A 115343-nucleotide genomic window follows, 5' to 3' on the forward strand; every position below is an offset into this window, starting at 1 on the left:
ACCGGCGTGCCTTCAAAGAGGATTGTATCGAACACGTCGATGTCATCAGGAGATAATCTGGTTGTAAAAGGTAACCGGATTGCCGTTCCTTCGGAACGGCTATGGATGAGCATAGACAATGAGAACGAAGAAGTGAATTAAGGGCATTTGGTGGATGCCTTGGCATGCACAGGCGAAGAAGGACGTGATACGCTGCGAAAAGCCGTGGGGAGCTGCGAATAAGCTTTGATCCATGGATCTCCGAATGGGGCAACCCACCTTAAATGCTTGGAAAATCCAGTCTGTTTTATGAACGGCCTGGGTTTCCAAGCATTGTGATAAGGTATCTTACTTTCGAATACATAGGGGTAAGAAGCGAACGCAGGGAACTGAAACATCTAAGTACCTGCAGGAAAGGACATCAACCGAGACTCCGTAAGTAGTGGCGAGCGAACGCGGACCAGGCCAGTGGCAATGATGAATAAAGCGGAACGACTTGGAAAAGTCGGCCATAGAGGGTGATAGCCCCTTACGCGTAGAACAGTCATTGTCCTTGAGTAGGGCGGGGCACGTGAAATCCTGTCTGAACATGGGGAGACCACTCTCCAAGCCTAAGTACTCGTGCATGACCGATAGCGAACAAGTACCGTGAGGGAAAGGTGAAAAGCACCCCGACGAGGGGAGTGAAATAGAACCTGAAACCGGATGCCTACAAACAGTCGGAGCCCGCAAGGGTGACGGCGTACCTTTTGTATAATGGGTCAACGACTTAGTGTAACTAGCAAGCTTAAGCCGGTAGGTGTAGGCGCAGCGAAAGCGAGTCTGAATAGGGCGATTGAGTTAGTTGCATTAGACCCGAAACCGAGTGATCTAGCCATGAGCAGGCTGAAGGTTGGGTAACACCAACTGGAGGGCCGAACCCGTATCTGTTGCAATAGATTGGGATGACTTGTGGCTAGGGGTGAAAGGCCAATCAAACTCGGAAATAGCTGGTTCTCCGCGAAATCTATTTAGGTAGAGCGTCGACCGAATACCCTCGGGGGTAGAGCACTGGATGGGCTATGGGGACTCACCGTCTTACTGATCCTAACCAAACTCCGAATACCGAGGAGTACTAGTCGGCAGACACACGGCGGGTGCTAACGTCCGTCGTGAAAAGGGCAACAACCCTGACCTCCAGCTAAGGTCCCCAAGTCATGGCTAAGTGGGAAAGGATGTGAGGATCCCAAAACAACCAGGATGTTGGCTTAGAAGCAGCCATCATTTAAAGAAAGCGTAACAGCTCACTGGTCTAAATAAGGGTCTTTGCGCCGAAAATGTAACGGGGCTAAAGCCATGCACCGAAGCTGAGGATGTGACAGTTGTAGTGACTGTTGCGTGGTAGCGGAGCGTTCCGTAAGTCTGTGAAGGCGGACCCGTGAGGGCTGCTGGAGATATCGGAAGTGCGAATGTTGACATGAGTAACGATAAAGGGAGTGAGAGACTCCCTCGCCGAAAGACCAAGGGTTCCTGCTTAAAGTTAATCTGAGCAGGGTTAGCCGGCCCCTAAGACGAGGCGGACACGCGTAGTCGATGGGAACCACGTTAATATTCGTGGGCCTGGTGGTAGTGACGGATCTCGTGTGTTGTACATTCTTACTGGATTGAATGTGCGGCGAAGAGGTTCCAGGAAATAGCTCCACCGTATAGACCGTACCCGAAACCGACACAGGTGGTCAGGTAGAGTATACCAAGGCGCTTGAGAGAACTATGTTGAAGGAACTCGGCAAATTGCACGCGTAACTTCGGAAGAAGCGTGACCCCATTTTACGCAAGTATGATGGGGTGGCACAGACCAGGGGGTAGCGACTGTTTATCAAAAACACAGGGCTCTGCGAAGTAGCAATACGACGTATAGGGTCTGACGCCTGCCCGGTGCTGGAAGGTTAAAGGGAGGGGTGCAAGCTCTGAACTGAAGCCCCAGTAAACGGCGGCCGTAACTATAACGGTCCTAAGGTAGCGAAATTCCTTGTCGGGTAAGTTCCGACCTGCACGAATGGCGTAACGACTTCCCCGCTGTCTCCAACATAGACTCAGTGAAATTGAATTCCCCGTGAAGATGCGGGGTTCCTGCGGTCAGACGGAAAGACCCCGTGCACCTTTACTATAGCTTTACACTGGCATTCGCCAAGGCATGTGTAGGATAGGTGGTAGGCTTTGAAGCAGGGACGCCAGTTCTTGTGGAGCCATCCTTGAAATACCACCCTTATCTTCGTGGATGTCTAACCGCGGTCCGTTATCCGGATCCGGGACAGTGTATGGTGGGTAGTTTGACTGGGGCGGTCGCCTCCGAAAGAGTAACGGAGGCGCGCGATGGTGGGCTCAGACCGGTCGGAAATCGGTCGTCGAGTGCAATGGCATAAGCCCGCCTGACTGCGAGACTGACAAGTCGAGCAGAGACGAAAGTCGGTCATAGTGATCCGGTGGTCCCGTGTGGAAGGGCCATCGCTCAACGGATAAAAGGTACGCCGGGGATAACAGGCTGATGACCCCCAAGAGTCCATATCGACGGGGTTGTTTGGCACCTCGATGTCGACTCATCGCATCCTGGGGCTGGAGCAGGTCCCAAGGGTATGGCTGTTCGCCATTTAAAGCGGTACGTGAGTTGGGTTCAGAACGTCGTGAGACAGTTCGGTCCCTATCTGCCGTGGGTGTAGGAATATTGACAGGATCTGTCCCTAGTACGAGAGGACCGGGATGGACGTATCTCTGGTGGATCTGTTGTCCTGCCAAGGGCATAGCAGAGTAGCTATATACGGAATGGATAACCGCTGAAGGCATCTAAGCGGGAAACCAACCTGAAAACGAGTGTTCCCTATCAGAGCCGTGGAAGACGACCACGTTGATAGGACGGGTGTGGAAGCATGGCAACATGTGAAGCTTACCGTTACTAATAGCTCGATCGACTTCTTCGTTCCCATTGTTCATGCTCATCAAAGATGAGCATCATCTCTTCTGTCTTCACGCTGTCGCGGCCAAGGCCGCTTCGCTGCAGACGGCGCGCCGTCAGGGTATTTTGCCAAGGCAAAAACCCGAGGCGACGGACTAGCGTCCTGTATGGCTGCCAAACTCAACCTTGAGCAAGGCAGGCAAACGGACCAGTCAAAGAAAGACGTGTTAAATTAAATGAAGCGCAAGCTTCCCAGCTTCTCGAAACAACACTCATGTGAAAACATGAACTGTGTTGCGTTTTGCCGACCTGGTGGTTATCGCGGGGCGGCTGCACCCGTTCCCATTCCGAACACGGCCGTGAAACGCCCCAGCGCCAATGGTACTCCGTCTCAAGACGCGGGAGAGTAGGTCGCTGCCAGGTCTGCAAAACGCAACGAATATCTTCTCAACCACACTCTTCGGCCCAGCCGACACAAAGGGCCGCTATCAAAGCGGCCTTTATGCATTGCGGACCATAAAAATATAAGGAAAACGCCTTGTGCGTCCCCTAAAGGAGACAAATCGCCTTCGGCAATTTGCTCCGAAACAGATCCGTCTTCGCTAAAGCAAAGACGGAAGCGCGACATTCGGCAGAGCCGAATGCGATGGTAACGCGGGGTGGAGCAGCCCGGTAGCTCGTCAGGCTCATAACCTGAAGGCCGCAGGTTCAAATCCTGCCCCCGCAACCACTGATACCGACAATCCCGTAGCTATTGCTGCGGGATTTTTTGTTTTTGCAACCTTTCCAACAGCTTGGCGCTCGATCCAGTTCAGGATAGTCCCCAACTCGCCGTACAAGAGCGCGTCAATCTCGCCTCGTTGCGGGCCAGGACGTAGCACGATCTTCTCAATCAAGGTTCGTAGAACCTCCGCCGCCTCGGTCCGTTCCTCGGGTCGATTTAACGCCTCCGTCAGGCGGTCGACCTTGCCGGCGTAGATCGTAGATGCGCTGGGCAGCAAGTCAGGAGCATCCTGCGGCACATCGTTAAGGAGGTCGCTCAACTCGGCTTTGCGCGCCTCGAGGCCGCTCATTTTTTCCTTCATGGAGGGGCGATACATGCCGTCGGCGATTGCATCGACCGTCTGAGTGATCTGCTTTTCCACTTTAGTTAGTTCAGTCTTCCAGAGAACTGCCTTTGAACGGCGCTCACGGTTGAGCCGGTTAGTCTCCTCCGCATAGGCGCGCATCGCCTCGGCGGCGGCCTCTGGCGCCATCATCCTGTCCTTGAGGGCTGCGAGCACACGCCGCTCCAGGTCTCCACGGGGAATTGTTCGGGTATCGATGACCAGGGGGCCTGCGCGTCGTTATAGCGTGTCCCTCGCGCTGCACGTCTCGATGCCAGACCGGACGTTGGGTCGCCATCAGCGTGATGGCCCCGTCGTCAGGCACCAGCGTGTAGTCGCTGTCATATCCGAGAAGCTCCAGGTCGCGACCGACGAGTGGATCGACCGCCCCGTCCGTCACGGCATAAAGGCGGTCATAAAGGTCGAACTTCGGGATGGCATCGACCGGAAAGCTGAACGTTCCGCCATCGGCAGCATTTGCAATCCGCATCACGATGGATTCATGCCGGAACCGCGAATAGATGCTGTCGAAACGCTCCACCAGTTCAAGAAGATGCGCTTTGGTCACCTCTGCGAGCGGCGCAGGCGTGTCGATCTCCCAGGACGTGCCAATGGCATCGAACTTCAAACTAAAGGTCAGCACGCCGTCACCCGATGCTATCAGCTCAGAGCTTTCGCGTGCCGAGCCACTTCACCATGGCCGGATCGCGATGGTCGAAGAAGCTGCTGGATTTCTGGTCGAGAGAGGCGATCGCTGCGACGTCTTCCTGATCAAGCTCAAAGTCGAAGACCGAAAAATTCTCGGCCATCCGTTCCTTGCGCACCGACTTCGGGATGGCGACGATGTTGCGCTGGATCAGCCACCGCAGCACGACCTGCGCTATGCTCTTGCCGTGTTTACGACCGATCGACTGCAAGAGCTCGTTCGAAAACAGGCCGTTCTTGCCCTCCGCGAACGGACCCCATGCTTCGGGCTGGACATTGTATTCCTGAAGAAGCGTCTGCGCTTCGTCCTGCTGATGGAACGGATGGATTTCGATCTGGTTGACGGCGGGCACGATCTCGTTGTGAAGGACGAAGTCCAGCAGTCGGTCGGGATAGAAGTTGCTGACGCCGATCGCGCGAATGCGACCCGCCTTGTACAATTCTTCCATCGCACGCCATGCGCCATAGACGTCGCCATAGGGCTGGTGGATGAGCCAGAGGTCGAGATAGTCGAGCTGCAGCTTGTTTAGGGATCGTTCGAAGGCGGCCTTCGCGCCTTCATAAGTCGCGTCTTCGATCCAGAGCTTGGTCGTTACGAAGAGATCGCTTCGATCGATGCCGTGGTCGCGGATTGCGGTTCCGACTGCCTCTTCGTTGCCATAGGACGTTGCGGTGTCGAGCAAACGATAGCCGACGTCGATCGCGTCACGGACGCTGCGCTCGCACTCTGCGGGATCGGGCACCTGGAATACACCGAAGCCGAGGATTGGCATCTCGACCCCGTTGTTGAGCTTCACTGTTGGAGCTGTGCTGGTCATGTCGATTTACTTTCATGGAGGCGGGAGCGCGAGGCTCACCGCTGATGTCATTTGCCCACACGGGCCTGAAGGTGAGCGGGATATCGGTCGCCGACGATGTCGATCTTCGCGAGTGCCGAGGCGATGTCCGTGGCGTCATCCGGTGAGAGTTCAACACCCGCCGCGCCGAGGTTTTCTTCGAGGCGATGAAGTTTGGTGGTGCCGGGGATCGGCACGATCCAGGGCTTCTGCGCCAACAGCCATGCGAGTGCGATCTGAGCGGGTGTTACACCCTTCGATTCCGCGATCTGCGTCAGCGCGGCAACGAGTGCGTGGTTGGCCTTCAGGTTCTCCGCCTGGAAGCGAGGAACCATACTGCGGAAATCGCCGGGACCGAACGTCGCCGTCTCGTCGATCTTGCCCGTCAGAAAGCCCTTGCCGAGCGGGCTGAACGGCACGAAGCCGATGCCCAGCTCTTCAAGCGTCGGAATGATTTCCTTCTCCGGTTCTCGCCAGAACAGGGAATATTCGCTCTGGAGCGCGGCGACGGGCTGGATCGCATGCGCCCTGCGGATCGTCTGCGCACCCGCCTCGGACAGGCCGAAGTGCTTGACCTTGCCCTCGGCGATCAGGTTCTTGACGGTTCCCGCGACATCTTCGATCGGCACGTTCGGATCGACGCGATGCTGGTAGAGAAGATCGATCACGTCGGTGCGCAGCCGCTTCAACGAGGCCTCGACCGATTGGCGGATATAGTCCGGGCGGCTGTTCAAGTGCTGCCCACCATCGGCACTCGGAAGCTCGAAGCCGAATTTGGTGGCGATCACGACCCTGTCGCGGATTGGTTCAAGCGCCTCGCCAACCACGTCCTCGTTGACGAAGGGCCCATAGACCTGCGCGGTGTCAAAGAAGGTGACGCCGCGGTCGTGGGCAGCGCGGATGAGGGCGACCGCATCTTTCGTGTCGGTCGCTGCGCCGTAGCCGTGGCTCAGTCCCATGCAGCCGAGACCGAGAGCCGAAACTTCGAGGTTTTTTCCAAGCCTGCGCTTTTCCATTCGTCTTTCCTTTCGAGTTTTCATTGTGGCTGTTCTCAGGCCGTCGTCGATGCGTTTTCCAGGCGAGCACGGGGACGCGCCATGAACATAACCGCGAGGATCAGGGTCATGGCGACGAGGACCGATCCGGTTTCCATCGCCACGCTGGCACGTCTGGCCAGAAGTGCTGTGCCCTGCAGGCCCTGCGAACCGATTGCCGCGACGGCGACGAGGACACCGAGACCGAGCGAACTGCCAAGCTGATGGGCCACATTGACCACACCCGACGCGGCTCCCGCTCGCTCGGACGGCACGCGCACGATCCCGGAGGCCGTCAGCGGTCCGAGTGCGCCACCCTGGCCAGCACCGATCAACATCATCGGAATGATGAGTACGGCTAGCGATGCCTGCTGCATGGCGAAGCTGAGCCAGATCATGCCGATCAGACCCGTGACGACACTGGTGACAAGGACACTGCCAGCTCCAAATCGCCCGATCAGACGTGGTGCCGACATGGCAATGATGAAATTGACGACCGTCGTTGGAAGAAAGGCGATGCCCGCTTCCGAGGAGCTCAGACCGACGACGCTCTGAAGGAACTGGGCGACAAAGAAGTAAAATCCGACATTCGCACCAAGGAACAGGGCGCGGGCCCCGTATGCGGCTGACCGTTCCCGGTCAGCGAACAGCGATAGCGGCATGATCGGTTGGCTCGCACGCAATTCAACGAACCCAAACAGGATCAGCATGGCAATGCCAAAACCGACGCAAGCCTGGGTTTCCAAGTCGGCCCATCCGGTCGACGCGGATCGGATGACACCGTAGACGAGCGCCACGATGCCCAACGTTGATATGATAGCACCCGCGATATCGAAGGTGCCGGGGGTTCTCTCCGTTTCACAAGCGTAGCGTTTCGCGGCGATCATCATCGCAATGCCGATGGGCAGGTTGATGAAAAAGCCGACGCGCCAGGACAGCCAGTCAGCAAGAAGACCGCCGACCACCAGGCCGAACGCGGCCGATACCCCTGCCGCAGCGGCATAATAGGATACGGCACGCGTGCGCTCTGGACCCGGCTCGAAATTGGTCTGCAGGAGAGCGAGCGTGGAAGGGGCGAGGATCGCAGAGCCGAGACCCTGCAGGGCTCTTGCGGCAATCATGACTGCCGGCGTCTGCGACACGCCGATCACCAGCGAGGCAAGCGAGAAGATCGTCAGGCCGACGAGGAACATCCGGCGTCGCCCGAAAATATCGCCCGCCCGCGCGCCGAGCAACAGACAGCCGCCGAAGGTTAGCGTGTAAGCGGTCGAGACCCAGGCAAGGCCCGCATCGCTGAAGCCGAGTTCGGCATGAATGCGTGGCAGCCCCGTCAGCACGATGGAGATGTCGAGGACGATCATTACGTAGCTGATCAGGATGATCGCGAGAATGGCCGTCTTGTTCGCGGAGGGTTTTTCATCAGGGCCGATTGGCATTTCCGTGTTCCGTTCAGGGTAGACCCCGCCGTCCTCCACGGCAGTGCCTGTTTCGATAAAAACAAGATATCGCTTGCCGATCCTTTGTATTAGGGGCAGTAATCGGGATGAAGCTATAAGGATGACTAATGAATGCCGCAGGAGAACTTCAACGATCTGGTCGCCTTCGTCATGGTGGCGCGCGAGGAGAGCTTCACGAAAGCGGCGGTCAAGCTGGGCGTGTCGCAGTCGGCACTCAGTCAGACCGTTCGCGGACTTGAAGAGAGACTGGGGCTTCGGTTGCTGACGAGAACGACACGCCGCGTGTCGCCCACAGCAGCGGGCGAACGCCTGCTCAGAATAGCGGGTCCAAGGTTTGAGGAAATCCAGACGGAACTGGCAGCGCTTGCCGAAATGCGGGACAAGCCTGCCGGAACGGTTCGCATTACCTCAGGCGAGCATGCCGCGATCTCGGTGCTGGCACCCGCGCTTGAAAAGTTCCTGCCCGATAATCCGGATGTAAACGTCGAGATCACCGTTGACTACGGTCTTACGGACATCGTGGCCGAGCGCTATGACGCAGGCGTACGACTTGGTGAGCAACTGGCAAAAGACATGATCGCTATTCGCATCGGCCCGGAAATGCGCATGGCTGTCGTGGGCGCACCCTCCTATTTCCGACAGAACTCGTGGCCCGAAGTGCCTCAGGACCTGACGGGACACAACTGCATTCAGATCAGGATGCCCACTCACGGCAACATCCTCTCGTGGGAGTTCGAGAAGGATGGACACGAGCTCAAGGTGAGGGTGGAAGGGCAACTGGTGTTCAACAACATCGCGATGCGGCTGGATGCGGTCAAAAGAGGACTGGGTCTTGCCTACATGCCTGAGGATCAGGTGGCGGAGCAGATTGCCAGAGGCGAGGTGGTGCGGGTGCTTGAAGACTGGTGCGCCCCTTTCGCCGGATACCATCTGTATTATCCGAACCGCAGACACACCTCGCCGGCATTTGCATTAGTCGTCGAAGCCCTTCGGTATCGCGGATAACGCGCTAATCAACCGTTTGTGATTAATAAGTTGGACTAATGGCTTCAATCGGAAATAGGCGACTAATCATCTGAGTGATGTCCGCATACCCTTCTCTCAACTTCATCATTGTGAGATTGATATGCCCCGCACACTCGCCAGAACCCTATCCGCCCTTGCTTTTTCCAGCGCTATTGCAATCGCCGGTGTGGCCTTTGCGCAGTCGGCATCCAAGCCGGAACCCCTTGTCATCCAGGACCAGGGCAGCTTCTCGGTCGGCGGTACTGTTTCGAAGACGGAAGGCACATACAACAACAATGCCCCGACTGCCGAGGGCCAGTCGCTGCACGGCGACCACGCCTACGTCTTCTATCAGGTTCCGCAGAATCCCAAGCCACTGCCGATCGTCATGCTGCATGGAGCGTTCCAATCCGGTCGTAGCTGGGAGACCACACCGGATGGCCGTGAAGGTTTCCAGAGCATCTTCCTGCGTAAGGGTTTCTCCACCTACATCGTTGACCAGCCGCGTCGCGGCCGCGCGGGCAACAGCACGGTGGCAGCCACGATCGAGCCGACACCCTATGACCAGCTCTTCTTCGACCAGTTCCGCCTCGGAAAATGGCCAGACTATTTCGACAACGTCCAGTTCGACCGTAGCCCCGCAGCGCTTGACCAGTTCTTTCGTTCAGTCACCCCGAACACTGGGCCCTTCGATGCAAACGTGATCTCGGACGCGATGTCGGCCCTGTTTGAGAAGACCGGACCGGGCATCCTGTTCACCCATTCGCAAGCAGGTGGACCCGGCTGGCTGACGGCGATCAAGAATCCGAACGTCAAGGGCATCGTCGCGCTTGAGCCCGGTAGCGGCTTTATCTTTCCGGAAGGCGAAGTGCCAGCCGACATGCCGAGCGCTGCCGGCACGCTCAAGGGTGAAGCGGTTCCCGTCGCCGATTTCGAGAAACTGACCAAGCTGCCGATCGTCATCTACTACGGCGACAATTTCCCGATCGAGCCGACGACAGAGCGCGGCCAGGACAACTGGCGGGTTCGTCTCGCTATGGCGAAGCTCTGGGTTGACACCGTCAACAAGCATGGCGGCGACGCGACGCTGGTTCACCTGCCGGAGATCGGCATCAAGGGCGGTACTCACTTCCTGATGTCCGACCTGAACAATGTCGAAATCGCTGACGTCGTCTCCAAATTCCTGAACGATAAGAAGCTCGACTGATCTATTGGCGCGCTCGTGCGACCAGCCACTGCGCGCTTCCCAAACTGAGAAGGAGCCTGCCCATGGCTAATGAAATCATCAACACAAGAAGACGCGAGTTCCTTGGAGCCTCCGCGCTCGTCGTCTCCGGTGCAGTCCTGGGAGTGTCAACAATGACAAACAAAGCAGTTGCCGCCGACTACAGGCAAAACCCGTTCACCCTCGTCTATGACGGTGCGATCACCGCGAACGAGCCGGGCAAGGTGAATATCCATCCGGTGAAATACAAGCTGAACGGCCTCGATATCGTCGCCAATGTCTATACCCCGGCCGGTTACGATCCTGCGAAGACGTATCCGACCCTTGTGCTGGCACACCCGAATGGCGGCGTTAAAGAGCAGACGACGGGCCTCTATGCCCAGCGCCTCGCAGAGCAGGGCTTCATCACCATCACCGCCGACGCCGCCTATCAGGGCGGAAGCGGCGGCGAGCCGCGCAGCATCGACAAGCCGCAGTTCCGCATTGAGGACATCCATGGAATGGCTGATTTCATCAGCCGCTTCCCCGGTGTCGATACGGCACGTCTTGGCCTGTTCGGCATTTGCGGCGGCGGCGGGTACTCGCTGTCGGCCGCCAAGACGGACAAGCGATTCAAGGCCGTGGCAACGCTCAGCATGTTCAACTCCGGGCGCGTTCGCCGCAACGGCTTCCAGGAGAGCCAGATGGACACGATCCAGCAGCGCCTGCAGCAAGCCTCATCGGCGCGTGCTCAGGAAGCGGCCGGTGGCGAGGTTCTATACTCGGGAGACGCGAACCTGACGGACGCGCAGATCGCCGCCTTGCCGTTCGATCTCTATCGCGAAGGTTATGAGTACTACTGGCGCACCCACGCCCATCCGGGCTCAACCTTTAAGTACACGACGAGCAGCCTGATGGACTTGATGCGCTGGGACGCGACAGACGAGATTGCGCTGATCGACGTGCCGTTGCTGATGATAGCGGGCAGCGCTGCCGACACACTCTACATGACCGAGGATGCATTCTCCAAGACAATCGGAACCACGGACAAGGAACTCTTCAAGATCGAGGGCGCCAAGCACATCGAGACCTACTGGGTCCCCGAATATGTCGATGCGGCCCTGTCCAGGTTGAAGCCGTTCTTTGACCGTCACCTCGCCTCCGCATGAGGCGCACCTCCAGGCGCGCGCGCCTGCACCGCCGTTCCGCCTTCGGTACATCCGAAGGCTCGAAATATGAAGGAAACGAACTTGAAAAAGCGTATGTCGGGAATTTTTGCCGCAGCCATCGTCATGGCAGCCGGAATGGAGGCCAGCATGGCTCAGGAACCAGCCTCGAATCTTGATTCCGCCCGCTCGCGGACCCAGCAGCTGATGGGCGATATTGCACCGAAGCTGGCGGAACTGACGGATGACGTCCTCTACGCCGACATCTGGGAGCGGCCGCAGCTTTCCCAGCGCGACCGAAGCCTGGTGACGGTATCGGCCTTGATCGCTCTCAACCGTCCGGACCAGCTCCGCTCGCATCTCGTGCGCGCCAAGGCCAATGGCCTGACGGAAGAGCAGCTTGTCGAGACCATCACCCATATGGCGTTTTATTCCGGCTGGCCGAGCGCGGTATCGGCAGTGGCGATCACCAAGGAAGTCTTCGCCGTGAAGTAGATCGCTTGAGAAGATTTCCATGATGACAGGTGCACGATGAACATGAAGACCGTATTGACCGTAGCCTTATCCCTGGGCGCTTCCAGCGCGTCTGCCGAACCTGACAAGGCTGTGTCGGTGACACGGGTCGGGACCAACCCGTCGACAGTGGGTCCATCAAGCAATTTTACGGGAGCTGTCCGGGTCGATTCCCGTTTCTCCGCAACCGTGCCCGCCACAGTGGGTGGCGGGACCGTAACTTTTGAGCCCGGCGCACGCACCGCCTGGCACACGCACCCTCTTGGCCAGACGCTGATCGTCACGGCAGGTGTCGGTCTCGTCCAGCATTGGGACGGCGAGGTCCAGGAAATCCGCCCGGGCGACATCGCGTGGATTCCACCGGGTGTGAAGCACTGGCACGGCGCGACCGCGACCACAGGCATGTCCCATATCGCCATTTCCGAGACGCTCGACGGCAAATCGGTCGAATGGATGGAACATGTCACCGACGAGCAATACACGCGGTGACGTTTCGTACCGCGCCGATCAGAGGAGTCTGAATGAAGAAGATTATTGGCAGCATAGGTGGCGCGGCAGTGGCAGGTCTTACCGTCCTGCTCGTCGGCATGCAGGTCCATGCTGAGCAGACACGCGCGACGATGCCCGACATCGCAAAGCTTGTTCACTATACGACGGTAACGCGCGGCGAAGTCACCGAGCACATTATGACGACACGCGAGGCGATCGAGGCCGTCAAGCGCGGTGATCCAATCCCGAATGGCACTCACGTCGCGCTCGTCGACTACCGCGACGGTAAAGTCTTCCGGTATTTTATCATGGAGAAGGGCGAGAACTGGGGGCAAGACTACGACGAAAATCGCCGCACCGCCGACTGGCAGTTCCAGTGGTTCAAGCCGGATGGCTCGATTAACGAAGCGGAGAATACCGCCCGCTGCCAGAGCTGTCACATGTCTCGCGCGGATCGGGATTTCCTGTACACATTTAACGAGATGCGGCGGTTCGAGTTTAAATGACCGTGTTCCGTCTCCGCCTGCTGCTGGACTTCCTGGCCGTCGCTCTCGTCATCGCCTGCCTCGCATATTGGTGGCTCGACAATCTCTCCCACGAGCTGTTCGGCACGGCCCTGTTCGTTCTCGTGATCGTGCACAACGTCTTCAATAGGCGTTGGTACGGCAGCGTGACGAAGCGCAAGGTTGATGCCACCCGCATCGTCAACCTGGTCACCATCTTTTGCCTCGCTATCGGCATGACGGTCATGCTGGTGACGAGCTTGCTGGTCTCCCGTGACCTCTTCCCGTTCACCGCCCTCAGCGGTGCTTTCGCCGTTAGGGAAATCCATATGTTCGCCGGATACTGGGTTTTGCTGATCATCGCAATTCATCTGGGAACGCGGTGGACCGTTGTGATGAACACGATCCAGTCAACCTTGCGTCTTGCCTCGCCAAGTACCTTACGCACCATGGTTCTTAGGGCGATGGCCTTGGCCATTGCGATCTGGGGTGTGAAAAGCTCGTTCGAGATGGCTTTCGGGACCAAGTTGATGCTGACCTATTCGCTGGATATGTGGGACTTCAGCGAGAACACAGTTGGCTTTTTCATAGGATATGCGTCGATTGTTGGCCTATATGTCGCCATCACGCACTACGCGCTGGGTTTTCTCGGCAGCGCCATAAAAGGATGGCGGGAGGACGACCAGCGTCGCGGAAGAGCGCCATGACTGCTTTTGGCGGATAGCGTTGAAAAACTCGCTAGGGTCAGTGGATCAATTGCAAGAGTACAGAAGGTGAGCTTAGAAAAGCGCCGCCCACCAGGCCCACAAACCCCAAAGCAATTGCGCCCATAATCCCGTGGGTTTCCCAGCCGACCAAAGCACCGAAACCGGTCGACAGAAGGATAATCGACACTGCCCAGATCACCTTGATAATGGACCGTGTAGGTGGTTTAACCGCGGGTTCTTCAGATGACATGATAGCTCGCTACAAAGTTTGGCGACTTTGATATAATATTGGATTTGCAATCCGCTATAGGCGCGATCCAATCGTCGCATTGATTTGCGGAGGATTGAGCGATGATGGGATGTCAGGTAGCTCCGGCGCAGCTCTTCTACGCTCGGCAAGTTCAAGAGCATCCTCGATATCTACACCCCGGAAAGCATGTCGAAGGATCGGTCGTACCCGCCGTGAAGCTCCCCACGACGATGGAAATCAGCCAAAACCTGCTGTACATATACGTACAAGGGATCATCATCATCACCAACAGCGCCGGAAACCACGTTTTTTCCAAACGCGGACCGGTTGAGTAAGTCGCACAGTAACAAAGCGGAAGCCGAAATTCGTGCTGTTTCGGCTATTGTGCCGCCTTCTTGGGATATTTCGTCCAAGTGCATCTGGCACCAGTGTTATCAAAGCGAGGGCATTTTCCAATGAAGACGTTAAGTCAGTCGCCCGTCGATCGAATATCGGAGGGCTACGCCTTTAACTGCGGACTGATAAGAGAAGGTGATATTCTTCTTTGCACCGATCCGGATGACATCATCAGCAAGGCCATAAGAAGGGCGACCGGTCGCAGCATTCTTCAGCCCTCAAATTTCTCTCACGCCGCCATATGCACGTTTCGGCCTCTGTTCATCGAGGCAGATTTCTTTGGTGTGGCCGAATTTTCGTTGGACAGGAAGAACCTCGCGCAAAAGCGATCGGCGCGGATTTTGCGTTTAAAGTCGTCGGTTCCTCGGGCTTCCGAAATTGCAAAGGCTGCGGCGGAAATTGCCGTGCAATATCAAGCGAAACGTTACGACAAGATCGCGGCTGTAGCCTCAATCTTTGGGGGAGCAAAAGCAACCACTGGAATATTCTGCTCTTATCTCGTCTCAGCGGCATATCTGGCTGCTGGCCTCAATATCGCTCCTCATTGCTCCTCGCCGTCAGCAACGACACCTGCTGACATTGAGCTTTCTCCTGACTTCGAAGACATCACGGATCAGGTCTTATTGCGAGCGCGGTTCAGTGAAGGTTTGACGTACTACTTTCTTGATCGTCCGCCGCAATTTGCTCTCGGCGAAAAAAACGACCCGGATGCCCCTTCACCTGCTCAAGCCTACAACATCGCACTGCGTGAGGTAGGAGAGCGGATATCAAGGTTTTTGGAAAAAAGGAAACTCCCGCCAGCAGCAAGCTATCTTGAGGCGCAAGAGGCGCTCGCCCGCTACGAAAGTGAAGCGTGGTTTCCTGAGCTCGACGCGCTATTCGCGCGATCCATTCGGGAGCTTGCGTTGCCTAGAATTCGGGAGGCGGGTCCGACCGTGAGCCTGGCGCGTGGGCGGGACGAACTCCATACCGCACGTGTGCTGTCCGAGGGCGCGGTCGGCGAAGAGGACCTCCAGTTCTGGGTCAACAATACCATGCACAGGATTAACACCACGCAGCGGTTGATCGAGGATCGGGAAAATTCGATTCACGTGTTCGGCCTGGGCGTGCAAACGACAGGGTGGCACACCCTTCGCGCCTGGATCGAATGCGAGCAAGAGATTTGCGATGGTCTCCATGACAATTTGAGGTTGTACGCGAGGCAGATCGCTCTTATGCACAGCTTTGCTGTGGCCAAGGACTGGAAGCTCTTCTTCGGAGAAGATGGGTATTGCCATCTATGATGGCAGTGATTGCGGCGGCCAAACAGGCATGAGGATCGACGGCATTGAGCTAAAAGATCTTTGATGAGCGACGCAATAGTTGGCCAATTCTAGGCTCCCGCGTCATGTCCTGCAAAGAGCGCGTTCTCGCGATCGAGAGCTATCGGCCGGATAGTTCGTTCGACGCTGTTGTTGTCGATCTCAATGTGGCCGTCGGTCAGGAAGACCTTCAGGCCGACCCAATATTTGGCGAGGTAGGCCAACGCCTCGCCGAGTGGGGACTTGGCCGCGACAAAGGCAGGGTGATGGACGAGCCAGGCATGCATGTCGGCGATAAGCGGCGCTGATCGTTCATGCCGTCCGGCTAGGCGGGGCCAGTGCCGCCGCCCATGCCTGCGGTTTCAGAGTGTGGTAGCGCGACGGTGATCCTCAGCTAGCGCCGTTTCCCTTCGGCCAGCGCCGGAACACTGCGCTCGCATTGACACCGCCAAAACCGAAACCATTGGATATTGCGAATTCAGCGTCTAACTGGCGCGCGTGGTTCGCCACAAAATCGATGCCTTCGGCTTCCGGATCCGGAGCATTCAGGTTGAGAGTTGGCGGCGCAATCTGGTTCTTGAGTGCCAGAATGGTGAAGATTGCTTCCAATCCTCCAGCCGCGCCAAGTAGGTGTCCTGTTGCTGACTTCGTCCCGCTGACAGCGACAGTCTTCTCGGAACCAAAGATACTTTTGATGGCCCTGATTTCGCCGAGGTCTCCGACCGGGGTCGAGGTGGCGTGGGCATTCAGATGACCTATTTCGCTTGGGGAAATTCCCGCCTGCGCAATGGCGATCTCCATGGCTCTTTTGGCACCGTTCCCGTCTTCTGGTCCTGACGTGATGTGATGAGCGTCGGCTGTCGTGCCGTATCCGACGAGTTCGGCAATTGGTGTAGCGCCGCGAGCAAGTGCGTGGCTCAAGGATTCAATGACAAGCATGCCCGCTCCTTCGCCCATGACGAAGCCATCGCGTGATGTGTCGAAGGGGCGCGATGCCTTGTCCGGCGTTTCGTTGAAAGCAGTCGACAGAGATCTGGCGGCTGCAAAACCTCCGAGGCTGACGATGTTCATGCAGGCTTCTGTTCCGCCGCATATCGCAATTTCGGCTTCATTTGACCGAATAATCCTCGCAGCATCGCCAATTGCCTGAACGCCAGCAGCGCACGCGGTAACCGGTGCACCGAGAGGGCCTGTGAAGCCATGACGGATTGAGACATGCCCGGCTGCGAGATTGACTAGAAACGACGGTATGGTGAAGGCCGAAAGGCGACGGACACCGCGTTGATCGACGGTGCGAACCGCATCGGTTATCGCAGGAAAGCCGCCGATACCGGACGCGATAATCGTCGCGGTCCTCAGCCGTTCCTCATTCGAGGTCGGCTTCCAGTTTGCTTGTGCAAGCGCTTCTTCCGCGGCTGCCAGTGCAAATATGATAAAACGGTCGACCTTGCGTTGGTCCTTCGGAGCCACAATGGTGTCGGGATCGAAGCCGCCCTCCGGATCTTCCATTAATGAGGGCACAACGCCCCCGATTTTCGATGGCAGGTCCCCCACGACGTCGTCGCCCAGACGTCGAATGCCACTTCGACCCGCGAGCAGGCGCGACCAGGAGATACCGACATTCGCTCCAAGGGGACTGACAGCTCCCATTCCTGTGACAACGATACGACGCATGTTTTACACCTGTTCTTCGTTTAAATTGGCATGCCTTCGGCATCCCGACCGACGGTGCGGTCAGGGCCTGTTCTCAGGATATGCAGTTTACTCAGTGCCTAAATCGCACCCGCCCGAACCCGACGCGGCGACTGCGTTTGGCTTTTGTTTTCCCTAGCTACCGAGCGCAATCCTCAGGCCGCATGATCAGCGCCTGCGATGCGCCTGATTTCCTCCGCCGCTGCGTCGAGGATTCCTTGAGACGTATTCTCGTCTTCCATGATCCGCGACAGGGTAACGGCGCCGACCATGAGAGACAGGATCGCCATCGCCTTGCCGCTCGGATTGGAGCTCCTGGTGTCATCAAGCAGTTCATTGAGCACCTCGAAGTGAGCGCGTATCCCATCCTCGAATGGACGTCTGACTTCTTCACTCTGCCGAGTAGCGTCCGACCCCAGTGCCACCAGGGGGCAACCTTCTGCCTTTTCTCCACGGTGGTCCCTGGACAGATAGAACGCCATCACTGCTTCGAGAGGATCGGAACTGTCCGCAGCCGCTTCAGACCATCTGCGTGTAGCGCTTTCCATCGCGCGCCTCGAAGCCTGGGCTGCAAGATCGTCCTTCGATGCAAACTGCTTGTAGAACCCGCCTTGAGTGAGTCCTGCACCCTTCATCAAATCTTTCAGGCCAATGCCATCGAATCCGTGCTCGCGAAACAGACGGCTGGCAACGTTGATCACCGTCTCCCGATTTTCCTCGGCTTGTGCCCGGCTCACTCTCATATCGACCTCCGGTTAGATTTCGTTTGACATTTATATCGCATATAGATTTAGATCGCAATCTAAATCATTTGCACCGCTGGTCAAGAAGAGAACTTACAATGAAACGCAAACATGTCCTGACTGTCGTGGGTCTTGTCGCAGCGGCTGGGGCCGCCGCCTTTTTCCTCGTTTCTGAAACCCCAAAACGGGAAGCCGAGGCCGCAGACCCAAGGACGGCTTCACCACTGGTAAGGATTGCGGAGGCGAAAAGGACCGGCAGGGGCGATCGGTCATTCACCGGGACGGTCGCATCGCGCGTTCAAAGCAATCTCGGATTTCGCGTTCCCGGTAAAATCGTGGAGCGGTTGGTCGATGTCGGTCAGCAGGTCAAACAGGGCCAACCGCTGATGCGCATTGATGAGACCGATCTTCAGCTTGCACTGACAGCAAAGCGGAATACGGTCATATCAGCGCGTGCTATCCTGCTTCAGGCGCAAGCCGATGAGAAGCGCTATGCGGCACTGGTCAAGAATGGCCTGGCGGCCACGCCCCAGCGTTATGAACAGGCAAAGGCGGCTCTCGATACAGCGACGGCACAGCTTGCGGCGGCCGAGGCGGAAGCGGAGGTGGCCGAGAACGCGGCAACCTACACCACTCTTGTTGCTGACTCGGATGGAACGGTCGTCGAAACTCTCGGTGATCCGGGACAAGTGGTCGCCGCCGGCCAGACGGTTGTTCAACTCGCAAAGGCGGGCCCTCGCGAGGCGGTCGTCTGGCTGCCTGAGACGCTGCGACCTAAGGTGGGATCGGAAGCACAGGCCAGTGTTTATGGAAGCGACGGGCTTAGTGGAAACGCCAGACTGAGACAAATCTCCGATTCGGCTGATCCTCAAACGAGAACCTACGAAGCGCGTTACATTCTTGAGGGTGATGCGGCCTCAGCACCGCTTGGCGCCACTGTAACAATCAGAACACCCGATGCCGAACGCCAGTCGGAGATCGCCGTCCCCGTCGGCGCCATCCTGGACGACGGCAATCGCACAGGCGTGTGGATCGTCGACGGCGCCACGTCAAAGGTGAAGTTCACCCCGATTAAAGTTCAGCAGATTGGCGAGGAGACGGCATTCGTCACGGGGATCGGCACCGGGGAGCAGGTCGTTGCCCTCGGCGCGCATCTTCTCGACGATGGTGCGACCGTCAGGATTGCCTCGAGCCAAGAGGTGAAAAACTAATGCGCTTCAACCTGTCAGCCATCGCGGTTCGCGAACGCGCCATCACCCTGTTCTTTATCGTGCTGCTGGCCGCAGCCGGCGTCTACGCTTTCGTCAAGCTGGGGCGCGCCGAGGATCCGTCCTTCACCATCAAGACATTGACGGTTACGTCAGTCTGGCCGGGCGCAACAGCGCGAGAAATGCAGGACCTCGTCGCCGAGCCGCTTGAGAAACGTATTCAGGAACTGACCTGGTACGACCGCGTCGAGACCACGACGAGGCCAGGTTACGCTTTCCTGACAGTCACCCTCAAGGATAACACGCCGGCAAGTGCGGTTGCAGAAGAGTTCTATCAGGCGCGCAAGAAGCTTGGCGACGAAGCCCGCAATCTCCCTCCGGGCGTCATGGGCCCATTCGTCAACGACGAATATTCCGACGTGAGTTTCGGCCTCTATGCCCTGAAGGCAAAGGGAATGCCCATGCGCGATCTCGTTCGGCAAGCGGAAGTCATCCGCCAGGACCTCCTGCACGTGCCCGGCGTCAAGAAAATCAACATCGTCGGCGAGCGCCCCGAGCAGATTTTTGTCGAGTTCTCCTATGCGAAGCTCGCGACACTCGGCATATCCGCGCAGGATATCGCTTCTGCGTTGCAGCGACAGAACACGGTCACGCCTGCGGGTTCCATCGACACACGAGGACCACAGGTCTTTATCCGCTTCGACGGAGCTTACAACAGTGTGCAGGCGATTGCCGACACGCCGATCGTTGCTGCTGGACGAACCCTGAAGCTCTCCGATCTTGCAGAGGTGCGACGCGGTTATCTGGATCCTGCCACGTATATCATCCGCCACGAGGGCGAGCCGACAATCATGCTGGGTGCGGTGATGCAGGCGGGATGGAACGGTCTTGATCTCGGCAAGGCGCTTGAGGCTCGGTCCGCAGCAATTGCACAGACGCTGCCGCTGGGCATGACGCTTACCAAAGTCAGCGACCAGGCCGTCAACATCGATGAAGCCGTCGGCGAGTTCATGCTCAAGTTCGCGATGGCGCTTGGCGTGGTTCTGTTTGTCAGTCTGGTGGCACTCGGCTGGCGCGTTGGCATTGTTGTCGCACTTGCTGTGCCACTCACCCTTGCGGTGGTCTTCCTCATCATGCTGGAGACCGGGCGTTTCTTCGACCGCATCACGCTTGGCGCTTTGATCCTCGCGCTTGGCCTTCTAGTTGACGATGCCATCATTGCCATCGAAGTGATGGTGGTGAAGATGGAAGAGGGCATGGACCGCATCAAGGCGGCCGCCTATGCCTGGAGCCATACGGCAGCGCCGATGCTGTCCGGTACGCTGGTCACGATCATCGGACTGATGCCCGTGGGTTTTGCCAAGTCGACCGCAGGCGAATATGCCGGCAACATCTTCTGGGTCGTGGGCTTTGCGCTCATCGTATCCTGGATCGTCGCCGTCACCTTCACGCCCTATCTCGGTGTGAAGATGTTGCCCAACATCAAGCCGGTCGAGGGCGGTCATCACGCCATCTATGACACGCCGAATTACCGCCGTCTGCGTTCCGTCATCGAGTTCGCTGTCCGCCATAAGTTCATGGTCTGTGCCGTGGTCGGCATTTCCATGGCCGTTTCGATCGTTGGAATGGGCGGCGTGAAACAACAGTTTTTCCCGACATCGGATCGGCCTGAGGTGCTGGTCGAGGTGCGTATGCCCGAGGGCACGAGCATCGAGGCGACGACATCTGCGGTGAAGAAAGTCGAGGACTGGCTGCAAACGCAGCCTGAGACCAATATCGTCACGTCCTACGTAGGGCAGGGCGCACCCCGGTTCTTCTTTGCCATGGCACCGGAACTACCTGACCCTGCCTTCGCCAAGGTCGTCGTACTCACACCCGACGCCCACGCACGTGAAGAACTGAAGCATCGCCTTCGTGCAGCTATTTCAGAGGGCCTTGTTCCTGAAGCGTCCGTCCGCGTCACCCAGCTCGTATTTGGTCCTTACACGCCGTTCCCGGTCGAGTTCCGGATCATGGGGCCCGATCAGGATGAACTCTATAGGATTTCTGAGCAGGCTCTGGCGATCATGAAGACTATTCCAGATGTCCGCCAAGCCAACCGTGACTGGGGCAACCGAACACCCGTTCTGCGATTTGTGCCCGACCAGGAGCGGCTCAATCTGATCGGTCTTTCTCCATCGGAGGCAGCCCAGCAGCTGCAGATGCTGCTCTCCGGCATCCCCGTTACGCAGGTGCGCGACAATATCCGCAACGTGCCCGTCGTCGCTCGCAGTGCTGGCGAAAACCGCCTCGATCCGTCGCGTCTTGCCGATTTCTCTCTAATGAGCAGGGATGGCCGTCAGGTTCCGCTGGATCAACTCGGGCACTCCGAAATCCGGTTTGAAGAACCTATCCTGAAGCGTCGCGACCGCACGCCTGTCATCACGATCAGGTCTGATATCAACGAGGCGACGCAGCCTCCGGAGGTTTCCCAGCAGGTTATGAAAGCTCTGCAGCCACTCATCGCGTCGCTTCCCGTTGGATATCGTATCGAGATGGGCGGCAACATTGAGGAGTCCCTCAAGGCCAATACGGCACTCGCTCAGGTTTTCCCGGTGATGATTGCTGCCATGCTGATCGTCATCATCCTGCAGGTTCGCAGTCTCTCGACAATGACAATGGTGATGCTGACAGCGCCGCTTGGTCTTGCCGGGGTGGTTCCGACCCTGCTCCTGTTCAATCAGCCTTTCGGCTTCAACGCCATTCTCGGCTTGATCGGACTGGCGGGTATCCTGATGCGCAACACGCTTATTCTGACAGAGCAAATCAAGGAGAACAAGGCGGCGGGGCTCGATGACTATCATGCCGTTATCGAAGCGACAGTGCAGCGGACACGACCCGTGATCCTGACGGCTCTCGCGGCGATCCTGGCGTTCATACCTCTGACGCACTCAGTATTTTGGGGGTCGATGGCCTATACCCTGATCGGTGGAACGGCAGCAGGCACGGTAATGATCCTGCTCTTCCTTCCGGCCCTCTATGCTGTCTGGTTCCGGATCAAGCCACCCAAGGCAGGTGCCGAAAAAGAGACGGTCGAGGACGTAGGGCAGCCACTGGCGCTCGCGGCAGAGTAGGGGCGTCCATGCGTGCCGGCTCAAACCTGAAGCGTGATGTGACGCCGGCATTTAAGGGCAGCAGGAGCCGAACAATGCGTGGCCGCGCACCATCTGGCCGAGCACGGTCGAAAGGCTATGGTTTTCCATCTCATCCACATCCGGACCGATCTTCCGGCCGGACTCATCACGCGGATACAAGACCCCGGCAGCCTATGCCCGGCTCCAATGCTGCGGGAGATCAAAGCTTCGCTTTGCTACAGATGGCCCACACCGCGCCAACTGGAATGTTGAAAAACGCAGAACCTCCAATCGCATTTGGATGAAGGTTCCGTGGGAGGTCATGCCGGTACGCGTCGTCGTTCTTTGCGGACTAACTGACGCTATTATCGATCCATGCGTGCGTCTGTTCCAGAATCTCGTCCGATAGTTCCGGATCGTCGATTGCCCGGGCGAGTATGACCGCCCCAACCATCGCCGCCCAGCTTCCTATCGCTGTGCGCCGGCGATCTGTCGGGTCCAGTTGCGGGAGTGCCTTTTCGATCCGGTTGATCTGCGCGCGAAGGCCTTCTGTCATTGCGGAGCGCGCCGGCGGCGTCTGGTGGCGAATTGCTGCAGCGAGACCGGCGGTTGGGCAGCCACCGGCAGCGTTGTCGCGATGGCGAGGCGCAAGATAGGATTTGACGAAATCGCTGAAGTTGCCTCCTCCGACGCTATCCGAAGCAAGGGCATGGGCAAGGGTCTCCGCGACCAGATCGTCTTTTGAACTAAAATGTCCATAAAAGCCGCCGTGAGTAAGACCGGCTGCCTTCATCACCTCCGCAACGCTGACGGCATCGAACCCCTTGTCGCGAAACAGCCGGCTGGCGACATCCAGAATCCGGCGACGGTTTTCCGCCATCTGTTCTCGGCTGACTTTCATTTTCACAATTCTCCCAACATGGTCGTTGACATTTACATGATGGCTATCATATTTAAATCCAATCATGATGATCGTCATGAATATAGGTTCCATCACAGAAAAGAGCAATCCTATGAACACAAATCCTGCAGTCCTCATCACCGGCGCCTCCACCGGTATTGGTGCAACCTATGCCGATCGGTTTGCGCGGCGCGGCCACGATCTCGTGCTGGTCGCCCGTGACGTGGCGCGAATGGAGGCCGTTGCAAGCCGTCTGCGACAGGAAACCGGCGTGGCCATAGACATCGTCCAGGCGGATCTCACGCAACTCGCCGATGTTGCGAAAGTAGAGACGAGACTGCGCGACGATGCCCGCATCGGCATCCTCGTCAACAATGCCGGAACGGCCATCGGTGGAACGTTCATCGAGCAGAGCACCGACGACATGGCCCGGCTTGTTGCACTCAACTCGACTGCACTCGTTCGCCTTGCCAGCGCAATTGCACCTCGACTCGCCAAGAAAGGTGAGGGTGCAATCGTCAACATCGGCTCCGTGGTTGGCCTGGCGCCGGAGTTCGGCATGACGGTCTACGGCGCAACCAAGGCCTTTGTCCTCTTCCTGTCTCAGGGGCTTAGCCTCGAGCTTGGACCGAAGGGCGTCTACGTTCAGGCTGTTCTTCCCGCCACGACACGAACCGAAATCTGGGACCATGTCGGCGCCGACGTCAATGCACTGAACAACGTCATGGAAGTGGGCGACCTTGTGGATGCGGCTCTGGTCGGCTTCGACCGTCGCGAGCCGGTGACCATCCCGCCGCTTCCCGATGCCGGTCAGTGGGAAGCCTTTGAAGCTGCGCGCAAGACCATGCTGGCCAACTTCGGCAATGCGCTGCCCGCCGAACGGTACCGCACCGTCGCTTGAGCAGACCGCGCAACCCACCGGACACATACCGCCGCGGCGGCAACACATAGGCAAATCATGACTAAAAAGACGCTTTTCGAACCCTATACGCTCGGCTCCCTGACGCTTTCCAACCGGATCGTCATGGCGCCCCTGACGCGCAATCGCGCCGGTTCGGGCTTTGTTGCAGGTGACCTGACGGCTGAATATTACGGCCAGCGTGCTTCGGCCGGGCTCATCATTTCCGAAGCCACGCAGATATCACAGCAGGGGCAGGGATATCAGGACACGCCCGGTATCTATACCCAGGCGCAGATCGAAGGCTGGCGCAAGGTCACCAGTGCGGTGCACGAGAAGGGTGGCCATATATTCCTCCAGCTCTGGCACGTCGGTCGCATCAGCCATGTTGATCTCCAGCCGAACGGCGCAGCGCCGGTTGCCCCTTCAGCCATCCGCGCCGAGACAAAGACGTTCGTCAACAATGCCTTCGTGGACGTTTCGCAACCCCGTGCCCTTGAACTGGAAGAGCTTCCTGGGATCGTCAACGATTTCCGTCAGGCGGCAGCCAACGCCATCGAGGCTGGTTTCGATGGTGTCGAGATCCACGGGGCCAACGGCTATCTGCTTGATCAGTTCGCCAAGGACGGTGCGAATCTTCGCACAGACGCCTATGGTGGCTCTGTCGAAAACCGTGCGCGCCTCATGCTGGAAGTCACGGCGGCGGTTGTCGAGGAAATCGGCGCTGCACGCACCGGCATCCGCATCTCGCCGGTCTCGCCCGCCAATGGCATTTCGAGTACTGATCCACAGGCGCAGTTCGATTACATCGTCGATCAGCTCGAAGCCCTTGGCATCGTGTACATTCATGTCGTCGAGGGTGCCACAGGTGGGCCGCGCGATGTCGCGCCATTCGACTTCGGATCATTGCGCCGTCGCTTCAGCAAGACCTATATCGCCAACAACGGCTATGACTTCGAGCTGGCGAGTTCGCATCTTGCCGAGGGTCGGGCGGATCTGATCGCCTTCGGCCGGCCGTTCATTGCCAATCCCGATTTGGTTGAGCGATTGAAAAGCGATGCGCCGTTGGCAGAGATAAACCCGGCTACGCTCTACGGTGGCGGTGCCGCGGGTTATATCGATTACCCCTCGTTGGCGGCAGCTGCCGGGCGTTGACTACTTTTGGGGTCGCTCGCTGGTGCGGCCCCATCAGATCAGTGTGCTTTGCCTGATCCTTTGCGGATTGGTGCCGCGTCCCGACACTGAAGGGTTACCCTTTCCCTCACCACCTGAAAGTCACGCTTGACTTTAATGATGATATACATCATTAAAAATTATCAATGATGACGATAATCATCATAAAATTCGTGTCGTAAAACCATATGCCTTGGCGGCAATCCATGGTGATACCGAAAAGAGAGAAAGACGCTATGGCGACGTTTGCTACGAAGAGACAGAAGACCGCCTTTGTGACCGGGGCTTCCAGTGGGATTGGCAAGGCGGCCGCCTCGGCTCTGGCCCGGGCAGGCTACCGGGTGATTGGCACCAGTCGTAAGGCCGCACCTGGCGAGATACGTGATGGCGTTCGAATGATTGCTTGTGACGTGACCTCCGATTCGTCTGTCTCGGATGCCGTGGCGCTGGCACATCAGGAACTTGGTCGCATCGACCTTCTGGTCAACAACGCCGGTTACGCCCTGTCCGGGGCTGCCGAAGAAAGCTCGGTGGATCAGGTTCGTTCGCTGTTCGAGACCAATTTTCTGGGTGTCGTTCGGGTGACCAATGCCGTGTTGCCGATGATGCGCCAACAGGGCTATGGCAGGATATTGAACATCGGCTCTGTCCTGGGCTTAATACCCGGTCCTTTTGGAGCCTATTACTCGGCCAGCAAGCACGCCATTGAGGGCTATTCGGAATCGCTGGACCATGAGGTTCGCCAGTTCGGCATCCGTGTCGCCGTGATCGAGCCTTGGGCAACGAAAACCTCGATCGAGGCCAATTCTCCGCAAGGCGACCGTCCGGTTGCAGCTTATGGCCAGACACTGGCCAGATACCGCACGGCGTTTGACTTGGCCATGGCGACCGGCGACACGGCGGATGATGTTGCGGCCACCATCCTGATGGCGGCGCAGGACAAGGCGCCGCGGCTGCGCTACCCCTCGGGCAAGGCGGCCCGGCAGACCTCGTTTGCCCGGCGTTTCCTGCCGCGCGCGCTGTTTGATCGAACCTTGCGCAAGCAATTCAACATCGCCTGAGCGAGAATGACGGCCACGGCAGGGCCTTCCAACAACATGCTCACTTCGCGCTGAAAGCCTTGGCTTTTTTGGCCATCTGAGCCGATAATATTTTTACACTGGAGAACGTCCGTGAAAGCCTTCGTCGTCGACAAATACAAGAAGAAGGGCGCCTTGCGTCTGGCCGACATGCCCGAGCCCCGGATGGGCGCGAATGATGTTCTGGTTCGCATTCAGGCCACGGCGATCAACCTTCTGGATTCCAAGGTAAGGGACGGCGAGTTCAAGCTGTTCCTGCCCTATCGCCCGCCCTTTATTCTAGGCCACGATCTGGCCGGAACGGTTGTAAGCGTGGGCGCGAATGTGCGGCAATTCAAGGCTGGGGACGAGGTTTACGCCCGTCCGAGGGATCACCGGGCCGGTACCTTTGCAGAGTTCATCGCAATTGACGCCGCCGATGTAGCGCTGAAGCCCGCGAGCCTTTCGATGGAGCAGGCCGCATCGATACCGCTGGTTGGACTGACCGCCTGGCAGGCGCTGGTGGAGGTCGGCAAGGTCGAGCCCGGCCAGAAAGTGTTCATTCAGGCTGGTTCCGGTGGGGTTGGGACCTTTGCCATCCAGCTTGCCAAGCATCTCGGCGCCACGGTGGCCACCACGACCAGTGCCGCGAATATTGACCTGGTCAAAAGCCTCGGCGCCGATGTGGTGATCGACTACAGGACGCAGGATTTCGAACAGGTGCTATCCGGTTATGATCTGGTGCTGAACAGTCAGGATGCCAAGACGTTGGCCAAGTCGCTGAATGTTCTGAAACCGGGTGGTCGGTTGATATCGATCTCGGGGCCGCCGGATGTTCCCTTTGCCAGATCTCTGGGGCTGAACCTGTTCCTGCGCTTGGTGGTACGGATGCTGAGCCGGGGCGTGCTGAAGAAGGCGAAAAGCCGGGGCGTCTTGTATTCCTTCCTGTTTATGCGCGCGGAAGGGCAACAACTTGCCCAGATCGCCAAGCTGATCGACGCTGGCGTGATCCGTCCGGTCGTGGACAAGGTATTTCCCTTTGCTCAAACGGAAGAGGCCTTGGCCCATGTCGAGACCGGGCGCGCAAGGGGCAAGGTCGTTGTGAAGGTCGCAGACTGAGTTCGTATTTTGCAGGAGATGGGGTCGCATGGCTGCGGCCCTATTGCTCCCGCCCGCCATTTTCGACAGAGGCCCGGCAATCTGCGCGACAAATATCAAGAATTTCATCCGCCAGGGCCGATGCGTCCGGGCAGGCCCGCGATAGCACGATGGCCCCGACAGCTTGCGCCATAATGCTGATGGCTTGCGTGCGGGCATTTGAGCCAGCGGGCTGGTTCGCCGCAAGATTGCTCTCCAGCGCGTCAACAAGGCGCTCGATGCCTTCGCCGAAAACAGCTCTGGTTTCGTTTGGCAGCCGCGCTGCTTCCCCGCTCAGTGCGGCGGCCGTGCAGCCTTGGCCACGCGCATCACGATGCATGCGCGAGATGTAGGCGTCGATCATCTCGCCCAAATCATACCCGGCATAGCGTGCCGACGTTTCGGAAAACCCTTTGGCGGAGGCTTCTGCTATGAGCGCCTCCTTCGAGACGAAGTGGTTGTAAAATCCACCATGGGTCAGGCCCGCACCCTCCATCAGGTCAGCCACGCCAACGCCATCGAACCCTCGTTCGCGAAACATCCCGGATGCAATCGCAACAATCCGGTCATGATTTTCCTGCTTCTTTTCCTTGGTGATCCGCATGTCCGAACCCTTTCGACGGCGCCGTCTCCATGATGTTGGATATCATCATGGATTGAGAGTATTGCTGACGCTTATCATTAATAATGCGCTCAACACAAGGAACACGTCGTATCGGCTACCTAATTTTCCGTCCTTCGCCGCCGACATCTTGTCGCTGGCTGCAACGAAGACTTCTGTTTCTGGGAAGCTGGCCCGGATTGTTAGTTAAATCAAGCTCGGTTACGTGGATCGGCGTATCCTCACTGGAACGCCCTTATATGCTGGGGTGCCGGATTTCCTGTCGTAGTCTGCGAGCGCAATGACCTGGTTCATTTCGGGGTAATAACCTGCTACCGAGCCGGGCGGAATATTGTAGGCAACGGCGGTAAATCCGGTAGCGGTTTTGGCGCCACTCCCGCAAATTGCTTCGACATCGATGAGGTCTCCGTCTCTTAGTCCCCGCGTTTCAAGGTCCCGCTGGTTCATGAAGATGACGTCGCGGCGGCCGTAGACACCACGGTAGCGGTCGTCGAGGCTGTATATGGTGGTGTTGTACTGGTCATGACTGCGCAAGGTGGTCAGCACAAGGGCTTCGGGGTCGTGCAAGCGTGTGTCCTCATCAAGTCCCGGTGCGACGAGAAATTCGGCCTTACCGGACGGCGTATTCCACACACGATCAGAAGCCGCGACCGTGAGCCGGAAGCCTCCGGGCGTTTTCACGCGCGTATTGAAATCATGAAAATCGGGAAATACGATTTCGATCTTGTCGCGGATCTGCTCATAGTCGCCGGCCATCCCGTCCCAGTCGATGTCGTGCCGGTTACCTAGCGTCGCCTTGGCCATGCCGGCAACGATCCAGGGTTCCGAGCGCAACTCATCGCTTGGCGGTTTGAGGAAACCGCGCGACGCGTGCACCATCGACATGGAATCCTCTACCGTGACGGATTGGCGCCCTGTCGCCTGAATATCCAGATCCGTCCGGCCCAGAACCGGCAGGAGGATCGATGTCTTTGCCAGCAGCAGATGCGAGCGATTGAGCTTTGTCGCAAGATGAACGGCCAGATCGAGTTTCCGCATGCCCGCGAACGTCGCTTCAGGATCGGACATTGCGACAGCAAGATTGCCACCAAGGCACACCAACGCTTTTGACCTGCCCTCAATGATGGCCTCGATTGCCTCCACGGCATTATGGCCCTTTTCACCAGACGGGCGGAAACCGAAGGCGTTTTCCATGCCAGCAAGAAGAGCCTCATTGGGAATTTCAGTGATGCCGACGGTCCGGTCGCCCTGAACGTTGGAATGGCCGCGCAGGGGACAGATACCGGCGCCTGGCCGGCCTATATTGCCGCGCAGCATCAGGAAATTGGCGAGTTGCTGCACATTGGCCGTGCCATGGGCATGCTGTGTGATGCCCATGCCATAACAGAGAATGACGTTTTTCGCCTTGAGGTAGACATCCACGGCGCTATCGAGCGCTTCCAGTGACAGGCCGGATTTCTGGATAATTTCCGACCATTGAGTCTGGTCGATATCGGCTTGCAGGGCTTCGAGGCCAATCGTATGCGCCGCGATGAAATCGCGGTCGATGACGCCGGGTCCGCCAGCTTCGATATCGGCCGCGTCCCGCTCGAAGATGCGCTTCATCATGCCCTTGAGTGCGGCAAGATCGCCGCCGGTACGAACCTGATGATAGGCAGACGCGATCGGCGTGGATGACATCGTCGCCATTTCGATCGGATCCTGCGGGGCTGCAAACCGCTCCAGCGCTCGCTCCTTGAGTGGATTGAAGACGACGATCGGCACCCCCCTGCGGGAGGCCTCATGTAATGTCGTCATCATGCGCGGATGGTTGGTGCCGGGATTGTGCCCGAACGAAAAGATCGCGTCGGCATGATCGAAATCCTCCAGCGTTACAGTGCCCTTGCCGACACCGATCGACAGGGGCAGGCCGACGCTGGTGGCTTCATGGCACATGTTGGAACAGTCGGGGAAATTGTTGGTGCCATAGGCGCGAACGAAGAGCTGAAAGAGAAACGCTGCTTCGTTGGAGGCACGACCGGACGTGTAGAACTCGGCCATATGAGGGCTGGGAAGTGCGTTCAACTCCGAGGCAATACGCGCGAATGCGGCATCCCATTCGATCGGCACGTAGCGGTCACTGGCATGATCATAGATCAGCGGATGCGTCAGGCGCCCCTGATCTTCAAGCTTGTGGTCGGTCCATTGCCAGAGATCCGTCACCGAATGAGCGGCAAAGAAATCGGGGCCAACGCGCTTGGCCGTCGATTCCCAGGTGATCGCCTTTGCTCCGTTCTCGCAGAACTCAAATGAACTTGTGTGCTTCGGATCGGGCCAGGCGCAGCCTGGACAATCGAAGCCTTCGGGCTGGTTGGCCTTTAACAAGGTCGCCGCGCCCTCGGCAATGATCTGCTGATGAGCAAGTGTTTTGGCAACGGCTTTTAGTGCGCCCCAGCCACCTGCTGGCGCTGTGTAATGCTCTATCCCATCCGGCCGCTTCTCGCTCATCACAGTCTCCCTTCAGCGTGTTTCAACAAATCTAGCATCGAACGCATCAGTACGAACCTAGACCGATGTATAGGTCCAGGTAGACGTCAATCGAATGTGCGGCCAACGAGATTGAGCATATTTTCCCAGATCAAGATTGGCGGTGGAACAGTATCATGGAAAAGACAGGACAGATGCAAGCCGGGGCGGCAAGCGCCACCCACAATGATGCGATCGGACAAGTGGCGCTTCTGGCCATGGCCGTCGCGGGCGGTATTGCCGTCGCAAACATCTACTACAATCAGCCGATGCTCGGGCTTATCGAAGCGGATTTCAGTCGGCAGCCAGTTACCGGCATGGTGCCCACCGCAACGCAACTCGGTTACGCACTGGGGTTGTTCCTTTTACTGCCGCTCGGCGACCTCGTTAATCGCCGCCGGATGATCATTGGGCAATTCGTGGTGCTTGCCGCCGCGCTCGCGCTCGCTGCACTGGCGCCGACGGCCTGGATGCTGGTTGCAGCATCGGTCATGGTTGGAGCATGCTCGACAGTCGCCCAGCAGATCGTGCCCTTTGCGGCATCGCTGGCCGCGCCCGAAAAGCGCGGCGCCACAATCGGCACCGTCATGGCAGGCGTATTGTCGGGCATATTGTTCAGCCGCACCCTGTCGGGCTTCGTGGGCGAACACGCCGGCTGGCGGGAAATGTTCTGGATCGGCGTACCGCTTGCCCTGCTCGCCGCGGGCCTCATGTTTGCGGTCCTGCCGCATCATCGGCCAACCTCGACTTTGCGATATCATCAGGCCGTCCGGTCGCTCGGCCAGCTATGGAAACGCCACCCGGCCTTGAGGGCAGCGACTATCATCCAGGCGTTTCTGTTCGCGTCGTTCACGGCCTTCTGGACCATCCTCGCTCTCTATCTGGCGGGGCCAGAATTTCAGCTCGGTGCGGATGTCGCGGGTCTGTTTGGGATCGTCGGTGCGGTCGGCATATTTGCAGCGCCTCTGGCAGGAGTTGTTGCCGACAGACGGGGACCGCATTTCGTGGTCTGGATGGGCGCCGGATTGACGATCGCCGCCTGGCTTATCTTCGGCCTCTGGGCATCGATCGCTTCCTTGGTTGTAGGCGTCATCGTGCTTGATTTCGGCATACAGAGCGCGCTGATTTCTAACCAGCACATCATTTATGCCCTGGATGCCGATGCGCGTAGCCGTCTCAACACGGTCTTCATGACTGGCATGTTTCTGGGGGGTGCCACAGGTTCGGCGATGGCGACACTGGCCTGGGGGCAGGGCGGCTGGCTCGTCGTCAGCCTTCTCGGCGCGGCGTTTGGCCTCGTAGCCTTCGCGGTTAAAATATTTCATCATCGCCGGCATTCGCTGACGGTTGTCGGAAACTGAGGGCGGAACGATGGAAAAGCTACGTATAGGAATCGTCGGCGGTTCGCTTGCCGGCCTCTTCGCTGGCATCATGTTACAACAGGCTGGCCACGATGTTCGCATCTACGAGCGATCGAAGAGCGGTCTTGGAGGTCGGGGAGCGGGCCTCGTCGGTCAGAGGGACCTGCTGCACATTCTCCGGCTGATTGGCTGCGAGCATGTCGCCCGTATCGGCGTGGTGGCTAAGGAACGCATCTATCTCGATCAGGACGGCCGTATCGCCCAGACCGTTAAGGCGCCCCAGACCCAGATCTCCTGGGACTACCTGTTCGAAACTGTCGCTTCTCGCATCGCTTCAGGAAGCTATGTGCTGGGGCGGGATGTCGTCAAAGTGCTGGATGGCGAGAGTGGCGCGGAGCTGATTTTTGGTGACGGCACGCGGGTGAGTGCCGATCTGGTTATCGGTGCCGATGGCCTTGGTTCCGTGGTGCGCGCAGCGGTCAATCCCGGAGACACGCAAAACCGCTATTCCGGCTATGTCGCATGGCGTGGATTGATCCCGGAAACGAGGCTTCCAACGGCAGCAAATCTGCTTCTCGACCGGTTTGCCTTTCATGTCAGGCCGGGCGTACATGCGCTCGGTTATCTTGTCCCGGGCTCAAAGGGCGAAATGGACATCGGCAATCGCCGATATAACTGGGTCTGGTATCGCAAAGTGCCAGCAAGCGAACTTGCCCACACGTTCACCGATCTGGATGGGCGAACGCATGCATTTTCGCTGCCGCGTGGTGGCTTGTCGAGCGACCGTCTGGAGGCGTTGCGCGTCGATGCGCTGCAGATGCTTCCGCCGCAATTCGCGCAGGCCGTCGAGGCGGAGCCAAGCCCCTCTATCCAGGGCATTTTCGACTACGAGTCGCCCCGCATGACGGGCCGTTCGGTCGTCCTCATCGGCGACGCCGCCTTTGTCGCGCGTCCGCACACCGCGATGGGCGTGTCGAAAGCAGCGGGTGATGTCATGGCGCTGAGCAACAGTTTGGAGTCCGAGGTTGACCTTCCCAGTGCCTTGCAGCGGTTCGAGGATGATCGCATCGCGGTTGGCCGGGAAATCGTTGCTTATGGCCGGCAACTCGGTGCGTCGGCTATCTGAGTATCGACCGGCTGTCTGGCACGGTACTCAAAACGATATTTTTAACCCGCTGGCTTCTGCCAGCGGGTTTTTGATTTTGAGAAAAGTCGGATGCTTCAGTTTGGGGGCTTTATCAGGCTTAGTGCGGCGTGGATTTGCGAGACGACGGCGGCACCTTCCCCAACTGCTGCCGCGACCCGCTTGGTCGATCCGGCACGGACATCCCCGATGGCAAAGACGTTCGGCAGGCTGGTTTCGAGAGGCAATGGCTTGCGGGAAAAACGACAATGCTCATCGAAGGATTGCCCAGTGACGATGAAGCCCTTGTCATCGGTTTGCACCCGGCTGCTGATCCAGCCAGCGTTCGGATCCGCGCCGATAAAAAGGAAGAGATGATGAAGCGGCAAGGTGTTCACGCTTCCATCCAGGCGGTTGCGCAGTCTTGCGGAGGAAATGCCAGTGGCGTTATCGCCATTGATCGCGTCCACTTCACAATGCATGTGCAGTTGGACATTCGGCAGGGCCTTGATACGGTCGATCAGATATTGCGACATCGTATCTTCGAGTGCGCGCCGCACGACCAGATGAAGTGTCTTGACCTGAGGCGCCAGAAAAACGATGGCCTGGCCTGCCGAATTGCCGCCGCCAACCAGGACGATCTCTTCGCCGGCGCAAAGTTTTGCCTCGATCGGCGAGGCCCAATAGGAAACGCCGTTACCCTCGAAACCGTCAATGTTGTTGATCTCCGGCCGCCTGTAGCGAGCGCCGGATGCGATGACGACACTGCGGGCCGTCACCGATTTTCCACCGTCGAGTTCGAGCGCCAGCACACCGGCGTCATCTTTCGGAGGGATCAGATTTTTGACAGCGACGGGAAGAACCATTTCCGCCCCGAACTTGAGGGCCTGATTGTAGGCACGTCCCGCCAACGCCTGTCCGGATATGCCCGTCGGGAAGCCGAGATAGTTTTCGATCCGAGACGAAGCGCCGGCCTGCCCCCCAATCGAGTGTTCATCGATGACAAGGACGTCGAGCCCTTCCGAAGCGGCATAGACGGCGGTGGCAAGGCCCGCCGGTCCAGCGCCGACAACAGCGACGTCATAGAGCTTTCCGGGCTTGAGGTCCGGCGTCATGCCGAGACATGCTGCGGCCTCCGCATCGGTCGGTTTCTTGAGCACGGTGCCGTTGGGGCAGACCATTAGCGGAAGGTCGGAGGCGAGAATACCCAGACGTTCGATCAGCGCCTTACCTTCACCCTCCATGGCAGCATCAAGCACGATGTGGGGAAAGGCATTGCGGGCTAGAAATCCTTGCAGGCGCGAGAGCGCGGCATTGCCAGCGGTTCCAATCAGAACAGAACCTGCTCCGGCATCGATCAGACCGACGCGGCGCAGGATGAAGGCGCGCATGATGATTTCGCCGACATCGGCCGATCCGATCACCAAGGCCCGCAAATGGGCGGCATCAAAGGGAATGGCCGTGCAGCCCTCGGACCCGGCGCGGGCCCCGGCAAGTGTCGGTCGACCCGACAACTGGTTGACTTCGCCAGACAACTGGCCTGCTCCATGCGTCGTGATCGGCGCCTCGCCGGAAAGACCTTCGTGGCGAAACACGTCCATCGATCCCTTCAGCACCAGCCAGGCGGGCGCTGCGTGGTCTCCTACCTTGTAGACGAAGTCACCACGGGCGAAATCTTTTGGCTCGCCGCTGGCAAAACGCTTGGCCGTCTCGACCTGATGGGGGGTGAGCACCGGAAACATCTGGTCCAGGCGCGCGCTGAGATCTGCCATCTGTTACCTCCAGCTGGAAATGTCGTCCGCAGGTCACCGCCGATTTTTCGGCGAAGTTCAGTAATATCGCGGTATCGGCCCGCGTTGCGGTGTCTGATCAGGCAGGTCCACCATGGTTTCGTCCACATAACACCAGCCCCAGCCTTCCGGCGGGTCATAGCCCTCGATGATGGGGTGGCGGGTGGTGTGGAAATGCGCGGTCGCGTGGCGGCCGGGGGACTGATCGCAGCAGCCGACATGACCACATTCGCGGCAGAGCCTCAAATGAAGCCATATCTGGCCAGTTTCGAGACATTCCTCACAGCCAAGCGTCATGGGCTTGACCGATCGGATCGTCGGCAGGTGCGAGCATTGGTCAGACATGGTTCCACTCCTGAACGTGTTGGAAATTTCAGTGCTTCAGTGCTTCTTCAAGACACAGTATAAGCTGGTTGAAATCGACTGGCTTCCCAAGGAATGCGAATGCACCGCCATCCATCGCCGCTGCTCTCGTTCGCTCGTCGCAATAGGATGTCATGAAGATCATCGGCGGCTTTTGATCACCACGCGAGTTTAACACGTCCTGCATCTGGATGCCGCTTAAGCCTGGCATTTTAACGTCGACCAGCATGCAGTCGATCGCAACGCGATCACCGCGGGCCAGAAAGTCTTCCGCAGACGAAAACAGCCGGCTCTCGTAACCGCAGGACAAAACGAGATCGTCAAGGGCTTCGCGGATCGACCGATCGTCGTCAACGATGGCTATGACAGGTATTTTGGACAATTTGATTGGGCCTTGCCTCTTAAAATCAACTGGCTTCTATATGCGCCATCGCGACACAACATTGCACCATACAAGGGTCTAGGTTTTGGCCTCAAAGGCCCAGCAGTTCCGCCTTGCGCACCAGTTCGGCTACGGAGCGCGCCTCCATTTTGCGCATGACATTGCCGCGATGCAGCTTGACCGTGATCTCACTGATCCCGAGGTTGAACGCAATCTGCTTGTTCATCAGGCCTTGCACGACAGCCGTCATGACCTCATGCTCGCGGCGGGTCAATGTCTTGGCCAGTTCCACGACGGCGCCATTTGCAGCAGATTGCTGGCGCATTTCCCGATCTTTCTGAAAAGCGACCGAGACGGCGTCTAGGATGTCCTGGTCCCGAAAAGGTTTGGTCAGGAAGTCGATGGCGCCTGCTTTCATGGCACGGACTGTCATTGGTATATCACCGTGACCGGTCATGAAGATGATCGGCATTCGGTTGCCGAGTTTTTCCAGGTGGAGCTGAAAATCAAGGCCGTTCGCACCGGGCAGGCGAACGTCGAGAAGAATGCAGCCAGGTCGGTCCAGATCGGCATTTTCGAGCAGGTCCTGGGCGCTTTCAAAGGATTTTGCTTCTGTTCGAATTGACAGGAACAGATCGACCAAAGCCTCGCGTATCGCAGTATCGTCATCGACGACGTAGACAACCGGCGTATCGCCGTTCGGCGGTTTGGCGGACTTTCTCGCATCATTCATGGGTTGCCTCCATCGGTACGATCATTTCGAACAATGCGCCACCATCGGTGTGATTGCCGGCAGACAGCGTGCCGCCGCGGGCTTCGAGCATGCTGCGGCAGATGGCAAGGCCCATGCCAAGCCCGGTCGGTTTGGTCGTGCAGAATGGTTTGAACAGGTTTTTGAGAACGTCCGGACTGAGCCCGGGACCTGTGTCGAGAACCTTGATGACCACGCTTTGACCATCCACAGGCTCGATCGTCACCGATATCCGCCGCATGGCTTCCGGGGTTTCGGCCATGGCGTGAAGCGAATTGGTGATCAGGTTGATCAAGACTTGCTGCAGCTCTATCCGCACAGCGTTGACGGTGGGCACATCGCTTGCTGCAGCTATTTCAACAATGACCCCGTTTCTGACAAGCTCGCTCTCCATCAGCGCGCGTGTCTCCGTGACGAGATCGGTCAGAGAAACCGGCTCGATATCGGGCGGGCGGTTACCAAGCATTGATCTTGCGCTCTGAATGATGTCGCTGGCACGCTGGCTGTCACGAGCGATGCGCTCAGCTGAGCGGGAAACGGCTGCCAGATCCGGCGGGTCGCGATCCAGCCAGCGCTGCAGGGTCTGGGCGTTGACCACCAAGGCGCCGAGCGGCTGATTGAGTTCGTGCGCGAGCGAAGCCGATAACGCGCCGACGGTTGCCGCGCGCGACGCCAATGCCAATTCCGCCTGGGCCTCGAACAGTGCTTTCTGGGCGAGTTCCCGCTCCGTAATGTCGAACATACCGACAATGACACGGTTGAAGTTGGCAGGATCTTCAGGAAAGCCAACGGTCAGCAGCACAAATTTGCTGGTGCCATCGCTGGTGATGATGCTGCCCTTGCCTTCGAAATGCGTCTCGTTGTTGAAAATTGCCGCGATGAGATCGAGAAAGGTGGCGTCGTCCTGGGCAATATAGCGGCGCATGGAGCCGGGATTGTTGTTGCCCACATGGCCCAGCAATTCAAGTGCCGCCGCGTTGGCGGCAACGGTAGGCACGCTGACGATGCATCGCTCCAGAAAATCCGGGTTCTCCCGTGCGTGAGCACCAAGGTCTTTGACACCATCTGCTTTCAACGCCATCAGCATGGCGCGGACCTGCGAATAGTCGCGCTCCCAAAGTGCAACGCGGCTTTGCTCGAAAATCGTACGGTAGCGCTCTTCGCTGCTCTGCAGGGCGGCATTGAATTTCACAAGATTGAGGCGCGCGCGCTGATTGCGGATGATCAAGGCGCAGGTGATCAACATTGCAGCAACCGCGACCGCCAGGCGTAGGGTTGCGGCGAGGTCGGTTTGAAGCCCATGGGCTGCAAAATAGGAGACTGCCGCCAGACTGATGCAGATACCGGTCACCAGCATCGTTCCTTTTTCTGTCAGGGTTTCTGCCGACAGGAGCAAGGTGATGACATAGAGCGTGGCAAGCGCGCTGTGGATGTCGGTATAGGTATCGAGATAGAAGATCAGCGCTGCGAGCAAAAATGCGCAGGCGAGCACGCCAAGTTCAAAGCGCGCCGGCAGCCGTCTTTCCGGGTTTACCAGGACCAGCGAATGCAAGGAGATTTCCCACGTTGAGATCGACCGCATTATCAAGCCATCCCTGCTGCCAAAACGCAAATGGCAATCCAATATTCCTATGCAAACTCAATCTCATAACCACGCAAAAAAGAAAGGCCATTCCAGGACAGGGATGGCCTCAGACGAATCGCGACATCCGTGTGCAAGGGCGCGCTTGAACATTCAGGGTACATTGGCATCCAGCATCTCTTCAGTGGAGGGCCTGAATTTGTAGCCTCGGTTCGGCAGGCTAGACACTATACTTAGGTGTCAGTCCGACTAACCAAGCATTGGATACCGCGCGACCAGATCCTCGCCTACAACCATCTCGTCAAACAAACGAAGTGGGCAGGAGCTGAAGATGCAGATTTCAAAACATGTTCTTTCTCTCAAGGACCGGCCTGCAGCCTTCGAAAGCCCGGCGGGATCGATCATGCGCCTTGGTCGCGATCAGCTGCCAATCCTCAAAGGCCTTTCAATACGCAGGCTGGTGCTCACGGCACACGCGATCAGGGAGCCTCACTGGCATGCGAATGCCAATGAACTGGGCTACTGTGTCCGCGGACAGGCACTGGTGACTGTCGTCGGCAATCATGGCAGCCGCGACGTCTTTCTTATCGGCATTGGCGAAATGTTCTTCGTTCCGTCAGGCACGGTTCACGCGATTGAAAATACCGGTGAGACGGAGGCGGAGTTCATCCTTGCCTTTTCGAACGAGGATCCGGAAGATTTCAGCCTGTCTGGCGCCTTCGACGTGATGTGCGACGCCGTGCTGCTGAGCACATTCGAGTGGCAACCGCAAAAGCCGCCGAGTTTTGGCAGGCTGAACGCGAACACAGAGATATTCGACCTGCAGGCCCAGCCAGCCATTGAAAAGCAGGCGCTTCATCCAAACAGGCTCAAATTCCGTGTCGAGGAGTCAGCGCCGCACGTATCGTCGCCGGCGGGCTCTGCCAGGACCGCGCAGGCTCCGGCTTGGTCTGTTCTCGATGGTCTTTCGATGTTTTCTGTCCGCATCAGCGAGATTGGCCTGCGCGAACCGCACTGGCACCCCGAGACCGCCGAAATGGGCTATGTGCTCGAAGGGACCGGTCAGATGACAGTCCTTGATCCCGATGGAAGCGCTGACACCTATTCGATCCATCCGGGCGACGCCTATTTCGTGCCGCCGGCTTACCCGCATCACATCGAAAACGCCGGCAGTGGCACACTGCATATCCTGATTTTCTTCAGTCGCAGCGCGCCCCAAGATATCGGTTACCGAGCAGCGGCGGCCGGTTATTCACGCAATGTGATCGCTAGCCAGTTGGGCCTTTCCGAGCAAGCCCTCCTGCCTCTTCCTGTCGATATCGACGATCCGCTGATCGTTGCACGGCTCTGAAACCCTGAAATCCAACCCAATGGAGACTACCATGAACCGCACCCTCGCTGAAAAACATCGCAAGTCGCCTCTTGCAACACCGACTGCCCTTGGCACGAACGCAACCGCCGATATTTCTGGTGCGTTGACGGCGCTGCTGGCCGATGTCTTCGCGCTTTATCTCAAGACGAAGAATTTTCACTGGCATATGAGCGGTCCGCATTTCCGCGACTACCACCTGATGCTGGACGAGCAGGGCGAGCAGATCTTCGCCATGACGGACGACATTGCCGAGCGAGCCCGCAAGATCGGCGGCACCACACTTCGTTCGATCGGCCATATTTCCAGGTTGCAGCGGCTTCTCGACAACGACGCCGATTTCGTGACCCCGGCGGATATGCTGGCCGAGCTTCGCGACGATAACCTCACACTCGTCTCGCTGATGAAGGCGACACACAATCTTTGTGAAGACCATGGCGACATCGCAACCGCCAGCCTGATCGAAAACTGGGTGGATGAGGCAGAGCGCCGTGCCTGGTTCCTGTTCGAAAGCACCCGCGGCGCCGAATGAGCGCGCGAAATTTCGGAGAGGCCCATGATCAACGAACTTTCACTGTCCCGTCGGCAGGTCCTGTTGGCCGGCACCACGGTTTCTCTGGCCTTGGCCATGCCGGCGATGGCTTCCGAAAAGAAAATTTCCCGTAACCCAGAAGGAATTGCATCGATGACCACAAATTTCGTCACCACCAAAGACGGCGTAGAGATCTTCTTCAAGGACTGGGGTCCGAAGGATGCACAGCCGATCGTCTTCCACCATGGGTGGCCGCTGTCGTCAGACGACTGGGATGCCCAGATGCTGTTCTTCCTCAGCAAGGGCTATCGTGTGGTGGCTCACGACCGCCGCGGCCATGGACGCTCCAGCCAGGTGAGCAATGGTCACGACATGGATCATTACGCTGCTGATGCCTCCGCCGTCGCCGAATATCTTGACCTGCGCAATGCCGTTCATATCGGCCACTCCACAGGCGGCGGCGAAGTCGCTCGGTACGTCGCACGGCATGGTCAGCCACAGGGCCGCGTGGCAAAGGCTATCCTCGTCAGTGCCGTTCCGCCGCTGATGCTGAAAACAGCAGCCAATCCTGACGGCACGCCGATGGAAGTCTTCGATGGGTTCCGTAGCGCCCTGGCAGCCAATCGCGCGCAGTTCTTTCTCGATGTTGCGTCGGGCCCATTTTATGGTTTCAACCGGCCGGATGCGAAAGTTTCGCAGGGGGTGATCGACAATTGGTGGCGCCAGGGGATGATGGGCAGCGCCGTGGCGCACTATGAAGGTATCAAGGCGTTTTCGGAGACAGATCAGACCGAAGACTTGAAGGCGATTACCGTTCCCACGCTGGTGACCCAGGGTGATGACGACCAGGTCGTTCCCTACAAGGCCGCCGTGGAGCTTCAGGCCAAGCTGATCAGGAACAGCACGATGAAGATCTACAAGGGCTTCCCGCACGGGATGCTGACCACGCATGCCGACGTGATCAATCCAGACCTGTTGGCCTTCATTAAGGCTTGATTGTTTCCCTATCCCAAGACGCGTGTGGCGGCTTCCCAAAGGGCCGCCCCAAACACTTATTCACTACAAATGCGAGGTCAGCGGGTTAGTCAGCCGCTCGTCGCGAAAGCTCGCGGGCCAGATCAAGAAACGCTTTCACCCCAGCCGACAGATTTCGGCGCCCGGGATAGTACAGGCAGAGCCCCGGATAGGGTGGTGTCCAGTCCTCCAGCACCCGGACAAGGCGCCCGGCCCTGATCTCGGAAAGCACTTCCTCTTCCATGGTATAGCCCAGGCCGGTACCTTCCAGCACCGAAGTCCTCACAAGGCCCGCTTCATCGAGTGTGATCGGGCCTCGCACATCGATTTGCACCGGCTCGTCATCTTTTTCAAACCGCCATCGAAAAAGGGAGCCGTCCGGCAAGCGGACGCGAATGCATCTGTGATTGAGAAGATCCGGAGGAACCGCGGGTTTGGGATGTTGTGCGAAATAGTCCGGAGAACCAACAACAGCGTGGCGCTGGGGCCGGCCGAGCGAAACCGCAATCATGTCGCTGGGAACGAGACCTGCCACCCTGACGCCCAGATCAAAACCGTCATTGACGATATCAACCATTTTTCCTTCCGTGACCAGATCGACATTCATCTCGGGATAGCGACGCAGGAACTCAAGCACGAGCGGTGAGATGATGGCGCGTGCTGCAAACGGTGCCGCATTGATGCGTATCGTTCCAGACGGTGTCTCGCGTTGAGAGCGCACCGTTTCCAGAGCGGCATGAAGGTCCTGAAGCGAAGGCGCAACCTGCTGTACAAAGAGCCTGCCGGCATCTGTCAGCGAGACGCTGCGCGTGGTGCGATTGAACAATCGTACGCCGAGCCCCGCCTCAAGCCTGCCGATGGTGTGGCTGAGCGCAGTTGTGGACATGCCGAGATCGATAGCCGCTGCGCGAAACGTCCCGCGTCTGGCGATCGCGATGACTGCTTCGAGTTCCCTAAGGTTTAACTGTTCCATTATCCCGATCTGTTCAACATCACGTGCATATTTATCCCACTTATCCATGCAATGGTAGAGCACTAACTTAGGGGCACCTCACAAGGAGAAATAAGATGGATATGCCCCAAGTTGTGAATATGTATTTTGACGCCGACACCCGCAACGATGCCGACGGGCTGTTGCAAACGCTTGATGTCGATGCGGTGGTCGAGGACGAGAATGCCCGCTATCAGGGCACTGCCGCCATCCGTCAATGGTGGGTGGCCGCCAAGAGGTCGGCTCAGTATGTTGCCGAACCTGTGGAAACCACGGTTGACGGTGACAAGGCACTCGTGCGGGCGAGGGTGAGTGGCAAGTTTCCCGGTAGTCCGGTGATGCTAATCCATGCCTTCACGATCAAGGACGACAGGATCGTCAGGCTGGAGATCCGGTCATGACCGACTTTCTCAATCTGAAAGGCAAACGCGCACTCATTACGGCTGGAACCAAGGGTGCTGGCGCTGCGACCGTCAGCCTGTTTCGCGAACTCGGCGCAAAGGTGCTGACGACAGCGCGTGCCCGTCCGGAAAACATGCCGGAAGAATTGTTCGTCGATGCGGACCTGAGCACCGAAGAGGGATGTGAAATCGTCGCAGAGGCCACGCGGCGGCGCCTTGGCGGCGTCGATGTCATCGTCCATATGCTGGGTGGCTCCTCAGCATCGGGGGGCGGCTTTTCTGCCCTGTCGGAGAATGACTGGGACAAGGAAATGTCGCTGAACCTTTATCCGGCTGTCCGGTTGGATCGGCAACTGGTCCCGGATATGGTCGCCCGGGGAAGCGGCGTCGTCGTGCATGTGACATCCATCCAGAGAGTCCTGCCACTTCCGGAATCGACAACAGCCTATGCCGCAGCAAAAGCGGCACTTTCGACCTATAGCAAGGCGATGTCGAAGGAAGTGTCGCCCAAAGGTGTGCGCGTCGTTCGGGTTTCGCCGGGCTGGATCGAAACGGAAGCCTCCGTCCGCCTTGCAGAGCGCCTGGCGAAGCAGGCCGGAACTGACCTTGAGGGTGGCAAGAAGATCATCATGGATGGACTGGGCGGCATTCCGCTCGGCCGCCCGGCAAAACCGGAAGAGGTCGCAAACCTGATCGCCTTCCTTGCTTCCGACCGCGCGGCCTCGATTACTGGTACCGAATACACAATTGATGGGGGGACGGTGCCGACAGCGTAGGTTCCGAGATGCGCCTGCAGATCAGGCGGGCGCGTCCCACCCGCCGATCTGTGAATAGATCGCGTCGCGGAGATGGCGGACGTCGTGGTTCAGATCGGCCAGCTCCTTTGGAGTTTGCATTGAAGCTGCAAGCAAGGTGTCGCTGAGGCAACCCGCCCTGTGCTGCAATGCGCGGCCTTCCTCGGTCAACGCGATGACCACCTGCCGCTCATTGCTGAGGTTTCTGGTCCTGCGCAATAAGCCGGCTGTCTCAAGGCGCTTCAAGAGCGGCGTCAGTGTGCTCGATTCCAATGCGAGGGCGTTTGCAATGGCGCCAACGGTTTGCTCATCTCTGCTCCAAAGCACGTTTAGCACGAGATATTGCGGGTACGTCAGCCCCAGCTCATCCAGAAGGGGCTTGTAAGCGCGCTGGATGGCAATGCCGGCAGTATAAATTGCGTAGCACAGCTGGTCGTGCAAGGGCGGTGGATTGTTGTGACTTATGGTCATTCTAGGCTCCTTCACACATACATATAGCCAATCATACGACAAAAATAAATATCGCGATAAGAATTATCTTGACGGAAGCATCGACATCTGTCAGCCTATGTATATCGCGATAACAGTTATCGCAAAATAAAAAGGAAGAAGCCATGACACGCAAGTCCGCAGCCGCCCTTTCTGCAATTGCCGCCGCCGCATTGTCTGCCGCACTGCCGGCAAACGCTGCCGACACCATTTCCCAGAACCAGTCCGTAAAAAACGTCGTGCTCGTCCATGGCGCTTTCGCTGACGGCTCTGGCTGGAAGGGTGTCTACGACAATCTCACAAAGCGTGGTTACCGCGTGACCATCGTCCAGAATCCCCTGACTTCTCTCGCAGACGACGTTGCCGCCACAAAGCGTGCTCTCGAGCGGCAGGACGGTCCGGTCATTCTGGTCGGACATTCATGGGGCGGCACCGTCATTACAGAAGCGGGCGTTGATGAAAAGGTTGCTGGCCTCGTCTATGTCTCTGCGCTCTCACCAGATGTCGGCGAAACGACAGCCCAGCAATATCAGGGGTTTGCTCCCGCATCGGAATTCGTCATCGAAACCACGAAGGATGGCTTTGGATATGTCAGCCCGGCAAAGTTCAAGGCTGGTTTTGCTCATGACGTTAGCGATGCCGATGTTGCGTTCATGAGGGACGCTCAGGTCCCGATCAACATGTCGGCGTTCGGCACGAAGCTCGAACATGCTGCCTGGCGCACCAAGCCCAGCTGGGCTGTGATCGCTACCGAGGACAAGGCATTCGACCAGGCAATGCTGATCCATATGGCCGAACGCATCAAGGCCAAGATCACCAAGGTCTCAGCAAGCCACGCCCTGTTCATGACGCAGCCGACGGTCGTCGCTGATACCATCGATGCTGCCGCCAAGGCCGTCTCGGCAAAGCAGAAATGATAGATTCCGCGTTATCGGGACAATCCGCACTGTCCCGATAACGACCGGAACGTATTGTTTCGAATTTCACAACAAACTATGAATTATTAGTTCAATTGTTGTGCCCGCGACTTGGTAGCAATATCCACGCATCAGACGAGCAACGGCGTCGCCTGAAACACGAAACCATACATTTGCAGGACGTGAGATGACCCAGAACGACTTTTCCATAACGCGCCGTGGCGCACTGCTTTCAGTTGGTGCAGCCGCAGCGGCGATGGCCATTTCACCCGTATTCACCTTCGCAGCAAACGCTGCCCCCACCAACACATCAATCGAAGGAAACAAGACCATGGGTACTATCACCACCAAGGACGGCGTCGAAATATTCTACAAGGATTGGGGCTCCAAGGATGCTCAGCCCATCGTCTTTCATCACGGCTGGCCGTTATCGTCTGACGACTGGGATGCCCAGATGCTGTTCTTCCTCGCCAACGGTTACCGGGTCGTTGCCCATGATCGCCGTGGCCACGGACGCTCTGCCCAGGTTTCCGAAGGGCATGATATGGACCACTATGCCGCCGACGCTTTCGCCGTCGTCGAAGCGCTGGATCTGAAAAATGCCGTGCATATCGGCCATTCCACCGGCGGTGGCGAAGTGGCGCGCTATGTGGCGAAGTTTGGTCAGCCGGCCGGTCGTGTCGCCAAGGCCGTTCTGGTATCGGCAGTCCCACCGCTGATGCTGAAGACCGCAGCCAATCCCGAAGGCCTGCCGATCGAAGTGTTCGACGGCTTCCGTTCGGCGCTGGCGGCCAATCGCGCGCAGTTCTTCCGCGATGTCCCGGCCGGCCCGTTCTACGGTTTTAACCGCGATGGCGCCAAGGTTCAGGAAGGCGTAATCCAGAATTGGTGGCGCCAGGGCATGATGGGCGGTGCAAAGGCGCACTATGATGGCATCAAGGCCTTCTCCGAAACCGACCAGACGGAAGATCTGAAGGCAATCACGGTGCCGACGCTCGTTCTCCACGGCGAAGACGATCAGATCGTTCCAATCGCGGATTCTGCACTGAAGTCCGCCAAGCTGCTGAAGAATGGTTCCCTGAAGACCTATCCCGGCTTCTCGCATGGCATGCTGACCGTGAATGCCGATGTCCTGAACGCCGATCTTCTGGCATTCATTCGATCCTGACGATAAGAGGTGGCCGTGGCGGAACCTGCCACGGCCACTGATGCAATCCTTGCCGCACTACCGATCGAGACGACGATGCAGTTGACGCCCGAGCTTGTAGCCCTGACCATCAGAGACGTCCGTGACGACGGCCCAGAGCCGGGCTGGACGCCGTTATCTGAAACAGAACTTCACGCTCTGGTTGCCGCTATCGAGCGTGAAGCCGATAGCGATCCAATCTGGGTGTTTGCATACGGTTCCCTGATCTGGAATCCTGAGTTCAAGCCAGCCGGCAGGCGACGCGCCACCGCCCATGGCTGGCATCGTTCGTTTTCCCTGAAAATCGAGCGCTGGCGGGCAACGAGCGCGCAGCCAGGTCTGATGATGGCGCTTGAGCGTGGTGGACAGTGCGACGGTGTCATCCTGCAACTCTCGTCCGAGCGGCGGCGTGACGACCTTCGAGCTCTCGTCGCCCGCGAAATCAGGTATCGGGAAGTCATCGACATGGTGCGCTGGGTAAAGGTCAAAACGCCTGACGGCATCCAGAAGGCTCTGACATTCTGGGCGAGCACAAAGCGCGCGGGTCTGACGGCGCCGCTACCGGTGGAAACGACGGCAAAACTGATCGCCAGCGCCTGCGGAGAGGGCGGTTCCTGCGCCCAGTATCTGCACAACACGATCGTCGATCTTCAGGCAGAGGGCATTCGCGATCGAAACCTCTGGCAGTTACAGGCGCGGGTCGCGGCCGAGATCTCCGCACAGCAAGGACGCTGTGGCGGGACAGTCCGGGATATCAATCAAGCATGACCATCTGCGCCGCAACCTGTTCCTCGAAGAATTTGGAGAAGGATGCAATGCGGGGAGGCAGAGCCTGATAGGGCGGGTAGTAGAGGGTCAACCACAGATCGGGTGGGGCCCAGCCCTTGAAGACGTGCACGAGGCGCCCACTCTTGAGGTGTTCCGAGACATGAAAGTTCGGCAGCATGGCAACGCCTGCTCCATCCGCGGCCATGTCGGCCAGAACCTCACCATTATTGGCGCTGAAGGCGCGCCCTGCCGATATCGTCATGCTCGAGCCGCCGTCCGAGAGCACCCAGTTCTCCCGCCGGCTTTCGCCGCTATAGGCGAGGCAATCGTCTGGCGTCAGCTCGTTCGGATGCTGCATCTCGACAAACCGACTTCCCGGTGCCGCAACCAGAATGCGCGGCACGACGCGGATTTTCCTCCATATCGTGAACTTGTCCGATGGCTGAGACGAGATGCGGATCGCCAGATCGTAGTCATCATCAACGATATTCACCAGTCCGTCGGACAGTGATATCTCGAAGCCCATCTTCGGGTACCGCTCTTTGAAGCCGGAGAGGATCGGTGGGAGCACCGCCTTGCCAAACCACGTCGGCGCACTGATCCTGAGACGCCCTTCGTCGGCTTTGTGAGCGTTCATCACGTCACGGCGCGCTTCTTCAAGCGTCTTCACCGCGGGCTGAATCTGGGCGGCGAATATCGCACCGTCTGTTGTCAGCGACACTTGCCGGGTCGTACGGACAAACAGCTGAACGCCGAGTTCGGCTTCAAGTGCCGCAATAGCCCTTGTGACTGCAGCCGGCGTCATGTCGAGTTCGCGGGCAACCTGGGCGAAATTTCGCTTTTCGGCCGCAAGGAGGAAGGTTCGCAGAGCTTTGTAATCGTTCATTGGGATTGTTTCAAAAAGAGCAACGCAGTCGAAATGAATATTGCAATTCTCTGGCGTGATCAATCGGCCTAGATATTCGTCAACAGCCAAACACTAACGGCGACATTGAAAGGCAAGGACATGATCAAGGATATCAAGGGACTGCATCACGTAACCTCAATGGCTTCGGATGCGCGTCAGAACAATCGCTTCTTCACCGACACACTGGGCCTGCGTCGCGTCAAGCAGACCGTTAACTTCGACGACCCGAACGTCTACCACCTTTATTATGGTGACGAGAACGGCTCCGCAGGCACCGTCATGACCTACTTCCCGTTCCCGAACATGATGCTGGGTCGTCCCGGTGTTGGTGAGGTCGGGGAAACCCAGTTCTCCGTGCCAAAGGGCGCATTGAAATTCTGGCAGGATCGGTTTACCGCGCACGGTGTCGATGGCTTGAAAACTGACACCGTCTTTGGCGCCAACAGACTTCAATTCATGGGTCCGGACGGCGACAGTCTGGCGCTGATTGAAGCTGCCGATGACAACCGCGCGCCGTGGCTGGCAGACGGCATTCCGGGCGATGCAGCTATCCGCGGTTTTGCCGGCGCCCGGTTCAGCCTGCACGATACTGCCGCGACAGAAGAGCTTCTTGGTTTCATGGGGTATCAACGCGCCGAGAAGGAAGGTGACGTGACCCGCTTTATCATTCCCAATGGAAACGGCGCCGATACGATTGATGTCGCAGCACTGCCGAAAACGTCGTTTGCCCGTCAGGGCGCCGGTTCGGTTCACCATATCGCCTTTGCCGTCGAAAACCGCGAAAAGCAACTCGAAGTTCGCAAGGCACTGATGGACACCGGTTATCAGGTTACGCCCGTCATTGACCGCGATTATTTCTGGGCAATCTACTTCCGCACACCAGGCGGCGTGTTGTTCGAGATTGCCACGAACGAGCCGGGGTTTGACCGGGACGAGGACACGGCACATCTGGGCGAGGCGCTTAAGTTGCCGAGCCGGTATGAAGCGTTCCGTGACCAGATCCAGGCAAATCTCGAGCCGCTGACTGCCTAACAACCCCCGCTCACTGGTGTCTGTGGCAACTGATCGGGCTTCTATGGAGAAATGCCAATGGATCAATTGGGAGCAATCAGAGCCTTTGTTCGCGTCGTCGAGGCCGGATCCTTTGCAAAGGCTGCCAGCACGATGGGTGCGCCACGTTCCACCGTGAGCAAGCTTGTTCAGGATCTTGAGGCCAGCTTGAGCCTCAAATTGCTGGAACGAACGACACGTTCACTCACGGTGACACCCGAGGGCGTTGCTTATTACGAGCGCGCCCTCCGGCTGATCGCCGATTTCGATGAAATGAACAACGAGGCGACCCGCGGGCGCCTTGCCACCAGGGGAAAACTTCGTGTTGACGTAGGAGGGACCTTCGCCAATACGATTCTGATCCCTCGGTTGCCAGAGTTTTACGCGCTCTATCCAGAGATCGAGTTGCACCTGGGTGTGACAGAACGTCAGGCCGACATCGTTGAAGAGGGAATAGATTGCGTCATTCGTGCCGGAGATCTGCCCAGCGCATCTCTTGTTGCGAAGAAACTATGCAGCGTCGAGATAGTCACCTGCGCCACCCCGGCGTACCTCGAAAAATACGGCGTGCCAGCTTCGCCATCGGATCTGCAGCGTGATCATGTTTTCGTTCAGTACTTTTTCGCGCGCAGCCTGAAGGCAGCACCAGTGCGATTGATGAATGGTGACGAGAAAATAGAAATCTACAGCCCCATCAAGCTCTCCACCAGTGATGCGACTGCGCATTTGCATGGAATATTAGCGGGGCTGGGTATTGGACAGACATTTGAATTCTTGGCACGCGCCCACATCGCTCGCGGCGCACTGGTCCCCATCCTGCAAGATTGGGCGCCACCACGTTATCCTGTCCACATAGTTAGGCCAGCGGGCCGGTTTCCGAGCGTGAAGTATCGGGTATTTGCAGACTGGGTTGCGGGCGTGTTTTCTGCCTACGACGAGGGTACCGCCACGTCCTGATAGCTTTATCCATATCCATGGATAGTTACTCCACAACGGCGGGCTTCTCCACGTTCTCCTTTGACGATATCCCACGGCTGATGTGAGCCCGTGGCTCTATCCCGAATGGGAGTAGGCTGTGACAGGCTTGGCTCCTTGGTCGCACGAACCCACCTGCAATTTGGAATAACGGTTGTTCAGATCAAGTATAAGGCGACGTGATCGCGATATGGGGCGTCAATGCCAACGGTGACCCGCCATCTTGTCGCGTCAATACTCAACGGCAGACTGCCAAGCATTACGCGGCTCACACACCGCGCAACGGTTGTTCACTGGCAGTGCCGCGCAGGGCAAATTCAACCAAATCGCTTCCCACCGAGCAGCGAAATCAAGGACGCTGCAGAGGTCTTCAACGCCGACTCTGCGCATCAAATTTCCTTCAGAAGTTTTCGGAACGAGTGGCCGCGTATCGCAGCCCCGTGCGAAGTCCGCCGCTCAGCCGGATCGAGAGATTATTGTTGCGATAAAAGCAATTCATTCGTAATTAATATTGCAATTCTACGGGGTCGCAAGTCGCGCTACCTTTTCTTTCAGCAGCCGAGGCAGCAAGCGAAAGAAAGCATCGGTTTCAACCTCCCGACGGTCTTGGAAGCTGTGTCCCTGGGCACGGCATCCGACCGAAAGGTCCTGCTCATTTCATAACCGGCCGCATTCGCGGTCCAAAACAACCGAAGAGGAATTGACATGTCCAAGCTTGAAGTTCTTACCCCCGCCAACAGCCAGCTCATTTTCATCGATCAGCAGCCGCAGATGGCATTCGGCGTTCAGTCGATCGACCGCCAGACCCTGAAGAACAACGTTGTTGGCTTGGCCAAGGCTGCCAAGATTTTTAACGTGCCAACCACGATTACCACGGTTGAGACCGAGAGCTTCTCCGGCAACACCTTCCCCGAACTTTTGGCCGTCTATCCGCAGAATGACATCCTTGAACGCACCTCGATGAACTCCTGGGATGATCAGAACGTACGCGATGCGCTGGCGAAGAATGCTGCCAACGGCCGCAAGAAGATTGTCGTCTCCGGTCTGTGGACCGAAGTCTGCAACACGACCTTTGCACTCTCTGCTTTGCATGACGTTCCGGAGTACGAAATCTACATGGTCGCCGACGCTTCCGGCGGCACCTCTTCCGATGCGCACAAATATGCAATGGACCGCATGGTGCAGGCTGGCGTCATACCCGTCACCTGGCAGCAGGTCTTGCTCGAATGGCAGCGCGACTGGGCTCGCAAGGAAACCTACGATGCGGTCACCACACTGGTGAAGGAGCATTCCGGCGCTTACGGCATGGGCATCGATTACGCGGTCACTCACGTCCACGGCGGTGCCGAACGCGTCAGCCATGGCAAGCGCATCGGCCCGAACCCCGCGAAGTAAGCCAGATCAACCGCTCCGGTGACGCATCGGAGCGGTTGTCCGTTTTAACGAGGATGACTCTCATGAAAATCTATCTTCTGTCTCTTGGCGCGGGTCTGCTGGTCGGCATCGTCTACAGCCTGCTCAACGTGCGTTCGCCTGCTCCGCCCGTCATCGCGCTTGTCGGCCTGCTCGGCATTCTCGTCGGTGAGCAGATCATCCCGCTCGCCAAATCGCTCTGGAGCAAGGAGCCGGCAGCGGTTTCCTGGCTCCAGCAGGTGAAGCCGCACATGTTCGGTCACATGCCGAAGGGCGGAAATTCTCCGGAGATTGCCCATCGTTCGCAAACCAATTTGGAGGAGCGGAGCTGATGACGACGCGCCGAACCTTCCTTGGAGCGGCCTCGAGCCTGGCGTTTTCGAACCTCTTCTCAAAGGCCAATGCCGCCGATCCCAACCAGACCGGAATAGATACCATGCACCCAGACCTGATCCTCCATAACGGTCGTTTCACGACCCTTGACCGCACCAATCCAAACGCGACCGCGGTCGCCATCAAGGATGGACTGTTTCTTGAAGTCGGTTCAGACAGCGAGGTCATGTCCCTTGCTGGTTCCAACACCAGGATCGTCGATCTCAAGGGCAAGCGCGTCCTGCCCGGCCTCATCGATAACCATACCCACGTTGTGCGTGGCGGGCTAAACTACAATATGGAATTGCGCTGGGACGGCGTGCGCTCGCTGGCAGATGCAATGGACATGCTCAAGCGCCAGGTGGCGATAACGCCAGCCCCGCAATGGGTGCGTGTTGTCGGCGGGTTCACCGAACACCAGTTTGCGGAGAAGCGTCTGCCGACGATCGAGGAGATCAACGCGGTCGCGCCAGATACCCCAGTATTTCTGCTGCACCTCTATGACCGCGCGCTCTTGAACGGCGCTGCACTCCGCGCCGTCGGTTACACCCGCGATACGCCCAATCCACCCGGTGGCGAAATCACCCGTGATGCGAACGGCAATCCGACTGGCTTGCTACTGGCCAAGCCTAATGCCGGCATTCTCTATTCCACCCTTGCCAAGGGACCCAAACTGCCTCTCGACTATCAGGTCAACTCCACCCGCCATTTCATGCGCGAGCTCAATCGTCTTGGCATAACGGGTGTGATTGATGCAGGCGGTGGCTTCCAGAACTACCCTGATGACTACGAGGTCATTCAAAAACTCTCTGACGAGAACCAGATGACGGTGCGTCTGGCCTATAATCTCTTCACCCAGAAGCCCAAGGAAGAAAAGCAAGACTTTCTCAACTGGACGTCTTCAGTCAAATACAAGCAGGGCAACGACTATTTCCGTCATAACGGTGCCGGCGAAATGCTGGTCTTCTCCGCGGCTGACTTCGAGGACTTTCGCCAGCCACGTCCGGAAATGGCGCCGGAAATGGAAGGCGAACTCGAAGAAGTGGTGCGCGTTCTGGCCGAGAACCGTTGGCCATGGCGCATGCACGCCACGTATGACGAGACAATCTCCCGTTCGCTTGATGTCTTCGAGAAGGTCAACAAGGACATTCCGCTTGAAGGTTTGAACTGGTTCTTCGACCATGCCGAAACCATCTCGGACCGGTCCATCGACCGCATTGCGGCCCTTGGTGGCGGCATCGCAACCCAGCATCGCATGGCCTATCAGGGCGAATATTTTGTCGAGCGATATGGCCAAGGCGTTGCCGAAGCGACTCCACCGATCCGAAAGATGCTCGACAAGGGCGTCAACGTTTCCGCCGGCACGGATGCGACCCGCGTCGCCTCCTACAACCCCTGGGTCTCGCTGTCCTGGATGGTGACCGGCAAGACGGTTGGTGGCATGCAACTCTATCCGCGTGCCAACTGCCTCGATCGCGAGACGGCTCTGCGGATGTGGACTGAAAAAGTCACATGGTTTTCGAATGAAGAAGGCAAGAAAGGCCGTATCGAGAAAGGCCAGTTCGCCGACCTTGTCGTTCCCGACAAGGACTTCTTCTCCTGCGCCGAAGACGAGATCTCGTTCCTGGTATCGGAGCTGACCATGGTTGGCGGCAAAATCGTCTATGGAGCGGGTGACTTCAAAACGCTCGACGAGAACGACGTGCCGCCTGCAATGCCCGACTGGTCTCCAGTCCGCAAGTTTGGCGGGTATGCTGCATGGGGCGAGCCGGAAGGTGCTGGCGCGCGTTCTCTAAGGCGCACGGCGATCTCGACCTGTGGCTGCGCCAGCGATTGCGGCGTGCATGGTCACGACCATGCGGGAGCCTGGACCTCGAAACTGCCAATCGCCGACCTCAAGGGTTTCTTCGGCGCTCTTGGCTGCTCTTGCTGGGCAGTCTGATCCTGTCCTCGCTTGGGTGACTTTTGTTCGCCCAAGCGATCCGACCCCATAATTGCAATATTGGCAATTAAATCGAAACTATTGCTGCAATTGTTGGCAGAGCGATCACCGGCCAATATCGCTCCATCAAACGCGGCCGCTCGATCACGTCAGCGACCAAAAAGGAGCAGGATATGACCTACCAATCCCCTATATCGAATTCGGCCTTGAGCGGACTTGCACGTGTCGTCGGCTCTCCCATTACGAGAACTGTATCGCTGCTTGCTCTCTGCGCTGCCTACATCCAGGGTCCACTCACCAAGATTTTCGATTTCAATGGCGCGCTTGGTGAGATGAATCATTTCGGTCTGCACCCTGCCGCTCTCTTTGCCGTCGTCGTCATCGTGTTCGAGCTTACGGCCTCCGCGATGGTGGTCTCGGGCTTCCTGCGCTGGGCAGGCGCACTCGCACTTGCAGGCTTTACGCTTCTCGCAACGTTCATTGCTCTTCGCTTCTGGGAAATGGCGCCCGGTATGGACCGCATGATGGCAACGAACGCCTTCTTCGAACACATCGGTCTGGCCGGTGCATTCATCTTCGTTGCAGCGGCCGACCTTGCAAAGGGAGCGGGTAAATGAGCGCCGCGAAAACATCCGGGGGCACTTTTGCTCCTCTCGCACAGCCCGTCTTCGCGGTCCTGTGGATTGCAACGGTTCTCGGCAATACCGGAAGCTTCATGCGCGATGTCGCAAGCTCATGGCTGATGACGGACCTCTCGGCATCGCCTGCTGCAGTCGCCATGGTTCAGGCGGCCGGAACATTGCCGATCTTCCTGCTTGCGATCCCTGCAGGCGTTCTCACCGACATTCTGGATCGCCGCAAGTTCCTGATTGCGGTCCAGCTCCTGCTGGCCTCCGTGAGTATCTCGCTGATGGTTCTGTCCCAGACGGGAATGCTCTCTGTTAGCGCACTGATCGGCCTTACCTTCCTCGGCGGCATTGGTGCCGCATTGATGGGCCCGACCTGGCAGGCGATTGTTCCTGAACTGGTGAAACGCGAGGACGTGAAGAGCGCTGTCGCTCTCAACTCCCTCGGCATCAATATCGCTCGTTCCATCGGCCCAGCTGCTGGCGGTTTGCTTCTGGCAGCGTTCGGGGCGGGGATCACGTATGGCGCAGACGTTGCCAGCTACATCTTCGTTATCGCAGCTCTGGTGTGGTGGCCACGTGCCAAAAACGCCAACGACGCTCTACAAGAGAACTTCTTCGGCGCGTTCAGGGCTGGCCTACGTTACACTCGCTCAAGCCGCCCCCTGCATGTCGTCCTTCTTCGTGCCGCCATCTTCTTCGCATTCGCCAGTGCCGTCTGGGCACTTCTTCCGCTGGTTGCCCGACAACTGCTGGGTGGTGATGCCAGCTTTTACGGTATCCTGCTTGGTGCGGTCGGTGCCGGTGCGATCGGTGGAGCATTGGTCATGCCGAGGCTACGCGAACGCCTGAGCTCGGATGGTCTGCTTCTTGGCGCAGCGGTGATCACCGCAGTCGTCATGGGTGTCCTTTCGCTCGCCCCGCCGAAGATCGTCGCCATTATCGCTCTTCTGTTCCTCGGTGGTGCTTGGATCACCGCCCTGACGACCCTGAACGGGGCAGCCCAGGCTGTTCTGCCCAACTGGGTGCCTGGGCGTGGCCTTGCTGTCTATCTGACCGTATTCAACGGAGCCATGACGGCGGGCAGCCTCGGCTGGGGTGCTGTGGGCGAAGCCGTTGGAATTCAAACGACATTGCTTATCGGTGCAGCTGGCTTGCTCGTTGCGGGGGTCATCATGCACCGCGTAAAGCTCCCGGCTGGTGACGCCGACATGGTGCCGTCCAACCACTGGCCGGAACCGCTGGTCGCCGAGCCTGTTGCTCATGACCGTGGTCCTGTCCTGATCCTCATCGAGTACAAGGTCGAGAAACAGCATCGTTCAGCCTTCCTGCGTGCTCTCGACCACCTGTCTCAAGAACGCCGCCGCGATGGTGCATATGGGTGGGGTGTGACGGAAGACTCCGCCGATCCGGAAAAGATCGTTGAGTGGTTCATGGTAGAATCCTGGGCTGAGCACCTCCGCCAGCACAAGCGGGTTTCCAACGCCGATGCAGACGTGCAGGGAAAGGTTCTGACCTACCATGTTGGTCCGGACAAACCCGTCGTTCGTCACTTCCTGACGATCAATCGGCCAGGGGCGGCGTAAACATTCCATAAAAAGGGCGGCTCTGGCCGCTCTTTTTTTATGCCATTTGACGCAGGAAACTTGGAGCCGACTAAACTTTTCTCATTCATCCGTTGTCGTGAAAAGGTACCAGATGGATGTCGGCCATCCTCCCCGCCAGAAAGGCGCGACCAAACGGCGCATATACGGATCGATTAACCGGCTCTTGCTGCATTCGAAGCGAAAAAGCCGCAATCCAGCTTTACAACTGTCTGAAAGACGTGGAGGAGCGTGGCACCGTGAAACATCCTATCCCAGCGCTGTTTGTATGTATGGCGTCGCTCGTCGCCTCAGCCGCCCCCGTTTTCGCAAATTGCTTTTCTCTGGTTGGGCGGCCTGAATGGCCGATCATTGCAGGGGCAGTTTCCTCAGCACAGGTTTGTGAGCAGCTCCCAGCCGGACCCAACCAAACTCGCAGTTTCCACGTGCAATCCGCAGAACTTTGCCGTGGCGCGGACCAAAACTCCACTCTCAGAGCTACGGCTATCGTTACTTGCGAAAGCCCTCCCGACGCGCTTTTCGAGATGCCACCGATGCAGTCGGAGATTGCGGTGATCGTTTCAGTCAACGAAAGAGCATGCAAAATCACCGATGCTCAAATTCAGATCGGCGGTGAGCTGGGAAGCCTCCTGCCCGGCACGGTGGATGCCAGCGAACTCGCGAGGCGCTGGACGGGGTCGCAATTGTCGCAACTCTGCCAGATGCGTTAGTTTTATGATCGTGTGGTCTACTCTCTCTCGAAAGAGAGCCTGGGTGACAGTGGGCGGCTGACGGTGGCTGCCCCATGGATCGCTTATGCCGATTTATGAGCCTCGCTAATAAGTGTTAGCGAAAAGGCGCATCTAATCATCTTCTTTTACCTCCCTATGTTGAGATATGGCGTTTCTCCGAATGCGCCAGGCCATCAACAACGAATGGAGCTGGAGATGAGAGATCACTCACATTTGGAACTTTCGCGGCGGGACTTACTTGTTTCCTCGGCGGCGGCAATTGCTGTCACGGGAGTTGCGGCAAAAGGAGCCGCAGCACAGTCCTCGGGGGAAGAAATGAATTTCAAGACAAGTGTTTCCTTCAAAGTGAACGGCGAGATGCATGATCTCGAACTTGACAATCGCACGAGCTTGCTCGACGCCTTGCGCGAGCACCTTCATCTAACCGGCACAAAGAAAGGCTGCGATCACGGACAGTGTGGCGCTTGTACCGTGATGGTGGATGGACGCCGGATCAATTCGTGCCTGACGTTGGCTGTGATGCACGACGGTGACGAGGTCACCACCATCGAGGGCCTCGGACAGCCTGGAAACCTGCATCCCATGCAAGCCGCATTCATCAAACACGACGGTTTTCAGTGTGGCTACTGTACTCCCGGGCAAATCTGTTCCTCCGTGGCGGTCTTGGAGGAAATCAAGTCGAATATCCCAAGCCACGCCACTGCAGACATTTCCGCAAAGGTTGAAGTCACCGCGGCAGAAGTTCGGGAACGAATGAGCGGAAACATCTGTCGATGCGGCGCTTACTCGAACATTCTCGATGCAATTGCCGAAGTCGGGGGGATCGAAGCATGAGAGCCTTCACATACGAGCGAGCCACAACGGCTCAGGCGGCAGCGAAAGCGGCAGCAGCCAATCCGGAAGCCAAATTCATCGCCGGCGGGACAAATATCCTGGACTTGATGAAGCTGGAGATCGAGCACCCGGCGCATCTCATCGACATCAATGGAGTTGGTCTCGACAAGATCGAAACCACCTCTGATGGCGGTTTGCGCATAGGGGCTCTGGTCCGCAATACCGATCTGGCAAGCGACGAGACTGTCCGTCGTGACTATGGTTTGCTTACTCGCGCCCTCGTCGCCGGGGCGTCCGGTCAATTGCGAAACAAGGCCACCACCGCGGGCAATCTCCTCCAACGCACGCGCTGTCCGTATTTCTATGACACCAACCAACCGTGCAATAAGCGGCAGCCGGGAAGCGGATGTTCGGCCCTTGGCGGTTTTTCGCGACAGCATGCAGTCGTCGGAAGCAGCGAATCCTGTATCGCCACTCATCCCAGCGACATGGCTGTTGCGATGAGGGCGCTCGACGCAACCGTCGAAACGGTCAATGGCGACGGCCGTAGCCGCGCAATCCCGATCGCAGACTTTCACAGGCTTCCCGGCGATACGCCACACATCGAGACGGTCCTGGAGCCGGGCGAGTTCATAACTGCGGTCACGCTGCCGAAGCCAATTGGGGGCAAGCATATCTATCGCAAGGTACGCGATCGGGCCTCCTACGCGTTTGCGCTCGTATCCGTCGCTGCGGTGATCCAGCGGGATGGCACCGGTCGCGTGGCTGTCGGTGGCGTCGCTCACAAGCCCTGGCGAACAGGCTCAGGTGACCAGGAGCTGAAGAGCGGTGCAAAAGCCGCAAGCGCGGCACTTCTCGGCGACGCGCGCCCGACGGAGCAAAATCGCTTCAAGATAACCCTCGTGGAACGAACGATCGGTGCGGTGATCGCAGAGGCAAGGGGATAACGATCATGAAATTCGACACACCTGCAAGCAACAATCCCATCGACCGGATGAAAGTCGTCGGTCAGCCTATCCCCCGCATTGACGGCCAAGAGAAAACGACGGGCCGAGCAATGTATGCCTATGAATGGCATGATCCGAACATTCCTTACGCCTACGGGTATCCGGTCGGTGCCGCGATTGCGAAGGGCCGTATCCGGTCGATATCGACCAACGCTGCAAAGCGGGCCCCCGGCGTTTTGACGGTCGTCACCACCTTGGACGTGGGCAAGCGCGAGAAGGGCAAATTCAACACAGCCAATCTTTTTGGTGGCGATGAAGTCCAGCACTATCACCAGGCGGTGGCGGTGGTCGTCGCAGAAACCTTCGAGCAGGCGCGCGCCGCAGCTTCGCTTGTGACAGTAGAATATGAAACTGCGCCCGGGAGCTTCGATCTCAAGAAGGCCAAGGACAGTGCGGTCAAGCCCGACGAGAAGCAGCAGCCAGACACGGCAGTCGGTGACTTCGAGGGAGCCTTTAAGAGCGCACCGATCACTCTCGATGAGAGTTATACCACGCCAGATCAGTCACATTCCATGATGGAGCCCCATGCGTCCATCGCTGCGTGGCATGGCGATAAACTGACCGTTTGGACGTCCAGCCAGATGATCGATTGGTGGCGATCCGATCTGGCGACTACACTCGGTATCGACAAGGACAATATCCATTTGATGTCGCCATTCATAGGCGGGGGTTTCGGGGGTAAGCTTTTCTTGCGAGCCGACGCGGTGCTTGCTGCCTTTGCAGCAAAGGCTACTGGACGTCCGGTCAAGGTCGCGCTTCCCCGTCCGTTCATAGCGAACAACACGACGCATCGGCCGGCGACGATCCAGCGTATTCGCATTGGAGCGACACAGGACGGCAAAATCACCGCGATTGCTCACGAAAGCTGGTCGGGTGACCAGCCTGGGGGCCAGCTGGAAACGGCTGTCAATCAGACACGGCTGCTCTACGCGGGTGAGAACCGGATGACTGCCATGAGACTGGCCACGCTTCACTTGCCCGAAGGCAATGCGATGCGGGCGCCCGGCGAAGCGCCGGGGTTGATGGCCCTCGAGATCGCCATAGACGAGATAGCCGAAAAGGCGGGCGTCGATCCGGTCGAGTTTCGGATACTCAACGACACTCAGGTCGACCCTGAGAAGCCCGAGCGCGCTTTTACCCAAAGGAACCTGGTCGGCTGTCTCAAGCTCGGGGCGGAACGGTTTGGCTGGAACCAGCGCGGCAAGCCGGGGTCCCGACGAGAAGGAAACTGGCTTATCGGATCGGGTGTTGCAGCCGCTTTGCGAAACAATCTTCTCCTCCCATCCGCAGCAAGGGTTCGGCTCGGCGCGGACGGCATTGCAACGGTTGAAACCGATATGACGGATATCGGGACCGGCAGCTATACCATCATCGCACAAACAGCAGCTGAGATGCTGGGCCTGCCGGTCGATCGAGTGGCCGTTCAGCTGGGCGATTCCCGCTTTCCGGTTTCGGCGGGGTCGGGCGGGCAGTTCGGCGCGAACTGTTCTACCTCGGGCGTCTACGCGGCCTGCGTGAAGCTTCGTGAGGCGGTGGCGCAGAAACTCGGCTTTAACACTGACGACGTCGTGTTCGAGAATGGACAGGTTCGATCTGGAAACCGTTCGGTGGCGCTTACGGAGGCGGCTGCGCCAAACGGCCTTGTTGGCGAGGATGGAATGGAATGGGGCGATCTTTCCGAAGCCCATCAACAGTCAACTTTCGGTGCCCACTTCGTGGAAGTCGGTGTTGACGTGGCAACGGGTGAAACGCGCATTCGACGCATGCTGGCCGTCTGTGCGGCCGGACGAATCCTGAACCCGATAACAGCGCGCAGCCAGGTTATTGGTGCCATGACAATGGGTGTGGGTGGAGCCCTGTCCGAGGAGTTGGCGGTCGATACGAAGCAAGGCTTCTTCGTCAATCACGATCTGGCTGGCTACGAAGTTCCGGTGCATGCTGACATTCCTCATCAGGAAGTGATTTTCATGGACGAGGCAGACCCCATGTCGTCGCCGATGAAGGCCAAGGGCGTTGGCGAGCTTGGTCTCTGCGGGGTTTCTGCAGCCGTCGCCAACGCAATCTATAATGCCACCGGGGTGAGGGTGCGTCACTATCCTGTGACGCTAGACAAGATCATAGGCGGGCTGCCGGATGTTGCATGACGACATCGCCGCCCTTACGGATATCTGTCCTCAGGAGGATATCCAAGCTGCGACAAAGCCGACGCCGGTCAGGTCGTTGCTCACCGACGATACGGAAGAAATATTTGGCTTTGCGATAAGGGAGCTTGCAAAGGGCAGGGTGGCACTTGCCACCCTTGTCGAAATTCGCGGGGGAGCGGCTCGCGCGCTTGGCTCCCATGTCGCCGTTGCGGCCGATGGTCGTTTTTGTGGCTATGTGTCGGGGGGCTGCATCGAGGCAGCGGTCGCTTCCGAGGCGCTCGACGCAATGGGCGAGAACAGAGATAGGGAGGTGAAGTTCGGATTAGGCTCCCCCTTTTTCGACATTGCCCTGCCGTGCGGTGGTGGAATTACCGTGTCGATCCACGTGCTGCAAAATACCGAGATGTTGAGCGGCGTTCTTGAGCAGCTTTATCAGCGCCGGACCACGGGCCTGTGCTACACGAGGCAGACCCAACAGCTCGAGATCGTCGAGCCGCCATCGCGGGCCGGTTACGCCGACGACCGCTTTCTCACGGTCTATCGGCCGCGCACGCGTGTCGTGATTTCCGGTCAAAGTATAGAGGCCGAGAGGGCCGCTGATATAGCCCAATCTTCCGGCTACGAGGTTGTAGCCTGCACAGCGAGCGAAAAAGTTGTGCCCGATATCGATCAGTACACCGCCATTGTTCTTCTCCATCACGACCTCGATGCAGAGCAGGTCGTTCTGCAAGCCGCGTTACGGTCACCCGCGTTTTACGTCGGCGCCTTGGGGAGCACCCGTACACACCGTAGACGGGTCGATTTCCTTGTCAGCTCCGGTTTCTCCCGGGCAGATACTGATCGGATAAGGGCGCCGATCGGGCTTTTCGGGCCAACCCGCGATGCGAACTCTCTTGCCCTGTCCATCCTTGCCGACATCGCGGCGAGCCGCTTGTCCCTCTATGCGTGAGGTTCGGTGTGGAAGCGGCAGGAGAAGGCGAGTGTCAGTTGCCGTGGTTGTCCTGGCCGCTGGACGATCGAGCAGGATGGCGGGTGCCGGGCACAAGCTTCTTGCGCGTTTTCGGGAAACCAGTCTGGTTCGTCGGGCCGCATTGGCAGCTGTTGGGGCCGGCAGTCGTTCTGTGCTTGTTGTGACCGGATACCGAAGCTCGGACGTCGAGGCCGAAATTGCAGGGCTCGACCTGAACATCGCGAGAAACTCCAACTTCGATGACGGGATGGCAAGCTCGATCGTGCTTGGCGTTCAACACGCCGCCTTGCAAGATCCTGATGGGATTATGATCATGCTTGCGGATATGCCGCTGCTTGAACCTGCGGATATTGACGCACTCATCGGCGCTTTTGCGGAAAGAAACGGAAAGGCGATTATCCGCGCGGTGTGTGGCGGAGATCCGGGAAACCCGGTTGTCTTTCCTCGCGCAGCATTCCCGCAGCTCATGGAGCTTATAGGCGACAGCGGCGCGCGCAAGATAATCACGCAATGTGGTCTCGACGTCATCGACATCGAGATCGGCGAAAGCGCCAAGGTGGACATAGACAACACAGAGCAGCTCGTTGCTTTAGGTGGCCATCCAGAAATCGGCTGATCATCGAGGTTTCTGCTGCTCCAAGGCGGGCTCGTGCGACCGTGCTGGAGCGGGCATTGTCGGCTTCTGGACTGCGATGCCATCTGCCAGACATGCACGCAATGCTTCGCGAAATGGGCTGTCGGTCGGCCAAGTCTACCTTTTCGGCCGCCCCATCGACGCCGAAGTTTTCGCAGCCAGCTTGGCACGGATTGGGAGCGACGGGGTGGAAACAGCCTAAGGTCAGCGGGAGTAAGCATGGATTTGGCCCCGCGAGTAATCGCGGAGCCAAGAGACGCTGATCAGATGAGGCTGACGTTCTCGGCCTTGGACTTTCCAGTCTTGCGGTCCTGTCCCACATCGTAGCTGACCTTCTGGCCATCCTGAAGAGAACCACCAAACCCTACGGCGGAGATGTGGACGAATACGTCCGGGCCGCCGTTGTCCGGAGTGATGAAGCCGAAGCCCTTGTCCTGTGCGAAAAATTTGACGGTACCTGTTGCCATGTTATCCTCGTTAATTGAATACGACGCGGTAATACTATTGTTCGATGGCCTTGGCCACAAGGCTTTATGGCCTTCTCGAGCCAAGTCGCCGTGGATGAGTGGCTTTCAAAAACGCCTGTTTTGCGGTCTCAGTCACGATCAGCAAGCGATCTGTTGAATTTCAGCACGATTTAATTCGTATTTCCATTGTGCTCCCGCGCACAAAAAATCGAAGCAACGAGTTGCTTATGAACAAATTTGTCGTGTTGAGCGGGCCTGATCCTGGTCGGCAAAGCAGCGCAGTTTGAAGGCGTAGACAGTTGCGGCCGCCGAGATCGCTTGCTCTATGTGCATACAACGTCTTTATAGCGGTCAACATGCTTAAAGTTTAGTCGTTTCCAGGGTTGCGGATATTTTCATCGATCTATCTTGCGGACGCGCTATTTGCGTGCTTGTATAGACAACCTAGGCAGTCATCACAGTTGCCGGGCCTGAAGGCGCAGACAGAGCGCAGGAGAGATTTGCATGATCGTCTTCGACAACGTCACCAAGCAATATGCGGGTGCGGCTACTGCCGTAAACGGTTTGTCCCTGACGGCGCCAAACGGCAAGCTGACCGTGTTCGTAGGCCCTTCGGGTTGCGGCAAAACCACATCCTTGCGGATGATCAATAGGTTGATCGTACAATCGTCCGGTTCGATCCTTCTTGACGGCGAACCGACAGATGGCATGGACGTGGCACTGCTGCGCCGTCGTATCGGTTATGTCATCCAGCATGCCGGGCTTTTCCCCCATCGCACCGTTGTTCAGAACATAGCGACCACTGCGCGGCTAAACGGGGCGCCAAAGGAAAAAGCACTGCGCACGGCGCATGAGTTGCTTGAGCGTGTAGGGCTGACCGCCGCCTTTGCCGATCGCTATCCGTGGCAGCTTTCGGGTGGCCAGCAGCAACGCGTCGGCGTTGCACGTGCACTCGCTTCCGATCCCAAGTTCATGCTGATGGACGAACCCTTCAGTGCTGTGGATCCCGTCGTTCGCACACAGTTGCAGGACGAATTTCTTCGCTTGCAGCGTGAGATTGGCAAGACCATCATCATGGTGACGCACGATATAGACGAGGCGTTGAAGCTTGGCGATCAGGTTGCTGTTTTGCGTGCTGGCGGAACGCTTGCGCAGATCGCCACTCCAGAGGAATTGCTGGCGCGCCCGGCAGATGCCTTCGTGGCGGACTTTATCGGCCGGGACAGAGGGTATCGCTTCCTGAGTTTCGCCGAATTTGATGGTGCAGTCCCTCTCGGTGCGGAGCCGACAGCCTTGCTCGGCGCAACACCGGACAGCCTTCGTGGCGTTGCAACGGATCGCTGGGTTCTGGTGACTGACGCCGAACATCGTCCCATCGGATGGGCCGATGCGCAGGGTCTCAGGCAGCCACTGCGTGAGGGAGATCTCAATCTCAGTGGTACGCTGGCGCCGGAAGGCAGCAGTTTGCGCCATGTGCTCGATGCAGCGTTGAGTTCGCCCTCCGGCCGCGGGGTCATCGTAGGGTCAACGGGCCAGCTTGTCGGCACCGTCACACTCTCTGATGTCGCCAAAGCCATCGAAGCCGCGCGGGTCGGTCGCTTCGGAGGTCAACCATGAGGTTCGATTGGCTCTACCGGGAATCCGGGCGGATTTTCGAGCTTTTCATCTGGCATCTCGGCCTTTCGGTCATCCCGGTGGTGATCGGCCTGCTTCTTGCGTTGCCGCTCGGCTGGATTGCGCAGCGGGCCGGTTTATTCCGCTCGACCCTGCTGGGGGTTGCCGGGCTTCTTTACACAATTCCGTCGCTTGCGCTGTTCGTCCTGCTGCCGCTGGTGCTCGGCACCCGTATACTCGATCCGCTAAACGTCGTCGTCGCGCTGACGATCTACGCGTTGGCGCTTCTGGTGCGAACAGTGAACGATGGTTTGGAATCGGTTTCGCCAGACGTCCTCCAGGCGGCGAATGCCATGGGCTACAGACAGGTTGCGCGTCTGGTGATGGTGGAGCTACCGCTCGCGGTCCCTGTGATTGCCGCCGGATTGCGTGTGGCCGTGGTTTCCAATGTCAGCATCGTTTCCGTAGCGGCACTGGTTGGAACGCCGCAACTTGGTCTGCTCTTCACGCAGGGGCTTCAGCTGCGGTTCCTGACGCCGATCATAGCAGGCATCGTACTCTGCGTGCTTCTCGCAGCCTTGCTGGACGGGCTTGTGCTGTTCATTTCACGCCGCCTGACGCCGTGGCAGCCAGGGAGTGCCGCGCGATGATCGAATGGTTTAGCGATCCCGCTCACTGGACAGGGAGTGATGGTGTCATCGTTCTCGTCGGTCAGCATCTGGCTTACAGCTTTGCGGCCCTTTTTCTCGCCTGTCTGATTGGCTTGCCGGTTGGGCTTTATGTGGGACACACGGGACGCGGTGTCGTCTTCATTGCGGGTCTTGCAAATGCGCTGCGCTCCCTTCCAAGCCTTGGCCTGATCGCGCTTCTTGTGATTGTTTTTGGCCCCGTTTTCGCATCCGATATGGCTTTTATCGTACCCAGCCTTATCGTGCTCGTGCTTCTGGCCGTGCCGCCGATCATGACTGGCAGTTACGCCGGGATCGCGGCGGTGGATCCCGCTGCGGTGGATGCTGCAAGAGGCATGGGGAAACGTCCGCTCGATATTATGTTCGATGTTGAACTGCCCTGCGCTCTGCCATTGATCTTTTCCGGTCTGCGCAGCGCCACGCTTCAGATCATCTCGACCGCAACCATCGCCGCTTATGTTTCTCTTGGTGGTCTCGGTCGCCTGATCATCGATGGGCGGGCGCAGAACGATTATTATCAGATGGCCGCAGGTGCCGTTCTCGTCGGCGCGTTGGCCCTGACCGTGGATCTGATCATCGGCGTCATATCGAGGGTCACCGTTTCACCAGGCCTGACGCGTCGAGCGAAGCGGTAGAGGTTTTAAAATAACGCGGTTTTCTATTCCACGACTGTTTCAACATAAAGGAGAAGCTCGCATGGCATTCAGGATCATCACTGCCGCCAGCGCATTTGCGCTCATGGCAATTTCCGCTGCTTCGGCATTGGCGCAAAGCAATCCGCTGGCCGCGCCAGCCACTCCGCGAACCGATACGACGACAATCATCGTCGGTTCCGCCGACTTCCCCGAAAGCCAGCTTCTGGCGACGATCTACGCCAAGGCCCTTGCCGCCAAGGGTGTTGCCGTCGAAACGAAGTTGAGCATCGGGAGCCGCGAAGTCTATATCCCTGCGTTGCTCGACGGATCAATCGATCTGTTGCCGGAATATGCAGGTGCGACGCTGAGCTATCTCGACAAGAACGCCACGGCCCATTCGCCAAGCGATGTGGCCGCAGCGCTCAAGGCGGCTCTGCCGAAAGGCGTCTCGATGCTGACACCCTCTGCAGCACAGGATTCTGATAGCGTGGCTGTGACGCGCGCGACCGCTGACAAATACAAGCTGAAGACGATTGCCGATCTCGCACCCGTAGCCTCGCAGCTCGTACTTGGCGGTCCACCGGAATGGAAAACGCGCAAGGAAGGCATTATCGGTCTGAAGGAACTTTATGGCCTCGAGTTCCAGTCGTTCAAATCGCTTGACGTTGGTGGCCCGCTGACCCTTTCGGCACTCATCAACGGTCAGGTCCATGCTGCAAACCTGTTCTCGACCGATCCGGCCATCGCTGCAAACGACCTCATCGTGCTTGAAGACGTCAAGAACCTCTTTCCTGCCCAGAACATCGTACCAGTGATTGCCACACCGAAAGTTAGCGACGTTGTGACAAGCACTCTCGATGCTGTTTCCGCCGCCCTGACGACGAAAGATCTCGTCGTTATGAACGGACGTCTGGCCAATCACGACAGTTTTGATGTCGTGGCGGGCGACTGGCTGGCCGAACACAAATTGAACTGAATCCATCGGCAAAGGGCGTGGCATTGCCCCGCCCTTTGCCGACAACCCTGCGTATTGGTGACGTCATAGCTATGGATCACGACAGAAAGATTTTCCGGGAAGTGATGTCGCCGATATCTGAGAACGCTCATGACGCGCAGGGCACCGAAGACCAGAATTCACCGCTCTATGTAAAGCTCAAGGACTATGTCCGCAGCCGCGTCGAGGCGGGTGAGTGGAAGATCGGTCAACGTGTTCCATCGGAAAACGAGCTGGTCGATATTCTCGGTGTCAGCCGGATGACGGCCAACCGCGCTTTGCGTGAGCTGGCCGACGAAGGACTTGTGGTGCGTGTACGCGGCAAAGGTTCGTTCGTTGCGTCCAAGAAGCGTACATCGCAGTTCCAGAGTGTGCCCAACATTGCCGAAGAAATAACACGCAACGGCGGTGTTCACAGCGCGCGGGTCATACTTCTTCAAATCGAAACCTGCGATCCAGATCTTGCCGAAGCGCTCGCTGTTCCGGCTGGCAACCTTGCTGCGCACTCGATCATTGTGCATGCGGAAGATGGCGTGCCAATGCAAATCGAGGATCGTTTCGTCAATTCGGACTGCGCGCCCGATTACATCAAACAGGATTTCAACCTCGTAACACCCAACGGTTATCTCACGCGAGTGGCACCGATCGTGAAAGCCGAGCAGCATATCGAGGCGGTCAGCGCACAGCCCTGGGAATGCAAGCTGCTGGCGATTTCCAAGACGGAACCATGCCTGCTCGTGCGTCGTCGCACATGGTCGACAAAGGGGATCGTGTCTTCCGTCCGCCTCCTTTATCCCGGCAGCCGCTATCGTCTTTACAGCAGTAATTGAGACACGGGCCAACGCGGCAGTATTCAAGATGGAAAATTCCCACTCCTCGCAGCCGTTTCTGCATCATAGGAAAACGTCATGACTGTTCTACTGGATGATGGATTGAGTTGGCGCGATGTTGCCCATATCGGCAAGGGCGAGGCACTGCGTGTGTCAGACGCGGCCTATCTGCGGATTGACCGGGCGAGCCAGATCGTTGACAGCATCGTCGAAAGCGGTGTGCGTGCCTATGGCATCAATACCGGGGTCGGTGCACTGTCGGACACTGTGGTGGATCGCACCGCGCAGGGTCGGCTTTCGCGCTCCATTATTCTCAGCCATGCCTGCGGTGTCGGCCCGTTGTTGGATCCTCGCGAAGTTCGGGCAATCATGGCGGCGCAGATCGCCAATTTCGCCCATGGGCACTCCGGTGTCCGACGCGAGATCGTCTCGCATCTGTCGACGTTTCTGGAACAGGATTGTATCCCCGACGTGCCGTCCCGCGGATCGGCGGGCTATCTGGTGCACAACGCGCATGTTGCGCTTGTTATGATCGGAGAGGGCCAGGCCCGGCTCGGCGGGCGCGTTATGAGTGGACGGGATGCCCTGACGGCAATGGGACTTCAACCCATCGTGCTGGGTGCCAAGGAAGGACTGAGCCTCGTCAATGGTACGGCCTGCGCGACCGGTCTTTCCTGCATGGCACTCGCGCGGGCCAATCACCTGCTAGATTGGGCCGATGCCATAGCGGCGCTGACGCTTGAAGCAGCAGGCTGCCAGATCAACGCTTTTGACGAGACGGTTCTCGCGCTGCGTCCCTCGAAGGGAATCGCGGCCGTAGGGGCTGCTCTGCGCTCCCGGCTTGAAGGCAGTGGGCTGGTTGCCGCCGCTCATGGCAGGCGGACACAGGACGCGCTAAGCCTGCGTGCCGTGCCGCATGCGCATGGTGCTGCGCGCGATATCTTCGATGCCTGCGCCTCCATCGTTGACCGGGAGCTCGCATCCGTCACCGATAATCCCGCGATCCTTGGCACGCCCGAGCAACCCATCGTCTCGTCGGAGGCTCATGCCGTTGCCCCGGCATTGGGGCAGGCGGCAGACAGTCTTGCCATCGCCATTGCACAGATTGCCTCCATGAGCGAGCGCCGTATCGACAGGCTGGTCAATCCTCTGGTGAGTGGTCTGCCGCCATTTCTGGCGACCGATGCCGGAAGCCATTCAGGTTTCATGATCGCGCAATATACGGCCGCAGCTCTTGTCGGCGATAGCAGACGTCTTTCCGCGCCTGCCTCCACAGATGGAGGGCTGACATCGGGATTACAGGAGGATTTCCTCTCTCATCCCACGGCTGCGGCCAACAAGCTGCTCGCGGTTCTCGACAATGCCGAATATATTCTGGCCATCGAATGGATGGCCGGGGTGCAGGCCCATGATTTCCTGGAAAGTGTTGCCGGGCGGGCAGTCGGAACAAATGCGGTCTATAATCTGCTTCGCGAGCACCTCCAGCCCTATTCGGATGACCGGCCCCTGTCTGCGGACATGGAAAAGGCAAGGCTGCTCCTGCGTGATCTCTCGCCACCGGATATGTGATTGAAAGCCGTAAGGCTCGTGCCTTACATGGTGAAAGGCAGATCGATACCCTTGGCGCGGATGAAGGGCAGGCCTTTGCGCTGTGCAGTCCAGCCGATAACGTGAAGGCTCCGGGCGGCTGGCTCATGCCGTTGCGCAAGCATCCAGGATTTGCAGTCGATCGCGGCAATGTCCGCCCGGCCCTCGGCCACTGCGATGACGGAAGCGCGGTGGGCACCGGTCTCAAGACAGTTTTCAAACAGATCGAGGCCCGCGCCTTCTGCTTCCAGATCACGTTTCAAGCTGAGATAGCCGGATAATGACTTGTGCTCATTGAATGCCAGTATTTTCCCGCTAAGAAATCCTTTCGGCAAAGCGGCCTCACCGGTTCTCGAAGGTTCTGCACCCTCTCCACCGTCGGCTATGCGGGCAATGATGGCGCTGGAATAGAACTCGCCTGCACCACCCCTGACGCCATTATAGTCGCTCTGTCCAATCACCTGCACATGATCCTGCAGGCCAAACTCCATTGGCCCCCAGCAGGTGCCGGAGATCAGCAGAGCCGGATGCCGCCAGAGCACCGCAAGATCCAATGCATCGGGATCGAGTGTGGCAGGGTCTGCTGCAATGATGGCGCCGTCCTTTCCACGAATACCGCCCGGAACCGCCGGCATATCGCCGTTGCGTCTGGTGAGGCCTTTGGGAGCGTCGATACCCTCTGCTAAAAAACGGGTGCGCATATCGGCCCACAGCTTGTCCGTCTCATTGCGCAGTTCGGGCCAGTCATACATTGGCAGTGCCGCGATCCATGTCACGACGAAATTTCCAGTCTCACGTCTGGTTCCTGCATCGCATGGTCAGGAAAAATCAGAGCGGCAGGCACGACGGGTGACGCGATTAAAACTTGCTCGTCCCGTCTCAAGACAGGATGCGCTACCGGTTCCTTGGCCTTGAAGGCGAAAGCGCGGAACACCTCGAAATAGTTGCTGAACACATATCCGTCATTCATCTTCTGCCACTCCGCCCGCCTCTCGCTGTAGAGGGAGGGCAATTTATACCAGGCGGCTGTCGGCATTTTGTGATGCACGAAATGCAGGTTGTTATAGAGAAACAGTGGAGCCAGGATGGAGTTTTCAACAATGATCGTTCTCCCATCCGGCTGTTCTGACCATTGATGTTCGCAATAGGAGCGAATGGCGATGATGGATATGCCCAGATAGGCCGCCACACTAACATAGAGCCAGATTGGAACGCCGAAAATCAGGGATATCACCAGCAATGTCGGAACAAGTCCGGCCAGATGCAGGGTCCAGGCATAGATCACTCGCCGATCACCCTGCGCGATCTTGCGCCATTCAGATATCGTGAAACCAACGACCATCAGCGGAGGGCCGATGACCAGACGCCCGATGAACGTATTGTTCCAGCCCAGCAGGACCTTGAGGAACGACGGCATCTTTTGCCAGTCGCCCATAGCCCGGTAATAGCTTTCCGGATCGTCGAATGGGTCGGTCAGACGCTCGTCTGCATGGTGTTGCAGATGCGTGCGCTTGTAACTGCGATAGGGGTAGAAAATCCCGAGCGGCAGAAAGACCAAAGCTTCGTTCAGTCGTGCATTGCGCGTGGGGTGCCCATGCAGAACCTCGTGCTGGAGCGAGGAGTGCAGAGCAACCGCAATACCCATGAGCACCAGAGAAACGATTGGAAACATCGGATACAGAAAATATCCCGCGAAAATCCAGAGACCGTAACAGACCGCCAACAACGAGACGGTTGGCCATTCAATTCGGTCACGCTTTCTTCTGCGGCGCACGCCAGTCAGCCGCGCCGTTTTCTTTGCCAATATGTCTGTCATTTCATACTCTTGATGCCCCTGATACCACAGGGTCGCACCAGTCTCAGCCAGCCACAACGGGTTTATGGTGACCAACTGTTGATTTTGATAACAGTTTAAGCAATATGGTGATAATTATAAACAAACGGGTGAATTGTGGACAAGCGCACGCTCGCAGAATTGTTTCGTGCCCGCCTGATCCAGCTGGTGAACAGGTCAGAAGACAGCCAGGCGTCTTTTGCCGCCGCCATTGGCATTGATCGATCGGCACTTTCGCAATTGCTTTCCGGTGATTCGGCGCGGCTTCCGCGTGTGGAGACGCTGCTGAATATCGCCGAGCGACATTCCGTCTCGCTCGACTGGCTACTCGGTCTTTCCCATGATCAGGGGCTGATGGGTGAATTGCGGCCAAGTTTCGAGATCGAGGAGGGCGGTGCTGATTATACGGATACGCTGTTGATGAAGTGGCATGCGGAAGCGGCAGGCACCAAAATCCGTTATGTTCCGGCACGCATTCCCGATCTGCTTCGCACACCCGAGATCATCGCTTTCGAGGCCATGGGCGCGCATCAGAGTGTGATGGCGCAGGCCAGCGAAACGGCGTTTCGACTCGATTATAATCGCCAGCCTGGTACCGACATGGAAGTTTGCATGCCGCTCGAAACGCTGGAAGCTTTTGCGCAGGGGCGCGGTATGTGGAGCGGTTTGGACCGCGAGACACGTGCCGAACAACTCAAACATATGTCGGGACTTATCAGCGAGCTATACCCATCATTCCGGCTGTTTCTGTTCAATGAAAAAGAACGCTTTTCCGTGCCCTATACGATCTTCGGTTCGCAACGGGCAGCACTTTTCGTCGGCGCCATGTATCTTGTGCTCAACAACGCTGAAGCCATCCATAAGATGCAACGTCACTTCGACGAGCTGATACGTTTTACCCGCATTCATGCCCATGAAACCGCGGATTTTGTTATGAATTTGGAAGTCGCTTAGTCCTGTGACGGGTACCAGCTTTCGCACATCATCGAACCGGTTTGCTACGTGACGATATGGTCGGGATTGAACAGGAGAGTAAGGCCGCCATGGCCGTGAAATACGGGCCTCCTCCAACAAACCGGATCTTTTGTAACGGTGCCAGAAAAGGCCCGGCAATGCCGGGCTGTAATCTATGATGTTACTTCGGCCGAAAACGCGGATTTGATCAGTGTTTTGGTATATTCAGCCGCCGGCCGCTCGAAGATCGCGTCCGTTTCTCCCTCTTCGACAATCTTCCCGTTTCTCATCACGATGACATAATCCGAAATGGCCTTGATGACAGAGAGGTCGTGGCTGATGAAGATGTAGGAAAGGTTGTGCGTTTTCTGCAAATTACGCAAGAGGTCGATAACTTGTCCTTGAATGGATCGGTCCAGCGCAGATGTAGGTTCGTCCAGAATGACGACATCTGGCTTGAGGATGATCGCGCGGGCAATTGCGATACGCTGACGTTGCCCGCCTGAAAACTCGTGCGGGTAGCGGTTGCGGGCGGCGGGATCGAGGCCGACTTCTTTCAGCGCTTCTATTGCTCGCTCGTCGCGCTGCGCGCGGCTGAGCTTTGGGTCGTGCACAAAGAGACCCTCAGTGATAATCTCTCCAACAGTCTGCCTTGGCGAGAGAGATCCATAGGGATCCTGAAACACAAGCTGCAACTGCCGCCGCAATGGCCTCATTGCCGTTCGGCCCAGTCCGGTGATTTCCGTCTTGCCGAAGAAAATGCGGCCCTCTGCAGTGACAAGGCGCAAAAGCGCGCGACCGAGCGTGGACTTGCCTGATCCGGATTCACCGACGATGCCGATGGTCTGCCCTTGATGAAGGCTGACATTAACGCTGTCCACGGCCCTAAAAGCCCGTGACTTCGACAGGAAGCTGCCCGGGATCACATAATCGATCGTCACGTTCTGGCCAGAGAGAACGACCGGCGCTTCTTTGCCGACCGGCGGCTTGTGGCCGCTGGGTTCGGCATCGAGAAGCATCCTCGTATAGTCCGCCTGCGGGCGCTCGAAGATCTCTTCCGTCGGACCGGTTTCAACGATCTCGCCTCGGCGCATAACCGCAACACGATCGGCAAAATGCCTGACGACACCGAGATCGTGCGTTATCAGCACCACGGCCATGCCGAAGCGCTGCTGCAACGACTTCAGAAGATCGAGGATCTGCGCCTGGATTGTCACGTCGAGCGCGGTGGTTGGCTCATCCGCGATCAGAATATCCGGCTCGTTTGCCAGCGCCATGGCGATCATGACGCGTTGGCGCTGGCCGCCTGAAAGCTCATGCGGGTAGCTGTCGATGCGCCGCTCCGGGTCCGGAATACCGACAAGTTTTAGAAGCTCGAGAACGCGTGCCCTCGCTTCCTTCTTGCTGCCGCCCCGGTGATGGACGATTGGCTCGGCGATCTGCGCGCCGATCCTGTAAAGCGGATCGAGCGAGGTCATCGGCTCTTGGAAAATCATGGTGATTTTCGCGCCACGGATTTTGTTCAGCTCGTTGACCGGCAAGCCTACCAACTCGCGTCCACGATATTGCGCCGAGCCTTGAATGACACCGTTGGAAGCCAAGAGGCCCATGATGCCCATCATGGTCTGGCTTTTGCCGGAGCCGGATTCCCCGACGACAGCGAGCGTTTCACCCTGCTTTACGTGGAGGTCGACACCTTTGACGGCGTTGACCGTGCCGTCTGGCGTGGCAAAAACGACCTTGAGATTGCGGACGGTGAGAATGTTTTCAGATGTCGTATTCATGTCAACGATCCTTGGGATCGAGTGCATCACGCAATCCGTCGCCTACGAAGTTCAGCGAAAAAAGCGTCAGCACGAAGAAGATTGCCGGGAATATCAGCAGCCACGGGGCCGACTGAATATTGTTGGCGCCTTCGGAAATGAGCGCACCCCAGCTCGTGAGTGGTGCCTGAACACCAAGCCCCAGGAAGGAGAGAAAGCTTTCAAGAAGTATGACCTTCGGGACAACGACCGTCACGAACACGACCACGGGACCGATGGTGTTGGGGATGATGTGACGGCGGATGATCTGCCAGTCGCTCAAACCCAAGGCCTGAGCTGCCGCCACAAATTCCCGCCGTTTCAAGGCAAGCGTCTGGCCACGCACGATACGCGCCATATCCAGCCACTCCACTGCGCCAATAACAAGGAAGATCAGGATAAAGCTACGCCCGAAGAAAACCACGAGAACCACGACCAGGAAGACGAAGGGCAGCGAATAGAGGATCTCGACGAAACGCATCATTACATTGTCTACCCGCCCGCCGATGTAACCCGCCGTAGCGCCGTAAAGCACGCCGATGCCGAGCGAAACGAGGCTGGCGAGAACGCCGACGGCAATGGAGATCTGGCCGCCCAGCATTACGCGAGCCAGCATGTCGCGACCGTTTGAATCTGTACCGAAGAAGAAGTGTTCGCGATTGACATCGCCTTCCAACTTCAGCGTTCGACCATCATCTTCCGTAGCAACGACTTTCGTGTTTTCGAATTCGTTGGCGCGGTCGAAATAACGTGTCGTGCGCGGGTCAATCGGGCTGCTGGAGGTAACCGTTGCGGTGAAGGTCTGCCCTTCGATGGCAAACTCCTTCAGTTCGACGCGCGCACGGCCTGCCACACCTTCCATGACGCTCTGGAGGTTGTTCACGTCCGGGCGCGGCTCGAGGCTTGGCGCCACGGAAACGTAGGACGAAAACACCTGATCATAGGTGTGTGAAAGGAAATGCGGGCCGATAAATGAGAAAAGTGTGATCAGCACAAGCATGATGGAGCCAGCCATGGCTGCCTTGTTTCGTCTGAAACGCAGGGCTGCAAGCTGGAACAGGCTTCGGCTTTTCACCGATGGCTGAGGGGCGATATTGCCGGAGATATCAGTCATGTCTGACCCTCGGATCGAGCAGGCCGTAGAGAATATCGACCACGAGATTGAACAGGATCACAAAAATGGCGATGAGAACGACCGTTCCCATGACCAGTGTGTAGTCGCGATTGATGGCGCCAAGAACGAAGTAGCGGCCGACACCGGGAATGGTGAAGATCGTCTCGATGACCGCCGAGCCCGTCAGCAGCGCTGCGGCGCAAGGCGCAAGATATGAAACGACCGGCAGCATCGCCGCGCGCATGGCGTGAATCACCACGACGCTGCGAGCCGGGAGGCCGTAGGCCCTGGCGGTGCGGATATGGTCCATGCGCAGAGCCTCGATCATCGCACCGCGCGTCAGACGCGCGATAACCGCAAGCTGCGGCAAGGCGAGCGCGATCATCGGAAGAATGAGATAGCGTAGCGACCCATCACCCCAGCTACCCGCGGGCAGAAGCCCCAGCAACACGGCGAAGATAAGCGTGAGGACAGGAGCGACGACGAAGTTCGGCACGGTGATGCCGACGGTCGAGATGGACATGATTGAGAAATCGAAGGTGCTATTCTGCCTGAGCGCGGCAAATGTGCCGGCAAGAATGCCGCCGACCAGCGCCAGCAAAAGAGCATAGCAACCGAGCTCCAGCGAATAGGGCAGGCCCTTGCCGATCAACTGGGCGACGGTGTTGTCCTTGTAGATGTAGCTCGGACCGAAATCGCCGGTGGCGGCGTTGCCGAGATAGATGAGATACTGGCGCCACAATGGTTCATCCAGATGATAGGTTCTCATCAGGTTTTCCATGGTCTGCGGGGGCAGGGGCCGCTCGAGGTTGAACGGACCGCCCGGTGCGAAACGCATCAGGAAAAACGAAATCGTGACGACGATAAACAATGTCGGCACGGCGCTCGCCAAACGGCGCAGGATAAATGGAATCATGATTTTCAGGCTCCGACATGGCACGGTGGTTTCGGCCACCGTGCCAGCACTGCTTATTCGGAAACGCTCAGGAAGCGGCTGAGGTGTTCGTTAGCAGCATTGTCTTCCCAACCCTTCACGCGGTTGGAAACCAGCCACAGGTCCGCCTGTGTGAGAAGCGGAGCAACCGGCTGCTCCTTCATGAGGATGATTTCTGCCTCGTGCAACAGTTTGGAGCGAGCAGCAGGATCCTTTTCGTCATAGGACTTCTGCATCAGCGCGTCATATTCTGCATTATTGAACTTCGAGTAGTTGAAGGTCTTGTTGGAGGATACCGAAAGGGCGAGGAAGTTTTCCGCATCCGCATAGTCGGCAACCCAGCCTGCACGCGCAACGTTGTACTTGCCGCCTTCCTGCAGGTAGCCGTAGTGCGAGGCGACGTCGAGGTTCACCAGTGACACTTTGGCGCCAAAGGTATTTTTCCACATGTCCGCAATAGCGGTTGCAACGCGCTCATGGTTCGGGTTGGTGTTGTAGCGAATTTCGACGGAAAGCGGCTTTCCGCCCTCGCCGTAACTGGCTTCCTTCATGAGTTTGACGGCTTCGTCTTCACGATCGAGTTGCGACAGCGTCGCAAACTCTGCTTTCGCAGGCTCACCGTAGGAGTCCATGCCCGGCGGAACCATGGAGTAGGCGGGAACTTGCGAACCGCTGTAGATTTCCTTGGCGAGGAAATCGCGGTCGACTGCCATGGACAGGGCTTGACGGACGCGGACATCGTTATACGGCGCTTCGCGCGTGTCGAAGGTATAGTAATAGGTCGCAAGCGTCGGCGAAACGTGAACCTGTTCGCCATAGGCCTTGCGCAGACGGTCGATCTGGTCCGCGGAAAAGTTGTAGGCGAGGTCCATTTCCTTCGCTTCGAAACGACGAACGGATGCGGCCTGGTCGTCGATCGGGTAGAAGATGACCTTGTCGATCTTGGTGTTCGATGCGTCCCAGAAGTTGGTGTTCTTGACCACCGTCAAGCTGTCATTGGGAACATGCGCTTCAAGCTTGTAAGCACCGTTCGAGACCATGACGCCCGGCTTTACGAAGTTGGTTCCGTTCTTGTCAAAGCTTGCCTTCGAGATCGGCAGAGCTGTCTGGTGGGCAAGGAGTTCAAGGAAGAACGGTGTTGAGCGCTCGAGTGTGATCTCAAGGGTCTTGTCATCCACCGCCTTGACGCCAAGCTGATCAACCGAAGTTTCGCCCTTGTTTATATTTTCGGCATTCTTGATCGGGTAAAGAATATTCGCATATTTTGCCGCGGTCTTCGGGTCTTCGACGCGCTGATAGGAGAAAACAAAATCTCCAGCTGTTACCGGAGTGCCATCCGACCACTTCGCATCTGCACGCAGTTTGAACGTGTAGACGGTACCATCCTCAGACAGCGTCCAGCTTTCCGCCGTACCGGGAACGATCTTGCCGGCAGCATCGTAAATGGTGAGACCTTCATAAAGGTCTTTGAGGATAAAGGCTTCGATATTGATCGAGGTCTGTGCCTGATCGAGCGTCTGAGGCTCCCCGGAATTGCCGCGGTGAAGAACTGTTTCTGCAAGTGCGGAACTTGCGCCAATCAGAAGCGATCCTACCAGCAGCGTGGCGCGAGTTGTTGTTTTTATCGACATAATTTCCCTCCCGTGAAGAGTGTGAGTCTACAAACAAGGCCAAATTGCTCCGAAGGGCAACCACAATAAATTGTGAGTTTATGCATACACCGTGACTGCTGATCGAAAAGAATAAGGGCAAAGCCATAGCCCGCATGCTGGACATTGCCTCGCGTGACGCGACCTCCGGGACGGTTAAATCGATGCGGGAAGCCGTCGGCCCCATCGATATCCTCGTGAAAATACCGATGCCGCCAGCATCAAGCAGGTGCTGAAACGGTGAGGATAATCTTCTCTTTCGAGTCCGGCTCGCGAAAGCGCGCAGCCCGTCGAAAATCAAAGCCCGAGTAAGTTTACGGCATCACACATGTCATCGTTTGCATATGCCGGGTAACACTTCATTTAGTAATTTTGTGAAATCTAAAATACGCAGGTTCCAAAGTTTCATCGGCGGGGCTGGTAGAACGAGTGGATCCAACGCGCCCAGCCTTTGGCGGCCCGGAGCGGATATCCGCTTGTCGCCCTATGAGGAGGGGCACAGCTACCCGCGATGTTCCATTGTTTGTTTCCCTGGCTTCCTGCGCGGACAGCTGGAGGAGCGCTTGCCCTGAGGCTATTCATGTCTTTCCTGAAGAATACCAAAATAAAAACAAAGGTCTTATTCGTCATATCGGTGATGAGTTTGATGTCGCTTTCCGGAATCAGCTACGTCAGCTTGCAATATAAAAATACCGACAATGTTTACAGTGATTTCATCGCCAATGAGGCGCTTGCTGCGGTGCTGAACGCCCGAACCAGCGGCAATCTCAATGCACTCGGCATGCAGATGCTTCGCGCCAGCCTCAATGACTCGACCAGCAGTGATTTCGAGGCCGCTGTCAAAACATTCAAGGCCGACCGAAAGCAACTGGAAGAACGGCAGAATAAAATCATGCAGCTGGTGCCGGCCCGGACGGATGCCGCTCGTGATATCCTCAAGGGCGTTGCCGAGGTTGAGGAAATCGGCAATCAGGTCATCGCTCTCATGCAGGCGGGAAAAAATGCTGAAGCTCAGCAGATGGCGCTTAACGTCCTTCGAAAAATAACTGAAGTCTCACCGAAAATCAGCGCGGGGAACGAGCAACTGATCCAGGTGATGAACGATGGGAGAGAGCGCCTCACGGCCAGCACCAACACGACAATCTGGACAGCTCTGGTCAGCATAGCACTTGTTTCCCTGGCATTGATCGCGCTCGGCCTGCTTATTTCTTCGCGTGGCATTACCACTCCGATTGCGCGGCTTCGCGAGCGGATGGGGTCGTTGGCGGCAGGCGATACAGCCAGCGAAATCGAAGGTATGGACCGCAAGGATGAAGTCGGCCAGATGGCCGCTGCTGTTCAGGCATTTCGCGAGAACGCCATCGAGCGCCTCCGGCTTGAGAATGAAACGGAAAACCATCGGTCATCTTCAGAGCAGGACCGGATAGAGCGCGAGAAACAGAAGGCGAAAGAAGCTGCCGACGTGCAATTCGCCGTCGACAAACTTGCTGCTGCCCTTTCGAAGATCGCTCAGGGCGACGTTACTTACCGGATCGCTCAGCCGTTCGTGTCCAGCCTTGACGGTATTCGCGGCGACTTCAACAGGGCAGCGGAACAGCTGCAATCGACTCTGAACCAGGTGGCGCAGAACGCGCGCGGCATCGACTCCGGCGCGAACGAGATCAGGGCCGCAGCTGACGATCTGGCCAAGCGTACGGAACAGCAGGCAGCGGCCGTCGAGGAGACTGCTGCTGCACTGGAAGAGATCACCACGACGGTGAAAGACTCGACCAAACGGGCGCAAGAAGCGGGCCACTTTGTCAGTCGTGCAAAAGTTGGCGCGGAACAGTCGGGAGAAGTGGTGCAGAAAGCTGTCACGGCTATGGAGCAAATTGCTGCATCCGCTGATGAGATTTCCAACATTATCGGCGTGATCGACGAGATTGCTTTCCAGACCAACCTTCTGGCGCTGAATGCAGGCGTGGAAGCTGCCCGTGCCGGTGAGGCGGGCAAGGGATTTGCGGTTGTTGCCCAAGAGGTTCGCGAACTGGCACAGCGTTCCGCAGGTGCCGCCAAGGAGATCAAGAATCTCATTACGACATCGAACAGTCAGGTTCAGCAGGGTGTGCAACTGGTTGGCGAAACGGGCAAGGCACTCGAACTGATCGTCACGGAAGTACAGGAAATCAACCGTCACGTGATGGCGATCGCGGAATCGGCACAGGAGCAATCCTCTGGTCTCCAGCAGATCAATACGGCTGTGAACCAGATGGACCAGGACACCCAGAAGAACGCTGCCATGGTGGAGGAAAGCACGGCGGCAAGCCACGGGCTTGCACGCGAGGCTTCGTCGCTCAACCAGCTGCTCGCTCGGTTCAAATTGTCAGAAGGTGGTTACAGCGAAATCTCCGCACCGGTTCGCGCAGCCTCGTCCGCTGACCGGCCTGCAGTTTCTCCTGCGCGTGCACTCGGCGGAAAGATTAAAGCTGCGTTCTCCGGCAATGCCGCCCTCAGCACATCGCCGGACAACTGGGAAGAGTTTTGATAAATGCGGGTCTTTCACGCCTGACGGCAGATGAGAGACTGAAAGCATTGTTTTAAACACTTGCACCGGCGATTGGACTCCGATCGCCGGTGTCTTGCCGATCGCACATCGAATCCGTGACGATTTTTGATCGTATCTTCCCCAAAAAGGGTCCGCTTTGGGGAGAAGTGCCAGTCGATCATCCCAGGTACTATTGGCGATTGCCCGCATCACCGACAACTTGCAACCGCATTGGTGGTTATAGTGGTTGTTCTGCGCAGGCGGATCGATATATCTAGGGCCTGGATCGTCACTTTAATCTGCGAGTACATGGAAACTTCGCTTTATCTGCCCGTCAAAAGTTTCCTCGAGCAAGCGGGTTACACTGTCAAAGGCGAGGTTGGCAGTTGCGACCTCGTGGGCTTGAGCGATAACGATCCGCCTGTTGTCGTCATCTGCGAGCTAAAACTGAGCTTCAATCTGGAGCTCATTTTGCAGGCGGTTGATCGCGCGGCTATCGCAGACGAGGTCTGGATTGCGGCACGGGTCTCAGCCAAGGGCAAGGGCCGCGAGGCTGATAAACGTTACCGCGACCTCTGCCGCAGGCTCGGTATCGGCATGCTCGGCATTTCCGATGTTGGCGACGTCAGCGTCATCGTCAGTTCCATATCACCGATGCCGCGAACCAACCCGAAACGGCGTTCGCGATTGATACGTGAACACAAGAGGCGACGCGGAGATCCGGCGGTGGGTGGAAGCACCCGCGCACCAATCATGACCGCGTACCGCCAACAGGCACTCGGCTGCGCTTTGGCGTTGGCATCAGGGCCGCTGCGCGTGCGTCAGGTCAGATCCGGCATACCGGATGCCGGGAAGATTTTGCTTGCAAACGTCTATGGCTGGTTTGAACGTCTGGATAGAGGCGTCTATGGCTTGACCCCTGCCGGACAGGAGGCGCTGCAGCGATGGCCGCAACAAGAGACGCCGGCAACGATCGTCGTTCCCAGCTGATTTCTATTCAGCAATAGAGCTTAATTGCCGCAGACTATGTAAAAACATGACTGCACACCTTGGAGTTGATTTCATTTCCTCTTGATTTACCTTGTGTATTTCCGATGATGTAATACGGACTTGCTAAATAACCGACTCTGTACTCGATGAGTCGTGCAAATGAACATAATTAGCGCCAAACAGAAATTGCTGTATTTTATGTCTGTCCGGTCCGACAATCCGGACCTGCTGAAAGCGCAATATCGCGCTTTCACCCGGCAGATGCCGATGATGTATTTCATACTGATTTCAAGTACATGGGCGCTGGCTACTACACATCTGCAACTGGCGCCGTTTTGGCTCACCATTGGAATTCCCGCTTTTTTCACACTCGGCTGCACCGTCAGGGTTGCATTCTGGTGGAGAACCCGCGGTATCGATCCCCCGCCGAAGGTGGCCCATGCAGCGCTTCAGCGCACAAATCGCCTGGCAGCCGGTATCGCCGTTATATTCACGCTCTGGTCTTTTTTGCTGGTGCCCTATGGGGACGCCTATACGCAGTCCCATGTCGCCTTCTATATGGCGATTACCGTCATCTCCTGCATCTTCTGTCTGATGTATGTGCGTTCGGCCGCCTTCATGGTCACGGCCATCGTCAACGGCGCCTTCGTCATCTTTTTTTTGGCCTCACAGCAACCGACATTCATCGCCATTGCCATCAATGTTCTGTTGGTCTGTGCGGGCATGATGTCCATCCTGTTGACCAACTACCGCAATTTCGAGCGCATGATTGTTTCGCAGCAGCGCACGGAAGCGCTGAACAATGAGAACCTGCTGCTTGCCAATATTGACAGCCTGACGGAACTGCCTAACCGCCGCGCCTTTTTCGCCCATCTGGAAGCCGAGATCGAGAAAGCAAGGGTGGCGGGAACGCGGCTGGCGCTGGGCGTTATCGATCTCGATGGGTTCAAGCCGGTTAACGACCTTTACGGCCATTCCGTGGGCGACAGGCTGCTCGTCAACGTCAGCAAACGTCTCACCGAAACTCTGACGACCAGCAGGGCATTCCGCCTTGGGGGAGATGAGTTTGCGATCGTTGCCCCAATCATACCTGATGATGCGAAACTCGTTGCAAATGCGAACGTGATCTCGGAACGGTTGAGGGAGCCCTATCATCTGCCCGAGGGAACGGTGCATGTCGCTGCTTCCATGGGGATAGCCGTATTTCCGTGCCTCGCTTTGACGCTTGAGCAACTTTTCGACCGTGCGGATTATGCGTTGTATCACGCCAAGAAAACCCGGCGCGGCGATGCCGTCCTCTTCGATGCGGAGCACGAAAAGCAGATCAATATCGAAGCCCGTATCGAACATCTGCTCAAGCAGAAAGAGATAGAAAACGAGCTTTCAGTCGTGTTCCAACCGATCGTCGACATACGCGATGGAAGAGCTGCGGGCTTTGAAGCACTGGCGCGCTGGCACAGCCCGGTCCTTGGGCATGTCCCGCCTGCCCAGTTCTTCGCCATTGCCGAGCGGGCCGGTATCGTCAGCTCGCTGACACGGCCTCTTCTTCGAACCGCTCTCGCTTCTGCATCGGCATGGGAGCCATCCCTTAGACTATCCTTCAACCTCTCGGCCCATGACCTCAATTCCTGCGAAGGCGTGCTGTCATTGATCGGCATCATCGAAAACAGCGGCTTCGACGCAACACGTATTGACCTTGAAATTACCGAAACGGCCTTTGCGCATGATTTCGAACAGGTCAGGCAGTCGGTCGAAATGCTGCGGCGGCTCGGCTGCGGAATTTCGCTTGATGATTTCGGCACCGGTTATTCCAGCCTGACACGGCTGCACGCTCTCCCCCTCACCAAGATCAAGATCGACCGCAGCTTCGTCACGGATCTGCACGAAAAGCCAGCCAGCTACAAAATCGTTAAATCGCTGCTCACGCTCAGCCGTGATATGGGGCTGGAATGCGTGGTGGAAGGGGTCGAAACACGGGAGGAACTCGCGGCCCTTGAAGGTCTCGGTGCTACGCTGGTGCAGGGTTATATCTATGCGGCACCACTACGAGAACAGGATGTCCATGAGTTTCTTTCCGGACAGGCAAAAAAGTGCATGATCCTGTCAGCCTGAAGTGGCCTGGGTTTTTCGGGCCCGATTTTGCGGCTGCGATGCACTACGTGCTGATGTTGATCCCGGGAAGGACAGGAAGACAGGGCTCGGCTACTTCTATCGTGGCGTAGAAATGCGTGCTTTGAATAGACGTGTTTGCTTTGTCTGCCCGGCAGGTTTTTAGCGTTCGCCTTGTTTTCCGCGCAATCCAGGCGCACTATAGGCTTCGTTGTGCTGGCAGCACGGCTCCCCGGTGTCAGAGAGGCGCCGCCTCTTCTTCGTTGTCCTTTAGTGAATGTTTGCGCTGACGGTGCCGTATTTCTTTGCGGTAATCACCGAGATGTCACCTATTGCGGCACAAGCATGCTGGTTGACGGGCGATTATGCTGCCACCAGTTGCACAACGCAGACCATCTGCATTTCTCCAGTGCCATTTCATGGCATCTGGTCGTTTCGCTCCTGGATTTTCTTGGTACCACCCGGACACGACACCGCATCTAGTCCTTAGGGATGTCCGGCTGAAGCACCACTCCGATCGATAGGGACTTTCGACCGAGAGACAGGAACGCAGCAGTCGCAATGTAGAATAAAACCGGCTCCACGCGGATCAAAGTCGCGCTGAAGCCTCGGATGAAAGGCAAGACCATGCATAGTTATAACGACCAAAGACGCCAGGCGCTCAGGATCGAAGTTTGGGAGAACGAAGGCGGGACTTCCGTCGCCGATACGGTTGACTCCCAATATGGAAGAAGGATCGAGAGGGATCAAACCTGGACCATATATCATGTATTCACCGGTGTGCCGGTACGGGTGGGTGGCCGCAGGCTGACTGAACTCAGCATATCGGAAGCAACCGATGGCATGCTTTCACTCAATCGTCGTAACGTTTTGCGAAGGGAAGAACGCAGCAGGTGTCAAGCATGACACTGGCTTTCCCCAACTCGGCCCGCAGTTTTGACGACGTGCGTAAAGCTGTGCGGTTTTTTGGCCACGACGGCATGTTCGAAATCCGGTTTTTTGTTGAAGCCGCTGCACTCGCCAAGGGCGGTGCGCATGCAACAGGCATGTCGGAAGCCCAATGCCTTTCGTCTTTTGACGCAATGCGCACGCCGATCTACGAGGCTGCGAAGAAGGTATATGCCAAGTACCGGCGCAATTTGAACGTCCTGACGACTTCCGACTTCGGCTAGAGCACATCCTGTTTAAACAAAATTGTCTGACGTGCTCTAGCCATTTGTTTTTACGCATTTTTCGGGCGTAAAACTGCTACGCACTTTAGGAAATGCGCGACCATTGCGGAATCATGGAATGGCGCGCGGGCCGGCGTCTACGGTTGCGACGTCGCGAGCCAATGCATCATCGATTTCAGTTGGTAACACCTGAAGGAACTGGCGGCGGTTCATGGCGACAGCGATCGCGGGAATCTCTAGATGGGTTCCCACGCGGCGATACGCCGTGAAGCTGAGGCCCTCTATCAATTCCTCGTCTATGACCAGGCGATAAGTGCCCGCTCCCAAGGGTTCCGAAAGGGCCTCCAGACGGAACGGATGCGTGAATGTGATTTCGGTCTCTGTGGTTCTTTCGATCATGTCCAACACCGCTTTCCGTTGCGTTAAAACCTGCACAGTTACAGCCGGTTATCGCAACTATGCGCCGATCAGGATGTAAACGATCAGCGCCACACTTGCCGCAGACAAGACGTAGCCAGCCAGCGTTGCGAGATTCTGTTTTGTCGGTTGGTGGAATATGGAAGACATGACGTCCTCCTTTGTCGGGGCCAGGGTATTCAACCCTTAAACAGCAGCGCCCGTACTATGGCTGCTGGAACAAACACAGTGGACCCGTTTCACTCGTTTAGCAATGAAACAATCCTGGTAAGATAGAGGTGCTGATCGAAGACACCTTTTTGTGAAGGCGAGGAGCGCCGTCACTCGTCCCGCGATTGCCCTTCTCCGTTGGAAGGCCGTAAAAGTCTCCGATATGCCAAAATTCGAATGCCTCACCAAATGATCTTGACAGGGGGCAAGTTTTGGATTTCCTTGTAAACCGGTTTAGTAAATCGCTTTACAAGCCTATCAAGAGGCCAAAGGCCCACGGGAACAGGAACGGGAAGAATGATGGCGCCAAATCGTGCGACCAGTCTGAAGGATGTTGCCCGCACGGCGGGTGTTTCCGTCGCCACGGTGTCGCGGCTGCTCAACGGCTCGCTGGAATTGCCTGCGGACACGAAGGCCCGCATCGAAGACGCCATTCGCCAGCTCAACTATGTTCCTAACCCGCATGCCCGGCGTCTTAGCCGTGGGCGCTCCGATACGATCGGTCTCGTCGTTCCCGATATCGGCAACCCGTTCTTCGGCATGCTGGTTGCAGCAGTGGAAGAGGAGGCAGACAGGCGCGGTCTTGCCGTATCGCTTTTCGCAACGTTGAACCGGCCGGGACGCGAACTGTCCTATCTGCGGCTTCTTGCCCGCAACCATGTCGACGGGCTGGTCTTCGTTACCAACCACCCCGATACGGACGAGCTTGCCGAGCTTATCAGCGCCACCGGCAAAGTCGTTGTGGTCGATGAAGACGTCAGTGGGGCATCCGTGCCGAAGCTGTTCTGTGACAATGAACAGGGCGGTCGCCTGGCTGGCGAACACCTTGCCGGATATGGCCACCAACGCGTGCTTTATGTCGGCGGCCCCGAAGAGATGCTCAGCACGCAGCGGCGTTTCCTGGGGTTGGAGGCGGCGTTGCGGACACATTGCAGTTCCGAGCCGTCGATCATGCGTTATTGCGGCGACTATACCGCGGAGTTCGGTCGCGAGGCGGCCTTGCGTTTTCTCTCCGAAGGCCGTCCTGCCACGGCAATTTTCGCCAGCTCCGACGAAATCGCCATCGGTATGATTGAAGTCTTGCGGGCGCAGGGCGTGCGCATTCCGCAGGACGTATCGATGATCGGCTTTGACGATGTCGGCCCGCTGCATCTGTTCGATCCGCCGCTTACCGCCATTCGCCAGCCCGTCAGGGCCATTGGCCAGCGCGCCCTGTCGTTGCTGGCCGAAACCAATTGGGAACAGGAAACTCCGGCCCATCCGGAAGAGCTGCTTCCCGTAGAAATCGTCGTGCGGAGCTCCGTTGCGCCGCCGTCGAAACAATAATTGCGACGGATAAAACCAACAGAGGAAGAACGCAAATGACAATAATCAAACGCAGATATTTCTCCGCAGCCCTTGCCGCCACCGTTCTGGCCGGGGCGACGCTTTCCGCCGGCATTGCCGGTGCCGCGGAAAAGACGATAGCCCTGGTGCAGATCAACCAGCAGGCCATCTTTTTCAACGACATGAACAAGGGTGCGGAAAAGGCGGCAAAGGAAGCGGGCGTCAAGCTCGTCATCTTCAATGCCAATAACGATCCGGCAGCGCAAAACAGCGCCATCGAGACCTATATCCAGCAGAAGGTCGATGGGATCGCGGTCGTCGCCATCGATGTCAACGGCATCATGCCTGCGGTAAAGCAGGCCGCCGAAGCGAAAATCCCAGTGGTCGCTATCGACGCAATATTGCCCGAAGGTCCGCAGAAGGCACAGATTGGCGTCGACAATGCCAAGGCTGGTGCCGACATGGGCAAGTTCTTCGTCGACTATGTGAAGTCAGACATGGGCGGCAAGGCCAAGATCGGCGTCGTCGGGGCCCTCAACTCTTTCATCCAGAATATCCGCCAGAAGGGCTTTGAGGACACGCTCAAGGATCAGCCCGGCATCACGGCGGCTGGTGTCGTTGACGGACAGAACGTGCAGGATACGGCTCTTTCCGCAGCGGAAAACCTCATAACCGGCAATCCGGATATGACCGCAATCTACGCAACGGGTGAACCGGCCCTTCTCGGCGCCGTCGCTGCCGTCGAAAGCCAGAGCAAGCAGAAGGACATCAAGGTCTTCGGCTGGGATCTGACCAAGCAGGCGATCGCTGGCATCGACGCCGGTTATGTCGCGGGTGTCATCCAGCAGGACCCGGCGGCCATGGGTGCTGCGGCCGTCAAGGCGCTGAAGACTGTTTCTGATGGTGGCAGTGTCGAAAAGACGATTGCCGTGCCCGTGACAATCGTCACCAAGGCCAATGTCGAGCCCTACCGGGCGGTCTTCAAATGATCGCCGGCGGACAGCACCCAACCGCTGTCACCGGCGCTGGGGGAGATATTCTCCCCCAGCATCTCTCCGGTGCGGTGCAAGAACCGCGCGTCTCGCTTCGCGGTATCGTAAAGACCTTCGGTTCACATCAGGCGCTGCGCGGCGTCGATCTCGACATCTATCCCGGTGAATGCCTGGGCCTTGTCGGTGACAACGCGGCTGGAAAATCGACGCTGACGAAGGTTATTTCCGGAACCTACATTCCGGATGAAGGATCCATTACGCTCGAAGGGGAAGAGGTCCGTTTCTCCGGTCCCGCCGATGCGCGCAATCGCAATATCGAGATGGTCTTTCAGGATTTGAGCCTCTGTGACCATATCGACGTGATCGGCAACCTGTTTCTTGGGCGCGAGATCACCAAGGGTCCGTTCCTCGACCGGCAGACGATGTTGGCCGAGGCCCGCAAGATGCTGGATGCGCTGGAAATCCGTATTCCAAGGTTGACGGCCAAGGTGGAAAAACTCTCCGGCGGACAGCGGCAGGCAATCGCAATCGCCCGTGCGGCGTCCTTCAATCCCAAGGTCCTGATCATGGACGAACCCACTTCGGCGCTTGCCGTGGCAGAGGTGGAGGCCGTTCTGGCGCTGATCAACCGGGTCAAGGCCAAGGGCGTGTCCGTCATCCTCATCACTCATCGTCTTCAGGATCTGTTCCGCGTGTGTGATCGCATCGCCGTCATGTACGAGGGAACGAAGGTCGCCGAACGGCAGATCAACGAAACCAGCCTCGAAGACCTCGTCAAACTGATCGTGGGAGGTCGCCATTGACCGTCTACACTGAACGCGCCAAGGGCTCACCCGTCGCCGATTTCATCGCCGAAAACGCGCAGGTCTTGTCCATAACGGCCTTTTTTATCGCCTGCATGCTGTTCTTTGCCGTAAGCACGGATACGTTCCTTACGGCAGGCAACCTGCTGAACGTCGTGCGTCAGGCCGCCCCCATCCTCATCGTTTCCGTCGCCATGACGCTTGTCATCATCACCGGCGGCATCGACCTGTCGGTCGGCTCCATGGTTGCGCTGATCAACGCCGTCGGTGCCATCCTCATGGCGGCGGGCTATCCCTGGCCTCTGGTGCTGGTCGCCATGCTCGTGCTCGGAGCCGTGCTTGGTCTCTTGCAGGGCTGGTTCATTGCCTATCAGGGCATTCCGGCCTTCATCGTTACGCTCGCAGGCTTGTCCATCCTTCGAGGGGTCGCACTCTATATCACCCAAGGGTATTCGGTGCCGATTCCGGATGCGCCCGGCTTCTTTTTTCTCGGTCGCGGAGACCTGTTCGGTTTCCCGGTGCCGGCGCTGATCGGTATCCTCATCACTGTCGTGGCCTATGTGGTCATTTCGTCCACCCGCTACGGACGCCGGGTCGTGGCGGTAGGCTCCAATCTGGAGGCTGCCCGTCGTGTGGGTATGCCGGCAAAATGGATCCTCGCATCGGTCTATCTGGTGGCAGGCGTGGCATCCGCAATCGCTGGGCTGCTGATCGCGTCACGCCTTGGCTCGGGTTCCTCCAACGCTGCTGTCGGCTTTGAGCTGCAGGTCGTGGCAGCGGTTGTGCTTGGCGGCACATCTTTGATGGGCGGACGCGGAACCATTCTCGGCTCCGTGCTTGGCACCATGACCATTGCCGTGATCGGCAACGGGCTGATCCTGATGCATATTTCGCCTTTTTTCACACAGATCGTCACGGGCGCGATCATTCTTGCGGCCATCTGGCTCAACACGCGCATCTTCACCACCAATTTCCGCTTGGGTTCCAGAAAAAAGGGTTGAGGCCATGGTGGATGAACTCTCGAAAGGCCATATTCGCTCCGGCAATTTCATGACGGTTTCCGGTCCCGTCCCGGTGGAAAAGCTCGGTGTGACGCTGATGCACGAGCATATTCTCAACGATTGCCGCTGCTGGTGGCACGCACCGAAAACGCCGGAGCGGCAATATCTGGCGGAGGGCTTGGTCTGCCAGGAAATCCTCGGCGAACTTCGCCAGGATCCCTTCGTCAACAAGCACAACATCACGCTGGATGATGAGCCGCTTGCGATTAAAGAACTGTACGAATTCGCCGCTCAGGGCGGCCATACAGTGGTGGAGCCGACCTGCCAGGGTATCGGCAGAAATCCGCTTGCCCTCAGGCGGATATCCGAGGCGACCGGGCTCAACATCGTGATGGGGGCGGGTTATTATCTGGCCTCCTCCCATCCTGAGAAAGTGGCAGCGCTCAGCATCGACGATATCGCCGATGAAATCGTTCATGAGGCGCTTCAGGGCGTTGACGGAACCGGCGTAAAAATCGGTCTGATCGGAGAGATCGGTGTGTCCTCGGACTTCACCCCCGAGGAGCAGAAATCGCTGCGCGGTGCGGCGAGGGCGCAGGCCCGTACAGGTTTGCCCCTCATGGTGCATCTTCCGGGCTGGTTAAGGCTGGGTCACAGGGTTCTCGATGTAGTCGAGCAGGAAGGCGCGGATGTCAGTCACACCGTTCTGTGTCACATGAACCCGTCGCATGATGACCTTGGCTATCAGGGAGAACTTGCCGGCCGCGGTGCCTTCATCGAATACGACATGATCGGCATGGATTTCTTCTATGCCGATCAGCAGGTCCAATGCCCGAGTGACGACGAAGCGGCCAAAGCCATCGTCCAGCTGGTGGAGCGCGGATATCTGGACCGCATCCTGCTTTCCCACGATGTTTTCCTGAAGATGATGCTGACGCGGTATGGCGGGAATGGTTACGCCTATATCCTCAAGCATTTCCTGCCGCGATTGAAGCGGCATGGTCTGGAAGACCTCACCTTGCAAATCCTCATGCGGGATAACCCGCGCTCGGTCTTCCAGGCGAAGACGTGACGAACCCATAGAAATGGAACGAAACATGACAAAGAAAGTACTTCTCGTGGGCGAAAGCTGGGTCAGCTCCGCCACTCACTACAAGGGCTTCGACCAGTTCGGCAGCGTCACCTTTCACTTGGGCGCGGAACCTCTGGTAAAGGCGCTTGAAGGTAGTGAATACGAGCTGACCTACCTGACGGCTCATGATGCTGTCGAGAAACTTCCCTTCGATATGGCGGGGCTGGATGCGTATGACGCGATCATCCTCTCTGACATCGGTGCCAATTCGCTGCTTTTGCCGCCTGCGGTTTGGCTGCACTCGAAAACCGTTCCAAACCGTCTGAAGCTTCTCAAGGCATGGATCGAAAAGGGTGGCGGCCTGCTGATGGTTGGCGGATATTTCTCGTTCCAGGGTATCGATGGCAAGGCCCGGTGGCGTCGCACCCCCGTGGAAGATACGCTTCCCGTAACCTGCCTGCCATGGGATGACCGCGTTGAAATTCCGGAAGGATCGACGGCCGACATTCTGATGCCGGATCATCCCACCGTTGCGGGTCTTTCCGGCGAATGGCCGCTTCTCCTCGGTGTCAATGAGGTAGAGGTGCGCGAGCGCGCGGATGTGGACGTGGTTGCCCGCCTGCCTGCGGAGCAGGGCGGTCATCCGCTTCTGGTCACCGGCGTTTTTGGCCAGGGTCGGACAGCGGCGTGGACATCCGACATTGGTCCGCACTGGCTCTCTCCCGCCTTCTGCGAATGGCAGGGCTACGGCCGTTTGTGGAAAAACATTCTGGGCTGGCTGACAGAAGCTCGCTGAGCGCGGCGGCAGGTATCGGCGGAAAGGATTGTCAGTTGGACAAAATATCCGCGAGTTCAAGGATATCGGGAAAGGCTGAAAGCGTGCCCCGACGACTGACGGTCAGCGCAGATGCCTTTGCGCCATGCCTCAACGCCTGTTCATCCACACTGACGTTTCTCAACGCGGCGGAGGCAAGCGTGACGGCCATGAAGCAATCGCCAGCACCCGTCGTGTCGACAACGCCAGTTTTTTCGGCGGGCACGGTCAGGCATTGGTTTGTCGTGCCAAGCATCGAACCCTCGCCGCCAAGGGTGAGGATGACCTGGCGGACACCGGCTGAAATGAGCAATTTTATCGCAGTCGAGCCGGTATCCCCGGTCAGGGCGGCGGCTTCGCCGCGGTTGAGGAAAGCAATGTCCGTGAGCGGCCAGAGACTTTCAAACCAGGGTTGGAGAGGTGACGGATTGAATGCGGTGATCATTCCCGTTGCCTTTGCCTGCGACAGTGCGAGACGGGTGGTTGTTTCGCTGAGATTGCCTTGCACGACGAGAAGGTCGCCGGGGCTGGCTGTACCAAGGGTTCCGGCCACGTCTTCCGGGGTCAGGGATTCCGCGCAGGCCGTGGTCGTGACGATGCTGTTTTCACCATCGGGCGTATTGAAGATGATGGAGAGATCGCTGGTCTGCCCATCCATGCCAATGAGGTCGGCGGTCAGAGGTTCGGTTGCAAGGCGGGCGCGGATGGTCGCAGATCTGTCATCTGTACCTACAGCAGCAGTCAATGTGGTATCGAGCCCGCATCGGGCCATGACAATGGCTTGATTGCAGCCTTTGCCGCCAAGATCGCGGAAGGCCTGCCGGCCGAAAATCGAAGCCCCGGCTTCCGGCAGGGCGGAAACGGAATAGGTTTCGTCGAGCGCGATATTGCCGATGACGAAGGCACGCATGAAAAACTTTCGAGAGGACAAGGCATGCAGATCATATCCGACAATAGGGCGAACGCCATCCAGGAAATCTTTGGTCGTGACAAGGCCCTGATCGGCATGGTGCATTGCCCGCCGTTTCCCGGAGCACCAAGGTATCGTGGCGCGGCCATGGATGCCATCTACGACGTCTGCATGCGCGATGCCGAGGCTTTGATCGAAGGCGGCATGCATGGTCTTCTCGTTGAAAACCATGGCGATATTCCCTTTTCCAAGCCGGAGGATATCGGTCATGAGACAGCCGCCTTCATGAGCGTGGTGACTGACCGGGTCGCGCGGGCGACTGGCGTTCCGCTCGGTATCAACGTGCTTGCCAATGCGCCGATCCCGGCTTTCGCCATTGCCATGGCGGGCGGAGCGAAATTCATCCGCGTCAACCAGTGGGCCAATGCCTATGTCGCCAACGAGGGTTTCATGGAAGGGCGCGCGGCGGAAGCGATGCGTTATCGATCCCTGCTCAGGGCCGAGCACATAAAGGTTTTCGCCGACAGCCACGTCAAGCATGGCGCGCATGCTATCACGGGTGATCGCAGCATCGATGAGCTGACCCGCGACCTTGCCTTCTTTGATGCGGATGCGGTGATCGCTACCGGCCAGCGAACCGGCAACAGCGCAACGATGGCGGAAATCGAAGAGATCGGGCAGGCCACACATCTTCCGCTTCTGGTCGGTTCTGGTGTTGGGGAAGCCAATATCGTTGAAATCCTGAAGCGCACCAGCGGTGTCATCGTCGCTTCGTCGCTAAAACAGGGCGGTGTCTGGTGGAACCCTGTCGAGCCTGCGCGTGTGCGATCGTTTGTTGAGGCGGCGCAGCCAGGTCTTTCGGGTTGAGGGCAAACGGGAAATGATGACGACGCAAACTCTTTCGATCAACGGGCAGCGACTTATCGATCGACTCGACCGGTTTGCGCAAATAGGCGCGACGGCAAAGGGTGGCGTCAACCGCCAGGCCTTGACCGGCCTCGACCGGCAGGCGCGGCAATTGCTGACGGAGTTGGCACTGCAGCGCGGCTTCAAGGTCTTTCAGGACCCGATTGCCAATCTGTTCATTCGCCGCGAGGGGCGCAACCCGGATCTGTCGCCGCTGCTTATCGGCAGTCATCTCGACAGTCAGCCCGCAGGCGGTCGTTTTGACGGTGCGCTCGGCACGCTCGCAGCTTTTGAGGTTCTGGAAACACTCGAGGATTGCGGGGTGGAAACCGAGCGGCCGGTGGAGGTCGTGTCGTTCACGAATGAAGAGGGCTGCCGCTTCGCGCCGGGCTGCATGGGCTCCATGGCCTTTGCCGCCAGTTCAATTCCAAGCGCCTGGGAGACCATGCGCGCGACTGACGGTGCACTTTTCGCAGATGAACTCTCCGCCACTCTGGAAAGTCTCCCGGCTGCCGCGATGCGGCCTCTGGGCACGCCTGTTTTCGCTTATCTCGAGGTCCATATCGAGCAAGGCCCTTCATTGGAAAAAGAGGGCTTACCGATCGGCATCGTCACCGGCATACAGGGAACGCGCTGGCTGGAGGTGATTATCGAAGGGCAGACCGCCCACGCTGGAACAACGGCGCTGCAATATCGGCATGACCCCATGCAAGCCTCCGCCAACGCGCTTGCTGAACTCTATGGCGACATCATGCCAGCAGATCCGGCCGCACGTTTCACGATTGGCCGCATGGCCCTCGAACCCGGCGCGGTGAACGCGATCCCGGCAACGGTGCGCTTCACGATCGATTTTAGACACCCTTCGCTGACAACAATCGGCGTCATGGAGCAGACAATCCGCACGGCTGTCCAGCAGGCAGCGGCGGACACAGGCTGCTCGGCGACCATTTCGCAGATTTTCGACATGCCGCCGGCAAGTTTTCCGGATGAATTGCTTGCCGTATTGGATCAGGCTGCACAAGCGCGGGACTTTGCAACAAAGAGAATGCTCTCCGGCGCATTCCACGATGCGCTTTTTATGAACCGCGTCGCGCCATCGGCCATGATTTTCGTACCTTGCCGGGATGGTCTCAGTCACAATGAGGCTGAATATGTGGAGCAGGAGCATAGTATTGTGGGTGGCAACATGCTCTTGGCGTCGGTTCTTCAGCTGCTAGCGCCGACGGGCACGTTGTAAATCGAATGTTCGCGGGTAGTTCCCGCCCTCCGTTTGCAGGTCACTGCGCGCTGGCCGATCGCGAGTGTAATTCGGTTGAGAAAAAGCCGAAATGAATCAGCGCTGTAGCAAGTGATCGTATGATACTGCCTTTTGCTTGAAACTTTCCCCCTGTCGCTCTCGTCACTTGTGCTGTTCCCCGAGACGGGAACGACAGGCCTTCAGAGGCGCGCTTCCGCGCCGAGGCGATTAGGGAAGAGGAATATTCAATGTTCAAGTCCGCAATCCGTACGCTCGCCCTTGCGACGGCCATCTCGACTCTTGCTTCGGGTGCCTTTGCTGAAAATCCAAAGGTCGGCGGTGCTGCGATGTACGAAAACAAGAACATCATCGAGAATGCCGTCAACTCGAAGGATCACACCACGCTGGTCGCCGCCGTCAAGGCTGCCGGTCTTGTAGAAACCCTTCAGGGCAAGGGACCGTTCACGGTCTTCGCTCCAACCAATGAGGCATTTGCCAAATTGCCGAAGGGTACAGTCGAAACCCTGCTGAAGCCGGAAAACAAGGCGCAGCTGACCAAGATCCTGACCTGTCATGTCGTGGCGGCAGATGCCATGTCCAGCGCCATCGAGAAGATGATCAAGGACGACAACGGCACCCATGATGTGAAGACGGTCGGCGGCTGCATCCTCAAGGCGAAGGAAAGCATGGGCAAGATTACCCTGACCGACGAAGGGGGTGGTGTTGCGCATGTGACGATCGCCGACGTCAAGCAGTCGAACGGCGTCATTCATGTCATCGACAAGGTTCTGCTTCCGAAGATGTGATTGCTCTTATCTTCTGCATGCCTGATCCGGCCACCTCCTCGGTGGCCGGATTTTTTATGTGCTCGACGTTGCTTTTATCGGTGAAGCAATGGTTTGCCGGCATCACGTCAGGCAGGCTGCGGGGAGGAATGCCGGGCGCATCCCTGAGGGCACGACGGCAGACGGCATGCCTGCCCGCATGTTCTCCCGTTCCCTTATCGAAAACAGAAACAGAGTGCGCTATCTTGCCTTCCGGCCCTGGTTGACGTACTCGAAATCGGTAGGACCCTGGGCCGATTAACAATAGTGTTTCGTGGCGCTGCGTTTCGGCGCCATACACCTCATGACGTTGGGATTGCGATGAACCTTTACTTGGATTACCTGGCTGAGATCGAAAGCAGAAAAACTCAAGGGCTCGCTCCCAAGCCGATCGACGATGGCGGATTAACCGGCGAAATCATCACCTTGATCAGGGACACCGGTAGCGAATATCGCGCGGATGCCCTCAAATTCTTCATTTACAACACCTTGCCAGGCACCACGAGCGCTGCCGGCGTCAAGGCGGCCTTTCTGAAGCAGATCATTCTGGGCGAGACTGTCGTTCCCGAGATCACGCCCACCTTCGCCCTCGAACTGCTGTCGCATATGAAGGGTGGCCCCTCCATCGAAGTGCTACTCGACATCGCCCTTGGTGATGATGCCGGGCTTGCCCAGCAGTCAGGCGAAGTGCTGAAGACGCAGGTCTTCCTCTATGACGCCGACATGTTCCGGCTGCGCGATGCCTTCAAGGCGGGCAATACCGTAGCGAAGGGCGTTCTTGAGAGCTATGCCAAGGCTGAGTTCTTCACCAAGCTTCCGGATGTCGAGGATGAGATCAAGGTCGTGACCTTCATCGCCGCCGAAGGCGATATCTCGACCGATCTTCTGTCCCCCGGCAACCAGGCGCATTCGCGTTCCGATCGCGAATTGCACGGCCAATGTATGATCACGCCGGAAGCGCAGGCGGAAATCGTCGCGCTTCAGAAGCAGCATCCGGACAAGCGGGTGATGATGATCGCCGAAAAGGGCACGATGGGCGTCGGCTCGTCGCGCATGTCGGGCGTGAACAACGTGGCGCTGTGGACCGGCAAGCAGGCCAGCCCCTATGTGCCCTTCGTCAACTTCGCCCCGGTCGTTGCCGGCACAAACGGCATTTCGCCGATCTTCGCCACCACTGTCGACGTGACGGGCGGCATCGGCATCAACCTGAAGAACTGGGTGAAGAAGCTCGGCGAAGACGGCAAGCCCATCCTCAACAATGACGGCAACCCGATCCTCGAGCAGAAGTATTCCGTCGAGACCGGCACGGTGCTGAAGATCGACGCCAAGAACCGTAAGCTTCGCGACGAAAGCGGCAATGAGCTGGTCGACGTCGCCGCCGCCTTCACGCCCCAGAAGATGGAGTTCATGAAGGCAGGCAGCTCCTATGCCATCGTCTTCGGCAAGAAGCTCCAGACCTTTGCGGCCCAGACGCTCGGCATCGAGGCGACCCCGGTCTTTGCCCCCAACAAGGAAATCTCGATCGAAGGCCAGGGCCTCACCGCCGTGGAGAAGATCTTCAACCGCAACGCCGTTGGCGTGACGCCCGGCAAGGTGCTGCATGCCGGTTCGGACGTTCGCGTGAAAGTGAACATCGTCGGCTCGCAGGATACGACCGGCCTGATGACCGCGCAGGAACTTGAGGCGATGGCGGCAACCGTCATTTCGCCGCTGGTGGATGGTGCGTACCAGTCGGGTTGCCACACGGCCTCCGTCTGGGACAAGAAGGCGCAGGCGAACATTCCGAAGCTCATGTCCTTCATGAACAACTTCGGCGTCATCACCGCCCGCGACCCGAAGGGCGTCTATCATTCGATGACGGACGTGATTCACAAGGTGCTGAACGACATTACCGTGGACGACTGGGCGATCATCATCGGCGGCGACAGCCACACCCGCATGTCCAAGGGCGTGGCCTTCGGTGCCGACTCGGGCACTGTGGCGCTGGCACTGGCGACGGGCGAGGCGACCATGCCGATCCCGCAATCCGTCAAAGTGACCTTCAAGGGCACGATGCAGCCGCATATGGACTTCCGCGACGTTGTGCACGCGACGCAGGCGCAGATGCTGAAGCAGCATGGCGACAACGTCTTCCAGGGCCGCATCATCGAAGTCCATATCGGCACGCTGCTCGCTGATCAGGCCTTCACCTTTACCGACTGGACGGCCGAGATGAAGGCCAAGGCGTCGATCTGTATCTCTGAAGACGAGACGCTGATCGAGTCGCTGGAAATCGCCAAGTCGCGTATCCAGATCATGATCGACAAGGGCATGGATAATGCCGCCCAGACGCTTAAAGGTCTGATTGACAAGGCAGATCAGCGTATTGCCGAAATCCGCTCGGGCGAAAAGCCCGCTCTGACCCCCGATGCCAACGCGAAATATTTCGCCGAGGTCGTGGTTGATCTGGACGTGATCGACGAGCCGATGATCGCCGACCCCGACGTCAACAACACCGATGTGTCCCGGCGCTACACCCATGACACGATCCGTCCGGTGTCCTATTACGGCGGCACCAAGAAGGTCGATCTGGGCTTCGTCGGTTCGTGCATGGTGCATAAGGGCGACATGAAGATCGTCGCCCAGATGCTGAAGAACATCGAGAAGGCCGAAGGCAAGGTCGAGTTCAAGGCGCCGCTCGTGGTCGCGGCACCGACCTATAACATCATCGACGAGCTGAAGGCGGAAGGGGATTGGGAAATCCTGCAGAAGTATTCCGGCTTCGAGTTCGATGATCTCAAGCCGAAGACCGCCAACCGGACGGAATACGAGAACATCCTCTATCTGGAGCGCCCGGGCTGCAACCTTTGCATGGGCAACCAGGAGAAGGCGGAGAAGGGTGATACTGTTCTGGCAACCTCGACCCGTCTCTTCCAGGGCCGCGTTGTTGAGGACACTGCCGAGAAGAAGGGTGAATCGCTGCTGGCCTCGACCCCTGTCGTGGTACTGTCGGCAATCCTTGGCCGCACACCGAGCGCTGAGGAATACAAGGCCGCCGTGGTAGGTATCGATCTGACCAAGTTCGCACCGCCGAAAGCTGCGCCGATCGATTCCCTGTCTGTCCAATACTAAAGTATTTCCGGGCGTAGGACTTTTACGTCCGGAAAAACGTTTGAAACCAAAGATATAGAGCGCGTCCACCGAATTCAGTTGAAACCGGACGCGCTCTAGGGTTGAAATTACCCGTCAAATTCTTTGCAAAACGCCACAATCACGCGAAAAAACGCCGGCACATAACTTCTGATTAATACGCCTGCGGCAGAATAGGAATGATAATTACTTTCGATTAAATATCTATCCGGCAAGAAGCGGCGAGTATGTCTGAAATACGCTCATTTATTGCGGACGATCTCGTGTCCGTGGCTGACATGTTTCACCGTTTTTTGCGGAAGAAAGATGGGGCCGCGACAGATGATCTGACCTCATATTTACGCGCTGTCTTTCTCGAAAATTCAAACATAAATCCGGATATCCACTCCAAGGTCTATGTGCGCGACGATGGGCGTGTGTCTGGATTTCTGGGCGTTTTGCCCGTGGCAATGGAACTTAATGGCCGGAACATACAGGCCGCTGTCTGCTCTTCCTTTGTCGCTGAAGACCGTGAGACCGATCCCTTTGCCGGAGCGCGTTTGCTGCGCGAAGTTTTGGGTGGACCTCAGGAGCTGACATTCGGGGAGACGATCAACGACGTTTCCGCCGATATGTGGAAGACGATGCGCGGCCAGCTGCTCGCCTCCTACAGTCTCGATTGGCTGCGGATTTTACGCCCGGCTTCATTCGGGCTGGAAATAGCCGCTGACCGTTTCTCCAGCACTTTCCGCGCGCTGACGCCGTTCAGCAAGATCATCGACCGCACCATTTCCGCGCGTGGCCATGGGCGAGCATTATCCTATTACGCATCACATCCGGACAAGGTAGACAGCTTTACCGACGAAGACGCGAGCGATGCCGAATTCGCGCGCCTGGCACGGGAACTCGTCGGCCACTTTCCGCTCCATCCCGTTTGGACCGAGGAAAGCCTGTTGCACATGCTCCAACACGCCAAACGCAAACGTCTGCACGGCGAACCAGTCCAGCGGATTGTGAGGGCCCGCGGCGGCAGGGCGGTGGGGCTTTTTCTTTACCACGGCAATCCAACGGGCATCGGCCGGACGCTGCAGATCATGGCCGTGCCCGGGCAGGAGCAGATCGTGATCGACCGGCTGATCCGCAATGCCTATGATCGTGGTCTCGCGGCCATCAGAGGCCGCACCCAGCCAGCACTGCTCCGGGCGATGCTCGGCAAGAAATGCACGTTTCTGCATGCGTCATCCACCATCGTGCATTCGCGCAATGCGGACCTCCTCAAGGCAGCGACGGATGGAACGGCATTTTTCAACGGCTTTTGCGGTGAAAGCTGGACGCGCCTCATCGGTGACAGCTTTGGTCAGGCGGTCAAGTAATGTGCGGAATTGCCGGATTTTACCGACACAACATGCCGGCCGAGCGCGCAAACGAGCGCCTTGCGCTGATGGCGTCGCGTCTTAAGCATCGTGGTCCAGATGCGCATGGAGCCCTGCTGCGCGGCGATGTCGGCCTTGCCCACGCACGGCTGGCGATTGTGGGCATTGCCGATGGCGCGCAGCCGATGCGCACGGTCGAAGAAGATCTCGCCATTTCCTTCAACGGCGAAATCTTCAATCACGTCGAACTGCGCGAAACGCTGTCCGCGCGCGGTCACCATTTCCGCACCCACTCCGATACCGAAGTCATCCTGCATGACTATCGCGACAAGGGGCTGGATTGCCTCAACGAATTCAACGGCGATTTTGCCTTCGCCCTGCACGACGCCCGCAACGACACGCTGGTGCTTGCGCGTGACCGGATGGGTGTCCGGCCGCTTTATTATACGTGGCATGAAGGTACGTTTTATTTCGCATCCGAGATCGGGGCGCTTCTGGCCTTGCCGGGAATGACGGCCGAGATCGATCCGGTGGCGCTGGATCAGATATTCACCTTCTGGTTCCCGTTGCCGCCGCGCACCGCCTTTCGCGGCATTCACGAATTGCCGCCCGGTCATCTGATGATCCTGCGCGATGGCGCGTCCACGGTACGGCGCTGGTGGCAACTTTCCTATCCTGACGGCCAGGACTTGGCACCGCCGGCAAGCCTTGGCGCGCAGGTGGAAGAGCTGACGGCGCTGCTGGCCGACGCAACGCGGATCAGGCTTCGCGCCGACGTGCCTGTCGGCTCCTATCTGTCCGGCGGGCTCGATTCCTCCCTCGTTTCTGCCCTGGCTGCCGAATGCGTCAGCCGAGGCCTGCGCACATTTTCGCTGGCCTTCGAAAGTGCGGAGCACGACGAAAGTATCTGGCAGAAAACAATGAGCCAGCATCTTGGCGTCGCATCCGAAACCACGGAGTGCTCAACTGCGGACATAGCGCAATACATGCCTGAGGTCATGGAGCACGTGCTGACGCCCATTCTTCGCACAGCGCCGGTGCCGCTTTACCTGCTCTCCCGGCATGTGCGCGAACGGGGCATGAAGGTGGTGCTGACCGGTGAAGGTGCTGATGAGCTGTTCGCCGGCTACGATATTTTCCGCGAAGCGCGGGTACGGCGCTTTTGCAGCCGCCAGCCGCAATCGGCTCGCCGGCCGAAACTGTTCCAGCGGCTTTATCCCTACCTTCCGGGGCTGAAACAGCAGACGCCGGATTATCTCGCACGCTTCTTCTCCTTCGGCGCAGAAGCCACCGACGAGCCGCTGTTTTCCCATCGGCCGCGCTTGCGCTCGACGGCGGCGGCGAAAATCTTCTTTTCAGCGGAATTGAAAGCGCAGCTTGGCGACTACGACGCTGCGGCCGATCTTGCTGCGCAGTTGCCGGAGGATTTCCGCCGCTGGCATCCGCTTCATCAGGCGCAGTACCTCGAGACAGCATTTCTCTTGCCCGGCTATATTCTGTCCAGTCAGGGAGACCGGGTCATGATGGCAAATGGAGTGGAAGGCCGGTTTCCGTTCCTCGATCCCCGTGTGGTGGACTTTGCCGCAGCGCTCCATCCCGAGGCGAAACTGCGCGGTCTGAAGGAAAAATATATCCTCAAACAGGCTGCAGCCGAGCTGGTGCCCGATGCGATCTTAAACCGACCCAAGCAGCCCTATCGCGCGCCCGACGCGGAAGCTTTCGCGGATGCCGGCTATCTCGACACCGTACTTTCTACCGGTCAAGTCAGGACCACCGGCCTGTTCAATGCCCAGGCGGTGGAAAAGCTGACGACAAAGGTGCGGCAAAAACAGGCGACCGGCTTTCGCGACAACGCCGCCTTCGTCGGGATTCTCTCGACCCAGCTTCTGCACGCTGCCACGACCCAGAATTCCAAAATATCATCGCAAAAAATCGAAGGAAGCTCAAAATGACCAATGAAAGCACCGGCATGAAAGCCGAAATTCGCGGTTTCATCATCGAAAACTTTCTGTTCGGTGACGAAAGCCGGCCGTTTGGCGACGATCTTTCGTTGATCGACAATGACATGGTCGATTCCACGGGAATTCTCGAATTGGTGAGCTTCATCGAGGAACGCTACGACGTCCGCGTTGCCGATGGCGATATCGTACCGGCCAATCTCGATACGATCGACAACATCGCGGCCTTCATCGGTCGCAAGCAGACCGCCTGAAATTTCGGGAAGCGCCAATTGCGTATCGACCACTACCTGCATCGAAGTGCGGAGCGCCATGCCGGCAAGACGGCGCTGGTGGCCGGTGAGACGCGCCTGAGTTACGGCGAACTCAAGACGATGAGCGAGGCTTTCGCCACCGCTCTGATAGCGCGAGGCGCGAACCCGGGAGACCGTGTCGTCCTTGTGCTGGACAATGGCTGGCGCATGGCGGTTGCGGTTTTCGGTTGCTGGATGGCGGGCGCCGTTGCCTGCCCCATCAACCCATCGTCCAAGGCCGCGCGCCTTTCGCAAATTCTGGACAGTTGCACGCCCTTTGCGGTGGTTGCCGAGGCCCGGCTGGAGAAGGTCGTTTCGGATGCGGCCGGTTCTTCCCCGTTGTTGCGCATCGTTTGCGGTGCGCCGAACCCAACGGCCGATGGTGTCGATTTTGACGCGATGCTCGAGGAACCGATAGGCGCGCTGCCGCAAAACCTGCCGGATACCGATCTGGCGGTGATCATTTACACATCGGGCTCCACGGGCGAGCCAAAGGGCGTGATGCTGGCGCATGATAACATGGATGCGGCCGTTCGTTCGATTACCTCGTATCTCGGCAATAGGCCGGAAGATATTCTGCTCGGCGTATTGCCGCTTTCGTTCGGATATGGCCTGAACCAGCTGCTTTCCAGCGTTTTCGTCGGTGGCACGCTGGTAATCGAGAAATCCTTCGCCTATCCGCATCTGATTTTCGAGCGTATCCGCGACGAGCGGATCACGGGCTTCGCGCTGGTACCGACCATGCTGTCCATCATGATGCAGACGCGCGATCTGTCGCCGGCGCTGTTTGAAAGCCTGCGCTACGTCACCGCTGCCGCCGCACCCCTTTCGCCCACCCATAGCGACTGGCTGCGGACCTTTCTGCCGCATGTGCACCTGTTTTGCATGTATGGCCAGACGGAGTGTACCCGTATCAGCTTTCTGCCGCTGGAAGACCTCGACAGGAAACGCGGTTCTGTCGGCATTGCCATTCCGGGCACTGCCATCGCGGTGGTGAACGAGAACGGAGACAGCCTGTTGCCCGGAGAGGTCGGCGAACTCGTGGTCAGCGGGCCGCACGTCATGCGCGGTTATTGGCGCAACGAGGCTGCCACAGCGCGCGCGCTGCGCGTTGATGCGGCAACGGGCCGGACGCGTCTTCACACCGGCGACCTGTTTATCTGCGATGCCGAGGGTTATCTCACCTTCGTTGCCCGCAAGGACGATATCATCAAATCGCGTGGCGAAAAGGTTGCGCCGCAGGCGGTCGAGGCCGTGCTGCAAGCCATGCCAGGCGTCTCGGACGCATTGGTCGTCGGCGTTGCGCATGAGGTTTTCGGTCAGGCGGTGAAGGCGATCGTGATCGCATCCGGCGAGGCGATCACCGCAAAAGACGTCATGCGCTACTGCGCTCTGCACCTCGAAACCCACATGGTGCCAACACTGGTTGAATTTCGCGATTTCCTGCCGACGACGGATACCGGCAAGGTCAGTCGCCGCCTCGCTGCTCAAGATACGGAGAACAATCGATGACGAACAATTCACAGAGCCTGCCTTTCTCGCCGCTTGAACTTGATGCGGCGGCGGAGGTAGAGCGTATCGCCGAAAAAATCCGACAGTCGCTTCGTTTCAACCTGCGCAAGCGCGGGCTGGTGCTCGGCATTTCCGGCGGCATCGACTCCAGCGTCTGCGCCGCACTCGCCGTCCATGCGCTTGGGGCAGCAAATGTTATTGGCTTGTTCATGCCGGAAAACGATTCCGACCCGGAAAGCCTGCGCTTGGGGCAGGCTTTGGCGACGAAGCTGGGTATGGACTGCGTGCTGGAAGATATCGGCCCTTCGCTTGCCGCCATGGGTTGTTATGAAAGGCGTGATGGCTTCATCCGCGAGGTTGTCCCTGAATACGGGCCGGGCTGGGCCTCCAAGATCGTTTTCGACAACGCCATGAGCACCGGCGCCTATAATATTTCCTCGCTGGTCGTCCGTTCGCCATCGGGCGAAACGCGCAAGGTTCGTCTCTCCGCAAAAGCCTATCTCGGCATCGTTGCGGCAACGAATATGAAGCAGCGCACGCGCAAGCAGTTTGAATATTATCACGCCGACCGCCTGAACTTCGCGGTGCTCGGAACCCCGAACCGGCTGGAGTACGACCAAGGCTTCTTCGTCAAGAACGGCGACGGCGCTGCCGACATCAAGCCGATCGCCCATCTTTACAAATCACAGGTCTATCAACTCGCGGCCCATCTCGGCGTCCCGCAGGAAATCCGCTCCCGCCCGCCGACAACGGATACCTATTCCATGCCGCAGACGCAGGAAGAGTTCTATTTCGCGCTTCCTTACGACAAGATGGATATCTGCCTCTACGGTCTGGAACACGGCATGCCTGCAACCGAGATCGCCACGGCGACCGGGTTGACGGAGGACAACGTCCGGTTCGTCTGGACCGATATCGCAGCCAAGCGAAAGGTCGCGCATTATCTGCACCACGCCCCTATCCATTTACATGAGGGCGCTCAGGCGAAATCCTGAGATTGTTCCAAGCGGCGCCGGCCTGGGCGATCAGGCTGGCGTATGAAACAAACCACGATATGAATATGTAGCCGCGCCCGCCAGCAGAAGAGCTGTAAAAGGGGTATTCGGGCGGCAATTACATTTGGTAATCAAGGTGTTAGGATTGGCAGCGCTTCGCCACCATTCAATCCGCTGCGAATTCACACGCCAACAGGGTCTTGTCGCCAAGCGCCGCACCTTCGCGCGCCACAATGGAGACTTTTCCCGGTCCAGCCAGACCTTCAGGCGGCTGCTGGTCCTGCGGAAGCTGCCGGGCATAGCCCTTGCTCGATGTACCCATCAGGTCTGAAGTTTCCGGTTTCAAATCATATTTCGCTGCCAGAGCATCGGCACGCTGGCCCTTGATCAAAACACCGACTGCACCGTTGGCGAAGAAGACTTCGTCACTCTCAAACCCATCGCGGCCGATCTGGTTCGGAAGCTTATAGATAGCCGCACCCAAAGACGATGTGTCGGCCTTTGCAAGTTTTTCGGCGGCATCATAAATTTCGGTCGCCGATGTCATCGAATAGGGCGGATTGCACAGGGCCGCATCATAGAATGCGGGATCGATTTCGGCAGCCAAAGCGCTACCGGCATGAAGCGCAGTAATGGCTACGGACATTACAACGGTGCCGCGAAGGAAAGGTGTGAATGCAAACATTGGCGTCCCTTGGAATTTGCCTGTCGTCCGTTTGACGAGATTGCGTCAGGCTTTGCCATTCCTTGGAGCACCATAATTTACGCCCTGTCGATATCCGCGAAGCTTTTTCCCCAGCTCGCCAGAACAAAACTCGTCACCCGACCGCAAGGAAAGCGGGGCGGAAGACGGCATTTCCATAGCGGGAATGAAAATGCTCTATTTGTCGATAGCCAGGCCGGTTCAAGGCAGTCTGGCCTGTCGCTTTGCAGTCCGGCTTTATGCGGCAGCGCCAAGAAGTTCCGCCTGACGACGGATCGCAGTCTCGATCACATGCCACAGTGTTTCCGCAGCGGAGCGCATGCCGAGGATGGCAAGGCGGTCCGGCGCGCGCCGGATGACGAAAACGCTCATATGTTCCATGCCTGTGCGCGTGGCAGTCTCTTGCCCGAATGCCGAGGGATCGAGGTTCACCAGCTTCTGCATGAGCGCGACAATCGGCGCCTCGCCAGCGTCGCTCTCGATTTCGAAGGCCACGAAGCCATCGGTCTGTTCCGTCACGGAACAGGAAGGGCAAAGGCTCGTGAGTTCTGCCGCGAAATCCGTTTCGGCCCGGTCTGCGGCCTCAATCAGCCATTGGCCCGGCCCCGTCCAAAAAGCTGAAACCGGGCCTTGCTGGACCCATTTTCCGGGACCCGGCAAGGTGAGGTCAAAGGGCACCGGTTCTTTGACGTTGCGGCGCAGGCTGAGCGATGCGAGGGCAAGCCCCGAATTTTCCTCAAGTCGCAGCGTGCCATGGCGGGCGCGCCGCGAAGTTTGCGCGCCGAGTGCGGTTGTCGGCTTCAAATCAGGCACGGAGTCTCTCTCCCTCAGGGTCGATGAAATGGGGCGAGACCACACGCAATTCGACCGCCTGTCCCTGCAAGGGGTTGGCCGCGACGATGATCTCTCCGATACGGTTTGCACCATCGGCAAGGAAACCAAGACCGATGCTGAAACCGAGGTTAGGCGAATAGCAGGCGGATGTGATCCAGCCTTGATCGGTCTCGGTATTCTGGCTGGCGCCGCGGGTAAACAGATGTGAACCTGACACCACAGGGTCCGTTGCCGCAAGCGGCTGCAGGCCGACGAGCACCCGGCTTTCGCCGACAAGCCCTTCGCGGCGAGTCATGACGGTGCCGATCGCGTCTTTCTTGGCCGAAACCATCCTGCCCATGCCCAGCATCTGCGCCGTCGTCTGGCCGTTCAGCTCGTTTCCGGCAGCATGGCCTTTTTCGATACGCATGACACCAAGCGCTTCCGTTCCGTAGGCGGTGGCTCCAAGATCCGCGCCGATCTCCATCAGCCGGGACATCAGGGCATTACCGTAGCGGGCGGGGACTGCAATCTCGTAAGCAAGTTCCCCTGAAAACGAGATCCGGAACAGCCGTGCTCGCAATCCCGCGCAAACCGTCAGTTCGGCGCAGGCCATGAAGGGAAAGGCTGTCTTGGAAAGGTCGAAACCATCGACAATGCGTTCGATAAGGCGGCGGGCGTTCGGACCGGCGACTGCGAGCTGTGCCCAGGCATCCGTTGCCGAGATCAATTGCACATCGAGATCCGGCCACAGGCATTGGCGGGCGAATTCCATGTGACGATAGACCGGGCCGGCCTGGGCCGTGGTCGTGGTGACGATATAATGATCCTCACCCAGACGGGCACAGGTGCCGTCATCATAGGCGTGGCCGTCTTCCCGCAGCATCAGGCCGTAACGGACCATGCCGACCTTGAGGCTCTTCATTGCATTGCAGTAGAGACGGTCGAGAAATTCAGCCGCATCGGCGCCCTGAACATCCACCTTGCCAAGCGTCGTCACATCGCAGATGCCGACGCCTTTTCGGGTGGCCAGGACCTCGCGGTCGACGGATTGCCGCCAATGGGTCTCCCCGGCTTGAGGGAAATATTGGGCACGCATCCATTGACCGACTTCGACGAAAACAGCGCCATGCGCTTCAGCCCAGGCATGGCTGGGTGTCAGGCGGCGCGGACGGAAATGTGCGCCGGTGTCGCCGCCGCCAAGTACCGCCATTGAAACCGGCGTATAGGGGGGGCGAAAAATCGTCGTACCCGTATCCGGTATCGATTTGCCCGTCAGTTCGGACATGATTGCCAAAGCGGTGGCATTGGATGTCTTGCCCTGGTCAGTTGCCATACCAAGCGTCGTCCAGCGCTTGAGATGCTCGATGGGCCGCATGTTTTCCTGATGGGCGAGCTTGATATCCTTGACTGTGACATCGTTCTGGAAATCGACCCAGGCTCGCCCTGTCCCCGGCACATGCCACAGGGGCTTGATGCCGATTTGCGTATCCTCGGCCTCCGGCAGGGCTGGCCTGGATGCGGCAATCCCCATTTGCTCCAGAGCCGTTATGGCAGCGGATGCACCGGAGATCAGCGCCGCCCCCGTGCTGCCTTTGCCGGCCGCCGCCCCTGCAACGAGAATATGCGAGGGTACGTCGCCGGGCAGGAATGCCTGTAGCCCGTCATCCCATAACGGGCGACCGCGCTGATGCGAGGTAAGATGAACATTGGGGTTCCAGCCCCCGGAGATACCAAGCGCACCGCAATCGATGGTTTCGTCATAGCCATCCTTGCGGACATCGATGGAAACCAGCCCCAGCCTGCCTTTGCTGCCGGTAACTGTCGCCCCTGCAATCAGGCGGTATTCCGCAAGCGCCCGCGCATCCGGGCGCGGATCGATGACTGCGGCGATCTCGACACCTTTCGCAGCCAGGTCGACAGCGGTCCGATGGCCGTCATCGTTATTGGTGAAGATGGCGACCCTGCCTGCCGGACTGACAGCCCAGCGGTTGGCATAGGCACGCAGCGAACCGGCAAGCATGATCCCCGGCCGGTCGTTGTTTTTAAACGGGATATGCCTCTCTGTCGCCCCGGCGGCAAGCACCGTGCGCTTTGCAGTGATGCGCCAGAGGGACTGGCGTACGCCCTTGGGTGCGGCAAGATGGTCGGAAACCCGTTCGACCGCACCGAATATGCCATGGTCGAATGAGCCGAAAACCGTGGTGCGGCGCATGACGCGCAGGTTCGGCAGGGTTGAAAATTCCGCCTCGAGCGTCGCGATCCAGTCGGTTGCAGGGGCGCCGTCGAGCAGGTGGCTCTCTGCAAGCAGGCGACCTCCGAGGCGATTGTCCTCGTCCGCCAGAATAACCTTGGCACCGGCACGCGCCGCGGTCAGGGCAGCAGCCAGACCGGCCGCTCCGGCGCCAATGACCAGCAGATCGCAGTGAAGGAACCCCTTGTCGTAACTGTCGGGGTCCGGTTTCATCGACAGGCTTCCAAGTCCCGCAGCCTTGCGAATGGCGGGCTCATAGAGCTTTTCCCAGAACGCCTTCGGCCACATGAACGTTTTGTAGTAAAAGCCTGCGGTCAGGAAATCGGCAAACAGATCATTGATCGCAAGGGCATCGAAAGACAGGGACGGCCAGCGGTTCTGGCTTTTCGCCTCCAGGCCGTCGAACAGTTCGACTGTCGTGGCGCGGGTATTAGGCTCCAGCCGCGATCCCGTGCGCAATTCGACCAGCGCATTCGGCTCTTCTGAGCCGGCAGAGATCACGCCTCTGGGGCGATGATATTTGAAGCTGCGCCCCATCAGGCGGACATCGTTTGCCAGAAGTGCAGAGGCGAGCGTGTCGCCGGGGTGCCCCTGATAATTCTTTCCATCGAAGGTGAAATGCAGCACCTTGCTGCGGTCGATCAAGCCGTCCTTCAGTCTCATGCTTCATCTGCCTTCTGACGGAGCGCTACCTCGTTTGCGAGTTCCGCTCCGAGGATTTCATGGGTGACGGTGTTTCGCGTGACCACGAGCCAGCTGCGATCACCCTGTTCGTGAAACCACAGTTCCCGATGCAGGCCGGCGGGATTGTCACGCAGATAGACATAATCGTTGAAGTCTTTCGCAGCGCTCTCGGCCATTCCGTCCGGGCGACGCAACAGGGCGGCATCGCCGAGATAGGTGAATTCCTGAGCGTCGCGCGGCCCGAGCAGTGGGTGAGGGATCAGCATTGTTCAAGCCTCAGTGAAGGTTCGGTTGGGCGCCGGCGCCCTTTTCGTCGATGACATAGCCCTTTTCGAACCGGTCGAGGCGGTAGGCCTTGGCCGTATCATGCGGGGTATCGGTCGCCAGCAGATGCGCGAATGCATAGCCGCTGGCCGGCGTCGCCTTGAAGCCGCCGTAACACCAGCCGGCATTGAGATAGAGGCCCTTCACAGGCGTGTGGTCGATGATCGGTGAACCGTCCATCGACATGTCCATGATGCCGCCCCAGATGCGCAGCAGGCGCGCCCGGCCGATCATCGGCATCAGCGCCATGCCGCCCTCGGCGACATCTTCGATCACGGGCAGATTGCCGCGCTGGGCATAGGAATTATAGCCGTCGATATCGCCACCGAAGACCAGGCCACCCTTGTCGGACTGGCTGACGTAGAAATGGCCTGCTCCGAAGGTTATGACGCCCGGTATGGTCGGCTTCAGCCCTTCCGAAACGAAGGCTTGCAGCACATGGCTTTCAATCGGCAGACGCATGCCCGCCATGGCCATAACGCGGCCGGTCGATCCCGCCACGGCGACGCCGACCTTTCCGGCGCCGATGTAGCCACGACTGGTTTCCACGCCCTTGATCGTTCCATCCTCGATGCGAAACCCCTGCACTTCGCAGTTCTGGATAAGATCGACCCCTGCCAGATCGGCGCCGCGCGCATAACCCCAGGCAACGCCATCGTGGCGGGCAGTTCCAGCGCGGCGCTGGTAAAGACCGCCCTTGATCGGAAAGCGTGCATTGTCGAAATTGAGAAACGGGATCATGGCGCGGAGATCGTCTTGCGCCAGCAGTTGCGCATCCGCACCGGCCAGCAGCATGGCGTTGCCGCGACGGCGGTAGGCGTCGCGCTGGGCGTCGGTGTGGAACAGGTTCACAATGCCGCGCTGGCTTACCATCGCGTTGAAATTGAACTCCTGTTCAAGCCCTTCCCAGAGTTTCATCGAAAACTCGTAGAATGGCTCGTTTCCGGGCAGCAGATAGTTTGACCGGATGATCGTGGTGTTGCGCCCGATGTTTCCCGATCCCAGCCAGCCTTTTTCCAGAACGGCGATCCGGGACTTGGAGAACGTTTTGGCTAGATAATAGGCCGTTGCAAGCCCATGTCCGCCACTGCCGACGATGATGAAGTCGTAATGAGGCTGCGGATCGGGGTTCCGCCACAGAGGGCGCCAGCCCTTGTGGCCGGTCAGGGCCTGTTTGAAAACCTGGAGAGCCGAATAGCGCAAATCTGTGTTCCTCGAAAACAGGGCGGTTGTCCAAGTTTATAGCGCGATACCGCACGATTTTTTTATCCGTGACGGACGCATTGTTGTCCAGTTTGGCCAAGTCGGCTAAGCTTGCCCTGGGGATTGTCTTGGAGCAGGTCATGCAGGCCGAAGGGTCGATGTCGATCGGGTTCATACTCATTGAGGGTTATGCGCTGATGTCGTTGGCAGCGGCGGTTGAGCCGCTGCGCGCGGCCAATCACCTTGCCGGCAAAACGCTCTACCATTGCCGGTTTTACTCTGCGCATGGCGGGTTTGGCGCATCCACGTCAGGCGGAGGTTTCGATACCGCGCCCGTTTCGCAGGCTTTGTCGGAGAAGCTGGATCTGGTCTTCATCGTCGCTGGCGGAAATCCCATGCTTTATGAAGATCCGGCACTTGTGCGCAACCTGCGTACGCTCAACCAGCGGGGTGTGAAGCTCGGAGGCATTTCCGGCGGCGCGGCGATCCTTGCCAAATCCGGTCTGATGACGGGCAGACGTTTTACCGTTCACTGGACCCACATCGATCCGCTTAGTGAATATGCCAGCGATCTCCTGATCGAGCGCGCGCTCTACGTCATCGATCGCGATCGCTACACTTGCGCAGGCGGCGTTGCCGCCATTGACATGATGGGGGCTTTTATTGCGAAAGACCATGATTCTGCCTTCGCGCGCGATGTCAGCGAATGGTTCATACATCCGCGTTTGAGAACGGCCGATGAGCCTCAGTTGGGCCGCGCCGGGCAACGTTTCAACGTCCACCACCCGGTACTCGAAGCTGCCATTGAACTCATGACGACCCATGTGGCGGATCCCCTGTCGCCGGAGCAGCTGGCGCAATTGTGCGGCAGCAGTATTCGCCAGCTCCACCGCCTGTTTTCCAGCCATTTCGACCAGTCCATGATGTCTTTTTACCGTAGTCTTCGGCTGGCAAAGGCGGATGAACTGCTGCAGCAGACCTCGCTTTCGATCGTCGATGTGGCCTTGCTGACAGGGTTCTCGACCGCTGCCCATTTCACCCGTTGCTACACCCAGAAATACGCCGTCCCGCCCAGTAGAAAGCGTCGTGCCGGGAGAGATTTCGAGCAGCCGTCCGACGGTACCTGACGCCCTACCGGAACAGCGTGCGGTTTTTGCGATGACACTTCGGCAGGCCGTGCGTCATGCCTGACGTGAAAGGGCCGTTTCGCGCTCCGCATCATGGATCAGGCCCATGATACTCTCGCTCATATCGGCATAGACGCCATTGTTTTCGACCGCGCCTTTAACTCTGTAGCGGTCCATGACGACGATTCGGTCGGCAAGTGCCACCATTTCCGGCATGTCGCTGGTAATGACGAGAATGGCAGTGCCGCCGTCTGCAAGCTCGCGCAGCAGATCGTGCAGATATGCCTTGGTCTTGATGTCGATGCCAACAGAAGGTTCGTCTACAATCAGCAGCTTGACGTCGGCGGCAAGCCACTTGGCGACGCTGATCTTCTGCTGGTTGCCGCCGGAAAGATTGCCCACGGTCTGGTTTAGGCTCGGCGTCTTCACCTCAAGTTTCTGCAGGAAAGGGGTGACCGCCGCACGGATGCGGCTGTCGGAAAGCACGCCGAATGCGTTTGAGAGCTTGCGCCAGATGGGAACGCCCGCATTGGCGAGAACGGAATGCTGGAGAATGAGGCCGTCACCCTTGCGGTCCTCGCTGACATAACCAACGCCGTATTCGTGGATGGCTTCGGCAACGGAGCGGATGCGGGCCGGGCGATCTTCGATCCGGACTTCGCCTTCCGTGACGGCAAATTTGCCCATGATCGATTTTGCCAATTCGGTGCGCCCAGCGCCCACCAGCCCGTAAAGGCCGACGATTTCACCCTTGTGCACGGAAAGACTGACATTGCGATGGCCGATTGCGGTAGAAACACCTTTGAGTTCAAGCACCAGCGGATTGTGCTCGACCGCGCGTTTGCGCCAGCCACCGCCGCCTTCGGCACGGCCAATCATCAGGCGCACCAGGTCCTGGCGTCCGAGACCTTCCATCGACCGGCTTTCGCAGGCGTTTTCGCCATCCCGCAGCACCGTCACCCGGTCGCAAATGTCGAGAACCTCCTCCAGCTTGTGGCTGACGAAGACGAGGCTTGCGCCATCATCGCGCAGGCGGCGCAGAATGCGGAAGAGGTTGTCCGTTTCGCTCGGGGTCAGCGATGTCGTGGGTTCGTCGAGCAAAAGAACCCGGCTTTGCAGGGAAAGCGCCTTGGCAATTTCCACGAGCTGCATTTGCGCAACGGAAAGCTCGGATACCGGCATCGCCGGATCGACTTCCAGATTGAGAGCCTGCAGCCAGCGGCGTGCGTCGCGGTTCAGCGCGGCGTAGTCGATGGGTTTGAGATAGTGCGCCCCGAGCTTTTCCATGTGGATATTCTCGGCAATCGAGAAACGCGGGATGAGGTTGCGTTCCTGATGGACGACACCGATGCCGCGGGCAATGGCCTCGCGCGGGTTGCCGAAGCGTACTTCGTGCCCATCGACAAGGATCTGGCCGCTGCTCTGATGGTGGACGCCGGTAATGACCTTGATCAACGTCGATTTGCCGGCGCCGTTCTCACCCAGCAACGCGTGGATCGATCCCGGCTCAAGAGAGAGATTGACGCCCTTGAGCGCCCGAACGCCGGGAAACACTTTCTCGATGTTGCGCGCCTGAAAAACAGGTTGCTTGTCCATGATGTCAGGCCTTTCCTGTCTTTTTGCCGAGATGCGTTTCGCGCAGGCGGTTGATGCCAACGGCGGCGAGGATCATTGCGCCGAGCACCACCTGCACGAGGAACGGATCGATGGAGAACAGCACCAGTGCCTGCGTGATGATGGCGACGATGACGACGCCGAGCAGGGTCGCCCCGACGCTGACATGCCCGCCAGCCAGTACGGCGCCGCCGATAACGGGTGCGGCAAAGGACAGGATGAGCCAGTCGTCACCAATGGAAGGCTGGCCGATCTGCAGGCGGGACACGAGCAGAATGCCGGCGACCGACGCCAGAAGGCCGGAAATGCCGTGCGCCACAATCATTGTCGTGCGGATCGAAATGCCGGAAAGCTCTGCCGCATGGCTGTTGCCGCCAATGGCAAGGATGAAGCGGCCTATCGGCTGGCGGCGCAGCATGAACCACAGCGCGAATGCAATGATGATGGTGGGTGCTGCGAGCCACGGAACCGGGCCGACGAGCAGTGCCGAGCCGAAGGCTTTTACCGATTCCGGCACGCCGTAGAACGGCTCCGCCCGGGTGATGCCGAGGTTGATACCCTTGTAGATCGACAGCGTCGCCAGTGTGATGACGAAGGCGGAAATGCCGGTGATGGCAATCAGCAGACCGTTGAGCATGCCGCAGACAACACCGATCAGTACCGCGGCAATGGCGGCCACCGGTGCCGGAAGCCCCCAGACCTGCATCAGTCCCGCAAAGGAGATTGCCGCCAGTCCGCCGATTGCGCCCACGGACAGGTTCATCTGGCCAATGGCAATGATGATCATCTGGGAAAAGGCGATGAGCGCGTTGACCGCGATTGCAAGAAGCAGAATCTGGATGTTGAAGGAAGAAAGGAAGTTGGGGCTGAAGCCGCGGATAAGCGCGATTGCCAGCACCGTGACCAATAGGGGGCCGAACCAGTCGGTTCGGGCAAGGCGTAGAAGGGTGTTGTCGGTCTTCATCGTCCAGTCCTCAAGCCAGGTTGCGCCGGGCGAGATAGCTTCGCCGCGCCTTGTCCATCAAAACCGCCAGCAACAGCAGGAGGCCGAGAAATGTCTGGACCCAGAATTCACCGAGCTGAAGCAGCAGCAGACCGCTGGTGAGCATGGTGACCAAAAGTGCGCCAAGACAGGTTCCTAGCACCGAAACCTTGCCGCCCTGCAAAAGCGTGCCACCAAGAACCGGGCCGAGAAAAGCTGGCAGAAGCCAGTCCTGCCCAAGCTGGCCTGCCATGGAAGGAATGGCGGCGCCCGTGCGCGTCACCAGCATCAGGGCGGCCAGTGCTGCAAGCAGGCCCGACAGCATGTGACAGGCAATGAAGATACGGTCGACCCGAATGCCGGAAAGTTCCACCGCTTCCGGGCGTGCGCCTGCCGCCAGCATTTCGCGGCCAAGAACGGTGCGCCGGTATAGAAAGGACAGGGCAAGAGCAGTTGCGAGCGTGACGAGAAGCAGCGGCGAGAAATAGGTCGCGAGCTTCATTTTTCCGAAGGCTGCGAAGATCGGCGGCAGGCCACGGTAGGCCTCGGCGCGCGTCAGGAAGATCATCACGCCGAAAAAGATGCTCATGGTGGCAAGCGTGATGATGAAGCTGTGCAGCCCCGTGCGGATCACGGTCCAGCCATTGACGAAACCGAGCGCCGCGCCGGTGGCGAGACCGCCAATGAGGGCGAGCGGCCACGGCACGCCAAGCACCTCGATCAGATAACCACAGGCCATGGCCGCCGAGACGCCGATCGCTCCAACGGCAAGATTGAGGCCGCCAGTTACGATCACCGCCATCATCGACAGGCCGATCATGATGTTGATCGCGGCACTGCGGCCAAGCGTGAACAGATTGAAAGGCGAAAGGAAGCCGCTGGCCGCGACGCCGAAAATGACGGCGAAGACGACGATCAGCAGAATGAGGCCGAATTCATTGGTCAGAAAAAAGCGGCCTTGCGAAAGGCTGGACCCCATTCGTCTGTCGCCCTCCTGCGAGCCCTTTGTGAGCAAAGTATCGTTCACGGTCATGAAACTGTCCCGGTATTGGTTCGCCCGAAGCGCCTGTGCGGGTCGCCTTGGTCATTGCGCTGCGGCCTGAAAGAATATTTTCTGGCAGGGCAGATTGCCGGGCGCGGTCGTTTTCCGCCCGGCAATCGCTCAAGGCATGATTAGTTGCAGCTCAGATAGGTCGTATCGAAGTTGGTGAGCAGCTTTTTGGTCTCGGCGCGCATGGCATCGATGTAGTTGTCCACCTTGGCGGCATCGACATAGGCGGTGCCGGAATCGATGAACTTGGTCGTCAGCGCATTGGATTTGAACGGCGCATCTTCCTTTACCTTGCAGCCGGCCTGAAGTTTGCTCAGTGCAAACGAGCCGATATAACCCTGGCCATAGGGGTTCTGAAGCATCGTGCCGTCGACGAAACCGTCCTTGATCGCTTTCAGCACGACTTCGTCGTGGTCGATGCCGACCATGTGGATCCGCTTGTCGCCGATCTTGCGCAGTGCGTTGGAGGCAACGACCGCCGGAACCCAGGCCGTGGTCACGATGCCGTCCACTTCGGAAGCGTGGGCGGCCAGGTAGGCGCTGATCTTTTCTTCCGCCGGTTCCGGTGCGTCGATATCGGCGATGACCTGAACGACCTCGGCGCCGGCTTCGTCAGCTGCCTTTTTCACGGCATCGATACGAAGCTGGGTGTTGGGGTCCACAAGGAAGCCGGTGAAATGGGCGATGCGTTTTTTGCCCGTTCCCATCGCCTTGATCAGCTCCTTGGTGCCGAGATAAGCGGAATTACCGGTGTCGGTACCAAGGCAGAAGGCGGCGGGCGAGGGGTCCTTGAAGCAGCCGGCGCCGGCAATCACATTCGCGCCGTTGCCGGTCAGTTCCTCTGCTGTCGAGACCGCGCCGACGGGATCGCCGGGGAAAATCAGGAAGCCGTTATAACCTTGGCTCAGAAGGCTTTCGAGAAGCTGGTTCTGCTGTGCCAGTTCCCACTTTTGCGGCACCTTATAGTCGGCGCCAGCCAGGCCGAAGTCCTTGGCCGCGTCCTTGCCGGCCTGTTCCCAGGCGGCGAAATAAGGGTGCGGACCGCCCGGAACGAGGGCGATCTTGCTGGCGTCCGCCGCCTGCGCGACACCGCACGCTCCCGCGCCGATGATTGCGGCAGCGACGAGGCTGCGCATGAAATACGTCATGTTTTTCTCCTCCATGAAACGGCCTGCTCCTTAAAAAAAGCGACTGGAACCTCCCTTAATCGCTCTTTCTCCCAACAGCCGACTTGCGTAAGCACCATGGACACTAGTATACTTGTATCCAAGTAGCAATGAGATTTTC

Annotated in this window: 101 protein-coding genes, 1 tRNA gene, 2 rRNA genes and 1 pseudogene; 68 read left to right on the top strand and 37 right to left on the bottom strand. The window is 58.1% G+C overall.

All coding sequences use genetic code 11. The features are described 5' to 3' along the window. Positions 1–126 precede the first annotated feature (126 nt). From CRP02_RS09345 to CRP02_RS09355, 3 genes are all read left to right on the top strand, one after another. Positions 127–2933: ribosomal RNA gene (locus CRP02_RS09345) — 23S ribosomal RNA — on the top strand. 283 nt (positions 2934–3216) lie between these two features. Then, a 5S ribosomal RNA gene (gene rrf, locus CRP02_RS09350) occupies positions 3217–3331 on the top strand. A 230-nt stretch (positions 3332–3561) separates the two neighbouring features. Continuing rightward, positions 3562–3638, top strand: a tRNA-Met gene (locus tag CRP02_RS09355). 473 nt (positions 3639–4111) lie between these two features. Here the strand turns inward: CRP02_RS09355 and CRP02_RS27720 are convergent. From CRP02_RS27720 to CRP02_RS09380, 4 genes are read right to left on the bottom strand one after another with little or no spacing between them, the layout of a single operon-like run. Next, a complete protein-coding gene (locus tag CRP02_RS27720) occupies positions 4112–4657 on the bottom strand; it encodes an FAD:protein FMN transferase (protein WP_143539312.1) in 546 nt (181 codons plus the stop codon). 22 nt (positions 4658–4679) lie between these two features. Beyond that, complete coding sequence (locus CRP02_RS09370; RefSeq protein ID WP_097170882.1) at positions 4680–5537, bottom strand: aldo/keto reductase; 858 nt, start codon at positions 5535–5537, stop codon at positions 4680–4682. Positions 5538–5584: 47 nt separating this feature from the next. Continuing rightward, on the bottom strand, positions 5585–6571 hold the full coding sequence (locus tag CRP02_RS09375) for an aldo/keto reductase (RefSeq protein WP_097170883.1): 987 nt from the start codon (positions 6569–6571) through the stop codon (positions 5585–5587). A 35-nt stretch (positions 6572–6606) separates the two neighbouring features. Continuing rightward, entirely contained in the window at positions 6607–8025 is a 1419-nt protein-coding gene (locus tag CRP02_RS09380) for an MFS transporter (RefSeq protein ID WP_097170884.1), read from the bottom strand. Between the two features lie 132 nt (positions 8026–8157). Here CRP02_RS09380 and CRP02_RS09385 point away from each other — a divergent pair, with 132 nt between their 5' ends. From CRP02_RS09385 to CRP02_RS09415, 7 genes are all read left to right on the top strand, one after another. After that, a complete protein-coding gene (locus CRP02_RS09385; protein WP_097170885.1) occupies positions 8158–9051 on the top strand; it encodes a LysR family transcriptional regulator in 894 nt (297 codons plus the stop codon). Positions 9052–9172: 121 nt separating this feature from the next. After that, a complete protein-coding gene (locus tag CRP02_RS09390; protein ID WP_097170886.1) occupies positions 9173–10258 on the top strand; it encodes an alpha/beta hydrolase in 1086 nt (361 codons plus the stop codon). Positions 10259–10410: 152 nt separating this feature from the next. Next, complete coding sequence (locus CRP02_RS09395) at positions 10411–11424, top strand: alpha/beta hydrolase (protein WP_323455341.1); 1014 nt, start codon at positions 10411–10413, stop codon at positions 11422–11424. Between the two features lie 135 nt (positions 11425–11559). Then, entirely contained in the window at positions 11560–11916 is a 357-nt protein-coding gene (locus CRP02_RS09400) for a carboxymuconolactone decarboxylase family protein (RefSeq protein ID WP_414896234.1), read from the top strand. A gap of 36 nt (positions 11917–11952) precedes the next feature. Continuing rightward, positions 11953–12423 carry a cupin domain-containing protein gene (locus CRP02_RS09405; RefSeq protein ID WP_097170889.1) on the top strand — a complete coding sequence of 157 codons (471 nt, stop codon included), beginning with the start codon at positions 11953–11955 and terminating at the stop codon, positions 12421–12423. Positions 12424–12455: 32 nt separating this feature from the next. Continuing rightward, complete coding sequence (locus tag CRP02_RS09410) at positions 12456–12929, top strand: cytochrome P460 family protein (protein WP_097170890.1); 474 nt, start codon at positions 12456–12458, stop codon at positions 12927–12929. Further along, a complete protein-coding gene (locus CRP02_RS09415; RefSeq protein ID WP_097170891.1) occupies positions 12926–13633 on the top strand; it encodes a DUF4405 domain-containing protein in 708 nt (235 codons plus the stop codon). Before CRP02_RS09410 ends, CRP02_RS09415 begins: the two co-directional genes overlap by 4 nt. Before the next feature lie 37 nt (positions 13634–13670). Here CRP02_RS09415 and CRP02_RS09420 read toward each other — a convergent pair whose 3' ends face one another. Next, positions 13671–13883: a hypothetical protein gene (locus CRP02_RS09420; protein ID WP_097170892.1), complete on the bottom strand. Its 213-nt coding sequence runs from the start codon at positions 13881–13883 to the stop codon at positions 13671–13673. 455 nt (positions 13884–14338) lie between these two features. On the opposite strand from CRP02_RS09420, the gene CRP02_RS09430 reads away from it, so the two are divergent. Further along, entirely contained in the window at positions 14339–15562 is a 1224-nt protein-coding gene (locus tag CRP02_RS09430) for a hypothetical protein (protein WP_097170894.1), read from the top strand. Here the strand turns inward: CRP02_RS09430 and CRP02_RS09435 are convergent. From CRP02_RS09435 to CRP02_RS09445, 3 genes and pseudogenes are all read right to left on the bottom strand, one after another. Beyond that, a pseudogene (locus CRP02_RS09435) lies at positions 15492–15912 on the bottom strand (IS66 family transposase); the annotation flags it as partial. The gene CRP02_RS09430 and the pseudogene CRP02_RS09435 overlap by 71 nt on opposite strands. 58 nt (positions 15913–15970) lie before the next feature. Then, entirely contained in the window at positions 15971–17254 is a 1284-nt protein-coding gene (fabF, locus tag CRP02_RS09440) for a beta-ketoacyl-ACP synthase II (RefSeq protein WP_097170895.1), read from the bottom strand. 173 nt (positions 17255–17427) lie between these two features. Beyond that, positions 17428–18015: a TetR/AcrR family transcriptional regulator gene (locus CRP02_RS09445; RefSeq protein ID WP_097099650.1), complete on the bottom strand. Its 588-nt coding sequence runs from the start codon at positions 18013–18015 to the stop codon at positions 17428–17430. Positions 18016–18113: 98 nt separating this feature from the next. Here CRP02_RS09445 and CRP02_RS09450 point away from each other — a divergent pair, with 98 nt between their 5' ends. Next, positions 18114–19226 carry an efflux RND transporter periplasmic adaptor subunit gene (locus CRP02_RS09450; protein ID WP_097170896.1) on the top strand — a complete coding sequence of 371 codons (1113 nt, stop codon included), beginning with the start codon at positions 18114–18116 and terminating at the stop codon, positions 19224–19226. Further along, complete coding sequence (locus tag CRP02_RS09455; RefSeq protein ID WP_097170897.1) at positions 19226–22336, top strand: efflux RND transporter permease subunit; 3111 nt, start codon at positions 19226–19228, stop codon at positions 22334–22336. The genes CRP02_RS09450 and CRP02_RS09455 overlap by 1 nt, the downstream gene beginning before the upstream one ends. Before the next feature lie 352 nt (positions 22337–22688). On the opposite strand, the gene CRP02_RS09460 is transcribed toward CRP02_RS09455, so the two are convergent. Then, positions 22689–23237: a TetR/AcrR family transcriptional regulator gene (locus CRP02_RS09460; RefSeq protein ID WP_097170898.1), complete on the bottom strand. Its 549-nt coding sequence runs from the start codon at positions 23235–23237 to the stop codon at positions 22689–22691. Between the two features lie 112 nt (positions 23238–23349). Between CRP02_RS09460 and CRP02_RS09465 the strand changes: the two genes are divergently transcribed. The 4 genes from CRP02_RS09465 (at position 23350) to CRP02_RS09480 (ending at position 27485) form a co-directional block, all read left to right on the top strand. Further along, the gene (locus tag CRP02_RS09465) at positions 23350–24138 is read left to right on the top strand and encodes an SDR family NAD(P)-dependent oxidoreductase (RefSeq protein WP_097171309.1); all 789 of its coding nucleotides are present in this window, start codon (positions 23350–23352) and stop codon (positions 24136–24138) included. A 57-nt stretch (positions 24139–24195) separates the two neighbouring features. Beyond that, the gene (locus CRP02_RS09470) at positions 24196–25290 is read left to right on the top strand and encodes an alkene reductase (protein ID WP_097170899.1); all 1095 of its coding nucleotides are present in this window, start codon (positions 24196–24198) and stop codon (positions 25288–25290) included. A 254-nt stretch (positions 25291–25544) separates the two neighbouring features. Beyond that, on the top strand, positions 25545–26369 hold the full coding sequence (locus CRP02_RS09475; protein ID WP_097170900.1) for an oxidoreductase: 825 nt from the start codon (positions 25545–25547) through the stop codon (positions 26367–26369). Positions 26370–26480: 111 nt separating this feature from the next. Then, positions 26481–27485, top strand: coding sequence for an NADP-dependent oxidoreductase (locus CRP02_RS09480; protein ID WP_097170901.1), 1005 nt, complete (start codon positions 26481–26483; stop codon positions 27483–27485). A gap of 40 nt (positions 27486–27525) precedes the next feature. On the opposite strand, the gene CRP02_RS09485 is transcribed toward CRP02_RS09480, so the two are convergent. Together CRP02_RS09485 and CRP02_RS09490 are read right to left on the bottom strand one after the other, a co-directional pair. Continuing rightward, positions 27526–28107: a TetR/AcrR family transcriptional regulator gene (locus tag CRP02_RS09485; protein WP_097170902.1), complete on the bottom strand. Its 582-nt coding sequence runs from the start codon at positions 28105–28107 to the stop codon at positions 27526–27528. A 219-nt stretch (positions 28108–28326) separates the two neighbouring features. Then, the gene (locus CRP02_RS09490) at positions 28327–30612 is read right to left on the bottom strand and encodes an FdhF/YdeP family oxidoreductase (RefSeq protein WP_097170903.1); all 2286 of its coding nucleotides are present in this window, start codon (positions 30610–30612) and stop codon (positions 28327–28329) included. A gap of 155 nt (positions 30613–30767) precedes the next feature. Between CRP02_RS09490 and CRP02_RS09495 the strand changes: the two genes are divergently transcribed. Both CRP02_RS09495 and CRP02_RS09500 read left to right on the top strand, forming a co-directional pair. After that, a complete protein-coding gene (locus tag CRP02_RS09495) occupies positions 30768–31991 on the top strand; it encodes an MFS transporter (RefSeq protein WP_097170904.1) in 1224 nt (407 codons plus the stop codon). Positions 31992–32001: 10 nt separating this feature from the next. Continuing rightward, positions 32002–33117: an FAD-dependent monooxygenase gene (locus tag CRP02_RS09500; RefSeq protein WP_097099640.1), complete on the top strand. Its 1116-nt coding sequence runs from the start codon at positions 32002–32004 to the stop codon at positions 33115–33117. A gap of 95 nt (positions 33118–33212) precedes the next feature. Here CRP02_RS09500 and CRP02_RS09505 read toward each other — a convergent pair whose 3' ends face one another. The 5 genes from CRP02_RS09505 to CRP02_RS09525 all read right to left on the bottom strand — a co-directional run bounded on the left by CRP02_RS09505 (position 33213) and on the right by CRP02_RS09525 (position 37952). Further along, a complete protein-coding gene (locus CRP02_RS09505; protein ID WP_097170905.1) occupies positions 33213–34886 on the bottom strand; it encodes an FAD-dependent oxidoreductase in 1674 nt (557 codons plus the stop codon). Between the two features lie 57 nt (positions 34887–34943). Next, on the bottom strand, positions 34944–35249 hold the full coding sequence (locus CRP02_RS09510) for a UBP-type zinc finger domain-containing protein (protein ID WP_003519260.1): 306 nt from the start codon (positions 35247–35249) through the stop codon (positions 34944–34946). A 28-nt stretch (positions 35250–35277) separates the two neighbouring features. Further along, a complete protein-coding gene (locus CRP02_RS09515; protein ID WP_097170906.1) occupies positions 35278–35649 on the bottom strand; it encodes a response regulator transcription factor in 372 nt (123 codons plus the stop codon). A gap of 91 nt (positions 35650–35740) precedes the next feature. After that, positions 35741–36382, bottom strand: coding sequence for a response regulator transcription factor (locus CRP02_RS09520; protein WP_013762159.1), 642 nt, complete (start codon positions 36380–36382; stop codon positions 35741–35743). Beyond that, positions 36375–37952 (bottom strand): sensor histidine kinase, encoded by a 1578-nt coding sequence (locus CRP02_RS09525; RefSeq protein WP_097170907.1) that lies wholly within the window; start codon positions 37950–37952, stop codon positions 36375–36377. The genes CRP02_RS09520 and CRP02_RS09525 overlap by 8 nt, the downstream gene beginning before the upstream one ends. A 361-nt stretch (positions 37953–38313) precedes the next feature. Between CRP02_RS09525 and CRP02_RS09530 the strand changes: the two genes are divergently transcribed. Genes CRP02_RS09530 through CRP02_RS09540 form a run of 3 tightly spaced genes read left to right on the top strand, consistent with a single transcriptional unit; the run spans position 38314 to position 40879 of the window. Continuing rightward, complete coding sequence (locus tag CRP02_RS09530) at positions 38314–39333, top strand: cupin domain-containing protein (RefSeq protein ID WP_097170908.1); 1020 nt, start codon at positions 38314–38316, stop codon at positions 39331–39333. A 31-nt stretch (positions 39334–39364) separates the two neighbouring features. Further along, positions 39365–39883: a Dps family protein gene (locus tag CRP02_RS09535; RefSeq protein WP_097170909.1), complete on the top strand. Its 519-nt coding sequence runs from the start codon at positions 39365–39367 to the stop codon at positions 39881–39883. Between the two features lie 24 nt (positions 39884–39907). Next, positions 39908–40879, top strand: coding sequence for an alpha/beta fold hydrolase (locus tag CRP02_RS09540; RefSeq protein ID WP_174004097.1), 972 nt, complete (start codon positions 39908–39910; stop codon positions 40877–40879). Between the two features lie 85 nt (positions 40880–40964). Here CRP02_RS09540 and CRP02_RS09545 read toward each other — a convergent pair whose 3' ends face one another. Continuing rightward, positions 40965–41918 carry a LysR family transcriptional regulator gene (locus CRP02_RS09545; RefSeq protein WP_097170910.1) on the bottom strand — a complete coding sequence of 318 codons (954 nt, stop codon included), beginning with the start codon at positions 41916–41918 and terminating at the stop codon, positions 40965–40967. Positions 41919–41965: 47 nt separating this feature from the next. Here CRP02_RS09545 and CRP02_RS09550 point away from each other — a divergent pair, with 47 nt between their 5' ends. Further along, the gene (locus CRP02_RS09550; RefSeq protein WP_065658415.1) at positions 41966–42289 is read left to right on the top strand and encodes a nuclear transport factor 2 family protein; all 324 of its coding nucleotides are present in this window, start codon (positions 41966–41968) and stop codon (positions 42287–42289) included. Further along, entirely contained in the window at positions 42286–43065 is a 780-nt protein-coding gene (locus tag CRP02_RS09555) for an SDR family oxidoreductase (protein WP_097170911.1), read from the top strand. Before CRP02_RS09550 ends, CRP02_RS09555 begins: the two co-directional genes overlap by 4 nt. Before the next feature lie 21 nt (positions 43066–43086). Here the strand turns inward: CRP02_RS09555 and CRP02_RS09560 are convergent, their stop codons facing one another. After that, the gene (locus CRP02_RS09560) at positions 43087–43554 is read right to left on the bottom strand and encodes a MarR family winged helix-turn-helix transcriptional regulator (RefSeq protein ID WP_097170912.1); all 468 of its coding nucleotides are present in this window, start codon (positions 43552–43554) and stop codon (positions 43087–43089) included. A 143-nt stretch (positions 43555–43697) separates the two neighbouring features. Between CRP02_RS09560 and CRP02_RS09565 the strand changes: the two genes are divergently transcribed. From CRP02_RS09565 to CRP02_RS09575, 3 genes are all read left to right on the top strand, one after another. Continuing rightward, positions 43698–44489 (top strand): alpha/beta fold hydrolase, encoded by a 792-nt coding sequence (locus CRP02_RS09565; protein WP_097170913.1) that lies wholly within the window; start codon positions 43698–43700, stop codon positions 44487–44489. A gap of 187 nt (positions 44490–44676) precedes the next feature. Continuing rightward, positions 44677–45657 (top strand): alpha/beta fold hydrolase, encoded by a 981-nt coding sequence (locus CRP02_RS09570; protein ID WP_019566822.1) that lies wholly within the window; start codon positions 44677–44679, stop codon positions 45655–45657. A 75-nt stretch (positions 45658–45732) separates the two neighbouring features. After that, complete coding sequence (locus CRP02_RS09575) at positions 45733–46443, top strand: gamma-glutamylcyclotransferase (RefSeq protein ID WP_097100407.1); 711 nt, start codon at positions 45733–45735, stop codon at positions 46441–46443. Here the strand turns inward: CRP02_RS09575 and CRP02_RS09580 are convergent. Continuing rightward, on the bottom strand, positions 46430–47329 hold the full coding sequence (locus CRP02_RS09580) for a LysR family transcriptional regulator (RefSeq protein ID WP_003519235.1): 900 nt from the start codon (positions 47327–47329) through the stop codon (positions 46430–46432). The two genes, CRP02_RS09575 and CRP02_RS09580, sit on opposite strands and share 14 nt — an antisense overlap. A 120-nt stretch (positions 47330–47449) precedes the next feature. Between CRP02_RS09580 and CRP02_RS09585 the strand changes: the two genes are divergently transcribed. The 13 genes from CRP02_RS09585 to CRP02_RS09645 all read left to right on the top strand — a co-directional run bounded on the left by CRP02_RS09585 (position 47450) and on the right by CRP02_RS09645 (position 61634). Beyond that, on the top strand, positions 47450–48382 hold the full coding sequence (locus CRP02_RS09585; protein ID WP_097099629.1) for a VOC family protein: 933 nt from the start codon (positions 47450–47452) through the stop codon (positions 48380–48382). 57 nt (positions 48383–48439) lie between these two features. Further along, on the top strand, positions 48440–49357 hold the full coding sequence (locus CRP02_RS09590) for a LysR family transcriptional regulator (protein WP_013762169.1): 918 nt from the start codon (positions 48440–48442) through the stop codon (positions 49355–49357). A 723-nt stretch (positions 49358–50080) separates the two neighbouring features. Further along, positions 50081–50770, top strand: coding sequence for a hydrolase (locus CRP02_RS09595; protein WP_013762171.1), 690 nt, complete (start codon positions 50081–50083; stop codon positions 50768–50770). A gap of 62 nt (positions 50771–50832) precedes the next feature. Continuing rightward, a complete protein-coding gene (locus CRP02_RS09600) occupies positions 50833–51120 on the top strand; it encodes a XapX domain-containing protein (protein ID WP_003519470.1) in 288 nt (95 codons plus the stop codon). Beyond that, complete coding sequence (locus tag CRP02_RS09605; RefSeq protein ID WP_097170915.1) at positions 51120–53102, top strand: amidohydrolase; 1983 nt, start codon at positions 51120–51122, stop codon at positions 53100–53102. Before CRP02_RS09600 ends, CRP02_RS09605 begins: the two co-directional genes overlap by 1 nt. Before the next feature lie 173 nt (positions 53103–53275). Next, positions 53276–53719 (top strand): DoxX family protein, encoded by a 444-nt coding sequence (locus tag CRP02_RS09610; RefSeq protein ID WP_097170916.1) that lies wholly within the window; start codon positions 53276–53278, stop codon positions 53717–53719. Beyond that, positions 53716–55314, top strand: a complete 1599-nt coding sequence (locus CRP02_RS09615) for an MFS transporter (protein WP_097170917.1) — start codon at positions 53716–53718, stop codon at positions 55312–55314. Before CRP02_RS09610 ends, CRP02_RS09615 begins: the two co-directional genes overlap by 4 nt. A 116-nt stretch (positions 55315–55430) precedes the next feature. Next, positions 55431–56042 carry a hypothetical protein gene (locus CRP02_RS09620; RefSeq protein ID WP_097099622.1) on the top strand — a complete coding sequence of 204 codons (612 nt, stop codon included), beginning with the start codon at positions 55431–55433 and terminating at the stop codon, positions 56040–56042. Positions 56043–56258: 216 nt separating this feature from the next. Then, on the top strand, positions 56259–56897 hold the full coding sequence (gene paoA, locus CRP02_RS09625; RefSeq protein ID WP_003518348.1) for an aldehyde dehydrogenase iron-sulfur subunit PaoA: 639 nt from the start codon (positions 56259–56261) through the stop codon (positions 56895–56897). Beyond that, a complete protein-coding gene (locus CRP02_RS09630) occupies positions 56894–57844 on the top strand; it encodes an FAD binding domain-containing protein (protein ID WP_097170918.1) in 951 nt (316 codons plus the stop codon). Before paoA ends, CRP02_RS09630 begins: the two co-directional genes overlap by 4 nt. Before the next feature lie 5 nt (positions 57845–57849). Next, positions 57850–60048, top strand: coding sequence for an aldehyde oxidoreductase molybdenum-binding subunit PaoC (gene paoC, locus CRP02_RS09635; RefSeq protein ID WP_097170919.1), 2199 nt, complete (start codon positions 57850–57852; stop codon positions 60046–60048). After that, on the top strand, positions 60038–60997 hold the full coding sequence (locus CRP02_RS09640; protein WP_097170920.1) for an XdhC family protein: 960 nt from the start codon (positions 60038–60040) through the stop codon (positions 60995–60997). The genes paoC and CRP02_RS09640 overlap by 11 nt, the downstream gene beginning before the upstream one ends. A gap of 31 nt (positions 60998–61028) precedes the next feature. Beyond that, complete coding sequence (locus CRP02_RS09645; RefSeq protein WP_323455342.1) at positions 61029–61634, top strand: nucleotidyltransferase family protein; 606 nt, start codon at positions 61029–61031, stop codon at positions 61632–61634. A 281-nt stretch (positions 61635–61915) separates the two neighbouring features. Here the strand turns inward: CRP02_RS09645 and CRP02_RS09650 are convergent, their stop codons facing one another. Continuing rightward, on the bottom strand, positions 61916–62119 hold the full coding sequence (locus tag CRP02_RS09650) for a cold-shock protein (protein WP_003518333.1): 204 nt from the start codon (positions 62117–62119) through the stop codon (positions 61916–61918). Between the two features lie 504 nt (positions 62120–62623). On the opposite strand from CRP02_RS09650, the gene CRP02_RS09655 reads away from it, so the two are divergent. The 6 genes from CRP02_RS09655 (at position 62624) to CRP02_RS09680 (ending at position 68450) form a co-directional block, all read left to right on the top strand. Beyond that, positions 62624–63736, top strand: coding sequence for an ABC transporter ATP-binding protein (locus tag CRP02_RS09655; protein ID WP_019566835.1), 1113 nt, complete (start codon positions 62624–62626; stop codon positions 63734–63736). Further along, positions 63733–64383 carry an ABC transporter permease gene (locus CRP02_RS09660; protein WP_019566836.1) on the top strand — a complete coding sequence of 217 codons (651 nt, stop codon included), beginning with the start codon at positions 63733–63735 and terminating at the stop codon, positions 64381–64383. The genes CRP02_RS09655 and CRP02_RS09660 overlap by 4 nt, the downstream gene beginning before the upstream one ends. Further along, positions 64380–65057 carry an ABC transporter permease gene (locus CRP02_RS09665; RefSeq protein ID WP_097170922.1) on the top strand — a complete coding sequence of 226 codons (678 nt, stop codon included), beginning with the start codon at positions 64380–64382 and terminating at the stop codon, positions 65055–65057. Before CRP02_RS09660 ends, CRP02_RS09665 begins: the two co-directional genes overlap by 4 nt. Before the next feature lie 61 nt (positions 65058–65118). Beyond that, on the top strand, positions 65119–66033 hold the full coding sequence (locus CRP02_RS09670) for an ABC transporter substrate-binding protein (protein ID WP_097170923.1): 915 nt from the start codon (positions 65119–65121) through the stop codon (positions 66031–66033). A 104-nt stretch (positions 66034–66137) separates the two neighbouring features. Continuing rightward, entirely contained in the window at positions 66138–66881 is a 744-nt protein-coding gene (gene hutC / locus CRP02_RS09675) for a histidine utilization repressor (RefSeq protein ID WP_097171311.1), read from the top strand. A gap of 78 nt (positions 66882–66959) precedes the next feature. Then, positions 66960–68450: an HAL/PAL/TAL family ammonia-lyase gene (locus CRP02_RS09680; protein WP_097170924.1), complete on the top strand. Its 1491-nt coding sequence runs from the start codon at positions 66960–66962 to the stop codon at positions 68448–68450. A 23-nt stretch (positions 68451–68473) separates the two neighbouring features. On the opposite strand, the gene CRP02_RS09685 is transcribed toward CRP02_RS09680, so the two are convergent. Then, positions 68474–69220: a PhnD/SsuA/transferrin family substrate-binding protein gene (locus CRP02_RS09685; RefSeq protein ID WP_097170925.1), complete on the bottom strand. Its 747-nt coding sequence runs from the start codon at positions 69218–69220 to the stop codon at positions 68474–68476. A 20-nt stretch (positions 69221–69240) separates the two neighbouring features. Beyond that, positions 69241–70359: a fatty acid desaturase gene (locus CRP02_RS09690; RefSeq protein ID WP_323455343.1), complete on the bottom strand. Its 1119-nt coding sequence runs from the start codon at positions 70357–70359 to the stop codon at positions 69241–69243. A gap of 60 nt (positions 70360–70419) precedes the next feature. On the opposite strand from CRP02_RS09690, the gene CRP02_RS09695 reads away from it, so the two are divergent. Next, entirely contained in the window at positions 70420–71256 is an 837-nt protein-coding gene (locus tag CRP02_RS09695; protein WP_097170927.1) for a helix-turn-helix domain-containing protein, read from the top strand. A 173-nt stretch (positions 71257–71429) separates the two neighbouring features. On the opposite strand, the gene CRP02_RS09700 is transcribed toward CRP02_RS09695, so the two are convergent. The 4 genes from CRP02_RS09700 to CRP02_RS09715 are packed head-to-tail and all read right to left on the bottom strand — an operon-like array spanning position 71430 to position 76737. Further along, positions 71430–73040 (bottom strand): ABC transporter ATP-binding protein, encoded by a 1611-nt coding sequence (locus CRP02_RS09700; protein ID WP_179783971.1) that lies wholly within the window; start codon positions 73038–73040, stop codon positions 71430–71432. 1 nt (position 73041) lies between these two features. Further along, positions 73042–74172, bottom strand: a complete 1131-nt coding sequence (locus tag CRP02_RS09705; protein ID WP_097170928.1) for an ABC transporter permease — start codon at positions 74170–74172, stop codon at positions 73042–73044. Continuing rightward, positions 74165–75088 carry an oligopeptide ABC transporter permease OppB gene (oppB, locus tag CRP02_RS09710; RefSeq protein ID WP_097170929.1) on the bottom strand — a complete coding sequence of 308 codons (924 nt, stop codon included), beginning with the start codon at positions 75086–75088 and terminating at the stop codon, positions 74165–74167. Before oppB ends, CRP02_RS09705 begins: the two co-directional genes overlap by 8 nt. Before the next feature lie 53 nt (positions 75089–75141). Further along, complete coding sequence (locus tag CRP02_RS09715; protein WP_097170930.1) at positions 75142–76737, bottom strand: peptide ABC transporter substrate-binding protein; 1596 nt, start codon at positions 76735–76737, stop codon at positions 75142–75144. 598 nt (positions 76738–77335) lie between these two features. On the opposite strand from CRP02_RS09715, the gene CRP02_RS09725 reads away from it, so the two are divergent. The 5 genes from CRP02_RS09725 (at position 77336) to CRP02_RS09745 (ending at position 83550) form a co-directional block, all read left to right on the top strand. Then, complete coding sequence (locus CRP02_RS09725) at positions 77336–79279, top strand: methyl-accepting chemotaxis protein (RefSeq protein ID WP_097170931.1); 1944 nt, start codon at positions 77336–77338, stop codon at positions 79277–79279. Positions 79280–79588: 309 nt separating this feature from the next. Beyond that, positions 79589–80269, top strand: a complete 681-nt coding sequence (locus tag CRP02_RS09730) for a DUF2161 domain-containing phosphodiesterase (protein WP_097170932.1) — start codon at positions 79589–79591, stop codon at positions 80267–80269. A 159-nt stretch (positions 80270–80428) separates the two neighbouring features. Next, a complete protein-coding gene (locus CRP02_RS09735) occupies positions 80429–82381 on the top strand; it encodes a putative bifunctional diguanylate cyclase/phosphodiesterase (protein ID WP_179783972.1) in 1953 nt (650 codons plus the stop codon). A 609-nt stretch (positions 82382–82990) separates the two neighbouring features. Next, positions 82991–83284, top strand: a complete 294-nt coding sequence (locus tag CRP02_RS27915) for a hypothetical protein (RefSeq protein WP_097170933.1) — start codon at positions 82991–82993, stop codon at positions 83282–83284. Then, positions 83281–83550 (top strand): DUF1488 domain-containing protein, encoded by a 270-nt coding sequence (locus tag CRP02_RS09745; RefSeq protein ID WP_097170934.1) that lies wholly within the window; start codon positions 83281–83283, stop codon positions 83548–83550. Before CRP02_RS27915 ends, CRP02_RS09745 begins: the two co-directional genes overlap by 4 nt. A 111-nt stretch (positions 83551–83661) precedes the next feature. Here the strand turns inward: CRP02_RS09745 and CRP02_RS09750 are convergent, their stop codons facing one another. Next, positions 83662–83949 carry a hypothetical protein gene (locus tag CRP02_RS09750; protein WP_097170935.1) on the bottom strand — a complete coding sequence of 96 codons (288 nt, stop codon included), beginning with the start codon at positions 83947–83949 and terminating at the stop codon, positions 83662–83664. A 528-nt stretch (positions 83950–84477) separates the two neighbouring features. Between CRP02_RS09750 and CRP02_RS09755 the strand changes: the two genes are divergently transcribed. The 6 genes from CRP02_RS09755 to CRP02_RS09780 are packed head-to-tail and all read left to right on the top strand — an operon-like array spanning position 84478 to position 90167. Further along, a complete protein-coding gene (locus CRP02_RS09755) occupies positions 84478–85503 on the top strand; it encodes a LacI family DNA-binding transcriptional regulator (protein WP_097170936.1) in 1026 nt (341 codons plus the stop codon). Between the two features lie 35 nt (positions 85504–85538). Continuing rightward, positions 85539–86492 carry a substrate-binding domain-containing protein gene (locus CRP02_RS09760; RefSeq protein WP_097170937.1) on the top strand — a complete coding sequence of 318 codons (954 nt, stop codon included), beginning with the start codon at positions 85539–85541 and terminating at the stop codon, positions 86490–86492. Beyond that, positions 86489–87298 (top strand): ATP-binding cassette domain-containing protein, encoded by an 810-nt coding sequence (locus CRP02_RS09765; RefSeq protein ID WP_097099602.1) that lies wholly within the window; start codon positions 86489–86491, stop codon positions 87296–87298. Before CRP02_RS09760 ends, CRP02_RS09765 begins: the two co-directional genes overlap by 4 nt. Then, positions 87295–88299, top strand: coding sequence for an ABC transporter permease (locus tag CRP02_RS09770; RefSeq protein WP_097170938.1), 1005 nt, complete (start codon positions 87295–87297; stop codon positions 88297–88299). The genes CRP02_RS09765 and CRP02_RS09770 overlap by 4 nt, the downstream gene beginning before the upstream one ends. 4 nt (positions 88300–88303) lie before the next feature. Beyond that, entirely contained in the window at positions 88304–89371 is a 1068-nt protein-coding gene (locus tag CRP02_RS09775) for a phosphotriesterase (protein ID WP_097170939.1), read from the top strand. A 25-nt stretch (positions 89372–89396) separates the two neighbouring features. Next, positions 89397–90167 carry a glutamine amidotransferase gene (locus CRP02_RS09780; RefSeq protein WP_097171314.1) on the top strand — a complete coding sequence of 257 codons (771 nt, stop codon included), beginning with the start codon at positions 89397–89399 and terminating at the stop codon, positions 90165–90167. 31 nt (positions 90168–90198) lie between these two features. Here the strand turns inward: CRP02_RS09780 and CRP02_RS09785 are convergent, their stop codons facing one another. Further along, positions 90199–91095 carry a ribokinase gene (locus CRP02_RS09785; protein WP_097170940.1) on the bottom strand — a complete coding sequence of 299 codons (897 nt, stop codon included), beginning with the start codon at positions 91093–91095 and terminating at the stop codon, positions 90199–90201. Positions 91096–91119: 24 nt separating this feature from the next. Here CRP02_RS09785 and CRP02_RS09790 point away from each other — a divergent pair, with 24 nt between their 5' ends. The 9 genes from CRP02_RS09790 to nadE all read left to right on the top strand — a co-directional run bounded on the left by CRP02_RS09790 (position 91120) and on the right by nadE (position 103301). Then, complete coding sequence (locus CRP02_RS09790) at positions 91120–91962, top strand: BtpA/SgcQ family protein (protein ID WP_038494808.1); 843 nt, start codon at positions 91120–91122, stop codon at positions 91960–91962. A 13-nt stretch (positions 91963–91975) separates the two neighbouring features. Beyond that, a complete protein-coding gene (locus tag CRP02_RS09795) occupies positions 91976–93238 on the top strand; it encodes a Zn-dependent hydrolase (protein WP_179783973.1) in 1263 nt (420 codons plus the stop codon). A 248-nt stretch (positions 93239–93486) separates the two neighbouring features. Then, positions 93487–94044 (top strand): fasciclin domain-containing protein, encoded by a 558-nt coding sequence (locus CRP02_RS09800; RefSeq protein ID WP_097170941.1) that lies wholly within the window; start codon positions 93487–93489, stop codon positions 94042–94044. Between the two features lie 339 nt (positions 94045–94383). Then, positions 94384–97173 (top strand): bifunctional aconitate hydratase 2/2-methylisocitrate dehydratase, encoded by a 2790-nt coding sequence (locus tag CRP02_RS09805; protein WP_097170942.1) that lies wholly within the window; start codon positions 94384–94386, stop codon positions 97171–97173. A 467-nt stretch (positions 97174–97640) separates the two neighbouring features. Next, positions 97641–98543: a hypothetical protein gene (locus CRP02_RS09810; protein WP_323455360.1), complete on the top strand. Its 903-nt coding sequence runs from the start codon at positions 97641–97643 to the stop codon at positions 98541–98543. Continuing rightward, positions 98543–100495 (top strand): asparagine synthase (glutamine-hydrolyzing), encoded by a 1953-nt coding sequence (asnB, locus tag CRP02_RS09815; RefSeq protein ID WP_097170943.1) that lies wholly within the window; start codon positions 98543–98545, stop codon positions 100493–100495. Before CRP02_RS09810 ends, asnB begins: the two co-directional genes overlap by 1 nt. Next, positions 100492–100755, top strand: coding sequence for an acyl carrier protein (locus CRP02_RS09820; RefSeq protein ID WP_097099597.1), 264 nt, complete (start codon positions 100492–100494; stop codon positions 100753–100755). Before asnB ends, CRP02_RS09820 begins: the two co-directional genes overlap by 4 nt. 18 nt (positions 100756–100773) lie before the next feature. Beyond that, positions 100774–102306, top strand: a complete 1533-nt coding sequence (locus CRP02_RS09825; RefSeq protein WP_097170944.1) for a class I adenylate-forming enzyme family protein — start codon at positions 100774–100776, stop codon at positions 102304–102306. Next, entirely contained in the window at positions 102303–103301 is a 999-nt protein-coding gene (gene nadE / locus CRP02_RS09830) for an NAD(+) synthase (RefSeq protein ID WP_097170945.1), read from the top strand. Before CRP02_RS09825 ends, nadE begins: the two co-directional genes overlap by 4 nt. Before the next feature lie 166 nt (positions 103302–103467). On the opposite strand, the gene CRP02_RS09835 is transcribed toward nadE, so the two are convergent. The 5 genes from CRP02_RS09835 to CRP02_RS09855 all read right to left on the bottom strand — a co-directional run bounded on the left by CRP02_RS09835 (position 103468) and on the right by CRP02_RS09855 (position 109282). Then, a complete protein-coding gene (locus tag CRP02_RS09835) occupies positions 103468–103986 on the bottom strand; it encodes a hypothetical protein (protein ID WP_013762224.1) in 519 nt (172 codons plus the stop codon). A gap of 255 nt (positions 103987–104241) precedes the next feature. Continuing rightward, entirely contained in the window at positions 104242–104817 is a 576-nt protein-coding gene (locus tag CRP02_RS09840; protein WP_097170946.1) for a sarcosine oxidase subunit gamma, read from the bottom strand. Next, complete coding sequence (locus tag CRP02_RS09845) at positions 104810–107734, bottom strand: sarcosine oxidase subunit alpha family protein (RefSeq protein WP_097170947.1); 2925 nt, start codon at positions 107732–107734, stop codon at positions 104810–104812. The genes CRP02_RS09840 and CRP02_RS09845 overlap by 8 nt, the downstream gene beginning before the upstream one ends. Next, a complete protein-coding gene (locus CRP02_RS09850) occupies positions 107731–108021 on the bottom strand; it encodes a sarcosine oxidase subunit delta (protein WP_003518230.1) in 291 nt (96 codons plus the stop codon). The genes CRP02_RS09845 and CRP02_RS09850 overlap by 4 nt, the downstream gene beginning before the upstream one ends. A 10-nt stretch (positions 108022–108031) precedes the next feature. Next, entirely contained in the window at positions 108032–109282 is a 1251-nt protein-coding gene (locus CRP02_RS09855; RefSeq protein ID WP_097170948.1) for a sarcosine oxidase subunit beta family protein, read from the bottom strand. A 140-nt stretch (positions 109283–109422) separates the two neighbouring features. Between CRP02_RS09855 and CRP02_RS09860 the strand changes: the two genes are divergently transcribed. Further along, positions 109423–110409, top strand: a complete 987-nt coding sequence (locus tag CRP02_RS09860) for a GlxA family transcriptional regulator (RefSeq protein ID WP_097170949.1) — start codon at positions 109423–109425, stop codon at positions 110407–110409. Positions 110410–110463: 54 nt separating this feature from the next. Here CRP02_RS09860 and CRP02_RS09865 read toward each other — a convergent pair whose 3' ends face one another. From CRP02_RS09865 to CRP02_RS09880, 4 genes are all read right to left on the bottom strand, one after another. Next, positions 110464–112005, bottom strand: coding sequence for a sugar ABC transporter ATP-binding protein (locus CRP02_RS09865; RefSeq protein ID WP_097170950.1), 1542 nt, complete (start codon positions 112003–112005; stop codon positions 110464–110466). Between the two features lie 4 nt (positions 112006–112009). Then, positions 112010–112987 (bottom strand): ABC transporter permease, encoded by a 978-nt coding sequence (locus tag CRP02_RS09870; RefSeq protein WP_035200079.1) that lies wholly within the window; start codon positions 112985–112987, stop codon positions 112010–112012. Between the two features lie 10 nt (positions 112988–112997). Beyond that, positions 112998–114038, bottom strand: coding sequence for an ABC transporter permease (locus CRP02_RS09875; protein ID WP_097170951.1), 1041 nt, complete (start codon positions 114036–114038; stop codon positions 112998–113000). Between the two features lie 140 nt (positions 114039–114178). Then, entirely contained in the window at positions 114179–115219 is a 1041-nt protein-coding gene (locus tag CRP02_RS09880; RefSeq protein ID WP_097170952.1) for a sugar ABC transporter substrate-binding protein, read from the bottom strand. Between the last annotated feature and the right edge of the window lie 124 nt (positions 115220–115343).

Origin of the sequence: Rhizobium sp. AN5, assembly GCF_900215255.1 — a bacterium.
Classification (GTDB): domain Bacteria; phylum Pseudomonadota; class Alphaproteobacteria; order Rhizobiales; family Rhizobiaceae; genus Agrobacterium; species Agrobacterium tumefaciens.

Bases quoted from the DNA above. Each gene is read 5' to 3' on its own strand.
- CRP02_RS09370 (WP_097170882.1), bottom strand. From the start codon at position 5,537: ATGACCAGCACAGCTCCAACAGTGAAGCTCAACAACGGGGTCGAGATG.
- CRP02_RS09375 (WP_097170883.1), bottom strand. From the start codon at position 6,571: ATGGAAAAGCGCAGGCTTGGAAAAAACCTCGAAGTTTCGGCTCTCGGT.
- CRP02_RS09380 (WP_097170884.1), bottom strand. From the start codon at position 8,025: ATGCCAATCGGCCCTGATGAAAAACCCTCCGCGAACAAGACGGCCATT.
- CRP02_RS09385 (WP_097170885.1), top strand. From the start codon at position 8,158: ATGCCGCAGGAGAACTTCAACGATCTGGTCGCCTTCGTCATGGTGGCG.
- CRP02_RS09390 (WP_097170886.1), top strand. From the start codon at position 9,173: ATGCCCCGCACACTCGCCAGAACCCTATCCGCCCTTGCTTTTTCCAGC.
- CRP02_RS09395 (WP_323455341.1), top strand. From the start codon at position 10,411: ATGACAAACAAAGCAGTTGCCGCCGACTACAGGCAAAACCCGTTCACC.
- CRP02_RS09400 (WP_414896234.1), top strand. From the start codon at position 11,560: ATGGAGGCCAGCATGGCTCAGGAACCAGCCTCGAATCTTGATTCCGCC.
- CRP02_RS09405 (WP_097170889.1), top strand. From the start codon at position 11,953: ATGAACATGAAGACCGTATTGACCGTAGCCTTATCCCTGGGCGCTTCC.
- CRP02_RS09410 (WP_097170890.1), top strand. From the start codon at position 12,456: ATGAAGAAGATTATTGGCAGCATAGGTGGCGCGGCAGTGGCAGGTCTT.
- CRP02_RS09415 (WP_097170891.1), top strand. From the start codon at position 12,926: ATGACCGTGTTCCGTCTCCGCCTGCTGCTGGACTTCCTGGCCGTCGCT.
- CRP02_RS09420 (WP_097170892.1), bottom strand. From the start codon at position 13,883: ATGTCATCTGAAGAACCCGCGGTTAAACCACCTACACGGTCCATTATC.
- CRP02_RS09430 (WP_097170894.1), top strand. From the start codon at position 14,339: ATGAAGACGTTAAGTCAGTCGCCCGTCGATCGAATATCGGAGGGCTAC.
- fabF (WP_097170895.1), bottom strand. From the start codon at position 17,254: ATGCGTCGTATCGTTGTCACAGGAATGGGAGCTGTCAGTCCCCTTGGA.
- CRP02_RS09445 (WP_097099650.1), bottom strand. From the start codon at position 18,015: ATGAGAGTGAGCCGGGCACAAGCCGAGGAAAATCGGGAGACGGTGATC.
- CRP02_RS09450 (WP_097170896.1), top strand. From the start codon at position 18,114: ATGAAACGCAAACATGTCCTGACTGTCGTGGGTCTTGTCGCAGCGGCT.
- CRP02_RS09455 (WP_097170897.1), top strand. From the start codon at position 19,226: ATGCGCTTCAACCTGTCAGCCATCGCGGTTCGCGAACGCGCCATCACC.
- CRP02_RS09460 (WP_097170898.1), bottom strand. From the start codon at position 23,237: ATGAAAGTCAGCCGAGAACAGATGGCGGAAAACCGTCGCCGGATTCTG.
- CRP02_RS09465 (WP_097171309.1), top strand. From the start codon at position 23,350: ATGAACACAAATCCTGCAGTCCTCATCACCGGCGCCTCCACCGGTATT.
- CRP02_RS09470 (WP_097170899.1), top strand. From the start codon at position 24,196: ATGACTAAAAAGACGCTTTTCGAACCCTATACGCTCGGCTCCCTGACG.
- CRP02_RS09475 (WP_097170900.1), top strand. From the start codon at position 25,545: ATGGCGACGTTTGCTACGAAGAGACAGAAGACCGCCTTTGTGACCGGG.
- CRP02_RS09485 (WP_097170902.1), bottom strand. From the start codon at position 28,107: ATGCGGATCACCAAGGAAAAGAAGCAGGAAAATCATGACCGGATTGTT.
- CRP02_RS09490 (WP_097170903.1), bottom strand. From the start codon at position 30,612: ATGAGCGAGAAGCGGCCGGATGGGATAGAGCATTACACAGCGCCAGCA.
- CRP02_RS09495 (WP_097170904.1), top strand. From the start codon at position 30,768: ATGGAAAAGACAGGACAGATGCAAGCCGGGGCGGCAAGCGCCACCCAC.
- CRP02_RS09500 (WP_097099640.1), top strand. From the start codon at position 32,002: ATGGAAAAGCTACGTATAGGAATCGTCGGCGGTTCGCTTGCCGGCCTC.
- CRP02_RS09505 (WP_097170905.1), bottom strand. From the start codon at position 34,886: ATGGCAGATCTCAGCGCGCGCCTGGACCAGATGTTTCCGGTGCTCACC.
- CRP02_RS09510 (WP_003519260.1), bottom strand. From the start codon at position 35,249: ATGTCTGACCAATGCTCGCACCTGCCGACGATCCGATCGGTCAAGCCC.
- CRP02_RS09520 (WP_013762159.1), bottom strand. From the start codon at position 36,382: ATGAATGATGCGAGAAAGTCCGCCAAACCGCCGAACGGCGATACGCCG.
- CRP02_RS09530 (WP_097170908.1), top strand. From the start codon at position 38,314: ATGCAGATTTCAAAACATGTTCTTTCTCTCAAGGACCGGCCTGCAGCC.
- CRP02_RS09535 (WP_097170909.1), top strand. From the start codon at position 39,365: ATGAACCGCACCCTCGCTGAAAAACATCGCAAGTCGCCTCTTGCAACA.
- CRP02_RS09540 (WP_174004097.1), top strand. From the start codon at position 39,908: ATGATCAACGAACTTTCACTGTCCCGTCGGCAGGTCCTGTTGGCCGGC.
- CRP02_RS09545 (WP_097170910.1), bottom strand. From the start codon at position 41,918: ATGGATAAGTGGGATAAATATGCACGTGATGTTGAACAGATCGGGATA.
- CRP02_RS09550 (WP_065658415.1), top strand. From the start codon at position 41,966: ATGGATATGCCCCAAGTTGTGAATATGTATTTTGACGCCGACACCCGC.
- CRP02_RS09555 (WP_097170911.1), top strand. From the start codon at position 42,286: ATGACCGACTTTCTCAATCTGAAAGGCAAACGCGCACTCATTACGGCT.
- CRP02_RS09560 (WP_097170912.1), bottom strand. From the start codon at position 43,554: ATGACCATAAGTCACAACAATCCACCGCCCTTGCACGACCAGCTGTGC.
- CRP02_RS09565 (WP_097170913.1), top strand. From the start codon at position 43,698: ATGACACGCAAGTCCGCAGCCGCCCTTTCTGCAATTGCCGCCGCCGCA.
- CRP02_RS09570 (WP_019566822.1), top strand. From the start codon at position 44,677: ATGACCCAGAACGACTTTTCCATAACGCGCCGTGGCGCACTGCTTTCA.
- CRP02_RS09575 (WP_097100407.1), top strand. From the start codon at position 45,733: ATGCAGTTGACGCCCGAGCTTGTAGCCCTGACCATCAGAGACGTCCGT.
- CRP02_RS09580 (WP_003519235.1), bottom strand. From the start codon at position 47,329: ATGAACGATTACAAAGCTCTGCGAACCTTCCTCCTTGCGGCCGAAAAG.
- CRP02_RS09585 (WP_097099629.1), top strand. From the start codon at position 47,450: ATGATCAAGGATATCAAGGGACTGCATCACGTAACCTCAATGGCTTCG.
- CRP02_RS09590 (WP_013762169.1), top strand. From the start codon at position 48,440: ATGGATCAATTGGGAGCAATCAGAGCCTTTGTTCGCGTCGTCGAGGCC.
- CRP02_RS09595 (WP_013762171.1), top strand. From the start codon at position 50,081: ATGTCCAAGCTTGAAGTTCTTACCCCCGCCAACAGCCAGCTCATTTTC.
- CRP02_RS09600 (WP_003519470.1), top strand. From the start codon at position 50,833: ATGAAAATCTATCTTCTGTCTCTTGGCGCGGGTCTGCTGGTCGGCATC.
- CRP02_RS09605 (WP_097170915.1), top strand. From the start codon at position 51,120: ATGACGACGCGCCGAACCTTCCTTGGAGCGGCCTCGAGCCTGGCGTTT.
- CRP02_RS09610 (WP_097170916.1), top strand. From the start codon at position 53,276: ATGACCTACCAATCCCCTATATCGAATTCGGCCTTGAGCGGACTTGCA.
- CRP02_RS09615 (WP_097170917.1), top strand. From the start codon at position 53,716: ATGAGCGCCGCGAAAACATCCGGGGGCACTTTTGCTCCTCTCGCACAG.
- CRP02_RS09620 (WP_097099622.1), top strand. From the start codon at position 55,431: ATGTCGGCCATCCTCCCCGCCAGAAAGGCGCGACCAAACGGCGCATAT.
- paoA (WP_003518348.1), top strand. From the start codon at position 56,259: ATGAGAGATCACTCACATTTGGAACTTTCGCGGCGGGACTTACTTGTT.
- CRP02_RS09630 (WP_097170918.1), top strand. From the start codon at position 56,894: ATGAGAGCCTTCACATACGAGCGAGCCACAACGGCTCAGGCGGCAGCG.
- paoC (WP_097170919.1), top strand. From the start codon at position 57,850: ATGAAATTCGACACACCTGCAAGCAACAATCCCATCGACCGGATGAAA.
- CRP02_RS09640 (WP_097170920.1), top strand. From the start codon at position 60,038: ATGTTGCATGACGACATCGCCGCCCTTACGGATATCTGTCCTCAGGAG.
- CRP02_RS09650 (WP_003518333.1), bottom strand. From the start codon at position 62,119: ATGGCAACAGGTACCGTCAAATTTTTCGCACAGGACAAGGGCTTCGGC.
- CRP02_RS09655 (WP_019566835.1), top strand. From the start codon at position 62,624: ATGATCGTCTTCGACAACGTCACCAAGCAATATGCGGGTGCGGCTACT.
- CRP02_RS09660 (WP_019566836.1), top strand. From the start codon at position 63,733: ATGAGGTTCGATTGGCTCTACCGGGAATCCGGGCGGATTTTCGAGCTT.
- CRP02_RS09665 (WP_097170922.1), top strand. From the start codon at position 64,380: ATGATCGAATGGTTTAGCGATCCCGCTCACTGGACAGGGAGTGATGGT.
- CRP02_RS09670 (WP_097170923.1), top strand. From the start codon at position 65,119: ATGGCATTCAGGATCATCACTGCCGCCAGCGCATTTGCGCTCATGGCA.
- hutC (WP_097171311.1), top strand. From the start codon at position 66,138: ATGTCGCCGATATCTGAGAACGCTCATGACGCGCAGGGCACCGAAGAC.
- CRP02_RS09680 (WP_097170924.1), top strand. From the start codon at position 66,960: ATGACTGTTCTACTGGATGATGGATTGAGTTGGCGCGATGTTGCCCAT.
- CRP02_RS09685 (WP_097170925.1), bottom strand. From the start codon at position 69,220: ATGTATGACTGGCCCGAACTGCGCAATGAGACGGACAAGCTGTGGGCC.
- CRP02_RS09700 (WP_179783971.1), bottom strand. From the start codon at position 73,040: ATGAATACGACATCTGAAAACATTCTCACCGTCCGCAATCTCAAGGTC.
- CRP02_RS09705 (WP_097170928.1), bottom strand. From the start codon at position 74,172: ATGACTGATATCTCCGGCAATATCGCCCCTCAGCCATCGGTGAAAAGC.
- oppB (WP_097170929.1), bottom strand. From the start codon at position 75,088: ATGATTCCATTTATCCTGCGCCGTTTGGCGAGCGCCGTGCCGACATTG.
- CRP02_RS09715 (WP_097170930.1), bottom strand. From the start codon at position 76,737: ATGTCGATAAAAACAACAACTCGCGCCACGCTGCTGGTAGGATCGCTT.
- CRP02_RS09725 (WP_097170931.1), top strand. From the start codon at position 77,336: ATGTCTTTCCTGAAGAATACCAAAATAAAAACAAAGGTCTTATTCGTC.
- CRP02_RS09730 (WP_097170932.1), top strand. From the start codon at position 79,589: ATGGAAACTTCGCTTTATCTGCCCGTCAAAAGTTTCCTCGAGCAAGCG.
- CRP02_RS09735 (WP_179783972.1), top strand. From the start codon at position 80,429: ATGAACATAATTAGCGCCAAACAGAAATTGCTGTATTTTATGTCTGTC.
- CRP02_RS27915 (WP_097170933.1), top strand. From the start codon at position 82,991: ATGAAAGGCAAGACCATGCATAGTTATAACGACCAAAGACGCCAGGCG.
- CRP02_RS09745 (WP_097170934.1), top strand. From the start codon at position 83,281: ATGACACTGGCTTTCCCCAACTCGGCCCGCAGTTTTGACGACGTGCGT.
- CRP02_RS09750 (WP_097170935.1), bottom strand. From the start codon at position 83,949: ATGATCGAAAGAACCACAGAGACCGAAATCACATTCACGCATCCGTTC.
- CRP02_RS09755 (WP_097170936.1), top strand. From the start codon at position 84,478: ATGGCGCCAAATCGTGCGACCAGTCTGAAGGATGTTGCCCGCACGGCG.
- CRP02_RS09760 (WP_097170937.1), top strand. From the start codon at position 85,539: ATGACAATAATCAAACGCAGATATTTCTCCGCAGCCCTTGCCGCCACC.
- CRP02_RS09765 (WP_097099602.1), top strand. From the start codon at position 86,489: ATGATCGCCGGCGGACAGCACCCAACCGCTGTCACCGGCGCTGGGGGA.
- CRP02_RS09775 (WP_097170939.1), top strand. From the start codon at position 88,304: ATGGTGGATGAACTCTCGAAAGGCCATATTCGCTCCGGCAATTTCATG.
- CRP02_RS09780 (WP_097171314.1), top strand. From the start codon at position 89,397: ATGACAAAGAAAGTACTTCTCGTGGGCGAAAGCTGGGTCAGCTCCGCC.
- CRP02_RS09785 (WP_097170940.1), bottom strand. From the start codon at position 91,095: ATGCGTGCCTTCGTCATCGGCAATATCGCGCTCGACGAAACCTATTCC.
- CRP02_RS09790 (WP_038494808.1), top strand. From the start codon at position 91,120: ATGCAGATCATATCCGACAATAGGGCGAACGCCATCCAGGAAATCTTT.
- CRP02_RS09795 (WP_179783973.1), top strand. From the start codon at position 91,976: ATGATGACGACGCAAACTCTTTCGATCAACGGGCAGCGACTTATCGAT.
- CRP02_RS09800 (WP_097170941.1), top strand. From the start codon at position 93,487: ATGTTCAAGTCCGCAATCCGTACGCTCGCCCTTGCGACGGCCATCTCG.
- CRP02_RS09805 (WP_097170942.1), top strand. From the start codon at position 94,384: ATGAACCTTTACTTGGATTACCTGGCTGAGATCGAAAGCAGAAAAACT.
- CRP02_RS09810 (WP_323455360.1), top strand. From the start codon at position 97,641: ATGGAACTTAATGGCCGGAACATACAGGCCGCTGTCTGCTCTTCCTTT.
- asnB (WP_097170943.1), top strand. From the start codon at position 98,543: ATGTGCGGAATTGCCGGATTTTACCGACACAACATGCCGGCCGAGCGC.
- CRP02_RS09820 (WP_097099597.1), top strand. From the start codon at position 100,492: ATGACCAATGAAAGCACCGGCATGAAAGCCGAAATTCGCGGTTTCATC.
- nadE (WP_097170945.1), top strand. From the start codon at position 102,303: ATGACGAACAATTCACAGAGCCTGCCTTTCTCGCCGCTTGAACTTGAT.
- CRP02_RS09835 (WP_013762224.1), bottom strand. From the start codon at position 103,986: ATGTTTGCATTCACACCTTTCCTTCGCGGCACCGTTGTAATGTCCGTA.
- CRP02_RS09845 (WP_097170947.1), bottom strand. From the start codon at position 107,734: ATGAGACTGAAGGACGGCTTGATCGACCGCAGCAAGGTGCTGCATTTC.
- CRP02_RS09850 (WP_003518230.1), bottom strand. From the start codon at position 108,021: ATGCTGATCCCTCACCCACTGCTCGGGCCGCGCGACGCTCAGGAATTC.
- CRP02_RS09860 (WP_097170949.1), top strand. From the start codon at position 109,423: ATGCAGGCCGAAGGGTCGATGTCGATCGGGTTCATACTCATTGAGGGT.
- CRP02_RS09865 (WP_097170950.1), bottom strand. From the start codon at position 112,005: ATGGACAAGCAACCTGTTTTTCAGGCGCGCAACATCGAGAAAGTGTTT.
- CRP02_RS09870 (WP_035200079.1), bottom strand. From the start codon at position 112,987: ATGAAGACCGACAACACCCTTCTACGCCTTGCCCGAACCGACTGGTTC.
- CRP02_RS09875 (WP_097170951.1), bottom strand. From the start codon at position 114,038: ATGACCGTGAACGATACTTTGCTCACAAAGGGCTCGCAGGAGGGCGAC.
- CRP02_RS09880 (WP_097170952.1), bottom strand. From the start codon at position 115,219: ATGGAGGAGAAAAACATGACGTATTTCATGCGCAGCCTCGTCGCTGCC.